Genomic DNA, 115,343 nt, shown 5'->3' with positions numbered 1-115,343 from the left:
AATTGTAACATGAAGTACCCCACCTAATTGCAAGGGTATACAAATATTAATTAAATGAATTGAAAGCAGTTGTAGGATTTTTCAGGTTACTCAAAATAACATATTTCTTATGAAATTTTTATCAAAGATTCCTGATCTATTTTTGAAAACGTAATCAATGAACTATAGAATTGAACAGGTTTCCGAAATTTTTGTTGAGAAAGATAAATTAAATAATTTCTTGAAGAGGAGCGATTTTGATGGGTAATAATGAAACTGTTTTAGGTAAATTGGAAGTAGTATTAGGGAATCTATTAAATACTCAAGAAAAAATTATGGCGGAAGAGAGTCTATCAAAATGGGGACTCGATTCCTTAAAGACGATAGAACTCATCGTTATCTTAGAGAATGAATTTGATATTGTTTTTGATAATAATGATCTGTTGCTTGATAATTTTGGAACCATCAATACTATAGTTTCATTATTAACAAGAGTAAGATCAAGTTGATAATTTGCGGATGTAATTTGGAGGTAGAAGCTATGAATGATGTAAAATTGCCAATGATAAGACCTTCTGTACATGGCTACCTATGTAACGCCTATCCACTCTCAATTGTAATGCAGCACAGTCAATCTGAAGCTTGGTTTTACAGCAATTATATTCAATTGATTTGTGCTGGGAACTTTCCAGAAGGTAAATTCTTTTCGTTTTATACATCTAACTTGCCTTGGTACGATTTCTTTATGAGTTGTCCTCTCATTAATTATCAGAAAATTAATCAACGCTTTGTGGAAAAATATATAGGTGGGATTATAGGCTTTATTTGTGATTCTATTGATCAAAATCAATATGTTCATTTGTATGTAGATGAAAGTTATATAGCACACAAAAAGGCGTATAAAAATAATGCTTTGCCTCATGAGATGCTGATTTTTGGGTATAACAAAGAGACAATGAAATTTCATGTGTCAGGATATAATTCAAATGTCATATTTGGAGAATACGAGGTAGACTTTGAAGAATTTCTATTAGCTTTCAACAATTGTGATAAAACTAAAAATAGAGAATATTTATGTTTATTGTCTTATAACGAGGAGCATAACTACCACTTTGATCTAAACTTAGTTATTAGATCTTTAAAAGAACTTAGATTTAGTCTTAATTCATCCTATCATTATCGTTCGATGAGCACTCCTTCCAATTGGATATTTGGATTATCAATTTATGATCATATTATTAAATATCTAAATAATCAAATTAGTGTATTAAAGGAAAAGATCGATTTCCGAATCTTTCATACAATGTGGGAGCATAAGAGTGTGATGCTATCTAGATTAGATTATCTGAAAAAACATCATTATTTAGAAGATGATGACGAGCTTATAAAAATTTATTCTGAAATTAAATCGGATTCATTAATTTTAAGAAACATGGCTATGATGTACAACATAAATGAAAACCCCACTATTATAACTTCTATAATAGAAAAAATGACAATGATTAAAAGTGTAGAAGAGGATGCATTAAGTCACTTGATTTCACAGTTGGAAAGCGTGGAGATTAACGAGAAACTTCTGAGTCATTATTATCTATAATGTAAACGGGAGTATTGCCGAACAACAGGACAAGATATAAAGAAATGAGGTGCGGTATGAGTTATAGGCAACTAGGTAAAACCGATCTTAAAGTAAAAAGAGTTGGATTTGGCGGTGCCGAAATTGGTTTTGAGAATAAAAGTGTAGATGAAGTGAGAGACTTACTTAATAGTGCTCTGGATGATGGTTTGAACGTTATCGATACAGCAGAATGTTATTTATCAAGCGAGGCTTTAATAGGGGAGGCGATCTCACACAGGAGGGAAGAATACTATCTATTTACGAAATGTGGGCATAAGAGCGGTTTGGATTATCCTGATTGGAGTTCAGAATTAATTAACCAAAGTGTATACAGAAGTCTTAACAATTTAAGAACGGATTATATTGATATATTGCATCTACATGGCTGTCCTAGAGATGTAATGGAGCAGACGAATATTATAGATTCATTGATAAAGATCAAAGAGTCTGGTGCGTGCAGATACATTGGTTACAGTGGTGATGGGGAAGATGCACTTTATGCAATACAGAGCGGAGTATTTGATACATTGCAAACTACGATTAATATTGCCGATCAGGAATCGGTTTCTTTCTTATTGCCTGCAGTTGAAGAACGGAATATTGGATTAATTGCCAAGAGACCAATAGCCAATGTTGCATGGATTAAAGGTGAAAATGAACATAAAAAATATCTGCAGATGTTAGATATGTCATCTAAGTTAGGTAAGAAACTAAATATTCCTCCGAAGGCAGTAGTCACATATTACGATAGATTAAACAAACTAAACTATGACTTTAGTCATCTTATGAAGCATGAAGTGGAATTATCCAATATAGCGCTTCGTTTCACGCTATCAATTCCGGCTGTTGATATTGCTATTATCGGAACCACTAATCCATCAAGATGGAAGGAAAATGAGGCATATCTACTAGAGGGGGCATTACCAGAAGAGATTTATCATTATATTAGAAACAGGTGGGAGGAGGTTGCAGATCCAACATGGAGAGCAATCAATTAATTAGCGCCAATGAAATTCAAGGATGGAGAAACAGTTTTGTTCAAGAGGGATTTGTACTTGTTAAAAATATTCTTGATGAACAGACTATTTCTCAACTAAAGAATTCATTTATTAGACTCATGAGCAAAGTGGACGATGATCCTATAAGTTATAAAACGAGATACACTCTGAATTCACAGACTGACAAGGATACTTGGGGAGTAAACAACATTTTTGATTTTAACTTATATGAGGAGTCATTCGGTGAAATCTATAACGTCAATACAGTCATGCAAATCCTCACGTCAATATTGGGTGATGAATTAAGGTTTTGGGGAGCTCATGCGTTATGGGCGCCAAAGAAGAGCGATTATGAACTTAGGTGGCATCGAGATTATGGGGACAACTCGTATTATAACCCGACTGGGGAGTCGAACCATGTACAGTTTAACATTCCTCTAGTGAAAGATAGTTGTTTTATTGCAATTGCAGGCTCTCACAAAAGACAATTAACTGTCGAAGAGCAACAAGAAGTAGACAACGATGGAACGAAGTATTTTGATAATCAGGTAAGGCTTACATGTGAGCCAGGAGATATTTTGTTTATGAACGCTCATACTCTGCACAGGGGAAGTTGTAGCGCTGGAACAGAACGTATGACTCTCCATTACAGTATTCAAGCGAAAGATCAGAACTATGGAGGACATACTTCGTTTGGAGAGATGAGATTAGATGGATACTTAGATCGTATGAATCCAAATGTGAGAGTCCTTATGGAGAATCTGATTGAATGGGATAATAATCATAAACTAAGTGTCAAGGATGCAATTAATCAAATGAGAATAAAAAAGGAAATTGAGTTGTATAACTCTCGGAAAAAGAGCGGTCAATAAAGCGAAGGAATTAGTGTTTAAGATATAAAAGTTGAAAGAATAACTAAACCGAACAGGTAATAAAGGCCGGCTGTTCGGTTTTTTTTCTTTCAACTTACCCGGAAAACCAGGAAACAATGTAAGCGTCAACTCCGCACATCTAGAAAAGCGATGCGATTCAAGAGATCGTATGCGTAGCGAAATTTGTGCGCGAAGTAAATAGATGCGAGCTGTTTTTTTTGAGTATTAATTTGCTTAATTCACAAAGGAACTTCCACACTTGATTTTACAAATATTTAAAATAAAAAAAGCATATATTGACATTTAATACGCTTACATAATATAGTATTAGAGTTACTCAAAAGGAGGTCGTTACATGAAGAGAAAAATATTACCAATGGGTGACCCATTAATAAATACATATAACATATATGGAAGTATATTCTCAATTATTGCGGATGAGCAAAACATGCTGGATTGGGTTTATAACAATTTTATACAGATTCAGTATGTGCATGATTGGAATACGCTGTTCTTTGATAAGCATCACCAACTTTTGGATAATTGTCCATGGTTGGCTAAATACCGAATCCCTATAAATTTGGTTAATGAAAAATGGGACGAGAAAAAAGACTTCTTTATACAAACAATAGAAGAAGAATATTATATATATTGCTATGTCGACAGATTTTATTTACCTAGTTCAACTTCTTTCCATAAAGAACACAACTATCATGAGGTTTTAGTGTTTGGCTTTGATCTTGAAAAAAATGTATTTTATCTTGCAGACAACCTTGCGAATGGAAAGTATATAACTGTAGAGATAAATGTTACAGATTTTGTTGCTGCATTTGAAAACGTCTATTCTGATAATGACTTTTTTACGGGGATTCATATTATGAAAAAGCGAGCTGAGGACACTTCAATAGATGTTAAGCAGATTTTCAATTCCTTCCAAGATTTTATCGATTCTAGAAAAACCAACAATTTAGAATACAACGTGGATGTGGTTTACGGACAGGAGGCTTTGAATCAGGTTCGTCTTAACGTGATTGATCGAAAAGAGTCTAAAGTAAAACTTGATGTTAGAGCATTCCATCTACTTTGGGAACATAAAAAACTTATGTCTTTGCGATTAGAATTCTTATACCAGAAAAATCTTATCAGGGAACATTCATATGTAGAGGAATATAAAAAAATTGAAAAAGAAATGTTACTAATAAGAAATAATGCATTGAAATATAATTTGGTAAAGGATACAAAAATACTAGACTGGATTGATTCCAAGTTATTTAGCAGTACCGAAACTGAAAAAGAGATTCTTGAAGCTATAGTTGGAAGGGCCGAACGATAAAGAACCTAGTCTTTTTGTCATTAAAAGATAGAATGAAGATTTCTACAAATACTAATATGCCAAGTTTCACTGCTGTTCATCTAACAACACCATTAGCATTTTAAAACAAGCGTTAATCGTACAGTTTATGAACGGACTAAAAGGTTGTCGGAATCTGATTTTAATAACTATTTTTTGAGAACATTGAATGATATGGAGTTGAAGTTTCGAGAGATTCATCATGTATTTACTGGAAATAAGGAGGATTTTCCTTTAAATCAGAGGCCAGCTCCATTTACAGAGTTGCAGAAGTAATAAGACCAACAAGTAAATCGTATTCAGAAGTCAAATAAACATCAAAAATTATTACTTCATCATACGAAGTTAAATGGTCTTGCTTACTTTTTCGCTTAATACAGACATAAGTATTAATAATTTTAATTCCATGAGACTAAACTTCTCGTTCAGACAGTTTGGAGGAGTGGGGGCTGGATTTCAAAGATCATAGTTTCAATCTAGCCTACAAAAATGGTTATTAGTTGATCTAAATAATTTCTATTAAACCACTCTGAAAAATGCTGCATCAGTAAATAAGCTACTTAACCCTTACTGTGAAAAAATTTGAATTAGATAAAAAACATCAAGAAAGCTTGTGGCGCTTCTTGCTCAAATAAAAGTGAAAACAAGAATTTTTAAACTATGGAGGGTAATTTAAGTGGAAATTTATGCCCAAACTCCGCATAGCCAAAGCACAGATAATTTTGAAGATTATATCTCTAGACTAACTACATTGGCAGAAAAGTATGGTTACAGAGGCGTTCTGGTTACTTACTCTACGACAAGCCTAAACCCTTGGATAATAATAAATTTCATAATAAATTCCTCGAAAGACATTGAGTTACTTATTGCTGTTCAGCCTGAAACACTTCCAGCCAGTACATTAGCTAATTTAATCCAAAGTGTAGAGGTTCTCTATAAGAGGAAAGTTGCAATAAATGTAATTCATGGAACTGCCAAAAGATTAGAAGAGAATATTGAAGTTGTTAAACAAACGAATAGATATGCCTGGCTCAAAGATTATATTAATAGTATAAAAGAAAATTTGTATAATAACCAACCGTCCTATGACTTTTCTAATTTTCAAAATCATTCATTTAAAACTGAACGAATTACAGCTGAATTTTTTATTTCAGGAACCTCACTGGATGGATTTAAGACGACTACAGAAGCTGCTGCTGATGCATATCTAACGATTCCAAAGCCTATTGATCTCTTTAAAAATGAATATAAAAATTTAGTTATAAGTTCTATGGGGGTATGCTTTGGTATTATTGCTCGTTCTACCAGTCAAGAAGCTTGGGAAATTGCTCGCTCACTCTATCCAACTAACAGGAAGAACGAAGTAGAACTTTTAATGAAAAAGAATTCTAAAATGAATTCGGTAAGTTTTTTAGCAGATTTAGCATTAGAACATGAAGTTTATGACAAAGTATACTGGCTTGGTGTGTTTAAGAGTGGAAAGAATATTTATCCTTATTTGGTAGGAGACTATGATGAAGTAGCATGTTACTTGAATGAGTATAAAAAATTAGGCGTGAATAAAATAATTCTAAATACCCCATTTACTGAAGAGGAATTTATTCATCGAAATGAGGTCTTTGAAAAATTAAAAAAACTGTAAAGGAGAGCATATTGGATGGACATAATACAAGTAGAAAATGTAAGTAAGTCATATTTAAGAAAAGATCAACGGGAGGGGACTTTAGGAGGGTTAAAAGACCTTTTTAAACCGGTTTGGGTACAAAAAGATGCTGTTAAAAATATAAATTTTTCGATTAAATTGGGAGATTCAGTTGGATATATTGGATCAAATGGATCTGGAAAATCAACTACAATTAAAATGCTCACAGGTATTTTAACTCCTACTGAAGGCAGAGTACTCGTCAACGGACTTGAACCCTATAAAGATAGGATGAAAAATGCAAAAAATATAGGTGTTGTATTTGGTCAGCGTACTCAACTATGGTGGGATTTAGCCATCCGTGAGTCATTTGAACTCTTTAAACATATATATAGGGTTCCTGATAATGTATTTAAACTGAATAAAGAAAAAATGATTGAATTATTGAGACTGGATGAATTTTATTCAACTCCAGTAAGACAATTAAGCTTGGGACAGAGAATGAGAGCTGAGGTAGCCGCTGCCTTTCTACATAGTCCTTCAATAGTTTTTTTAGACGAGCCAACTATTGGGCTTGACGTAGTGGCCAAAGAACAGATAAGGAAATTTCTGAGAGAAATAAATAAAGAACATAAAACAACTATTATACTAACTACGCATGACATGGATGATATTGAGCAGGTGTGTGAAAGATTGCTTTTAATCAATTCAGGAGAACTAATTTATGACGGTTTTGTCAGGGGATTTATGGATGATTTTGGGAATGAGCGAGTTATTACTGTTCATTTTGAAGAGCCTATACAAAATATTTATACTCCATTTGGTACAGTTCATTCTCAAGCTGGAAACATAGTGAAAATTATATTTGAAAAATCAGCAGTATCAGCACCAAAAATTCTGCAGGATTTATCCGCAAGGTACCCTGTAATTGATTTTCAATTAGAAGAACCTAAGATTGAACATTTAGTAAGACAAGTTTATGAAATTAGGAGTTGAAGAGATGAGGGAGATTTCAAAATCAGTAAAAAGTAATTTGATAATCGCCCGGCAAACTTTTTTGAATTCTATGGTCTTTAGAACAAACTATATTATTGATATTGTTGTAGACTTAATTTTTGTTTTATTGAGCATAATGCTTTGGACAACAATTTTCAAAGATAATCCTTCTCAGAATATCACTAGTCTAGCAACTTTAATTACTTATGTAGGGCTGACCAAAATTGTAGCACAGATCGATATGAAATTCGTTTGGGATATCCAGAGCAGAATTTTGAGCGGCGAAATAGCTATAGAATTGGTTAGACCCATTAAATTAAGGACGTACCTGTTTGCACAGGAACTGGGAAGGTATTTTAACAATCTGTTAATTAAAACGATTCCACTTTATGTGTTGATCTATTTCTTGTTTGGGATAGATCTGCCAAAAAGTTTTAGTGCGGTTTTATTATTTATTCTTAGTATCTTTCTTTCATATATTCTACTATTCAATCTCAACTATATAACTGCATTGGCTGCATTCTGGATCACTAAATTATTTAGTTTAAGTGTCTTTAAAGACCAGACCATTCGTTTGCTTTCAGGGGCGATTGTTCCATTATGGTTTTTCCCGGATTGGCTTTTTTCAATAACTAAGTATCTTCCGTTTGCGGGGATTGTTTTTTTACCATTGAATATTTATCTGGGGAAAGTTTCTACTACCGAAACCATTGAGGCATTTATGTTGCAAATCATTTGGATTCTGATTACTACATTTATCGGAAGTATGATGTGGAAAAAGATAGTTAGCAATTTAGCTATAAATGGAGGATGAGATGAGCGGGTTAAGATTATACATTAGATCAATGATCTTACAGGTAAGGTCTAGCCAACAGTACAGATTTAATTATTTTCTAACCATATTTACTGTTGTATTCCATTATGCAGTTCAACTTTTTGCCATTTGGCTTACTTTAAGTCACTATGATAACATCCGCGGATGGAATATATATGAGATAAGTTTCATTTATATGTTCTTTGTATTGTCTTATGGGATAATGATTACCTTTTTTGCAGGGTTCAGAGATTTTTCAGTTTTCGTCCGTAACGGAGATTTTGACATTCTCTTGGTTCGTCCACACAGTACATTATTTCAAGTATTATGTGGCAGATTAGAACTTACATCAATTGCTCAGATAGCAAGTGGAATCGTATTATTTGTTTGGTGCAATTATCATTTGCATATTGAGTGGAGTTTAAAGAATATCTTTTTATTGATTCAAGGTATAGTTGGTGCTTCTATTATACAAGCATCTTTATTGCTTTTTTGGTCTTCTTTAAGTTTTTGGATTGTTGATACTAGTGCTTTAGTGCGTTTTGGTTGGACACTAAATTCTAATTATCTTACTTATCCTATAGAGGTATTTAACAAAACGGCGAAATGGATATTCACTGTATTCCCTATAGCATTTATAAGTTATTACCCAGCAAATGCAATTCTAAATAAAGATGAGAACGGATTCGGATTTATTGGTCAATTTACAATATTACCATCAATTTTATTTTTTGCCCTAGTATTCTTGTTTTGGTTGTATTCTATACGTCATTACAATAGTACAGGGAATTGAAAAGGAGAGAATCATTATTAGTAATCAATCTAAACAATTATTTACATTGTTATATGAAAAAAATATCAATAATTTGAATGCTTTCTACTCTGGTTTAGAATTCCAAATCTCTTATTCGGACTTTTTTGAGTCAGTAAATGAAACAATGAGCACATTAAAAGAAAAGAGAATACAAGAGGGGGATGTAGTGGCGCTTCAAATCCCTAGCTCCCTTTCGTTTATCAAACTTATATTCGCAATATGGGGAGTTGGGGCTAGCGTTCTCATTGTAGACGCCAGGATAAAAGATAAAGAGAGGGCGAATTTATTTGATGAAATTCGACCAAATTCACACATATATGCAGTAGGGACTAACTTCTTGACTTTCGAACATGAATTTAACGTCATGTTTGATACTATTAGTGATACGAATCATAATGAATGGCCTCCCTTGATATTATCTACATCAGGATCTACTGGTAAACCTAAAATTATTGGGAGGTCTTTTGATTCCATAAAAGAAGAATTGATACGTTATACTGCTCCTTCCATTAGTGTGAGAAAAGATGATGTAGTTATGATACTTTCGCCTATTACTTTTTCTTTTGGATTAATGAGTGGGTTATTACCTTCCATATTTACTGGTGCAAAGATAGTGTTAACTTCTTACAAAACCAGAGAAATTGTTGAAAATATCAAAATTCATAAAGTATCTATTGTATATGGGGTGCCTTATCATTTTTCACTAATTGAATCGACCATAAACTATAGTGATGTGATTTTTGTGAAGAAAATAAGAATGGCTATATCAGCTGGAGAAACTCTATCAAACATTACAAAAGAAAAGTTTCATGAGAAGTTTGGTGTTAACATAGGTCAACTCTATGGTATGTCTGAAGCTGGAGTAATTGCAGTAGATTTTTTAGGTGAAGACATTTCTAGTGTTGGTAAACCACTGCTCCCAATAAAAATAGTAGATAATGCAATAATGGTCAAATTGAAGGAAAATCCTTATTTAACAAGTGTAGAAACCGGGGTTTTTACTGACTGTTGGCTAAAAACCGGTGATGTGGGAGAAATAAATGAGCACTCAGGTCTACTTTTCCTTAAAGGAAGATCAGATTCATTGATAATTAAGGGAGGGATAAAATACTATTTGATTGATATCGAAAATCAAATTAAAACTATTAATGGAGTGGAAGAAGTTTTAGTTATGATAAATCCTGACCAGAAGATCACAGCATATATTGCCAAAACCCAAGATGGAAATAACTTAAATATACTAAGTGGCTGTAAATTAGAAATTGCAGATTATAAGTTACCGAACAAACTAGTCTTCATTTCTAATTTTCCGAGAACACTAAGCGGGAAAATAGATAAGAAAAGCTTGTTTAATATCTCTGATGCAGAAGTCATTAATCTTTAGGAGGATGTTTTATCATGCTTAACAATATCAAAATTAACCTATTTGAATATCCGAATTTCACACAATTTTATATTACATTAGATTTAAATCATGCACTTAATGAATCAATGGTTCATGAAGAATACTCAAATTTGAATAAGTATTTAACGGAGAATGGTATCCAGGTAGTTTACGAAAAATGTTTTGGACAGTTATCTTTCAAGGACAAAGTGCTTGATATTAAAAGAAGCGTAGAAAGAGAAAAATTTCCCCAGTGGCCTTTGTCCTACATAGAAGGAAATCCTGCCCTTAACTCTTTTATGTCCAGTATAACTATCATGGGGATAGGTAGTCTCAATAAAGAAGTTAAAATTGAGTATATTGAGTTTGAAGACCGTATAATTGGGACAAAAATGATAGATTTAAACGAAGAATATTTATATCTAATGGGGTTAGCATCTGATGCAAGGTATGGAACGAATGAATTTAATGTAATGTTTGAGCAGTTAAAAGGTATATTAAATATTTCTCAATTTTCAGAAGGTGACATAGTAAGGACTTGGATCTACTTAAATGATATTAAAGATAATTATGTTAATTTTAATGAAGCACGCAGGATTTTCTTTGAACAAAGTAACATAGATTACAGTTCATCTTCTAATGTACTACCGGCAAGTACATGTATACATGGTATAACAGATAATAGGTCAACTGCTATGATTGATGTAATGTGCATTAAGAAAATGAGCACATATGCTAAAATTGATAGAATATACACACCACTTTTAAATGAGGCAGAAGGTGATAGCTACTTGTTCAAACCCACTTTCTCCCGAGCCTTAAGTATTGACTCAGATAATCATATTGAAATCCAACTTTCAGGTACGGCAAGCGTAGATCAAAACGGAGAGACTGTATTTAAAGATGACCCATATAAACAGATCCAAAAAACTTTAACAAATATTGGAAGTTTATTAAGTGTTCATGATCTTACATTTAAAGATTTTGTTCAATCGACGTGTTTCTTTAAATCGGAAGAATACTACATAATCTTCCAACAAGTAATGCAGGAAATGAACATACCTCATTTTAGCAGCACCTTCGTGATAGGAGACATATGCAGACAGGATTTATTGTGTGAAATCGATGGAGTGATCAAAAAGAATAAAAAACAAGAAAGAATTGATGAAATTCAAAATGGATATAGTAATGAAGTAACGGATATAATTAGAAAACTTCTTCAAACCCATGAAGAAATTTCACTAGAGGAGAATTTAAGATCAAAAGGGATGGATTCGTTAAAGACAATTGAATTAATAGTTAACTTAGAAAGCACCTTTGACATTAATTTTAATAATGATGAACTTTTACTAGAGAATTTTGAGTCGATACGTTTGATTTGTGATTTGATAAACATTAAAAAATAAAAATTGTTCAGATCCAACAGCATTTTTTTCTTTATATAGGGTAAAAAAGAATTATTAATTAATGATGAAAAACGACATTACACTAAACGTGGATATAAGTAAGGAGACCGTTTTGTAGCTTGGCCTACAGAGCGGTCTTCTTTGACATGAAGGATCAATCTCGTGTGCCTAGAAATTGGATTAGCGGTTCCAGATAGTGTAATCTGAAGGTTAGGTGCAGATCGATAAAATACCATTTGAACGAGAAGGGAATGGGATGATTTAATGACTCAAAAAATCTATTATGACTCTGCTTATACAAGAGAGTGGCATACAACAATTACAGGCAAAGTGGACAAGGAAGACGGTGTATATGTCACGCTAGCGGAGACTGCTTTTTACCCGCATGGGGGCGGACAACCTTGTGATCTGGGACAAATTGACGGCATCGCTGTTCTGGATGTGAACGTCGAAGATGGAGAGGTGTGGCATAAGCTGGAGCGCAACCCTGAACAGAACGAGGTACAGTGTGTGCTGGATTGGGAGCGAAGATTCGATCATATGCAGCAGCACACGGGACAGCATTTGTTATCTGCAGTATCGTTGAAAATGGCTGAAGCGATGACGCTCAGTTTCCATCTCGGTTCGGAGTATGACACGATTGATGTGGCTGCATCTGAACTGGGAGCGGATCAATTGACCGCCATTGAACAAGAAGTGAATCGCCAGATCTATCGTAACGCTCGCATCAACACGTCCTGGGTTACAACTGAAGAGGCTGCCCAGTTACCACTGGTGAAGCAACCTACGGTAACGGAAGACATTAGAATCGTCGAGATTGAGGGTGTGGAGTATAATGCCTGCGGCGGAACCCATGTGTCGGCGACAGGTGAGATCGGCATTATCAAACTGTTGAAGACCGAAAAAGTGAAGGGCGGCACTCGCATTTATTTCAAATGTGGAACAAGGGTGCTGAATGAATTCACATCCACACAACATGTGCTCAATAGCATTATGGTTAAATTAAAGACCAGCAAGGACGAATTATTGGAGCGCATTGAGAAAATGGAACTGGAGCAAAAGCAGCTGCAAACCGAGCTGAATGCAGTGAAAACAACCAATGATGCTTACTATGCAGAGCAACTTCTGGCTGCTCGCGAAGGGTTAGTGATTGCTCAGGTCTTTGAAGACAAATCGCTCAAGGATATGCAGAACCTGGCTGCCAAGCTGACGGCAGATCATGAAGGTCTTGTGCTCTTTGCTAGTATCTCCGAGGCCAAAGTGGTTCTGGCACAGAACGGACAGCCGCCCGAATGGGCTTGTGGACCATTCTTCAAAGGCAATCTTGGAGCCTATCAGGGTAAAGGTGGAGGCAGTGAGAAAATGGCTCAGGCAGGTTTTGCCAGCAGTGAAGATGCGCTTGCCTTTTACGAATTCACCAGGGACCAGTTGGGACATCACTGATTCTCATTTTCCTTTACGAAACAGGCAGTATTGGAATATGAGTGGGACAAGCACGTCACATTGTTGTGGCGTGTTTTCCATGGATATCGATGGACATGGGTTACATGAGTTGAACGATTGCCAATCGTTGAAGGAGGTTGGACGATGACAGAACGAATTCCGTGTATACGGGAGGGATGTGCAAACACCATTTTGCCAGCAACGGCTGCCAGAACAGGTGGGTTTTGCATGCCTTGCAAGCAGGAGATGGAGCGCGAGGAGCGGCAGAGATACATTGAAGCGAATCGACGTGACGTGAACTTATATGCAGGTATCACAGACCCGGTCGAAGTATTGAAAATCATGCATGAACCTCAGGTTCGCGATCCTCTAATTCGTTATGTACCCTATGAACAATCCGAGGAACAAGTATATCTCTCCTTGTCTGTAGAGCAACAAGATCAGATGAAGGATTATGCGATGCAACGGATTCATGCAGGTGATGAAGATACCGGCAAAGACATCCTGATATACCTCGTTTGCTACCATGATATATCGTTGACCAACGAAATTCCTGAGCTGTTGGAACAGGAGATCTATTATCCTGCGATTTTGTATAAGAGTGCCTCGGAAGCAGTGCGAGATCGGCTCTTGCAGCAGGTGAACACCGATGATGAGAATCGGAACCACATATTGCTCATGCTGGCCCATATCGGGGATGTTGTTGTCGTGCAGCAGTTCCGGCAATGGAGACAATCTCCGCCATCTTGGTCGAGCGAATTGTACGTGGCACCTGAGCATTACACTTCTGAGGCGGGTTGGGAGCTTACGAAAGACGGGCAGCGCAGAGCGTTATTCACCACTCCAAGTTATTCACTCTATAAAGTAACAGAAAGTGAAGCAAGTAACGTGGCAATAACCGGAGATTCGCTCTCGATGCTGACCCCGAGCGCTCAATGTTGTCCATGGTGTGGTAGTGCGTTAACGACCTTAATTAATCTGGATGTTAAGCATCCAGCTCTGAAGAACGTGTCTTGGCATACCGAGCAACTTCAGATCCAGACTTGCGTGATATGCAGCAGTTATGGTGTGGTTTACATGGAGCTGGACGCAGCAGGGGAACCGTTATGGAGTTCTCATAATGTCATGCATGTGGGAATGGACGAGATTGACCTGGACGACTATGGTAAACTTGCACCGGATGTTGGCCGGCAGTTTCGGATTGCGAATACATCGCGTCATGCATTCCATGCCAGTGAGTGGGGGATGGAGCCATCGCTATCTCAGATTGGGGGCCATCCGGGTTGGGTTCAGGATGCAGAGTATCCACCATGTCCACGCTGTTTCGCGAGAATGAAGGCTGTCGCACAATTGGATTGGGGCGAGGTTGAGGAATACGGTGAGGGTATGTATTACATGTTCATATGTGAGCAGTGTCAGATGACCGCCGTATCGTACCAGCAATCTTGATGGTGGAAGCTATGATTAAAAGCTATTATAAGCAATCATCTTATTAGTAATATATTACACCGCTGTTAAGGTTGGAATGACAGTCGCAGCAGACAATAACAAAGGGGCATCCCGTAAGTTCTTGAACTTCATGGGATGCCTTTATAATGTACGTCAGATTTTCCTACAATTCTGCAGATGCCTGCTTTAACAAACCAGCCAACCACTCATAATCCGGCGTATCTTTTTCCTTGAGCTTGATCGTTTTGCGTTCTTCCGGGCCTTCAAATATGCCATCGGGTAGATCAAGTCCGGTTGCATGAAAGATGGTGAAGGACACGGCTTGTTTGGATGGAGAGATGACCGCAGCGTACTTTCCGTTTTTCAAAAAATGAGGTTTCTTGTATTGCACGCGTTCCTGCACGTCTGGGATGGTATCATGCACCATTTGGCGTAATTGTTCAGCGACCTGTACTTGCCAGGGGATCTGAATCTGTTCAATAAACGCAGTAACTTCTGCATTCTTGGTCATGTTTGTTCACCCTCCGTATGGATCTGATTGTGTATTTCCCATTCTGGTCTTAGGATTCCCATCATTAAGCGGTCGTAACGTTTGCCATCACGATATACAGCTGAACGTGCCCGACCTTCCAATTGAAAACCAACCTTCTCATAGGAGCGAATCGCTTTGGCATTGTAAGCGATGACATCAAGACCAACCCGGTCCAGATTCATCTCGTGGAACGCATATCGTAAAATAAGATTCAACGCTTCCGTGCCATATCCCTTGTTGCGATGTTCGGCAAGTCCGATGCCAATGGCAAGCTGTCCGCAGCGGTTGTTCCATTCAATGCTGTGAATGACGACAAAACCAATCAGCGTATCCTCTTCATGCGTGCGAAGTCTGAAGTACACTTCCTTGTTCTTTGTCTCGCCCTCATCTTCCAACTGTTTCTCTGAATAGGGAATGGCAAGATCAGTATCCACATTCCTTAGGTATTCAGGGTCTTCGTTCCATTGCAGCATGGTCTGCACATCGTCAGCACGTGGGGGTGTCATTTTCAATCGTGTGCTATAAAACAAGTTATCCGTTGTTAGTGTCATAGGGTTCTCCTTTTGGCATCTGATAGCCTCATCATAATGGAAATAATAGGTGAATCACAATAGAACATTTTATTGCATATAAGTGGCATCTTGTCATGAAACCTAACATGGTAGTAAGATGAATTAATCGAAATGCATTCAGTGATAGAACCAATAAAAATGTCAGCAGGAGTGATACATTTTGGAGATTAAAGTGGATGATTTGAGTGGAGTACATGTGAAGGCATTAATCGCAGAGCACTTGCAAGGGATGGCAGCGGATTCGCCTCCGGAAAGTATTCATGCGCTGAATCTGGATGGACTCAAGAAACCTGAAATTACATTCTGGTGTGCTTGGGAAGGGGACGACTTGCTCGGTTGCGGGGCCATCAAAGAACTTGATCCGGAACATGCCGAATTGAAGTCGATGCGTACGGCTTCGGCCCACTTGAGAAAAGGCGTAGCGAGAAAAATTTTGGCTCACATTATGGAGGTTGCCACAGAGCGTGGCTATAAGCGAATTAGTCTGGAGACGGGTTCAATGGATTCATTTATCCCGGCACGGAAGTTGTACGAAGACTTCGGATTTGAATACTGCGAACCATTCGCGGATTATACATTGGACCCGAACAGTGCGTTTATGACAAAAACAATCTGATATGAGATGTTCCTTATATTTCTTAAGTCCCCGTAAAGTGTAAGGCGTGAAAAAATCGCGTCTTTCACTTTATGGGGATTTTTCATATATAGAGTTTTGAACTGTTGATCGGTTGCAAAAATTGAAGAATATTTTTTTTGTGACAAATATTACATAATTAAATAAAAAGGAGGTGTATGGTTATTATGGTTCTAAAATACAAATATAGAATATTTAAGTTTAATGGGGAGGTGTTCTCATAAGGGGTTCCTAAAGGAATTAAAAGGATTCAAAGAAACAAAAGGGAAACAATCTAAACTCACTAATTATTCAGGAGGAATTAAAAATGAAAAAAATAGTTGGAATAGCTCTCTCAATGAGCTTAGCTCTAAGTATTCTTATTTTCCCTTCTAGCCATGTAAGCGCTAGTGAAGATGTATCCATTAAAACTGACATGAATGTCTATCAGAAAATGAAAGATGCTGGTATGACTGACAAGGACATTCTTACTTTACAACGTAAAAATGCTGAAGACCTCAAATTTCTAAGTGATGGGGGACTAGAGAGAAAAGCACAAAATGACCAAAAAATACTCTCGGTGCTTCCGAATAACGAAAAAGTTGCGGCATCTACTGTATTAGGTACATATGGCGACATTTTAGTTGCGTACAATGCAAGTTCTTGGGGCATAAATTTTGGATATCCAGGTCATGCTGCAATTGTTGCAATAGCTAATACACGGACTGTTGAATCGTTCCCTGATGATGGTGTTCAATATCACACAAATGATTGGGGAAATCGTACCAATGTATATGCTATGAATGTAAAAGGTGCAACCGCGACTCAATATAATAAAGCAGCAAGTTATGCTGCACAACAAATAGGGAAACCATATAACTGGAATTTTGTGAATCCTTGGACTGAAGATAAGTTTTATTGTTCTCAACTTGTGTGGAAAGCTTGGAAAACACAAGGTATCGATGTAGATTATGTAACTATAGATCCTATTGTAACTCCGATGGAAATAGCCAAATCGGGGAATACACTGATCTACTATAATAACTAAATATCCATAGAAATTTTAGGGAATCAGAGTGAGGAAGAAGTGAATGCAATCTTCACTCCTGATTCTCTTTCATAAGGGAGGATTTGCTAAGAAGGTGAGTATTAAACAGAAAAAAATTATTGCTACTGCACTCATTAGTATGTTTGCAATGATAACCATTCTCATACTCCTAGTAACACCATTTCAGGGAATAAAAGCAACTGACACTAACGCTGACATTGAATTTGCTGTTATATATTCAAATGCGATGGATGAGGGATTTGAGATAATAAGGTATGATACTCGTGGAAATATATTAAATGAAAAAAAATTTAAAGAGGGTCAAGCGATATATCATTTTTCAGAATTCGAAAATAATTATTATTTGATGTCAGAACGTAAAAATCGTCATTATATTTTAAGTCAAGATGGAGAAGTTAATTTACTTTTCGGGCCTGAAAAATATGAGAAGGATCGAAATATAGGATCAGCGTTTTCACGAAGTAGCGAGAAGCATATGTTCTTTTCCATGAATGTAGGAATTAATCCTGAATATTCTCCCGATGAGTATTTAAGTGAGTTAGTTTACTTTGACGGTTCTAAAAATAGTAACATTGAACTATTAGGATATATTCAATCGGTTGTTGAAGAAAATAACAAGGCATATGCTCTCTTTTTCAACGGGAATAATAACAAACTAGGAATATATGTGATCGATTTATTGGATAATAAATTAATAAAAACAATACCTATAGATAACCATCTCAATCAATTCGAAGGCTATTTTCCAGCTGGGCAGAACAATGGATCTTCATTACAAATATATCAAGATAAATTAATCCTTATCCTGGACGGGAATACAAAAGAAACTCAGTACAAACCTATTATGCAGATTATTAATCCTAGCAGTGGAGAGCTTGAGCAAGAAATAAGCATCTCACAGCAAAATTTTGATGTTTTTGATACACAAATATTTAATAATAAGCTTTATGTAATATCAACCAATTCTAGTTTTATTGAATTCAATGGATCGGAATTTAAGAGAAAAATGATCAAATTGAATCAAGATGAACAATTTATTAAACAGAGAAAATCTGACAGAGGGAATATTTCAGGTATAAAAATCATTGGAAACCAAATATATATATTGTATGATTTTGTTAAGGGAATCCCATCCGAAAGAACTAGAGAAATACGTGAATACAATCTGGAAACAGGAGAGGAGGGAATCATTATACCGTTGAGTTATCGATCAGATAAAGAAATAATAAAATTTTTTAACGTTTATTAAACGGGAGGTATGGACGTGATTTATTGGTTTGCAAATGATCTTAATCCACTTATACCAGTTTTTATAATATGTCCTATCATTGCTATTTTAATTGGAACTATATTTTTTTATGGTAAATTCAACATTTTTCTAGGAATGTGTATTTCTTTTTTGTTACCATTGTTATTTATAGCTAGCAATGCATCTACTCTAAAAGCAAATATTGGTGCGTGGGTGTTGTACGGAATAGGTTACAGTGTCACTACTTTTCTTGTATACAAGTTTTTGGGTTTTCTCAAGAAATAAAATTTAATACTTACAAAGTGACAGCCTGAAATATGGCTGTTTTTAGTTTGTTTATAGAATAAATTGGCCATAAGGAACTTCTGGGCTGATTGATGGACAATAGGGTATACTGGACATTATGTCTATGAAACAAGACAGCATTACAGACGTTTTTTACATCAGGAGGACTTTGAATTGGCTCAGACAGAAGGAACACTACAGAAGAAGCTTAAACCAAGACACATCAGTTTTATGGCTATGGGTGGTGTCATTGGTACAGGGATTTTCAAAGGCAGCGCAGAGACGATCGGACTCGCAGGTCCGGGCGTTATTGTCACGTACATTTTTGCTGGATTATTGCTGTTGGTCGTTATGGCCGCGATGGCGGAGATGGCTACGGTGTACAAGAACAAAAATATGAAAGACTTCGTGCAGGAGGCATTCGGTAGCCGAGTATCCTTTGTTATGGGATGGATGTATTGTTTTCTGTGGTTATCGGTATGTGTCATTGAGGTGATTGCTGCCGGGAGCTTTTTGCAGTATTGGTTCACGGAAGTACCGCTGTGGATGCTGAGTCTGGCTTGTGCGGCGTTCATTATACTGGTTAATCTGCTAAGTGTGGGTGTGTTCGGGGAATTTGAGTTTTGGCTGGCCGGGATCAAAATTGCCATGATCATTATTTTTATCTTCCTGGGTGCAGGGTTGATCTTTGGCATTATCCCAAGTGATAACACTCCTTATCTGCAAAATTACACACAAGCAGGCGGGTTCTTCCCGAACGGATGGTCATCGATCTTCTCGGCACTGCTTGTGGTCATGTTCTCTTATGGGGGATCGGAGCTGATTGGTCTGACTCTGACCGAGACTGAAAATGCAGAAAAAGTGATGCCCAAAATCGTGGGCAATTTCATGCTCCGAATTATTCTGTTCTTCACCTTGCCGATTCTCATCATCTGTGGTCTGATCCCATGGAATGAGATTGGGCCGGAGAGCAGTCCGTTTGTACAGGTGCTCGCCTCAACGGGACTACCAGGAGCGGCACACATAATGAACTTTATTTTGGTGACAGCAGTCCTATCCGCTGCGAATTCAGGGATCTACGGTGCATCCCGGATGATGCATTCCATGGCAGTGGGTGGTGAAGCTCCGAAGGCATTATCAAAGACAAATCGCAACGGCAGCCCGGTTAATACCTTGCTGGTGTGCGCGGTTGTATTGCTCGGAGGTTCCATGCTTGGCCTGTTCGCGCAAGATCAACTGTTCCGCGTATTGCTCGCAGTTCCGGGGTTTGTCGTAATCCTTGTGTGGATCTGTATTGCCTCATCACAGTTGAAACTGCGGAAGAAATATCCCGTTCAACCGACCTTCAAAGTTTGGGGATTCCCTTACATAACCGGAGTCGTTGTACTATGTCTTAGTGTGATTGCGGTGATGTTTGTGTTTGATGAAGGTAATCGGTTCAGCATTAGCATCTGTCTTGCCGTGCTTGCGTTGCTGATTATCTGGTCTCTGATTCGATTCAGGAAGACGAATGGACGAACAGTTTAGTATGAATGGGTAGTATGCAAATAAAGAATAACATGACATCTCGGCGCGTGCGCCGGGGTGTTTTTTCTTTTCTTATAAATGCATGGAGCTGAGACATTTCTGAGAAATTAAGCCTAAATGCAGTTCCATCCTACAAAGCTACCACAGCCATGATAGCGTTTTTATGTTAACCCAATATTTTCTTGCCTAATTCGACATATTCGTTTACTATTTTCCCATACTTAGTGCTTCAAGCATGCGTTTTTTGGGTAGCGCCTAGTCAAAAAGGCTTGGGTTCACGGGAGAGGAAGAGGAGCGGATGATCGGTTTTTTTAGAAAACGTTTGGTTGTACGCATTGTTGCAGTCGTTACACTGGCCATGACGATTATAGCTGTTGGCAGCATGCTGTTACAGGTGGCCAATATGAAACTGGCTGCACAGGAGGCAATTTCGAGTTACAATATCCAAATTGCTCAGAGTTATGTGAATCAGCTGGATACAGCATCTTATGCCGAGTTTGCCAAGGATCCCAAAGAGAATGACGCATTCTTGAAGATTCGTGATGAACTGGATGATTTTCGCGTAAGCATCGGTGCAATGTATGTCTATTTCGTCAAAATAGATGACAAAGGTACCCCGCTTATTATGGTGGACGGCATGAAGGATGCAGGTAAAGCCTCACCGATTAATGAAGTGACGGATGTCCCTCAGGAGGCTGTACAGAAGCTGTTGCAGGGGCAAACAGCCAGTTCTTCAATCATTAATAATGAGGAGTATGGCGACTATATTTCCTCTTATGCTCCTATGCTCGATAGTAATGGCACTGTAACAGGTGTAATTGGTATTGATACAGCGGTATCGGTGATCGGAAACATTGAATCGGATATCATGAAATCGAGTATTCCCTTCTATGCCTTATTGCTACTAATTACCCTGATAGGTATTGCCGTTGTCATGTCGTTTATCGTAAGGGGACTGCGACCACTTCAACCGCTGAAGGCGAGTGTGGAAAAAATGGCGCAGGGCGAGCTTGCAGAAGCCAACCAAATTTTGACGTCGTATCGTCTGAAAAGCAAAGATGAAATTGGAACCACATATCAAGCGATGATACATATGTCCGGCAACTTGAACAAGATCGTGAGTAACATGGTTGAAGGCGTGGCAGTAACCACTAATATTTTATCGGAATCAACGAAGGAATTTAATCGCAGTACTGAAGAGATGATTGAGATGAGCAAGACGGTTGATCAGTCAGTCGAACAGATTAGGCAAGGGGCGCATACGCAGAAGCAGGGTGCGAGCGATAGTGCGAATGCGATGGAGGAGATTGCCAAAGGCATAACGGACATTTCCGAATCCTCCATGATTGTATCGGATGCAGCAACAAGTGCGCTTGCCACAGCAGAGTCCGGTAAACAGAGCATGACAATGATGAAAACACAGATGGAGAGCATCTCCCATGTCTCAGGTGATGTTGTAGCGATGGTTCAGGTGCTGAACAATTATTCCCAGGAAATTAGTGGTGCCTTGCACACAGTTCGTGATTTTGCGAGTCAGACGAAGCTGCTTGCGCTTAATGCATCCATTGAAGCAGCTCATGCAGGAGAACATGGCAGAGGTTTTGCGGTTGTGGCGGATGAAGTTCGCAAGCTGGCTGAGGCCTCCAGCACATCTATGGAACGGATCTCCGACTTGCTGCTTCGCATTCAACAAGAATCACAGCAGATTGGGTCACAGATGGGGGTTACCGCACAGGAGATTGGACAAGGTGTTACGATTACCGTAGAAGCGGAGCAAGCTTTCGCCCATGTGGTTGATGCGTTCCAACTGGTGACTCGTCGCATTCAAGAAGTCTCCGCTGCAGCAGAGGAGATCTCGGCAGGATCGGAAGAGGCCGCAGCCTCCGTCAATACGATCTCGCAGATCTCAGCCGGGGTCTCGGATCATTCGGATGAAATCTATCGCTTGATGCGTGAACAGTCGGCTATGTTCAGCAGGGTGGCGCAGACTTCCACCATGCTGGAGCAGCAGACCAACGAGATGAGCGAAGCTGTGCGAAAAGTGAAAGTATAGTTTGAATAAGGTATACCAGTACCAATAGTAATCCAAGAGGTAGTCAGAAAAGAGCCGGGTTTATTGTAAGCCAGTGTAACGATGTAATGCAAAAAAAATGCTCCGTTCCTGGAGAAGTTGGTGTGTATCCCAAACTTCCTTCAGAGGCGTGGAGCACTTTTTACTTTTCATATCACTTTTATAGATGATCCAGCTCTATCGCCTGTCTGAAGCGTCGGGCAAATCGTTCTGCGGCTACGGCGGCCTCCTTGGATTCCGTCTGCACGAAGCCAATTTGCATTTTCGGTTGATCGATTCCAGCGATCTCTACCATCTTCACCAGACCTTCCTTCCATAATGGATTTTGGTAAAAGGAAAAGTCGTGACCAATCGTGGCGGCAATATCATTTCGTAACACCATGTTGATGGCTTCTGAATTATTTGTTTTAAACAGAATGGACAGAGACCCATGATCATAGGTGAATTCCCTGATGAAGTCTTCGATGAAACCATCTCGATAGAGTGCCAGCTTGTGTTCTTTTAATTGATCAGGTGAAACACGGCTGTGTTTGGCAAGTTCAGACAGGTGATGAGTACCAACCACCAGCTTGCCCGAGTACATGGGACTGAAGTGAAGTCCATCGAATTCCCGCAATTGTTTGGCATAGATCGCGATAAAGCCCAGATGGGTTTTGTTACTCCGGATATCCTCGATAATTTCCATGGACCCTTTCTCTTCAATCGAGATGTTAAGTTGCGGGTGCTCACGCTTCATATCTGCAGCAGACTGGACAAGATAGGGCATGACACTTGGAAAAGTAGCCACATGAAGCTCTCCGCTAAGAGAGGACGTTTCTGCGTTCAGGGATTTCAATTCATCAATCCGCTGCAAAATGTCCAGTGCCTTGGCAATGAATTGTTTACCTTCGGGAGTGGGATGAGTTCCCTGCCGCGAGCGTTCGAACAGGATGATACCCAATTCTTTCTCCAGACGATGAACCGATTGGCTGATCGCCGATTGTGTGACATGCAGATGCTCCGAGGCGGCGGAGAATGATTGCGTTTTTGCAATTTCAACGACATATTCGAGCTGTTCCAGATTCATGATTTCATCTCCGTTTAGCATTAATACAACTAATGTTAACATTAGTATCTATAAATATGAATAATACATGAACAGCGATATAATATATAGACAATCATATAAAGGGGATGAACTTCATGAAAGCAGCAGTATGGTATGCCCATAAAGACGTGCGTGTGGAAGAACGGGAGGTTCCGGTCGCTCAAGCGGGTCAGGTCAAAATCAAAGTGGAATATGCAGGGATCTGCGGCAGTGACTTGCATGCCTATCATCATGGTGTGGGCATTCAAGAAGGCGAGAATCATCCGCTCTCAGGACAGAAAGCGCCGCTGACATTGGGTCATGAATTTGCAGGAACCGTGAGTGAATTGGGGAGTAATGTAAGCGGTATCAGTGTAGGGGATCGAGTCGTGGTAGAGCCGTTGTACCATTGTGGAACATGTGAGTACTGTATCCAGGGGCGTTATAACCAGTGTACTCAATTTGGATTCGTTGGACTGAATGGTGATGGTGGTTTTGCGGAGTATGTTGTTGTTGAATCCTACATGGTTCATTCCATACCGGATAACGTAACTTTCGAAGAAGGCGCGCTCGTTGAGCCTACGGCAGTAGCCTTTCACGCGGTTCGTCATAGCAAGCTGAAAGTGGGGAATAAGGTAGCCGTATATGGAGCCGGTCCAATTGGATTATTGACGATTCTGTCTGCCAAAGCAGCAGGAGCCTCTGAAATCTATGCAGTCGATGTATTTGAGGAACGTTTGGACTTGGCAACCAAGCTGGGAGCGATCCCGGTGAACAGTGCCAAAGTCAATGCAACCGAGGTGATCTTGCAACAATCGGGTGGCATTGATGTGGCTTATGAAGCAGCCGGTGTGCAACCAACGATGGACAGCGCGGTTGCGGTTGTCAAAAAAGGTGGAGAAGTTGTTGTCATCGCAGCAATTCCGAACCCGCTTCAAGTGAATTTCTTCGATCTTCTTGTCAAGGAAGCGAATTTAACGGCAACGCTGGCCTATCGCCACATTTTCCCTGAAGTGATTTCATTGATTGCGGAAGGATCGCTCGATGTGAAACAGGTCATCACCAAGAAAATCAAACTGGACGATATCGTGCAGGAAGGACTTGAGCTGTTAATGACCGACAAGAGCCATGCGAAGATTTTGGTGGAGATTGGCGACTAAAAACCGTTCGCTAACGAAGATAGATTTTCATATCAACGTAATTGAAGTATAAGTTTTAGATCGCGAAAAAGACCGTTCATCCGTATGAATGGTCTTTTTCGCGTTATTCAAGTAGAACACGCATCTTTCACTAGGAATCATAACGGTAACAGATCGCCTTACCCCCGCTACTCTCGGAGCTGAATTCCTCATCCTCATAGAATCCGAAACGCTCATATAAACGGATGGCATTGACCATCTGACCGCCCGTATATAAATACACCGTATTTTTGCCCATGTCCTTGGCAGATTCCACGCATTGTTGGAGCAATTCTCTGGCGATTCCATGACCTCTCCATTTTGGATCAACACCTAACAGCCGAATAAACGGATAATCGATTGGTAATTCAAAGTCTGGATAAGCCTTGCGCGCTGTTTCGAATAATTGGACTGTACCGACAATCTGATCATCAATCTTGGCGATCCATAATTGTGTCAGGTACGGATTAACCACAGACTCTCGAATATCTTTTAGGTAGGCCTCCCAGCGTTCATTTTGCTCAAAAGTCTCCCGATACTCGGCGTAACTTGCAATAAGGATATCTACAATCTCTGGATGGTCCGTTTCTGTGGCAGGATGAATCGTAACGGCAGCCGTTGTCATCTAATAATTCCCCTTCTCTTATGGGTTAAGTATGGAATATCGTTTTCTTGCATTTTACCATAACGGATTCAATCCGATTGATTCAAATATTCTATAGTAAACTCAGTCATTTCTATAGATCAAAGCATATCAGCGATTGAGCTGTGTGGAATACAGATGATTGCGATATTCGGTTGGCGTATTGCCTTCGTATTGCTTGAACATGCGCAGGAATAGTTTGTAGTCGGAGAAGCCGCACTGTCCGGCAATTTCTTTTACACTGGCATTGGTGTTCAGCAGCAGCTGTTTCGCCCGGCGAATACGTTCGGTGAGGATATAGGTTTTGAGTCCAGTACCTTTCTCGCGCTTCACCATTTTGGAAATATAGTCTTTGTTAAAATTAAAATTTTCTGCAATCTGACTCACCGTGATGTTTGTATGCAGATGAATATCGACCCACTTGCAGATATGGTCCACAATTGCATTGTGCGGGCGATAATCCGCCTCTATATTCCGCTCCAGTTCTCTGAACAGCAATAACAAAGCAGCGTCGGCTTCCTCCGGTGAGAAGGATGACACATGCAGCAGCTGCTTAAACAACTGATTGGCCATGGAAGGTACCTGAATGGTGGCATGTGTCCTAAACTGGTTGAATTCTGGCTGCATGGCATCATAGTGAACCCAGTAGAAGCTGACGGGGGCGTCGCTGATTTGGTAGCCATAGTGGGTGCGACCCGCGCGCAGAAACAACAGATCGTTGGCACGAACTACATATTGTTCCTCTTCTTCCGCAATGTACATCTCACCTTCCAGCATCAAAATGATCTCGTGAACAGGCATGCTGCGTCTCATGTGGCTCCAGTTGCCGTCGGATATGAACTTGCCGCACAGGTAATGTTTCAGTGGCTTTTGCATAGGACGGATTTATCCACCTTTTCTTGGATTATGAGTCTGATGTAATTATATTTTATTTGATAATATGGGGATATTCAAGCTCTGAAGTGGATTATTGAGTATTGGACATGTGAAACATAACACGGATTTTACCCCTTAAGAATGAATGGATATCTATATAAGTTGAACTAAGCATTTACATGATAACGGAGAGGACAGAAAAAACCTGAAAAAGCGAAGCGTTCGCCTTTATCCCTGGATTTTCCCTTGAGAAAGGGGATCAAAAAAATCTGGGGATAACAGCGATTGGAAGGTTATTCTGTCATCGTAGTGTCAGTGTAAATAATCTTTAGTTCAACTTATCTATTACATCCCGAGAAGGAGTGAGTGTCATGATTGATACGAAAAAAGGATTTCTGGGACCGGAACATGTAGATCTGTTAAATGGTGTGTTCCAAACATCACAAGAGGTGGGGGAGCGTTACCTGTTATCGCTGGATATTGATCGATTCCTGGCTCCATGCTTCGAAGCTCATGGTTTACCTGCCCGAAAAGAGCGTTACGCGGGTTGGGAGGCACGTACCATCAGCGGACATTCCCTCGGACATTATCTGTCTGCCCTGGCTGTGACGTATCAGGCAACCGGGAATATCACGTTAAAAGAAAGACTGGATTATGCTGTCACCGAACTGGCGAGAATCCAGCAGACCACAGGGAGCGGGTATATCGGTGGTTTGTCCGAAGAACCTTTCCACATGGCTTTTCGAGCAGAGAATATCGGTGGGTTCAACATCGGTGAATACTGGGTTCCCTGGTACAGTGTGCACAAAATCTATCGCGGCCTGATTGATGCGTACAAACTCACTGGTAACGGACAGGCACTTGATGTAGTTACTCGATTTGCAGATTGGGCGGTAGAAGGTTTGCTCCCGATGACAGAAGAACAGATGCAGACGATGCTTCAAAGTGAACACGGGGGCATGAATGAAGTATTTGCACACTTGTATGGGATCACGGGCAAAGCCTTATACCTTGAGATCGCCAATAAGTTTACCCATCAATTGATCCTGAGACCCTTGGAACACAAGCAGGACGATCTTCAAGGCAGACACGCCAATACGCAGATTCCTAAAGTGATCGGTGCAGCCGAAATCTACAATCAGGATCATACCCATGAGAGTTACCGGACAGCGGCAGAGTTTTTCTGGAACACCACGGTGCATCATCGTTCTTATGTATTTGGTGCGACGAGCATTTCGGAGCATTACGAAGCAAAGGGCATGGAGAGTCTCGGGATCAAAACAGGAGAGAGCTGTTGTACTCACAACATGTTGCAACTTACCAAGCAACTCTTCGCCTGGAATCACGATAGTGCCTACATGGACTATTATGAAAACGCCATCTATAATCACATCCTCGGCACGCAGGACCCCGATACGGGGAACAAAACATATTTTGCATCAACGCTACAAGGCCACTACAAAATCTATGGTACTCACGATACCGCCTGGTGGTGCTGCACAGGATCAGGCATGGAGAACCCGGGCAAATATGCCGAGGCCATCTATTTTGAGAATGAGCAAGACCTGTACGTCAACCTGTATATCGCTTCCCAACTGGATTGGGCGTCACAGGGATTATCCCTGAAGCTTGAAACCGACTTTCCTTATTCGGAAAAGGTGACCCTGACGATCACCGGAGGCAGCGCCTCGGCTCATCTAAGATTACGCGTACCCTCATGGCTGCAAGAGCCAATGACGGCAACGGTTAACGGGGATACGGAACATCCGTATACACGGATGGAACCCGGCTATCTGTCCATCGACCGCATCTGGTCTGCGGGCGATGTCATCACAATCACCCTGCCGATGTCACTTCGCCAGTACACCTCCCGGGATGATGCCCACAAGGTGGCATTCCTGTACGGCCCGATTGTACTCGCCGGTGCACTAGGAAACGAGGGTCTTCCAGAGGATACGATTGTGGATGAAACAGCACTGAATCCCAAGACCGCACCCGTACCTGTGATCTGGACGGAGCAGGAGGATGTACAAGAGTGGATCAAGGTTGTAGATGCAGACACGTTAACATTCGAACTTAGCAAGGATGTCACTTCCACAGGCGAAGCCGTGAAACTCATTCCGTTCTATGATGTGCATCATGAATTTTATACCGTGTATTGGCCGTTTAACGATGAAGGTGATGCGCTCGAGAAAGAGTTGAACGATATCACGATCGACAGGGTTCAGGCTGACGGTCAGCAGGATGAGATTGGACATCAACTTGATAGCAACTGCCGTGGGGAGCATCACAACGGTTCAACCACAGATGGCCGTAAGAAGTTTCATATGTGGCGAGAGGCTTTTGGCATCAGTGGAGCTTACTTCAGTTATCAACTGGCAGTGGACCACGCCGCAACCAATTATTTATGTGTGGCCTATTGGGGTGGAGATCATTCCCCGTTTGAGCGGGAAGGTACGTTATATGAGAGACAATTCACCATTACCGTGGATGGAACACTCATTGGAGAGCAGCGAATTCATATGAACAAGATTGGCGACGTGTTCTATGTGACATATGATATTCCTGAGAGCGTAACATCAGGTAAAGACAGCGTTAAGGTCATGTTCCAGGCGAAGGGCGACAATGGCTGTGCCGGGAAAGTCGTAGAGGTACGTACTACACGAAGCAAACCGGAATCACTCTTTGCGTAAAGTGCGTGGTGTGAAAAGGCGCAAACACAATGTTATAATGAAAATAAATGACGGTTAGTTGGGAAGAGGAGGTTGGAAGTGTGGCAAAACCCGATAATAAAGGTACTTATAACTTTCAGGATTGGTTAACTTGGGAGGGGGCATGGGAATTAATTAACGGCAAAGCTTTTAATATGTCTCCAGCACCCACTTCATTGCACCAGTTTATTGTGGGTGAGCTGCACTTCTCTTTGCGGACTTTTTTTCAGAATCGGAAATGTTTCGTGTTTGTTGCCCCTTTTGATGTGTATTTTAGCGAAAATGAACAATATGACCTGCCAGATCAAGTTGTACAGCCTGATTTATCGGTGGTTTGCTCCAAAGACCAGATATCTAAGAATGGCTGTAACGGTGCACCTTCTTTAATTATCGAGGTGTTATCGCCTTCGACTGCGTTAAAGGATTTTAACGAAAAATTTAACTTGTATCAGAAATATGGTGTGAACGAATACTGGATTGTTGACCCCGGCAATCAAACCGTCCATGTGTACACGCTGGAGGATGGCAGTTACCAGACCCGTCATCTGTATACAGAGCAGGAAACGATTATATCTGTCTTGTATCCTGAATTACACATTCCGCTGGATTCGTTGTTCAAGCTCAGGTAGTGGAAACAAAAAAAAGTGAACCAACGCATAAGGGACGAAACCGGATGATCTCCGATTCGTCCTTTTTGCAGTACTATTTTTCAGACAAGTCTTATATAAAAAATGACACGCATAGCTATTTTCCACGTATTACCTGATAACATTTCTTCTCCACAATCTGCTGTTTGAAAAGACGTACTTCTACGGATTGACCACCAAATTTCCTGCCTAGTTCCACGTTGTCCCTGAAAATATGAAATGGGATAAGCCCAAACCACGTATATTATGAGTATTCGAATATCCAATGTTATCCACCTGAGAGCGTTAACATCATGTACAATAAGAAGAAGTTGATCAGGAAAATTACGACATGAGGCACCAATATATAACATGAAAGGAGGTCGGATGATTGAACATGATCAAGTACATAAAATTATTGGGATTAATCCTCGGTATTGTGGCTGTGAATGTTCTGGCATTCTCACCCGGCTTTATCGGGCTGAATTTCGGGGAGGGTGCATTCACAACTGCGCTATCCGTTACCCTGTTGTTCGGTAGTGCAATGGCACTTTTATATGGCAGTTATACCTTGTTGTTGAGGCAGCCGATAGTCCTGCCCGTGAAGCATATCGAAACACATGAAGATTATGTGGAAGCTTTATCTTTTTATAGACGCATCAAGGTCCTCGAAGAAGATATTACGCTGGGGCTGTCCCAACTTAGCCGGATGAAAAAGAAGAAAGAAACACTCCTGAATGTGCTTCATCAGCGGTTTGATCCGGGGGAACTGAGCTACAAAAAATTCGCTTCGGTCACGCTGGAAGTGGAGAAGCTGTTGTACCTGAATATCCGCAGTGTGCTGAACCGGTTGAATGTATTCGATGAAGCCGACTATGCCAACATGATGAAATCCAAATCCTCAAACCTTCCCCAGAAACTTTTTCAGGAAAAAACCAAGGTATACAACGATTATCTGTCTTATGTGAAGAATGCATTACACACCAATGAGGAAATTTTGCTCAAGCTGGATCAGTTGTTACTTGAGATTTCGCGCCTCGACAGCTTTGAAGCCGGAGATATTGAACAGATGCCTTGTATGCAGGAGATTGATCAGTTAATCAAGCACACCAAATTATACAGACAGTGAGGGGTTGCTCGTATGGCCAAGAAGGGAAAGTTTTTTTTCATATCGATTGTAATGCTGGTACTCGTATTTGGTCTGGTCTATGCAGGAATTACACTGACGTCGAACTTTGGCAAGTCGACCACACAGGTGAGCACAGAGAATGCAGGTAAGGAACTGGGCAAGCTGTACGCGGACATTGCACCAGCAACGGCAGAACCGGTCAAAGGACAGATTGATCTCGATCCGGTCGATGTGGCGGAATCACTGCCGGATATCTCCAAATTCGCAATTGCCGTAGAGAATACAACGAATGATTACGTCGAAATTTTCTCTTCCACGGAGAAGTCGGGCAGCGGGGTAGACGGCTGGTTAACCGAGGTGGGCGAGGAATTCAACAAAGCGAATATCAGCGTTGGTGGAAAACCGGTATCGGTCAAAATCCGCAACATTGCCTCCGGAACCGCTACCGATTATATCAAGTCGGGCAAGTATATACCGGATGCATTCACACCTTCCAATGAACTGTGGGGAGAGATGGTTGAGGCCAGTGGGGTGAAGACAGAGATGGTCTCCAAGCGATTGGTTGGGAATGTTCCCGGTATTGTCATTTCTAAAGCCAAGTATGATGCACTGGTTGATACCTATGGCTCCGTTAATGTAAAAACCGTAACCGAAGCGATTGCCAACAATGAACTCGCGATGGGATATACCGATCCATTTGCCAGCTCCACCGGACTGAACTTTCTGGTGACTGCACTGAATACGTATGATAGCGCCAATCCGCTGGGAGAGAAAGCGATTGAGGGATTTGAGAAATTCCAGACGAATGTACCGTTTACAGCCTCGACAACCATTCAGATGCGGGAAGCGGCCAAGTCAGGCAGACTGGATGCCTTTGTACTCGAATACCAGACGTATGTGAATACCGCTGATCTCAAGAGTGGTTACGTCTTTACACCTTTTGGCGTGAGACATGACAGTCCGCTGTATGCATTGGGACAATTGCCGCAGAACAAACAGGGAATTATCCAGAAGTTTGCGGAATTCGTAACCCAGGCGAAGTACCAACAATCGGCGGAAGAGTTTGGTTTCAACGGGTTGCAGGATTACAAATCCGAACTGGCCACTGTGGATGGCGGCACATTGTTGTCTGCACAGAAAGTATGGAAAGAAAAGAAAAACGGCAGCAAACCGATTGCCGCTGTGTTCGTGACGGATGTATCCGGAAGCATGGATGGCGAACCCCTTAACCGACTGAAGGAATCCCTGCGCAAAGGTCAGAAGTACCTGGGTACAGACAACAGTATTGGCTTGGTCTCTTACTCCAGTGGGGTAACTGTGAATCTGCCCATTGCCAAGTATGATACGAACCAACAGTCCATGTTTGTCGGAACAGTGGATAGTCTGCAAGCTGGCGGAGGGACGGCGACCTTTGACGGGATCGTGGTAGCGATGAAGATGCTGGAAGATTACATGGCTGCTAATCCAAACGTGAAGCCGTTAATCTTTGTGCTGAGTGATGGCGAGACCAATGAAGGTCACACCCTGAAGGATATTCGGGATCTGGTCGAGACGTACCAAGTGCCGATCTATACGATTGGATACAACGCGGACATTAAGGCTCTGGAGAGCATCTCCAGCATTAACGAAGCGGCAAGCATCAATGCCGATACCGACGATGTCGTGTACAAGATCGGTAACCTGTTTAACGTACAGATGTAATCTAAAGGGGGAATTGTAGATGTCATTTTCAATGGAAATACCAAGCCAGAAGGAAATTCAGAAGGTAATTGAAGAAGAGGTAAAGCCCGTGCCCGCAGAGGTCGCGGAGCTTCAACAAGTGGCCAATGCCAACGTAGAGATGATCATGACACTGGATCTCGAATCCCTGGAGAAACGCAAAGAGATTCTGCAATCCATTGACGGCTTTGGTATGAACACGATGAGATCCTCTTCCGAGAAAAACGCCTTGCTTCAAGTCTCCGTTGGACATCTGTCCAAGACGGGAGACGAGGGCGGTCAGGTCGCCAAAGGTTTGACCGAGCTGCATATGCAGCTGAAGGATCTCGACCCGAGCGTGGTCGACTTTGCCAAGACCGGTTTCCTCGGGAAATTGTTCAATCCGCTTCGCGCCTATTTCCTGAAATACCAGAAGGCTGACGCAGTCATCGCTGACATCGTAACCTCCTTGGATAAAGGCAGATCCACCCTGCGTAATGATAATACAACGCTGGAGATTGAACAACAGAACCTGAGAGAACTCACCAAACGATTACAAAAGGAAATTCAGCTTGGCGTGCTCATGGATGAGTCCATCGACGCGCAGATTGAAGCCGCCAAGGTCCGCAATGAGGATCCCGAAAAAGTTCGCTTTATTACGGAAGAAGTGTTGTTCCCGCTCCGTCAGCGGGTCATGGACCTGCAACAAATGCTGGTCGTGAACCAGCAGGGTATCATGGCGATTGAAGTGGTCATCCGTAACAACAAGGAGCTAATTCGAGGGGTAGACCGGGCCAAGAATGTAACGATCTCGGCACTGAAAATTGCCGTTACGGTAGCGAGTGCTTTGTATAACCAGAAGATTGTATTGCAGAAGATTGAATTGTTGAACCAGACAACCAACGATCTGATCGCAGGTACTTCCAAAATGCTCAAGGATCAGGGGATTGCCATCCAGAAACAGGCTTATGAAGCCAGCATCTCCGTGGATACGATGAAACAGGCGTTCACCGATGTGTTGTCAGCACTCGATTCGATTAGTCTTTATAAGCAGGAAGCCCTCCCTAGAATGCGCGAGACGATTAACCAGTTCCGTGAACTTGCGGATACCGGAGAGCAGCAGATTCAGCGTTTGGAGAAAGGGCAGAAGCTGGGGCTGTAAGTCAGAAGAGAGAGAAATACAATGTCACTTGTTAGATGGCTATCATTTGTATAATTAGAAAAAGCGATCATTCCTCATTAAGCATGAGGAATGATCGCTTTTTGGTTCTCTATAATTAGTGACTAACTGTCATATCCCAAACTTCTTGCATAAGCATATAACTGTTGTTCACATTGGTCCATTAGAACAGCAGCGGTGTTTACTTTTGCATTTCCCTGTTTCAGTAATGTGTAATTCACTTTGTTCTTGGAGACTGCTTTTTGGTACAAGAGGTACCCTTCGAGCTGAGTGTAACTTGCCTTGATAAATGTGGCGTGAATTTTCTTAATTTGCGGGTTGGTAGGCTTGATTTGTTTTGCCTTGGATACCAATTTTGTATAATTGGGGATCACTGTATTCGTAAGTTTAAGATACATGGACTTGCGGTTCGTTGAAGTTACCTGAGTATCGATGCTTTCCAGAGCGGTAAAGGCTTTGGCCTCATAAGTTTCAAGAGCAAATAACTGAGTAGTGTACTCCTTAAATTCTTCATAACTCTGATCTGAATATGTAGAGGTTGCTACTTTGGTTGCATCGGCAGAAGCGGCTGGAGAGAAAAGCACTCCGCCAAGCAAAACAAAACTGGTAATCAATGATATAATCCACGACTTTTTCAAATGTAATGTCATCCTCCTTTTGTTTGTATTCCATTGGATAATCTAACATATCAATACCAGAAATTACAGGAATGTATTTACATTATTATGGTGATAAACCTTTCTTAAAATCCCTCTCAATGACCACGCTATAGGGAAGAATGGCGATTTGAATGTTCATCTTTCAACACGACATTGTCGGGCCTGTAATGAATGATCTTGAACAATTCCTCGGCCATGTAGGCGGGGCTGTGCTTGAAATCCTGTCTGATCCACTCCATGATCATGCCAAATATCGCATGAGACTGGTAACTTGCCAGCAGTTCAGGGTTAATGTGCTGCGGGAAGATTTGGTTCAGATCCTGTAAGGAAAGATCTCGAAGAACATCGCAGATCATACGCTGAAAATTGGAGGAGGCCTCCGATTTCACAACCAGTGTGTAGAATTGTGCATGCTGGTGCACATGTTCAAATATAGTGATGGCCGAAGAGGGCATCAGACCAACCTCGAACTCTTTCAACCCTTGATAGGGTTTGCGAAAAGAAGTCACCAGATCCTGAATCACATCATTGATGATCTCATTGAACAGGTCTTCCTTGTACTGATAATGTCTGTAAAATGTACCTCGATTCAGGTCGGCGCGCTGGACAATATCCGTAATGGATATTTCTTTAAAGGGATGTTTTTGCATCAAATGGATGAGGGCATCCTTCAGCGCAGCTTTTGATTTCTTGATTCTTCGGTCCATCGAATTTGGGGTTTCAGACATCTATTTTCCTCCTCGCTATATAAGTTGAACTAAAGCATATTTACACTGACCACTTCGATGACAGAACAACCTTCCGATCACTGTTATCCCCAGATTTTTTTTGATTCCTTTTATAAATGGTAAATCCGGGGTTAAAGGCGAATAGCATATGCTTCCGAAGTAGCTTTCTTTCAGAAAGCTTTTAGCTTGCGCTTCTTCAGATTATTTCTGTCCTCTCCGTTTTGTGTAAATGTTTAGTTCAATTTCTATAGTTCACTTTATTAATTAAAGAACATTTGGGCTTAGTAGTGTTGTTTAACGTACAACTGGACAAGCTTTTACTGATTGAAGTGAAACGCTATGACTTATTATACTAAGGATAAGAGTTAATGAACATTTGTTTGTTAACTTATTGTAAACGAATACAAAGGAGGATACATGGAATGAAACTTCAAGATAAAGTGGCAGTTGTTACAGGTGCTGGTTCAGGTATGGGGAAAGCGATCGCCACGTTGTACGCCCAAGAGGGTGCGAAAGTAGTTGTATCGGATATTAACGAGGAATCCGCACAGGCGGTAGTGAATGATATTAAGGCACAGGGCGGGGAAGCGATTGTAGTTTTGGCCAATGTAGCCAAAGAAGAAGATGTGCAGAATCTGATTGATACAACGGTGAGCACATACGGTACAGTAGATATTCTGATTAACAATGCGGGCATTATGGATGGTATGGAGCCTGCAGCGGATATAACTGATGAGAAGTGGGAGAGATTGTTCGCTGTGAACACAACCAGTGTGATGCGGACAACACGGAAAGTATTGCCGATCTTCCTGGAGAAACAAAAAGGTGTCATCGTGAACATTGCTTCGGCAGGTGGATTGCACGGCGGACGTGCAGGAGCAGCCTATACGGCTTCCAAACATGCGGTCGTGGGCTTCACTAAAAATACAGGGTATATGTATGCTGAGCAAGGCATTCGTTGTAATGCGATCGCTCCAGGTGCCGTGGCAACCAACATCAGCGCATCCATGGCTGGTATTAGCCCATACGGTGCAGGGCGGCAACAGCTGGGCATGGCAATCAACCCACGCATTGGGACGAGTGAAGAGATCGCCAAGGTGGCCTTGTTCCTTGGGTCGGACGAGTCCAGCTTCGTGAACGGAACCGTTGTTACAGCTGATGCAGGCTGGAGCTCTTATTAATCCGTTCAAGCGCAGTCGAGCATGGAGCACTGAAATGTGCGAACAGTCAGGAAGCCGCATAATCATATGCGGCTTCTTTTTTTGTGTTACTCCGAAAACGGTGGACCCACAGTGTCATATCCCGTATTGGGACAAACGTTTGCATTACTACACGGATGCTCGAAATGGATCAAATTGAGGGTGGCTTTGGTTTGGAAAAGAGTGAGGATTCGCGCACGATCAGACGATGGGGGATAATGACCGGATTATGAGGTTGTGGTTCCCCGCTTAGAATTTTCAACAATACCTGAACGGCTGTATAGCCCAGCTGATAGGTTCCAATGTCTATAGAACTTAAGGGTGGTGAAGCCAGCTCCGATAGAGCAATATTGTTAAAACTGACCACGCTGATATCCTCAGGCACCAGATAATGAAGCTCGGCAAGAGCTCTCAGTACCCCAAAGGCCACATTGTCATCAATGACAACGATTGCGGTGGGTCTGTTTGGCAAGGACATGAACAGCGACATCGCCCTGAATCCACTTTCCTGTAGAAATTCGCCTTCCACAATCCAGTCACTATCGGCATCCAGCCCGGCTTGGGCAAGCGCCTTTTGGTATCCTAACATGCGATCATGCGATAACGTAATGTCCGGTGGGCCGCTGACAAATCCGATTCGCGTATGCCCTTGGGCGATCAGATGATGTGTCGCATCATAAGCAGTCTGTACATTATCGTTATCCACCATGGGGGCATTGGGATGAGCTTCACTGCGACCGATTAACACAAAAGGAAACTTTTCCGCTTCCAAAAATGTGATGATGGGATCGTCTCGTTTGGACCCAAGCAACAGAATGCCATCCACTCTGCGACCATGAACAAGACGGGAGATCGCGTGCAGTTCATTGTCTGATGAAGTTTCAGTAGTTAGCAGCAATTCATAATTCATACGGGTGGCATGTGTAATAATACCTCGCAGCAGTTCCCCGAAAAAGTAATTCTGAAACAACTCTTCAGCAGGACGTGGAAGCATAATGCCAAGGGTATGTGTCGTTTTGGAAACCAGGCTCTTCGCCATGATGTTGGGATGGTAGTTCAATTCTTTCATGATTTGCTTCACTTTGAGAGACGTCTTGGTGCTGATTCTGGGATGGTTGGAAATCACCCGTGACACTGTAGAAGGGGAAACACCCGCCAATTTGGCAATATCCTTGATCGTAATCATGTAAAAAATCCCTTCTGAACAATCGTATAAATATTCTCCTATGGTAATCCAAAGGATACGATAAATCAATTGCTAACTGCCAAGTATGAGATGCACAGGAAGTAAAATAAAGGAAGAAAGAGTCTGAACAAGGAAACAGGAAATTACTGTAGGTAGAAGAGGTAAATTGGTTAAAATTGAGCAAATATGGCTTGTGCAAACGTTTGTGCAAAGAAAGTGCAGTATTGTATGATGTGATTGTTATTGTAGCGCTTACATCTGTGGATTTATATACTTCTTGACTAGTTTCCCCCTACATATTGAACGGAGGAGTCATCTTGTTTTCCATTTGAGCAAACGTTTGTACAAAGGTGAACATGGAATGCAAAACCTGACAACATACGCAGACAAAAGGGTGAAAAGCGCGAACATTGTTGGACCAAGCAGAGGGAAGGGGACATTTTAGATGAGAAAATGGCAAGGGGCAACATTGTCCGTCATGATGGCTTTTACACTGGCTGCGTGCGGGGCTGGAGGCGGAAGTCCATCTCCAACTACGGCAGGTGAGAATCCGGAGGAAGTGGTAGAGCTGACAGCCGAGAACCTTCAACCGGAAGAAGGGGCAACCCTGGTGATCTGGGAGGACAAAAATCAAAGCAGTTTTATTGAGCAAAGAGCCAAAAAATTCGAAGAGAAGTATGGGGTAACGGTCAAAATGGAGGAATTACCTCCAACCGATCAGGTAACCAAACTAACGACGGATGGCCCGGCGGGTCTCGCGGCAGATGTCGTCGTTTTCCCACATGATAAGATTGGCAGCGCTTCAGAGGCGGGACTTATTCTGCCCAATGACATATTCGAAGCAGAGACCGCAGAGAACACCAGCGACAACGCACTGAAGGCGGTGACGTTCAAGGATATCTTGTACGGCTATCCGTACAGCGTGGAGACCTATGCTCTCTTTTACAACAAAGCATTGTATCCAGAAGCTCCGAAAAACTTTGATGAGATTATCAGCTTCGCCAAGACGTTCAATAACGTGAAATCCAATCAATATGCGCTGATGTGGGAATTGCAGCAATTTTACTATAACTATGCATTCCTGGCTTCACAGGGCGGTTATATTTTTGGGGACAACGGGATGGATAGCGCGGATCTCGGTCTGAATAACGAAGGAGCCCTGAAGGGTGGACAGTTCTTGCAGAAGCTGAAGTCGGAAGTACTGCCGCTCAAGATGGGTGATGTGAACTATGATATCAAAAAAGGATTATTCTCCAGCGGCAAGCTGGCTATGGACATTAACGGTCCGTGGACCATTGCCGATTATCGCAATGCGGGTATTGATTTTGGCGTTGCTCCACTTCCGGCAATTGATGGCAAACCGATGACCTCCTTCTCAGGAGTTAAAGCCTATTATGTAAATGCATTTACACAATACCCGAATGCGTCGAAGCTCTTGGCAGCGTTCCTTTCCAATGAAGAGGCTCAGATGGAGAACTTTGATCTAAACGGTACACTCCCTGCGAACAAAAACGTGGCTGCTGATTCGAAGGTGCAGGAGGACCCGATCAATAAGGCGTTCTTGGAACAGTTCAACAACTCTACACCAATGCCTTCGCTTCCTGCCATGGACAGCGTATGGGGACCGATCACGTCTGCCATTACGGATATATGGGATACCGATAAGGACGTGAAGGCATCGCTGGACAATGCTGTGAAACAGATCCAGGAAAGCCTTGCTACTGTCCAATAGGGACGAACGACGAATGCGAAGATATGCATGCATACAAGAGGCGGGGAGGAGAGAGCAAATGCAACAGCAGCATGTCCCGGTGCCCGTTGGACCGAACAGGGAAAGACAACACCGGATGACAGCGGCTATATGTTCCATCATACTGCAAGGTCTTGGACAGCTGTACAATCGACAGTGGATTAAGGGAATTTGTCTATTGTTACTGGAGGGAGCAGGGCTTGCGTACCTGCTTCCTCGTCTGTCACAGGCTGTATGGGGCATATGGACACTGGGGGAAAATACACAACGTTTTGTCAAAGTGAATGGGTCCACCGTACTTCAAAGGGGAGACCATTCCATCTTTTTACTGTTGGATGGCATTATCGTACTACTGGTGTTTTTTGTGTTTATTCTGATCTACATCCTGAATATTCGGGATGCGTACGTCACGGGAGTCGCCAGGGAAGAAGGGAAGAAGACCCTGGGCGCAGGGGCTTCGCTTCGAAACATGATGGACAAAAACTTTCCCTACCTGTTTCTGTCCATTCCCGCACTGGGCATCCTTTTTTTCACCGTTATGCCCATTCTGTTTACGATCACGATTGCATTTACCAACTATTCGGCCCCGGATCATATTCCGCCAGCCAAACTCGTGGACTGGGTGGGCTTCAAGACGTTCAGTGATCTGATTCAGTTGAAATCCTGGAGCCAGACATTCTACGGCGTGCTGACCTGGACGGTCATCTGGGCCATTCTGGCGACAGTCACCACCTATTTTGGCGGTGTGCTTGTGGCACTATTGATAGAACAGCGGGGCATACGCTTCAAAAAACTGTGGCGCACGATTTTCATTCTGCCCTATGCGATTCCGCAGATCATTTCTTTGCTGCTCATGCGTAATCTGTTCAATGGTCAGTTTGGACCAATCAATACCTACATGAGAGCGTTTGGGCTGGAGGGATTACCCTGGCTGACAGATCCGTTCTGGGCCAAAGTCACCGTCATTGTTGTCAACATGTGGATCGGTATTCCGGTCAGTATGGTGCTCATTCTCGGTGTATTGACGGCCATCCCTCGTGATCTCTACGAGGCTGCCGAAGTGGATGGAGCATCCGCATTTCAGAAATTCCGAATTATTACGATGCCGTTCATTCTTTTTGCTACAACTCCGGTACTCATCATGCAATTTGCTGGAAACTTCAACAACTTCAATGTCATCTTCCTGCTGACCAACGGAAATCCATTGCGGGGAGACTACCAGTACGCAGGGGCAACGGATCTGCTGGTAACCTGGCTCTACAAGCTCACACTCGACAATAACAAATTCAACATGGCTTCAGCGGTAGGGATTATCATCTTCCTCATTATCGCTTCATTCTCTATCTGGAACTTCCGCCGCTCCAAATCATTCAAGGAGGAGGACATGATTCAATGAAGACACGTAATAATCCGTTGCGTCTGGCCCTGAGTTATGTGTTATTGGTGATTATCGCTATTGTCTCCATCTACCCGGTACTCTGGATCTTTCTCTCTTCCCTGAGACCGGGTGCGGCATTGTTCAGTGAACGGTTGTGGCCCGAAGCATTCACGCTGACTCATTACGGCGAGTTATTCAATAACCCGTCCTTTATGTACGGAAGATGGTATATGAATACACTGAAAATTGCCTTTTTCACGATGATCTTCTCCACGTTGATGGTGACACTCGGGATGTACGCACTGTCCCGCTTCCGCTTCCGTGGACGTAAAACCATTCTCTCTACCATGCTGATTCTTGGTATGTTCCCAAGCTTTATGAGCATGATTGCGATCTATATCATTTTGCTGCAAGTCAAATTGCTCGATACCCACGCTGCGCTCATCCTGGTCTATTCTTCCGGAGCTGTACTCGGTGGATTTATCGTCAAAGGTTTCTTTGACACGATTCCCCGTAGTCTGGACGAAGCTGCTCGCATGGATGGTGCAAGTCATCTGCGTGTATTTACCAGCATCATCCTGCCCCTATCCAAGCCGATGCTGACCTATGTGGCATTAACCAGTTTTACTGGTGCGTGGATGGACTTTATCTTTGCCCGGCTGGTGCTGCGGACAAAGGAAAACTGGACGCTGGCGGTGGGGATGTGGGATCTGGTCAATCGGTATCAGGACAGTAACTTTACCATGTTTGCTGCGGGGGCGGTTCTGATCGCCATCCCAATTACCCTGCTGTTTGTTTTCTTGCAACGATTCCTTGTTCAAGGTCTGACGGCAGGAGCTTCCAAAGGTTAATCCTGTGCCATAACAACATAGTTAGCCGCGATACCTGCGGCACATCCAACCAGGCACTTCCGTGATGTCATGTCTTTATCGACTGGCAAAGCTGCGGAAGTGCCTGGTTCTATATGGGCTCGAATCATGATTAGGGAGGAACGTGATGTATGGGCATAAACACGTCCAGTGAGCCCGAGATTATGGGATATCAAGGAGGACAAGCTGCATTGCAAAATGCCAAGACTCCGCGAACGCTTTGGCGTAATGTTACCTTTCGGAGAATCTTGTACGGCTATGGGATCTCCGTATTCGGGGATTGCTTCAATGGGATTGCGATCAGTCTGTGGGTGTTACAGACCACAGGGAGTGCGAAGAGCATGGCGGCCGTACAGATATGTAATATGGCCGTCAGCTTCCTGTTTGGATCGGTGGCGGGTACGGTTGCAGACCGATTGGATCGGAGGAAGCTGATGCTGGCCTCGGATGTATTCCGCGGCGTAATGGCTGTGCTGATTGCGATTAGCTTATTTGGCTGGCATGCGCCGTTCCCGGTGGTACTGCTGTTGCTCTCACTCTCCATGTTTTCAAGTCTGTTTCAGGCACCTGCATTCCACGCCTCTGTAGCAAGTATGGTAGGCAGGGAGCATATTCAACAAGCAACCGGAACGATTCATATGGTGGATAATCTTGCCCGAATCAGCGGTCTTGCCGCGGCGGGAGTTGCTGTGGCTGCATTTGGAGGATTCGTCGCCATATTAATTACAGGGGCAACCTTTCTGTTGTCCGCAGTTTGTGTGCTGATGGCGGGCCGCTTTCCTGTGGTACAGCGATCCGTTAGTCAGCAGACCACGTTTGTTCAGGAATGGCGCAGTTCGTTTGGCTATATCTATCGGAATCGTCTAATTCGATCCATCGTATTGCTCAATCCGGTGCTAATCTTGTTTTTCATGTCAGCCATGATGCTGGTTCAAGTGATGGCAGTCAAGGTGTGGGAGGGGAATCCGGTACAGTTTGGATTAATTGAAACCTGTATTCCACTTGGATATATGATGGGCTCTGCACTGCTGATTGCTTCGGGAAAACGATTGAAACGAAGAGGGAGATGGGTATTTATCGGTTTGATTGTATTAGGACCACTCTATATTTTACTGGCGAATGTATCCTCACCAATCATGGCGTTGCCGTTAATCGTGGCCGGAGGTGCGATGTTCGCCTGCTGTACAATGCTCACTCAGATTATGCTGAGGACAGCCGTTCCAGACGAGCTGCAAGGAAGGGTCTATGGTGTCGTGGGAACAATCACCAGTACAGCGCCTATTCTGGGACTGACTGTTGTCTCCGTATTGGCAGATCAGTGGGGGGCAGCTTCTGTGCTGCAAGGCGTGGGCATACTGCTGCTGGCGACAGGTATTCTGGCCGCTACAACATTGAAGTCGATCCGAACCTATCAATAAAACGTATTAGGGAGTATCCATGATATGGATTGAACCACATGTACACATCAGCAGAGAGTGGGATAGAGGTAATCTTAGCAGCTTATGAAAAACCTAAGCATTCTGGATAAGCAAAACAAAACAAAACAAAACCCGGAACATACGCTGCGTTAGCGTAACTCCGGGTTAGCTTGTGGACAGAATATTCTATTGCCAGTTTACATTTACAGTCGCTGTTCCGCTGGCTGGTGTGGTGAACGTGTGGTTGGAACCACCTTCCCACGTAATGGTTGCTCCATTTTTCTTGAAGAATTTGAACTCCAGTTGTTTTCCAGCGGGCACGCTCACATCATAGTACCAAGTTGGGTAGGCATGGATAACTTGATTGAAAGCAGGTCCAATAGCGGTGGTGCCCGTACTCCAGTTGCCGAGTTCTGCCACATTACCTGTAAGATAGATGTTCTGACCCAGAGTGGTGGAAGCGTTGTTAATGACAAATCGTACAGTGACCTGATCACCCGTAAGGATGGTGAAGTTGTTATACGCATTGCTGTTGACACCATTCGCAGCTACTTTCACAGCATAATTGCCTGCCGCAACAGCTGGGATCTTCACTTTGATCTGTGTATCTTCCCAGGATGTAATGGCTGCACCAGTAACGGCTGTTGTACCGAAGTATACGGTACCTTTGGTGGAGCCAAATCCACGTCCACTAATAGTAACAACATTACCCGGTTTACCCATCACCGGACCTACATGACCAATCGTTGGTGTTGTTTCACTTGTTGTATACTGCCAGACAGCGGTTGCTCCGGCTGCCAGAGTGAATGAAGAGACGGTACCATTGGTGGAAGTGATGTTATTACCGTTCAGTGCGCCGCCCAGTACATCGGTGTAGTTGCCTGTTGGCAGTGAAGTGCTTAGATTCGCAATGCTCGCTGGTGTGGAGAGATTACGGTTCACCGCAACAACAGCTACACTTTTACCGAATTTGCGTTCATAGATATACACATCATCATTGATCCAGCGTTGCTGCGTGGAGCCGTAGGCAATCGCCGGATTGGATTTGCGAAGAGGGGCCAGCTTGCTAATTACGTTGAAGGCCGTTGTTGTTTTGGAGAAAGAAGGCATTTTGGCCCGATTGTCAGGGTCCCCGTTACCTGTCAGATACTGTTCGGTACCATAATAGATGGCAGGTACGCCGCGTGAAGTCAGTGTGAAGGCCAGCGCCTGTTCCAGACGACGGTTATTCACGGCACTTGTTTTGAAGCGATCCATATCATGGTTATCAATGAACGTAACTTGATCATTCACTTGATTGTAATCTGCCGCTGTACCTGTAATCATCGAATCGAGGGCATACATGTTGGATGTGTTATCCCGGAAGACGTTACGTACGGCAGAGTTAAAGCGGAAATCAAGCAGACTCATCCCGGATTCGTTGGCAAATTCCGTGTTATCCGCATCGGATGCAGCAGATCCCAGGAACCATTCACCGAAGGTGAATACTGGCTGGTGTGCATAGATGGAGGACATCCAGCTCTTTTGCCAGCCGAGAGGCATATGTTTCACCGCATCCACGCGAATGCCGTCCACGCCCATATCAAGCCAGAGCTTGATTGCATCTTTGAAATATTGGTCAATGGTACTGTTATTGTGATTCAGGTCAGCCAGGTCATAGAGGTTTTTGTAGATACCATTCTCCAGGGAGGAAAAATCGGAGCCGCCGTTGTGATGGAAAAATCCATTTGTATCATTTGTGTATCCGCCAACCAGATTACCATTATCGTACAACTTGCCATTCTCAGCAAAGGACGTATCGGTTTCCATGGCAGGAGACGTATGGTTCGGTGCAAAGTCAATGACAATCTTGATGCCTTTGGCATGAGCGGTTGTAATCAGATTTTGAAAGTCAGCCATCGTTCCGAAATACGGATTGGTCTTCTTGAAATCACGTGCCCAGTAGCCATGATAAGCTGTGTTGATTACGCCGCCATAGTTGATCGTGGCGAAGATATTCTCAACCGGCTGGGAGATCCACAATGCTGTAACGCCCAGATCGCTGAAATAGTTATCGTTGATTTTGTTGATCAGACCCTGCCAGTCACCTCCGCAATACAACTTCAGGTTGCTACATGTAGCATCGTAGGCAGCTCCGGTGGGATTGTTGGAAGGATTGCCGTCCAGGAAGCGGTCCGTAAAGATCTGATAGATGACGTCTGTACTAAAGTTCTGCTTGTTGGTAACTGCGGTATCCGCATCCGCATAGATCGCGGAAGCAGGTAGATAGGGAAGTGCGCCCCCTGCAAGTAAACTGAGTGTCAGTGTTGTGCTGAGGAGTACGCGTTTGGCCATTTGAAACATAGTAATCCACCCTTCTCGTGAATGTAGTAGTTTAAATAAACAACCAACCTGGCTCTTGAATAATAGCGCTTTCAATACAACGTAATGATACGCAGTGGATTGAAGACTTCCCTCCTTTTGACACGCCAACAACCCCGGCATCTCCTTCGGGAGTTACCGGGGTTGTCCTAAACCGCTCTGGTTTAAAAGCATGGCCCTCGAGTTATGATCACAACGTTATCGTAAGAAATATTGGATCTTATGTCAATAACTTTTTTGAGAGCATTTATTTTCTATTTTTATGTTTACAAAAGCACGTTCGCGCATTAAACTATTCGCAGATTCACAATATAAGGGCTATGTATCCCGGGACACGCACGTGTGTTTCGGGACAACCCCGTCTCTTCTGAGGCGGGGTTATTTGTATTATGCAGTCGAATCGGGAGAAGAGAGGCGGTTGATGATCGTTGAGTACCCATTCTGTCATCGAATGTTTGGAAGGCATTCAGGCGTCACGGCTGGGCAATATCCGCAACATTTATGTGTATCTCCCGCCCGGTTACCATGAGCAGACAGCTCGGCATTATCCGGTTCTGTATGTTCATGCAGGGCAGCGGGCTTTTGGTCCATCCGGGCCAGGCAATGAAACATGGAATATGGATCAGGCAGCAGACGGTCTTATTTCTTCCGGGCAGATTGAATCACTGATTATTGTCGGCATTACGCATGTCCGTCCAGTCACGCACAACGAATTCTATCACTTCATCGCTCCGGAGAGAGAGGCCGTGAGTGTGGGATGCTCAGGCATCGACTATGAGTATTTTATCATTCATGAACTCAAACCGATCATAGACCATCGTTACCGGACGTTGCCGGACAAGGAGAATACCGGGCTGTTGGGTTCATCTGCTGCTGCACTTTGTACATTGCACATGGGGATGCGAAATCCGGATGTTTTCGGAAAACTGATCATGATGTCGCCATTCTATGTGGATGTGCAGCTGGACGAAACATCGGAAAGCGGGCTGTTGGAAGAAAACATGTATCGCTTGCCAGATGAGGTACCCGACGTTCGGATGTGGATGGATATTGGAGACACGGAAGGTCTGTTTCTGCCTTCCCAGGTCAGAAGGGTAGCTCATCAATTACTTGAACGCGGAGTCAGATCGGATGAGGAATTGGCATTTTTGGAACAGCCGGATGCCTGTCATCAGGAAGGTGACTGGGGAGCACGCGTTCATCTCCCGTTACTATACATGTTCGGCCACGTTGGTAAACCCACCTCGCTCAAACTGCTTGGGAGGGATGTCATCGGACTACAGGGTGGAATGACCGTGTGTATCAATGCACAAATGCACTATGAGAGCGGATGGGTTCAGAGTCTGCTGCATGGGAATTATTCTTCAAGTGACCCGGATGTAATCCAGGTTCGTTCGAGTGGAGAACTGGTGCCTGTCGGTATTGGAAGTGTATCCATCACGCTGACTATGGGGGAACTGTCTGCTACACGCATCTATACTGTGGTTCCTGAATTGTCCACTCATGTGGAGGTCTGCATTCATGCAGAGGTAGCCTCAGAGGAAGGGCCGGAGGAAACGATATATGGTGGGATGGGCATGAAACTTGTCCGTTCCGGTATAGGTCGATATGAAGGTTGTTACCGAGTTCCGCGTGATAGTGGATTTTCCTTCCGGTTTACTCGCGGTTTCCGTCGTTTCGAGACCGATGTGGATGGCAAACCTGTTTCCAATCGGGTATTTCGAGCGACAGATGATATGTCTGTGCATTATCTAATCCAATCCTGGGGCAGTACGTCCGCCAAAACGGGAACAGGAGGCCAAAAATGATCATTCCTTCATTCGCTCCAGTGCTGGACATTCCCTATTATTATCCCTGCAATTTCCCTCTGATTCATGAAGTGCTCCATCGACAAGGGTCCATTACAAGTCTTGCACTGCTGGCGGCAAGCCGGTTGTACAGCCTTCCATCGTGCGGGGATAACGGACTGGTGAAGCCTTATTTTCACAAACTGGATTATGTAGAGCCGATCTGGGAGATGTATGGTCAGCGGGAGCTGGAAACCTTCGAGGAAGGCAAGGCGCAGATCAGGCAGCATATCGGCGAAGGTGGACTTTTTTTGGCTACAGGAACCAGTTATCATCTGCCTTACTGTGAGGATTATCAGAATCCCGAGTACATTCGCAAACACGTGAAGCAAGGCTCCCGACTGCATCTGGTAGACCATTGGATCGCCGTGTATGGTCTGGAAGATGAGCATGCGCACGTCTATGATCCCGTGCCCTCCAAGTACAAGGGGAAGGTTGCTCAAAGGGCCTTTCATGATTTCTGGAAAGGGAACCAGTGCATACCCGAGCTTGCTCAGGCGAAGCGCAAAGAAGAACTCCGAACCTTTGGCACCATGGACATTCGGGCAACTGTGCAGCTTGACTCTGCCGGGTACCGAGACATGTTGACCCAGGCGTTAACAACGCAGATTGAAGAATTTCTGACAGGCCGGACGATTACACAAGGAGAGCGGAATTATTATTTTGGACATGCGGTGTCTCTGCGACTCTTAGATGCACTGCATGGGGCGAATGAAGGGAATCAGGCCAATGAAATGTTAATATCGGGTCTGCTGTTTGATATGCGATGGAGTCGATATTTTCTTCGAGATCTTCTTCAGGAGTCTGCCTTATGGCTAGGTTCTCCACTGGATCAATATGCGAGAGAATTCAGCGACATCGTCGTAGGATGGGAGAAGGCATACAAAATGCTGCAGGTCAGCCGGATGAAGAACCGCGAGCACTGGAAAGTACAGCTGACAGGTGTCATTAAAATGTTGGTCACGGATGAATGGCACTGGTATGAGTCGCTTCGAAAGTCCATGCCTCAGGCAGATTGCTTTCAACGTCAGACCGTGCCAATGATTGAACAAGAACACAGGGAGGCTTTGCTTCGTATAGTGCTGGATAGTTGCCGGGAGTTAAATGCATACCATAATACATCGATTCCGCTTGGTGAGGGTGGTAACGCCCCACTATACGGACGAAATGGGCAACTGGATTCGCTGGAACTCGTGTCATTGCTTGCTGTGGTGGAGCAGGGAATCGAAGATCGATGGGGTACGGGAATGGGAGCTGCTCTGGCGGAGTTAGCTGCTGCTTCCATGCCGGAAAGTCCCTATCAGACGGTAGGCTCACTTGTTGATTATCTCGCACAACAATATTCGCCTGCTGGTGAGGAGGAAGCAAAATGTTGAACCAATTCTTGCTTGAACGATTCGAGGAACAGGGACAGCATCCTGCACTGATCTGGAAGGATCAGGAGTACAGCTATCAGTGGCTGCTGGAACAGGTTGGCATTATGGGTGAGTGGATTATAGCAGAAGGGCTGACTGGGCAACTTGTAACACTGGAGGATGACTATTCCCCATATGCAGCGGCGGCATTGGTTGCTTTGCTCGGACAAGGGTGTATCGTGCTCCCCATGGATCGGTACCTGGTTGAAGCCAAACGACAGGAATACATCGAACTGGCACAGGTGAAATGGCGGTTGGGCGTTGAAGAAGGCAAGCTGTGCATTCGGCAAACGTGTGAAAATTCTGGAGAGGTTCCTGTGTTGTTATCTACGCTGGCACAGGAGGGTGGAGGAGGACTGGTACTCTTTTCATCCGGATCAACCGGAGTGAGTAAAGCGACTGTGCATCGTGCAGATCGGCTGTTACATCGTTTTCGGCGGCAGGTTCGGCCCTTGCGAACGATTCCATTCATGATGTTTGATCATATCGGCGGTGTGAACACAATGCTGCAATCCCTGTCCAGTGGGGGATGTCTGTGTATCATTGCGGATCGATCTCCCGAAGAAGTGTGCCGGACGATTGAGAAGTTTCGTGTGCAGGCGCTGCCCGTCTCCCCAACATTCATGAATCTGTTGCTGTTGGGCAGAAATGATGAAGGGTATGACTTGTCCAGTCTCGAGGTTGTATCATACGGATCGGAAGTGATGCCTGAGTCCGTACTGGCAGCCTGGAACCGGAGATTTCCACAGATCAGAACGATACAGGCCTATGGCATGTCTGAACTTGGTATTCTGCCAACCCGCTCCAAAGAACCAGGTTCTCTGCTGTTCTCCATTCAAGATGAAGAGGTCAAGTACCGGGTGGTGGAAGGAGAATTGCAGATTCGTACAGCAACAGCGATGATCGGATATCTGAATGCACCATCACCCTTTACGGAGGATGGATGGCTGCGTACCGGAGATGAAGCCGTATTGGAGCAGGGGTACATTCGAATTTTGGGCCGCCGTTCGGAGATTATTAACATAGGGGGACGGAAGGTATATCCTGCCGAGGTCGAGGGTGTTCTGGAAGAGATGGAATGCATTGAAGCGGCGGTAGTTTCGGGAGAACCGAGTGGTATCACGGGTCAGAGAGTGAAGGTGACTATCCGGCTGGCTACAGAATGTACTCTAACCGATCTGCGGCGGTCCATCTGGGAATATTGTCGGGACAAGCTGCCTTCATACAAGATTCCGCAGAAAATAGTAATTACACAGGGAGAACTCGTAAGTTCGAGAATGAAAAAAATCCGTAAACCGATGATGTCGATATCCTAAACGAAATAATGCTTCTCTGATTCGTTAGCCATTGAGTCCGCTTATAACAAAGCGAATAACTTGTGGTGGGATCGTTAGAATACGACGTATAAAATGTAGGAGAGGCTGTCTCTGGTCGACAATATGACCTAGGAGACAGCCTCTTGATGTTTTTTTCCTTGTTAGCTGTATTTATATCAGGCCTCAGCTGGTTGTTTGACCTCCATTTGCAGTAGGGAGAAGCCGTATGCTTCCAGATCGAGGGTCAGTTTATTTTGCCTAGCTTCCACGGTGTTTGATGTGTACAGATTCCGCCAAACGTTACGCTCTGCCAAAGGGAGTTCAAGAGTACATGGCTCATCTCCCGCATTCAGCACAAGAAGCATGCGCTCACCCGTATGCGAATCCGATCGTTCGATGGCGAGACAAGGGTCTCCGGCTTTTGCATATACAATCTTCAGTTCCGTGCTGCGCAGCGCCGGGTGCTGTTTGCGAAGGGCAATCGTATGGGTGAAGAATTCCAGAAGTTCACGGTTCTGCTTGGTCTCATCCCATTCCATACACTTGCGGCAACCCGGATCATATCCCCCGTCAAGCCCCACTTCGTCTCCATAATAAATACATGGCACACCTGGATACGTAAGCAGCAACGTAACGGCAAGTTTCATCTTGCGCTCGTCTCCATCACACAAGGTCAGCAGTCTGGGTGTATCATGACTTCCGAGCAGATTGAAGGCAGCTTCAGTAACCGTTTGTGAATAGGCTGCAAGCAGTTTGCCGATCTCATTGGCAAATCCGAGTCCGTCGAGCTTTCCGTTCACGGTGTAGTCCAATACCGAATTGGTAAACGGATAATTCATCACAGCATCGAATTGGTCTCCCTGAAGCCACATGAGCGAATCATGCCAGATTTCACCGAGCAGATAAGCATCAGGCTTGATGGCTTTTACCGTCTGACGGAATTCACGCCAGAACTGATGATCCACTTCGTTGGCTACATCGAGCCTCCATCCGTCAATGTCCATCTCCTCGATCCAGAAGCGTCCTACCTCCAGCAGGTATGCCTTCACGTCAGGGTGCTCCGTGTTCAGCTTTGGCATAAGCGGTTCAAAGGCAAAGGTATCATAAGTTGGGATGCCATCCTCCACACGCGGCGGCCAGTCTTTGATATAGAACCAGTCTGCGTAGGGGGAAGCGGCTCCATTCTTCATGACATCGACAAAAGGAGGGAACTCTCTGCCGGAATGATTGAATACCGCATCGAGAACGACACGTATGCCGCGCTGATGACAAGCCTCCACAAAGGTCTTGAACTGTTCATTGGTTCCAAAATGAGGATCAACCTTCATATAATCGCCTGTATTGTATTTGTGATTCGTAGTGGCCTCGAACAGCGGACAGAAATAGATGGCATTGACGCCCAGCTGGCTTATATGGTCCAGATGATCAAGCACACCTTGCAGATCGCCGCCAAAGAAGTTCACCGGTGTGGGTTCCCCTCCCCAGGGTTCTGCATTGCTGGGACTGATGGAGGGATCACCATTCGCATAACGTTCCGGGAAAATCTGATAAAACACGGCGTCCTTCACCCACGCAGGCGGTTCAAAAATGTCGACCGGATTCATAAATGGAAAATCAAAAAACTCCAGTGGATGATCAGGCAGCGCCTGCTCGAATCCGCGCTCTGTCATCCAGACCGATTCCTCTCCCTGAATCAATTGGAAGCCATACCGTAATCTGCGATAGGGAGGTGAAGTCTCGGCTTCCCAATAATCGAACATTTCATCCCGGGCAAAGATACGCATGGGGATGTGTGTGATCGTTCGATCCCAGGCATATTTGTCCCCGGTAATGGCAATCACTGCATCCAGATCACCACGTTTGGAACGAAGTCGCAAATGCATGGTCGAGCGGTCATAAGCATAGGACCAATTGAGTTTGGGGCGATGGTAAATGGCTTCAAGAATCATGTGAATCACTCCTCGTCAGATGATGAGATTTCAGATCAATGCGGCCATAAACGCAAAAAAAGGCACAACCTCAATTGTTCACGAGGTTGTACCTTTCGGCAGCATAGCCTTTTGATTATAGTGTTATTATACGAATTAACTCAGCAAAAGAAAACACTTTTCTTCCTTAAATTTCAAATTGTTTTATTCGAAATGTAGGATGCATATCTGCAATTACTGTTTTTTATAAATCAAATCCAAGTTTATTGGCGTATGCAGAGAATTCTTTGTGAAACTTCTCGATATTTTTCTTGCCAGCAGCAATTTTGGCATTGGATTGTTTCAGGAGAGCACTGTTTACCGTTGTTTTGGAGACCGCTTTTTTAGCGAGCTGGAATCCTTCCAGCTGTGTATAGCTACCTTTGATCAGGTTGGCATGGATTTTTTGCAATTCCGCATTTTGCGGTTTAATCAGTTTCAGCTTGGATACATATTTGGTGTAGTTAGGAACTGCTGTGTTGGTCAGTTTCAGGTAAACGGACTTGCGATTGGATGATGTAATGTAAAATCCACCTCCCAAAGCATTAAAGGCTTTCTCCTCATATACCGACGCGGTATCCAACTGATCCAGGTAGTTGAGGAAATCTTCTTCTTCGACTGTAGGGATCGGTTCTTGTTCGGACGTGTCAACTTCTTCATAGTATTCGTCTTCCGAATATGTAGTGGTTGAGTCATCCGCAGCTGAGGCGTAGGACCCCGCAGGTGCGAATACCCCGCCAAGCAAGACAAAACTCATAATGATTGATAGTACCCATGATTTCTTCACGTGTTAATATCCCCTATCTATAGATGTGATTTTATTCCAATGGATAATCTAACATAGTGCGACAAGAAATTACAGGAATTGTTTTACAGTAAAACCCTTGGTTGAATGCATATGAATGAATAATGTTTCACCAGCAAAAAGGGCTTGCATTAGATGAAGCTAAAAGTAAGAAGAGAAATTGGTATGTTAAGTAAGAAAGAAAAAATTACATATACGGTTTATGTGGAATTGGATTATATCATTGATTTCAGAAGTGATATGGTTTGAAGTAGAATGAAAATTTTTTCCAAATAAATGCTTGTATAATGATTTCATCTCCATTACAATTCAGTTGATAATGAGATTCAATATCATTTATGGGAAAAAGGGAGACGGGTTACATCACATTGTGGCTGTTCACAACAAGTCCATCTACGTAGAAAGGTAAACCGGAAGATCTCGTTACACAGGACATGGTCCAGAAGGTTTTCCAGATGGAGTGTGAGATTGCAGTCGGTCACTGTCCGGCACACCAACCATTATCCCGCATGGAAGGGGAAGGAAGCTGAACGGAGAACAGCGTTACACTCAGCTGGCCTGAGGATCTGAAGATGCAGATTTTGGCTGCGGAATATCGACTGACGAAGATCCCAAGAATTACTTTCTGACCTGTCTCAATTTAAACCATTAAGTATTTCTCTACGTGCTCCATGATTACTTCAATAATGATTCGACGAATGATTCAAGCTATATCTCTATTTTTAATCCTCCTCGTCAACGCTTCTACGTTCAATGCAGATAACAGGAACAGGCAAACTCTTGGTTTCATCTGATTCAGAGATTGCCGCGTTTGTTGTACCTGTTATTCGATGTAACAAAACCACGCCGACATAAACTCACGTCAAAATCAATCTTATTTTTCCTTAAAAGTTTATTATTGACAACAAAGAACAAATTGCCATAAAATAGATTTTGTATGATATTGATAATCATTATCAATATCAATCACAATAAATATTGATGAACGTATGAGCGAGTACTTTCATTCGATCGAGGAGGATTTTCAGTGTTTCCGAAAGGGATTCATAATCTGCAAAACCGACTCATTATAAGCAAAGCGAGAGAAATGGGCATCACCTGTGAGCCACTTCTTGAGGGATGCGAAGATTTTCTGAAGCTGTCTGTAGGGGACAAAGAGATCATCATTAACAAAACCAGATCTCATCGTCTGCCGTTAATCGCTGGACTGCTCGCCAAGAACAAGCAGGCATGTAATATGTTGTTGCATGAACAGGGCATGCCTGTACCGTCATTTATTGTGATTCCAGAGATGGGAAGCGAAGCAGTAACTTTTCTGAATAGATACGGCTCCATTGTAGTGAAACCGCTGGATGCGAGCAGCAGCATGGGCGTGACGCTGGATGTGCGTACTGAAGAAGAACTGGAGACAGCCATTGATCTTGCGAGTGTCCACGGCAGCAGCATTATGTTACAGCAATATGTGACCGGAATCGATTACAGAGTGCTGATTATCAACGGTGAAGTGGCGGCTGTGAATGAGTATCGGCCTGTCTATATCGAGGGAGACGGGACTTCAACCGTTCGGGCGTTAATCAGGCAGTTGAATCAGGATCGAGTCGAGATGACGCCCATTGGGGAGTATGAAGCGTTTCCCCAGGTTGATGCAGAAACGGAACGAGTGCTGAAGGTATTACATGCACAAGGGACAACTCTGGATGAAGTTCCTGCTGCTGGTGAAGAAATCGAGCTATATGATCTCCGTAACTCAGCCGCCGGAAAAATCAGTGAATTCTACAAGGATTGTACCGAAAACATTCATCCCGAGAATGCGCAAATGATCATTCAGGCGGCCAAAACTCTTCAGATTGATGTAGCAGGGGTCGATGTTCGTTGTCGTGATATCCGCACGCCGATCTCCAGAGAAGAGGGGGGCATTCTGGAAGTGAACGCCTTGCCCGATCTGACACACCACGTCTTTCCCAATGGGGGGACAACTCGTGATGTGGTTCGGTTATACCTGGAGTACCTGTGTCACGAGCAATTTGAATATAATATGTATAACTTATAACAACGGATAGATGACAATATATAACGGATATTAGATGACAGATACCATCATTTATAAATCGGAACTTACCATGATTTTGAACCAAGACACCTTGCCATATATGAATAGTGCAGAACAAGAATCACAGGCAGCAGTTAAGCCTGAATCGATGATAAGGAGCGTTAAAGGGCTATGTCAGTAGAAGTGCAGACGGAGTATCTGAAGATGCAAAATGAGAAGGAATCCAATGCAAGATCGTACCCCAGACATTTCCCACTTGTCATTAGCAAGGCCCATGGGGTGAAGATTACGGATACGGAAGGCCGCGTATTCTACGATTGCCTGGCTGGTGCAGGAACATTGGCGCTAGGGCATAACCATGACACGGTGGTCAATGCCATTCGCGATGTCCTGGATCAGCAAATTCCGCTACATACACTGGATTTGGCAACGCCGCTGAAGCTTTCATATATGCATGAACTGTTCTCCATTCTTCCAGCAGAGATGCAGAACAAGGCCAAAATCCAGTTCTGTGGTCCAACCGGAGCGGATGCCGTAGAAGCAGCCATTAAGCTGGTCAAACATGCAACAGGTGGCAAATCCATTCTTGCCTTTCAGGGGGGTTATCACGGTTCGACCCAAGCAACCATGTCGATGAGTGGCAACCTGAGCAAGAAAGAACATCTGCAAAGCCTGCTGCCGGATGTTCATTTCCTGCCGTTTCCTTATGAATACCGCTGCCCATTTGGTGTTGGTGAGGGCATGACGGCCCGGTTAAGTGCACAGTATATCGAGAACTTGCTCGATGATTGCGAGAGCGGTATTGCTGCACCGTGCGGAGTCATTGTGGAGACGGTGCAGGGCGAAGGCGGGGCGATTCCGGCAGACATTGAATGGCTGAAGGAGCTGCGCCGAATCACAGCAGAGCGAAGCATTCCACTCATTATCGACGAAGTGCAGACAGGCATCGGACGCACAGGCCGTATGTTTTCATTTGAACATGCCGGAATTATACCCGATGTAATCATCTGCTCCAAAGCGGTTGGCGGAAGTCTGCCCATGTCTGTCGTCATCTATAAGGAAGAGCTGGACCAATGGCAGCCTGGTGCACACACAGGAACGTTCCGTGGCAATCAGCTGGCCATGGCTGCGGGACTTGCCACACTTCGTTATATCCGGGAACAGAATGTTCTACACAACGTACATCTGCGCAGTGAGCAGTTCATGAATCAACTGAATGCATTGAAAGAGCGACATGCTGAGATTGGTGATGTGCGTGGCAGAGGGTTGATGATCGGCGTTGAGGTGGTTAATCCGGCAGGACGCAAGGATCGTCTGGGACATTATCTGCCTAATGGTGCACTTGCTGAGTCTATTCAACGTGAATGTTTCAAGAATGGATTAATTGTGGAACTGGGCGGGCGTCATTCAGCGGTTGTTCGTTTTCTGCCGCCACTGAATATTACGGAGCAAGAATCGGGCGCGATCCTGGCGATCTTTGAGAAATCGGTAGCTGAAGCGATTGCCTTAGCAACGGCTGCATGCTGAAGCTGTCCCTGATGAAGAGGCATGCCGTATTACTCGCGATTCTGCTCGGTGCTTTTTCGCTAGTACTAACCAACAGTGCATTCAACCTGCTGCTGCCTTATTTTGTGCAATATTATCAGATCTCTACGACAGCAGGCGGATGGATCATCGCCCTCTACATGCTAGCCATGACGTTAACGATGCCGCTGGCTTCCTTAATCGTAGACCGATTGGGCCGTAAGCAGACATATATGTTGGGCATCAGTTTATACGGATTGTTCTCGGTGGCAGGTGCACTATTGTATCACTCTATTGAGGTATTGCTGCTTGTCCGTTTCATGCATGGGGTTGCCGCGGGACTGATGATTCCGTTATCGCTTGTGTTGTTGTTTGATGTCTACGGACCGGAGGTAAGGGGACGAATTACAGGAGCATGGGGCTTGCTGCTTATGCTGGCTCCTGCGGCTGGGCCAACACTGGGCGGCTTCATCATTCAGTATGGACGGCTTGAAATGCTGTTCTGGCTCAATGTACCGCTGGCTATATTCTCGTTTATCGGGTGCGGTCGAGTCATTCAGACTTATATTCCTGCCCGTAGGAAACGATGGCATCCAACCAGTGTCATGCTGTTGATCTGCGCGGTCGGTGCCCTGAGTCTGGGCGTACAGTTGTATGCGAGTCCTGTCATAGCGGTATGGGTACCTTGGCTGCTGATTGCGCTCGGTGTGGTGTTACTTATTCGTTTTGTCCAGACAGAGAACGGTCGCAAGGAACCACTGATACGTTACCAGTTGCTGCGGCGTAATGCCGTCTTTCCACTGACCGTGCTGATCTCGACTATTCAGGATTGTGTCATGTTTGGCGTGATCTTTGCATTGCCATTATTGTTCCAGGATGTCTTCCACCTGTCGCCGGCTTTGTCCGGTGCGTTGTTCATACCCTTGTCGATCTGCACAAGTCTGTTCATGTGGATCGGAGGCAGTCTGCTGGATCGCGGTCGGTCCATGCATTTTATCGCATGGGGCACGTTGCTGGTGTCGATATCGATCTTGTCGTTTGCCGTTCTGCCCATGGGAGCATCGATCTGGATCATCGGTATGCTCATGGCGTGCCGTGGAATTGGCGTTGGCCTGTCAGGCATGAGTATCTCTGCGATTGGTCTGCAAGCATTACCGGACGAAGACATGCACGAAGGGTCGGTGTTATCGACCACGATTGAGCGACTGGCTTCTTCGTTTGCGGTGATGGGTATGACCCTGTATTACGATATGCGCTGGCAATGGCTTGCCGGGGCAGGAACGTCTATGGAGATGGCAAAATGGGGAGCGCTCAAAGAGATCTGTATCGGCCTTGGCTGCGCCATACTGCTTACACTTCCCCTAGTCTTACTTATAACCCGAAAGAAGGTTGGCATCATTGTTCGAGATGGAAAACAAGCTCCGGTCTGAGGCAGAGCAGCAGGCCCATGAACATTCGTGCAAGCTTCTGCTGAACTGTTACATCCGTGAGCTTGCGTTAGAGAAGGCAAACGATATTCGAATCAATCCGAATACGCTGACGTACGCGGTTGTTTTTCGATCCAATGGGGTGACGGTGACAGGACAACTATCCTTTTACTCTGCGATGGGGGAGCATGAATACCTCAGCATGGAATCTGGCGGGGAAACGGTGCATTATCGCAATCTGGTTCGCTGGATCACATCTGAGCTAATTGGAGATGGGGAACAGGGAGAGAATTCGGGTCAACATGGAATGTTGAAGAGTGCGGTGCAAATGAAGAGCTCAGTTGAGGTGGATATTGCACAGCCATTGGGTGAGAGTACGAATCGTGTCGAGGTGGCGTATGCCAGAGATTTTGCACAAAAGGTAGATAACAGTGTAGGGAACCTTGCGTTGTTTATCGAACAAGCAGCCGGTCTCGACATCCACGACTATCGGACATCGGAACAGTCACTGTTGTATGGTCATCCGTTTCACCCTTTTCCGAAGAATTCCAAAGGCTTCAGCGAGCAGGATGTTCAGAAGTACAGTCCGGAGCTGCGCACATCGTTTCAACTCTGTTATATCGCGGTGAGGCAGGATGTCTATATGCAAGAATGGGTGGATGACGAGGCAATGATGGATTTGCATGAACTCTTGCGGAGCCATGTGCAGCCGATTTTAAAAGAAAAGAGTGAAATGTATGGGCTGCTGCCCGTCCATCCATGGCAATACGCATACATATCACGGTTGACCGAGATACAGCACTATTTTCAAGATGAAAAATTAATTCTGCTTGGCAGTGCGGGGCCAACCGTCTATCCAACGTCTTCGGTCCGTACGGTCTATGTTCCGGCATGGAACTGTAATATCAAGCTGTCACTGAACATGCAGATTACCAACATGATTCGCACCAATAGTGCTGAGCAGATGCGTAGAACACTGGATGCCTCCAGATACGTCAGGCAGCATGACTGCTTCGGTGCTGAACCGAATACCCATATTGCGTATGAGACAGGTGTAGCGACTTGTGCTTTTGAAGATGAAGAGTTAACGAGTCTGTTTACGATAGCTTATCGACCCATTGAGTTCGATCCTGCGAATACGTATGTCTTATCCAGTCTGGTTGAAGCACCGATTCCCGGGATGCGGTCGCGACTGATGACGATGCTGGGTGGTGGACGTGACATAGCTGAGCGCTGGATGGATCGTTATCTGGCATGTTCGCTGCTGCCGATTGTACGGGCAGCGGGAGAGAAAGGCATTCATTTTGAAGCCCATTTGCAGAATACCCTTGTGACATTGGAGGATGGGTTGCCTGTGGACTTTATCGTCCGCGATCTGGAAGGGGTCAGTGTGGATGAGGAACTTATTCGTGAGCAGGATTGTGCTGCGTCCGATTTATTATTTTATTCGCGAGAGAACGCCTGGGCGCGGACATCGTACTATTTTATCGTCAATCATCTGGGGTCTCTGATTCATGCCATGGCGCGAGATGTGAACGTCCCGGAGGAGCATTTCTGGAAGCAAGTACGTGAGGTACTTGTGGAGGAACTGGAACGAACGGGCAATGCATATGTGCAACATCTGCTGACAACGGATGCATTTCTGGCCAAACAAAATCTGGTGAGTTGTCTAAGGGGTATCAGTCAGACTCCAGCCTACGTGCCGGTGAGAAATGTAATGAAACGAATAGGGAGTGAAGTGCGTGGGAGTCGTGGGATACAGGGCTGAAGCAAGCGGTAGGACAGAAGCAGTCTACGTGGATGTACAGGAACGGATCATGCGGCAGACGTTGGAGGCGATGTGGTTCGAAGGCATACTGGACAGTGATGTGAGTGGAAGCGAATGGCGAACCAGCGGCCTTACATCTTACGGCGATTCTGTGGCGTACACGTGTGAAGCCGAGCGGAAGTTTTCATTTGGCCGGGTGAAGGTGAAGAAGGGTTCGATTCAAAGGGAAGGCGTACCTTGCACCGATCTGGATCTGTTTTTGGAGGAAATCATGCTGAACTCATTGAAGGATGCCAATGTGACGGCTTTTATTCAGGAACTGCTCGAAACGATGGCAAAAGACAGCCAGTGCCGGGCGATATTGCCCTTGAACATTCCGCGTGAAGATCGGCATTATGATGCGCTTGAAAGTCACATGACCGACGGTCATCTGTATCACCCGAGTTACAAGTCGAGACTGGGATTTTCTCTGAAAGACAATCTGGCCTATGGCCCTGAATTTAACTCTGAAGTTGCATTAGTCTGGGTGGCTGTGAAAAAAGATCTAGCTCAGATCGCTGTATCCTCGGGCTATAGTTCTGAAGAATTGGTAAGGCAGCATCTGACTGCGGAGGACGTAGAGCGATTTCAAGAGGTTCTGGAGGGTGACGGGAAGACAGGTTCTGACGCGGATGATCAATATGTGTTCATTCCGGTTCATCCATGGCAATGGGAGCACCAGTTGGAGTCAGTATATGCCCGTCAACTGATGGATGGAGATGTTGTATATCTTGGTCCATCGTCTTCGCCCTATCGTGCGCAACAGTCGATCCGTTCGCTGTCGAACCGAGTAAACCCGGGAGCCCCTTACATTAAGCTGGCTCTCAGCATTACCAACACGTCGAGCACACGTATTCTGGCACAGCATACAACCCAGAACGCACCGTTGATCAGCGATTGGCTGGATAATCTCGTTCGTGAAGATGAGCTGTTGCAGCGGGCGCAGTTTGGCCTTTTAAAAGAAATCATGGGACTGTCGTTCCGTTATGAGCAGTTGCCTGCAACGCAGTATGAGCGGGCCTACGGTACACTCGGAGCCATCTGGCGGGAGAATGTATCGGTTCACCTGAAGCAGGGTGAGACGGCGTGGCCGCTGAATGCGCTGATGTTGGTACAGCCGGATGGTGTTCCATTTATCCAGGATGCTGTAGAACGACATGGTGTGGAGAAGTGGAGCGTGGCCCTCGTTCGCACGGTTACACTGCCGATTATCCATCTGCTCTATGCGCACGGGATTGCGCTGGAGTCTCATGCTCAGAATATCATTTTGGTACTGGAAGACGATCTCCCGAAACGGATTATTATCAAGGATCTGCATGATGGTGTCCGCTACGTACCGGATCAACTGTTACACCCGCAACAGGCACCGAAGCTGAACCCCGAGCCGGAAACTCATCGCAAGTTCAATCGGTATTCTTTCATCTATGCGGAAGATGTGTCGGAAGTCCGTGACTATACGTATGACGCATTCTTCTTTATCTGCATGACGGATATTGCGTTGGCCTTTGAGAAGTTTGGATTGTCAGAGCAGTCATTCTGGCAGCTGTGCGCAGGTGTAATTGTGGAATATCAGCGAGAGCACCCGGAGTACGAGGATCGGTTCGTTGCATTTGACCTTTTTGCCGAGGATGCATTGATCGAAGAGATGACCAAGCGCCGTCTGTATGGGGATGGGGAGTTGTATTTCCGTAAGGCGAGCAATCCGCTCAAGGTATCGAAGGATGCACTGGAATCACAGGGAACGCTCGAATTAAAGGGAATCATCGAATGAGAACCAACACGTTGAAGGAAAAAATTGCACGCAAACAGCCGGTGTATGGCCTTTTTGTATCCATACCGCACCCAGCCATCATTGAGATGATCGGACATGCGGAATATGACTTTGTCATTATTGATCTGGAACATGCCGCAACATCGATGGAATCGGTAGAGGAATTGATCCGGGCGGCGGAACTGGTAGACCTAACTCCGCTGGTACGTATCTCGAAGGTAGAGCGAGCGGAGATTCTTAAAGTGCTGGACTGTGGCGCACAGGGCATCGTTATTCCGCATGTCGAGCAGCTGGAGCAGGTGGAAGAAGCGGTTCGTCACGCTTACTATCATCCGGTTGGCATGCGGAGTCTGAATAGTGGTCGTCCTGGTGTATTTGGGAAATATCCGCTCACGGGATACATTGGGGATGCGAACGAACAAGTGATGATTGTCCCCATGGTTGAAAGTGTAGAGGGCGTTCGGCAAAGTGCACAGATTCTGTCTCACCCTCGGGTGAGTTTTGTATTAGAAGGTGCGGCGGATCTGTCGCAATCCCTTGGCGTGCCATGGCAGACCGAGCACCTGGATGTGAGACGTGCGCTGGATGAATTGCATGCTACCGCGCAGGAGTGCGAAGTACCTTATGCTACGGTCACGAGAGGCGTGGAAGACATGGCGCTCTGGGCTGAGCGGGGAGTACATATATACGTGCTGGGTGATGATCGGAATACGGCATTTCGGGCATATATCCAAAAACGGAATGACTACAGGAATGCGGGTGGGCAGATATGAAACCAAGTGTATGGCAGGCGATCGATGAACTTCAACGAGGGATGGAAGACCCGGTATGTGCGTATATCTATGATCTGGCTGGCATTCAGGAACAGGTACGTCAGATGCTGGGCAGCATGCCCGAAAACACACAGTTGTTTTACGCTATCAAGGCGAATCCAGATCCACGGATCATTGAGGCGTTGCTTCCATTGGTAAAGGGCTTTGAAGTGGCTTCCATTGGAGAACTGCTCAAGGTTAGAGCGGTAAGCCGAGAGGTTCCGATTCTGTTTGGCGGTCCGGGTAAAAAGGAGAGTGAACTGCGGCTGGCGATCGAGCAAGGCGTGAGTTACATCCATGTGGAGAGTCTGCTGGAGCTGCGACGCATCATTGCGATTGCGAAAGACAGAGAGAAGCAGCATGCGCAGGTACAGAAGAACAGGCAGCAGCAAGAATGGGAGCAGAAGCCGGAGCAGAGATATACGCAGGAGTACGGCGAGGAACCGATTCAAGGACAGCAAAAACAGCAAAAACAAGATCAAGAACAGAAGCAAGAACATGCGCCCCAACAGAAACAAACGCAGGAAGTACGCATTCTGCTCCGAATTAATCTGCGAAGCAGTACGTTACCCCGGACGAAGATTGTCATGGGCGGCGGGCCAAGTCCTTTTGGCATCGATGAAGAGGCAGTGGAAGAAGCCATCGAACTTATTCGTGTGGAAGGCGCGGGTATTGTTCGGTTGAGCGGGTTCCATTTTCACTCTTTGTCCAACAATATGGACGCCAGGCTGCACGCTGAGATGATTGAATTGTATCTGCAAAAGGTGGAGCAGTGGCAGCACGAGTATGATCTTCTTGTGGAAGTGGTGAATGCAGGAGGCGGGTTTGGTGTGACTTACGATGGCAGCCCCGGATTCGACTGGCCGTTATTCACTTCCCTGCTGGAGCAAAGTGAAGCCAGAGAACGCCTTGCTTCACGTGGAGGGCAACTGTATTTCGAATCGGGCCGACTATTGGTGGCAGACCACGGGTATTATGCCGCAGAGGTTACGGATATCAAAACTTCTCATGGTCAGTATTTTGCTGTGTTAAGGGGAGGTACGCATCATCATCGTCTGCCTGCTTCATGGGGGCATAACCATCCGTTCCAGATTATGACGACGGACCGTTGGAAGCATTCATTTGCCCGACCAGAGGTAAGGGATGGTCGAGTCCATATCGTAGGTGAGCTGTGTACACCCAAGGATCGGATGCATTCTGATGCGGAGGTAGCACTGCTGCGTGTGGGAGACATTGTTTTATTTGAAAAGTCTGGAGCTTATTGCTGGACGATCTCGCATCATGATTTTCTGGGGCATCCGCACCCGGTATTCCATTATCTAACGGAGGACAATAATCATGTCAACACTGATGAAGCGTTCCAGTCTGCAAGCCGCTGAACGCCGGATTATGGCGGATCTGATGAATTCATTTTTGGCCGAGCAATTACTCCCACTGGAGGATCACCCATTCATTGATTTTGCCGCAGCACCTGCATCATTCAGACGATTGTATAAGGAATATGACGGCGAAGAGCAGATACGGAATGGTGCTTCTGACATTAGATTGCACACGCAAGGTGTACTGTGCCTGATTGAAACAGGAGTGAGACAAGCGATTCAGTGGGTTCAGGGATCAGCAATCTATGAGGAAAAACCAGATGGAAGCTGGGTTCTTCTTGATTCTCCGGCAGAGGTTGGCCGTGCGGTGTTACAGAGGGCTTTGTCAGATGAAGACTATTGCCAACCCGGAGTGGCAGAATTCCTGACTAGTCTGGATATTGCTGTCGAGCAGTATGCTCTGGGCTGGGAACAAGTCCAGTATCTGTCCGCCAACGTTCCGGTGTCTGCTTATGAGTGGTTTATCAAAGGTGAGCGTGTTGCTGCATTGCGGGATCGTCCATTCCACCCATCGTCCAAAGCCAAGGTGGGATTCAACGCAGAAGATGTAACACAGTATGCAGCGGAATTCGGGAAGGCGATTCCGTTGCGCTGGGTGGCTATACGGCTGGATGCCGTGCAGCAAGGTTGCGAAGATGGGTTGTCCATTTTGGATGTGTTAGACCCTGTTCAGCGCGGGATGGTGGAAGCCGAGTTTGCCCGAAAAGGGATCACGCTCTACGAATATCTGCCCATGTCTGTTCATCCGTGGCAATTACAGCATGTGATCCTGCCTCGCTTCACTAGAGAGATTGAAGAGGGCAGCATTGTTGTATTGGATATTGAAGCGGGCGACGTACAGGCCACATCCTCTCTGCGCTCGATGGCCCCATCAACCGAATCTAATCTGATGCTCAAACTACCCGTTAGTGTGCTGTCGCTGGGGGCTGCTCGTTATCTGCCAGTAGTCAAACTGTTAAATGGTCTTGCTGGAGAACAGATGTTAAGACAGGCCGTTGCTTGTGACGAGACGTTGAAGGACAAGGTATATATGTGTGAAGAGCAGAACTGGTGGGGGTTCATGCCCGAATCCATGGGATTGTTCGACGATCATCCCCGGCATCTGGCTGCACAGATTCGTGTGTATCCTCCTGAATTGTTGGATGAATCCTACAAAGTCATCCCTATGGCTGCGCTGGGTGTGAATCTGGATGGATATCATCTATTAACGGAGATTCTGGGAGATGACCTTAGCAGTACGGACGTGGTGGAATTCTATAAGAGTATAGCTACGACGTTCTATGATATCGTGATGCGTCTGTTCAAGGTGGGTGTTGTACCTGAGATTCATGGTCAGAACTGCTGTCTGGTGTTACAGGATAATCAGGTAAAGGGGCTCTTGTTCCGCGATCATGATTCCGTGCGTCTACATCAGCCTTATCTGGATCAGCATGGCATCTCAGACCCTGCCTATCATATTCGCCCGGGATACTCGAACAGCCTGTATAACGAGACGATCCAGAAGCTGATCTTTTATGTGCAGTCTTTGGGGACGCAGGTGAATCTGGCTGCGATCATGGAGGCACTGAGCGAGGTGTATCACATCCCGGAAACGAAGTTGTGGGAGATCACAGAGCAGGCTTGGAAGGAAGCGCTGACGCAGGTGCAGCTTCCCGAGGGTGACCGGGCCGCGCTTGCTCATACGATATTCGTGAGCAAGGAGTGGCCCGTGAAGTTGGTTGTCCGTCCGCTGCTTGAAGCAGACGGAGTGCCTGGCGCGATGCCATCGGGCAAAGGCATAGGGTGGAACCCTTTTTACAAGGGATAGAGGCTGAGTAGTTAGTATAGGAGTGTAGAGAGAAGCGTGGCGGGATAAGGGATAGATATGGAACAGAGAAGGTGACCCGGTTGACGGGTTGCCTTTTTGGCTTGTTGTCTTTGAGAATTGAAATGCTCGGAGGGGAAAAACGTTCAACAATCTGGCTAAAAAATCTTGTGAAATGGAGTTACAGGAAAGAGACTGATGGTATAATCGGGTTATGTGTTATAGTCATAGTTGTGCATTACCGAAAAGGTTTTCGTAAAAATCGATATCAACTGTTGTAACCGCAATCATAATTTACTTCAAGAAAGTGAGAATCGACCATGAATCAGAAGAGGCTTTTTAATGATGGATGGCAATTTGGGAAAAGTAAGCTGGATGTTACGGAACCTGCGGGTCTGGTGTATGAACCTGTGGAGCTTCCCCATGATTGGCTGATATATAATACGCTCGAACTGTACGAGGATAGCATTGGATGGTACCGCAAGACGTTCCATTACACGAAGGATGAGCAGCAGCTATTGCTTTGTTTTGATGGCGTATACATGGATTCTTCGGTGTATGTGAACGGGCAGCTGGTTGGGGAGTGGAAGTATGGATATTCTGCTTTTGAACATGAGATCACAAATGCACTGGTGGAGGGCGAGAATGAGATTGTGGTCAAAGTGGTGCATCAGAGCCCGAACAGCAGATGGTATTCCGGGGCCGGAATCTATCGCAACGTGTGGCTGAAGACAAGAGACCGCAACCATATTGTTACGGATGGAACGTATGTATCTATCAAGCAACAGCCAGATGGCTGGCAGGTGGAAGTGGATACGGAGCTGAGCCTGGAACAGAATCAGCAGGCAGAGTTGGTGCATACGATCCGGTATGAAGGTCAGGTGGTGGCTTCCAGCCAAGCGCATGTTACGGTTTCGGTGGGTGAGAATGCGGGGGTATCGGCAGATAGCCAACAGATCATTGTGGAGAATCCAAACCTGTGGAGCCCAGATGCACCGCATCTGTATGAGCTGGTCACCGAACTGAAACTGATCTCGGAAGATCAGAGCGAGAAGATCATTGAGGCAGTATCCCAACGTATTGGATTCAAGGACGTTAAGCTGGATCCGAGTGAAGGTTTCTATCTGAACGGGATCCACACGAAGATGAATGGTGTCTGTGAACACCATGATCTCGGGGCGTTGGGCGCGGCATTTAACCTGACGGCACTGCGTAGGAGATTCGTTTTGCTCAAAGAAATGGGTGTCAATGCCATTCGAACTGCTCATAATATGCCAGCCAAAGAGTTCATGGAACTTGCGGACGAGATGGGTATGCTCGTAGTATCTGAAGCGTTCGACATGTGGGAACGAGCGAAAACACCGTATGACTATGCGCGGTTTTTCCCGGAGTGGGCACATACGGACGTGAAGAGCTGGGTGAAGCGCGACCGTAACCATGTCAGTCTGATCATGTGGAGTATTGGGAATGAAATCTATGATACCCATGCGGATGAACGCGGCCAGGAAGTGACTCGGATGCTGATGGATTATGTGCTGGAATTTGATCCAAAAGGCAATGCGGGCGTGACCATCGGTTCCAACTATATGCCATGGGAAAATGCACAGAAATGTGCGGATATCGTGAAGCTGGCTGGCTACAACTACGCGGAAAAATACTATGATCAGCATCATGCAGAACATCCGGACTGGATCATCTATGGCAGTGAGACCTCATCAGTGGTGCAAAGTCGTGGCATCTATCACTTCCCGTTTGAACAGCCGATCCTGGCTGATGATGACGAGCAGTGCTCGGCGCTTGGGAACAGCACGACAAGCTGGGGCGCGAAGTCGGCTGAGTATTGCATTTTGGCTGAGCGGGATCGTCCGTATTCATTGGGACAGTTCCTGTGGACCGGATTCGACTATATTGGCGAACCGACGCCGTATCATACGAAGAATTCGTATTTTGGACAGCTGGACACGGCAACGTTCCCGAAAGACGCTTATTATATCTACCAGGCGGCATGGACTGACTATAAGAAAAATCCGATGGTTCACCTGTTCCCTTATTGGGATTTCAACCCGGGTCAGATCATTGATGTACGCGTGTGCAGCAACGCGCCGAAGATTGAACTGCAACTCAACGGTAAAACCATTGGCACCTACGACATCGATCATGCCAATGGAACACAGCTATCTGGCTGGTGGAAAGTCCCTTATGAAGAGGGTGAGCTGAAGGCGATCGCTTATGATGAGAACGGTGTTGTGATTGCAACGGATGTACAACGATCCTTTACGGATGCGAAGAAGATTCGTCTGCAGGCGGATCGGGAGCAGTTACAGGCGAGCGGTACAGATCTCATTTTCGTGGAAATTACGGTGGAAGACGAAGCGGGTAATCCAGTGCACAATGCCAACAACCGCGTGCAGGTTCAGGTGACTGGTGCCGGGAGATTACTGGGTCTGGATAACGGGGACAGCACGGACTATGATCCATATAAAGGACTCAGCAGAAGGTTGTTTAGCGGTAAACTGATGGCCATTATCGGAGCAACGGATGAGGCTGGGACGGTACGTATTGAAGTATCTTCAGAAGGATTGGAAGGTGCCGCAGCTGAGTATGAAGTCCAAGTTGTGGATGCGACGGATGTCGATAGTGATGTAAAAGAAGTACATTCCGTCTTCATGGTCAATGAAGAACGTCCGGTGCTGACGGGCAATGCTCTGGAGATTCCTTTGCGGAAAATCGAGATCATCAGCGAATCAGGACAGCTTCTCGATCCGTCCAACCCGGAGCTGGTCGTAACGGCCAAGCTGTATCCGGAGAACACGTCCTATCGGGACATCGAGTGGGCTGCTGTGAATGATGGGGGCATCGAATCCAACATTGCCAAGGTGGAAGTCATTCCTGCGGGAACGAATGGCAATGGAGAGAATCAACATACGGTGAAAGTATCAGCGATTGGTGACGGGGCGTTCCGACTTCGCGCTACCAGTACGAATGGTACGGATAAAACGAAACTCATCTCACAGCTGGAATTCAAGGCGGACGGTCTCGGAACAGCATACAAAGATCCATACGGCTTCATCACAGGCGGATTATATGATTACACCAAAGGTGAGGTTGGTAACGGGAATGAACGCGGTGTAGCAACAAGTCGGGACGGGGAGACACATGTAGGCTTCCACAATATCGACTTTGGTCCGTATGGTTCCGATACGATCACCATTCCGATCTTTGCATTGTCGAGTGAAGAGTACTTCATTCAGATCTGGGAAGGCATGCCGGATGAAGAAGGCAGCACGATGATCGCGGATGTGGTATATGACAAGGAATCCAAATGGAATGTGTATCAGGAAGAGACGTATAAGCTGTCCAAACGCTTGAGTGGGATTACGTCGATCTGCTTTGTATTGAAGCAGAAGATTCATATTAAAGGGTTCTCGTTTGAGCGCCAGAGTCGGGCCTTTGAACAAAATGCGGCTGCATCCTGTGACCATCTTTATGGAGATACGTTCAAAATTGAGGGTGACCGTGTTGAAGGCATCGGGAACAACGTGTCGTTGGAGTTTGAAAACATGGACTTTACAGCAGAAGGCACGTCGAAGCTCGTCATTCATGGCCATTCACCGATTGATATCAATACGATTCATATCCGCTTCGCGGGTGCGGACGGACAGAGTAATCAACTGGTTGAGTTCACACAATCCGAAGGATATGAAGAGCGGGTGTTTGAGCTTGAGCGGGTGACAGGTGTGCAAAAGGTAATCTTTATCTTCTTGCCGGGAAGTCAGTTTGACTTCGACTGGTTCCGTTTCGAGAAGTAAGTATGATGTAAATATAAAACCCCTTCAAGCAGGCATCAGTTCATGGAAACGTGGATCTGAATCGCTTGCGTGAAGGGGTTTTTCTTATATGTAGGTGTGGAAGAAAACATCAATGAACCTGCTCTGCTTCAACTGAGAGATCTAAGTGATGACCTATCCGGCTATAAATGTACAACTTAATATCCGTATCTTGTAATGCAAGCAAACTGATCGTTTTATCCCTATTTCTGCTGATAGATGTCTCCATAGGTTCACTTACTTCATTGACATACATCTTCACATATACCGTGTGGTTGCTGTTGTTTTCAATCGATATGTTGGCATGTGTCCCGTTCGAAGCAACCATTGTGAAGCTGCCGTTGTATGCGGAACGACCTTCATGTTGAGTTGGGGCAATGAGCAGAACAGATGTAGATGTTGGGAAGGAGCGCTCCATTTCATGGGCTAATCCGGTTGACTGCCGTTCGTTCGTTGAAGCTAGAGTCGCTGTATTGGCTGAATGGGTGGATATGAGTACAGATAGAGCCAGTGCTACACCGATCATTGTTTTTAACGTCATTAAATTAGACCCCCTGCTGAATGATAAATCACTAAAATTTTCGTTCCTGTTTATACATTTCTATGATTCTAAACGTTCAGGACAGCAGGAGGGTTACGGATAAATGACAAATTAAGCATAATCATGCAACAAAGGATAGTATTGAACCGTTTCATACATGAGGTGATGGAATGAGAAAAAGTATGCTTATCCTATCGTTAGCTTTAATGCTGTTAACTGCTTGTGAAGCAAATGATCCAACAACGGATGCTTCCGGAATTACGCAAGCTTTTCCAGAAATTATCGAGCCCCATAATCCAGAGCAAGCGGAGCAAAGCGGGGATGTGGTTGTACTTCATGGAGTCATGAGGAACGGGGATACGTGGAATACATTTATGAAAAATGTGAAGAAAAAACAGCAGGATCAGGTTCGTGTAACGATGTATACCATTGAAGGTGGGGCTATTATCCAGGAATTGATATACGATGGCTCAGCTATTCAATCGACTTACGATAACTCAAGGGATGCCTATGGCTCCAAACAGGGAGTGAAGACCGACATCTGCAAAGGGATCGGGAAAATGAAGAGTGAGGAAGGGAATGTGTTTTACGTGTTAACGGGTTGTGAGAGGGAAGAGAACCCTTTTATGATGCCTAAGTTGTAAATGAGATATATCCACATGCAATTTCTTAATAAAAACTGTGAAGCCGAGGCTGGCTGTGCAGGTTTTTGTAGTTATATGAAAGGTGGAAAATCGGGATTTTATCTGTACAAAGCAATTGACTGCCCACCGCCCTGAATCTCATAACCCAACTACACTTCATGATCTGTATAGGTTTCATTAAGCAGGGTGATGGTAAGCCCTTCTACAGTTTTGGTTTGAGTTGGGATGTTTGAATCGGGAAGTGCGGATTCTACCTTATTAGTAACAAAAAAATAAAGTACAAGCGGAAGTAGCAATATGACAAGACCAATAATGAGAGCAATGATAATATTCTTTTTGTTCAATGTGAGTGCTCCTTTCAGAGAAAAAATGTATTGAAGTGCAGTTGATCATTAATAACCAATTATATCATATTCTGGAGGAGGGATTTAATGAAGAGGTTCTGGATGTTATGTATATTATGTATATTAATACTCCTATTAACAGGATGTGGTCAGGACAATAGAGAGAAAGCCATAGAACAACTAACTCAGTTTCAGAGGAATGATGCATCACTTATTGTATTTACCGACCGTACTGCGGAGCGGCCATTTATTGTTGATTTACAGACGCAATTAAATAAAATGAATAACGAGAATTTGAGGGAAGAAGGTCCAATTACTAACGTGACCTTTTATAATGTCCGTGATGAAAACAAGTTTAATTATGAGAAGATTTTTGGTCTGAAATCATATCCATACATGATCCTGTTCGAGAAAGGCCAGATCACATTGGAAACGCAGGAACCGGAAGAGATCGTTCAGTATTTTAAGAAAAAGTAAGAGTCTACTGAAAAAGCTTGCCCGAACACGCAAAATATCTGGCCAATGAATTTTTCCATCCTACTGCAACTTGAACGAGAAAATGAATCCTCCGTTTGATTCCAATCGACTTCGTTGAAATTTGCGTATAATTACTACGGTCAAGTTGGCGGGTGAAGATAGAATACAACCTATTGAGATTCATCCCGATGGATCGTCTGAGTTAAACATAAAATGTGATATGCGAGGTCTTGTCTGGAAAGACAAAGGAGAACTGTAGCAGGACTCTTGTCTTTTTTATTGGGCTTCCATCATAGTTATTCGCACACTCTCCGAATGTGCCACTGACATATACATAGGGCATACAGACTGTGTGCATCGGCCTAAGGAGAGTGACTATTTTGAACAATCTGAACAAGAGGACAGCTACCCTCAACAAATTAAGACCCAGACGTGCTAGATTAAAATGCAAAACCAAAATTCCACGAAAACGGAAATATAAGATGATTCGTAAAGTGTGCCGAAGAAAGTACCGCTCCCTGAAGCGTCCAGTAAGATCGCAGAAAATGGCCCGTGACAAAAAAGTCATTGCATTACCGAGAGGGGGAGGCAGCAACCCGGTATGTTGTGAGCCTGGCCCACTGCTCACTCCATTGATACAACACGAATTAAAGACTGTGAGTCTCCCCGGGACGCAAGGTGTGGCAGGGGCTCAAGGTCCCGCAGGCCCTCAAGGTGAACAGGGCCAACGGGGGGTTCCCGGAGCGCAGGGTCCCGCAGGCCCTCAGGGTGAGCCAGGCCAACCGGGTATTCCCGGAGCGCAGGGCCCCGCAGGCCCTCAAGGCGAGCCGGGTCAACCGGGAACTCCCGGAGCGCAGGGTCCCGCAGGCCCTCAAGGTGAACCGGGTCAACCGGGAGATCCCGGAGCACAGGGCCCCGCGGGCCCTCAGGGTGAACCGGGCCAACCAGGAATTCCCGGAGCGCAGGGTCCCGCAGGCCCTCAAGGTGAACCGGGTCAACCGGGAACTCCCGGAGCGCAGGGTCCCGCAGGCCCTCAAGGTGAGCCGGGTCAACCGGGAACTCCCGGAGTGCAAGGACCAACGGGTCCCCAAGGTGAGCAAGGTCCGCCGGGTACCATACCCGGAATTGAAATCATTCCTACGGCAAACCGCTACTTCTATTTTCCGGACACCGATTTGGATTTGTCGGTCTCAGTTATAATTCCTGCCACAGCATTCACTAATGACGATGGCGATAGCATAACCCAATTTGCCGGGATTGGACTTAACAGTTTTAACAATCTTTATATCAACGGGATCGTTCAGCAGGGAAACTCATACAGTGTAAGTGCGGATAGGTTGTTTTTTTCGTCACAAAACGGTGTGATCTTTGCCGGGACACCTATTATTATCGAGGTTATTATAATAACAACCAATATAATAAATGGTTAAAATTGGTTCTATTTACCGGTTCCTTTGCCCTCACTGCGCTCGAATCTACCACATATACTATGTCAGGTAGGAGGTGAGAAACATGCCACTCGTGACACCATTTCAGAACAGTTTGAGATTTGCTGCAACCATTGGTGATGGAACCGGGACTGGAGCAACGTTTGCGATTGCTGCGACCGCATTTACAAATGATGTAGGTGTAGCTGCAACTGCTTTCCCAGGCACCTACAACTACTACAATCTTTATATTAATGGTCTTATGCAAACAGCAGATACATCCTCGGCTACGACGACTACAATTACAATCCCTGGTGGAGATGCATTAAATGCAGGGACTCCAATTGTCGTACAATTTGTAGTGTCTTAATGACGATGTAATCATGCTGTATCGTTATCTTGTGCGACTTCTATCTGAGGGTAGAAGTCGTTCTTTTTGTACAAGACTCTCGTCGACATAACAGTATTCATTCATGCATTAATGTGCAAAAATGGTTACCCAAGGATGTTGCCCAACTACCGGATAACCTCTGAGGAAATGATTCTTCCGTTTGATTCCAATCCTCACTCTCACTTGTTAAAATTTAGGTACATAAACTATGGTCAGGTTGGCGGTGAAGATAGGATGCAACGTATTCAGGTACATCCCGATGTGTTGGACGAGAAAGCTCGATTGGTCCAGCAGAAGAAACAGGAACTGGAGCGAATGGTCTGGGAACTGGAGAAATCCATCTATATGTTGCAATCCGATTGGTCGGGTGTGACCGGAGAGCGTTTCTTCTGGGATTTTATGCAGGCAAAAGAAGTGTTCCCGAATACACTCGGGCTGTTGGACGAAATCCAGAAAGAGTTTACGTTTATCGCAAAGAACTTTAGAACAACGGACGGCTCAGGCGAGGTGGCTTTGTACATCCCAGAAGAGCTGAAGCGCAATTTCGCTGTAGGGCTGCTTGATAAATCAGTAGGAGAAACAATAACGGGAATGGGGCAGACGGCAGAAGCTTTCTTCGATAACCCGTTTAGTACATTAGGCAGTGTGGCATATGCCATGACCGTAGGCAAAGTTGTAGACGTTGGGCGGGGCATTCAATTTGCATGGGATACCGCCTGGGGCACGGGAACGGCGAGGTCTGATATAGAGCAATTTGTGGAAGAGCAGAAGAAGCAGATTGATGAGAGTGGAGCAGGATATTACGGTGGAGCGATGACAGGGCAGGCTCTGGCGTATGTATTGTTTGGCAAAGCTTTTCGTTCGATGGATGATAAGCATACCGATCTGGGTGGGTCGGGTGTTAAAAGAGAGGGAATGTATACTCTCAATGAACCTGTAAAGATTAGAACAAATAAAGGGATAGAAGTTGAGTTCACGAATCCATCAGGAAATAAGATTAGCTGGATTGAACAGAATCCTAAAAATATACCAAACGCAATCGAAAGTTCGTTAAAGAGTCCTAACTCAGGTAGAGCTCTAGAGGGAAGGGTGGCGGAGTATGTTCAGCAAAGAATTGAAGTACTTGGATTTGCATTGAAAGCAAATAATCTTACGAATAATGAGGTTGCAGGAGATCTAGATGTTGTTACTAGTAAACAAATTATTGAAGTGAAAAAGTCTACAGCTGCCTTAGACATGGAACAGATAGATAAGTATATTAATTCAGACAATGCTAAGTTTTTCAATCATGAAATGAAAGAAGTTATTGTCTATATTGACAAGCCAATTGATTTGACGAATAAATATGTAAAAGAGAATATAGATTCTCTTAAAAATTCAGGTGTTATTGTTGTAAATTCACTAGATGAATTAGGAGGAGTATTGAAATAATGGGAACGTCAGCAGCTGTTGTGTTTAGAAGTGGGAAAAGTATTGAAATAAATAAATTATTACTCCGTTTAGAAGAGTTATGTAATAAGGAGGGATTATTTTATAGTCATGACTTGAAAAAGATTGATGAAGCCTCAAAATTAAAATATTGTGAATTTTGCATTAGTGATATTCCATTAAAAGATAGCTTTGACAGACAACTATTGTTTGGGATAGCAGATGAACCATACCCTCATAAACTTGTTAATTTTGAATGGGATTCTCCAGAAGTAGATTACTTCAAAACAGTAGTATCTGGTGATTTTGAAGATAATGAAGATTTGTTATTTAAATTTCTTTTTTTATTTTTGAGTGAATTTCCGGATGCAAAAGCATGGATTGAGGAAGATTGGTTTTATAACTTGGATGATATGAAAAAGATAAAAGTATCCTACAATGACAATTGGTGTTACATCGATCCTAAAAGCCTTTAAAATAAAAACATACAACTGAATTATAGATAAAGCATATAGCACTTCTACCACACCATGGAGGAAGAACTTGGATAGATATCTTCTCAATTGGTGTTGATGTAGAAGAGGAAGATGTGCCGATGATTATTGAGGAACTACTTCTGGTGAAGGATTGGGCTGTCAAGAATTTAAAAGATGAGCAAAGGGATAAGTCGAAAGAATAGAGGGACTTCGAAAAAAAGTTGCCACTTGCATTTCAAAGACAGGACGCAATTGTTTTTATAGGGTAGAGAAACTATATTTTATGCGTGACTAAATCAATTACGAAGACAGACTATGAGAGAGGGGAAGCTAATCGACAAGTAGAAAGAGGGTTGTTTAAGATGAGTTCTTTCATTTTCCTAAAAAAGATAGAAAACTATTCCCCTGAAAAAGCCATTGAAGATTTTAAGAAAGCAGTGCAGAAAGCGAACATGTTTTGTATTTTGATAAAAGATAAATACCGTGATGATCTCTTCATATCTGCTGAAGGAACACTATCAGAAGTTGATGAATTCACTTTTAAAAACATGGGTAATAAGGAAAACTTAAAGTACTTCACATTTAATGTTAATCAAGTAGAGGAAGACTCAATTGATAGTTTTACTTGGCTTGCTCAAACGAAAATTATTTCTGGGCTTTAGATATTGAAAATATATATCATGAGTACAAGTTTATCTTTAGATTTCTTGTAGAATATTTCAAAGATAATAGCGAGGATTATTTTTGGTTTGATGATGCCGAGTGGTATTACACAGCTGATGATATTTTAAAATTAAGTCAGATGCCATATGATCCGAACTGGTGCAGTGAAAAGATTGTCTAGTTTTATACATTTGAAAATAACGAGGTTTTACTAGGGTTTAGACATAGTCGAGGAGTATTGAAATAATGGGAATGTCATCTTTTTTATTATTTAAACGTGGAGAAAGCACGTCAGTAAGCGATTTATTGAGTACTATTAATAATATATGTATAAAAGAGAAACTATTCTTTGATAATGATGAAGAAACTTACGATAGCGAAGGTACATTAAAATATACTCGACTATATATAAGCAACACGCCATTTAAGGAGAATTACTTAAGGACAATTAGCTTTAGTGTATATGATGAACCTTATGAATTTCAAATCGTTACTTATGACTGGGATGATACGCAAAATGAATATTTTAAAGCAGTAGTTTCTGATGATTTTGATGATAATGAGGATTTATTATTTATATTCCTTTTTGCTTTTCTGAACGAATTCCCCGATGCAAGAGTATGGATTGAAGAAGATTGGTTTTACAATTTAGAAGATATGAAACAGATAAAGGCATCCTACAATAATGATTGGTGTTATATCAACCCCAAAAACAACATTAAAATGAAGCACAAAAATTAAGATTCAGGCACTTCTACCAGATCGTAAGTAGAGGTGCTATTTGCTGTTTTATCCAATCAAATAATTCCGTGGTATAATTATAAAAAATACGAAAAGGAGTTGACGTATGAGGAAAATTTCTCTAATGTTCATTGCTTTGTTCATGGTAGCGATCGCGATCTTACCACTTTCCGCATCTGCTGCTTCGAAAGCAGACTTTCGCAATGTAAAGTGGGGCATGAATACTAAACAAATCAAGAAACTAGAAAAGGACAAACTGATTGAATCAGGAAGTGTTAACCATTTTTCATACCTTACATACAGTTCGTCGGTCTCCTCAACATCTGCAGAGTTATCTTACTTGTTCTACAAGAACAAACTGGTTCGTACTATCTATGAAGTGAAGGGGAACACGCTTTCGACTTCTGGAGATAAAATGAACACATACTATGGCATCAAAGATGCCTTGGAAGACAAATACGGTAAACCTACCAATTCGACTGATAAATACATCATTGGTGCAGATTCTAGTCTAACGAACGATGACGCATTGGACCTGAGTACGGGGAACATTATGTTTAAATCACGGTGGGTAATCAATAATAAGAGAACAGAAGTTGCCCTTTATCTAGATCGTTACCAAGGACAACCACGTTTGCGCATCTTGTATTCAGATCGGACAAATAACTTAGATATTGATAAGTTGATGTATTCAGATGGTTTGTAAGGCATAATACGATGATATTCAAAAAGGGGTGCTCCTGTCATAGGGAGAACTCCTTTTTTTGTATTAAAACAACTAATGAAACTTTCCCCATGCTGGACGATAATATAGTTGAGGCCATATTTACCTATGGCAAGTATTTAACTAACCCATCTACATATCCACAACCATCCTACACCCACACGAGGTACATTCATGAAACTAGGTATATATGAACAGCTTATCAACATAATCACCAGACATGAGATTTCGGCGCTGGACCCGGATGTGTATAACGGGTATTAACTCTTTGGAGGGAGAAGCACATTGTAATCACCAAGTAGATTTTACCGACGTTTGCAAGGCCATGATATCTCCACACAACTTAGGTCCAAACATCTTCCTGCTTACCACATGCTAGGTAACACAATAACGGCCTATCACCAACATGCTAAGTATCATCTCAGACTTGCTGCCATCATGCGTAATCCAATCAGCTTAAAGCCTGTCTAATTCTATGCGATTGGGCTTTAGCCTCTATGATCAAGGCGCTATATATCCATAAATATCATTTAGTTCATCCACCCAAGGAGCTCACCATGAACGAAATCTTGCCTTTAGTGCATACGGACACTGAACCCGGATTGGATATCGCTTTGTTCATCGGCACAATACAACATATGTCTTCCCTAACAGATTATTCGTATGACCAACCAATACAACTAAACAACATCGAAAAACTCCTTCAACGACCAGAAGAAATATTGTACGAGTTATCCAACGAATAATGAATAATTCATCAGAGTAAGATTGATTTTGAAATGGCTTCTTAGGGTTAAATGCTTGAGTAATCTATGTTACGCTTACAAGATGACATCATCCAAATAAAGGGTATATGATGCAGAGATTACAAAGGATTTTCTTTGCTTTGCATCTGGAAAGTAGGTGTACATTTTAAAAGAGCAATGCTATCGCTTTTTTTATATTATCTATATTGGAATTGGTTACTTTAATCCTAATCAGTAAAAGCATGATGAATGGGTATATGGAACCTAGTACGTTTAGAGGAATGATTACATTCCCGCTATTCGCGATTTACCTATCAATCTGGATGTTCTTTTCACGGCAAGAGTTTACCGGAGGACGGGTCGCGGGACAGATCAGTTTGACAGCGGCACTCTTGACGTCGTGCCCGTTGGTGTGTTTGTTAATCATTTTCTATTAAATCCACCCATCCCTTCCCCTATAGCAACTTGTATAATGGCAACAAGGGAGATTCTGGATTGAGGCTGGGAGACTTCAAGAGCAGAAAGGATGTTATACCACATGCCTACATATAACAAATTGGTGCGGGACAAGATTCCGCATATTATCACATGCAGCGGTAAGGAATGCCGCACACGCATTCTGGACCCGGAGGGGTATAAGCAAGAGTTAAGAACGAAGCTGCAAGAAGAATCGGATGAGTATGTAAAAGCAGCAAGCGATCAGGAAGCGCTAGAAGAATTGGCAGACATGCTGGAAGTAATCCAAGCGCTGGCGGAGGTGCATGGTGCGAATGCGGCGCAGCTGGATAAGCTGAGAGCTGACAAAGCTGAGGAGCGTGGTGGATTCCAGGAACGGGTGTATCTGATCGATGTCGACGAAGATTAATGTTAAACGCAACTCATTACAGATCACTTGGCAGATGTACTGATCACCCGGATGCATCATGCGTCCGGGATTATTTTGTTACTGTGAAATAGCTTCCCTTGCCGGAAATAATAGTGAGTTCATCAATTCTTACATAATAGTTCCAGTGAAATGGGGTGTTATCCGGATAGACGATAATATATTGTGGATCATTAAAGGAGTAACGTTGTTGCAAAGAATAACTTATTATTGCATTAGAAATTCCTAAACTTACAACAAATGAAGCCGCTAGTACTAATGAGATTATTGCAATTGGTTTAACTTTTTTATAAATTAATGTGATTGCAGTGGTGATGGTTAACAAAGCAGAAATGATGAGTTCATTATTTGATCCCAAGATCGCGAAATTCTGTTCTTGATTCGTAAAAGGATAGAACAAATTAATTCCATTACCAAGAAGGTCTATAAGAAGATGCCCAATGAATAATGTGGCCATCGTACTTATCCATGCCCAGAAGAACCGAACGTTTAAGGTTTTATAGATGATCCAGCCATATGCAGCTCCAATCAAGGGAACCATGGCAAGAGAATGTAACAATATATCACCAAAGTACTTAGTGATGTCAGGAGTGATAGCAATAATACAACCTAAAACAATAGTAATTATATAGTCTTTAGTAAGAGATAACCGCTTATTTAAAAAAAGTAATAGAATCGTTCCGCCCGTAATTAAGTGTATAGCCATATGAAGAAACATTTGCATCGAGTTACCTCCTGAGCCTGGTTCATACATTTAATTCTTTTAGTGATGAATTCTCACTTTACACAAAATCTCTTTTCACCACCTCTCACATAAACCATAATAGCTTGATACAAAAATCTCAAAAACCCCTCATCGCCAAATTGATCAAAATAACCCACATAGCGACGATCGGTCGTATAGGCATCCCCGATACATCTCAAAATCTCAGCATCACAACTCATAAATTGTTCCATACCACTCTTCCATTCACGCACTAACACTTGTACCTCACCAGAATCAGGAGATAGATCCTGATGCTTCGCCAACTCCCGAAATACCTGCTCCATGTTAACCGAGAACTGCTGGTAAGCTTGTTCTTGTTCTTCCTTAGACAGCTGGCTCACATTCGCTTCGAATTCCTGATATTTCTCGGTATCTCCGTAGATGAACTTCGCCTCGGATTCGTATTGCTCTTGAATGGACAGAATGGAAGAGTCGTCAAACAGATGAAGATGAGAGATATCCGTTCCATCCACATACTCGTCCAACTGGTCGATGATGGTTTCGAGTTTTTGTTTGCGTTGAACGAGTGTACTGCGATGCTCTCTTAGGATCTCTTTTTGTTCACCTTTGGAGAGGTGCATCATGGCTGCAATTTCTGTTAAGGAGAAATTCATATCTTTGAACAACAGAATCATCTGTAGATTCCCCAGTGCCTCTTGATCGTAATACCGATAGCCATTGTCCTCGACTTTGCTCGGTTTTAGGAGATCCGTTTTATCGTAATAATGTAATGCGCGTTTGGTGATGCCTGTGATCTGAATAATATCTTTAACGGTGAAATAGGGTGTCTTCATTCCAAAAGTCCTTTGTTTCAGCAAGGATGACACTTGCCGGAGTGATGGTTGCTTCGGTAATCGGTGTACCTGTTTTGGTCAGATAATATTGAATTAAGTGATAACCGCAGGCATAACCAGCCGCATAGGGCATACCTACGGGCGTAAAGTTTTGCATGATGGCAAGTTCATCGCCGTATAGATACGGATTAATCTGATCAAAACCAGTGACATGCAGCTGATCTTTCATCTTCGGTTTGATAACGTTGTTCAAAGTCTCCATATCTGTTTTGGCTACCCAGGGGCCTAGCCACTCTTCTCCATACAGGGATGTCGCAAAACTCTCGGCCAACCCCTCGCTAACAACCATTTCCCCAAGCGTAATCTGTGGATTCCACTGGATATATTGATACCTCACATTATGATTGCATTCATGGGCTAAAACGGATTGCATACGAGGTAGAGTATATCTACTCGGGATCAGATTCGCAATAATGTAACCGGGGATTCCACCGTCTCCGCTGATACCTTCGTTCATGGTCAGTGAAGGGCTGTTCTTATTACCCAATAAAATCGTATATAGATATTCGGAGACCGATAGCTCAATTCCGTGCTCTATAAAGGTGGATAGACTCGTACGAACAGCTTCATGACACTGTTGCCAAAATGCTTCAGACGAGATCGCAGCTAACGATTCGTTAATCTCAGATGTGATATCTGCGGGAGCGATGTTCATAAAATTATTCATCATGATCACGTCGAAGCCATTAGGCTCTTGAGATTGAAACGGGATCTGTTGTATGTTCCATTTGTTCATAAAGGGACCCATCATACGCTCGCGGTATAACTCCAATTTCTCATCGGGTGCAGCCTGGATGATCTCCTCATAGATTTGATCTGAACGCAACGCGGTGATCTTCATCCTTGATCTCTCCTTCTTATTCGCTTGAGATCATTATCAAGTATGACCTAACGTAACATTCAAGCGTTGATGTTAGGCTGCTGGCTCTCTGCATGATTCTTCATTTTCATCGTGAATACCAGACCAGACAGGATATAGATCAAGCTTAGCAAGAGATAAGGGAGTTGCAGCGAGAATACGCGATCGAACGTCGTTTCACTAGCCCGCACCAATAATCCGCCGAGAAGCGTACCAATGGCACTAATGCCAAAGGATAGAAAGCGAAACACACTTCCAACCCGGCCAAGCATCTCATTAGGAACGGAACGTTGCAGGATGGAGGAACGGGTAACATTGTAGACAATAATGAAAAATGCAGCACAGAAGTATAGACTGCCTACTAAGTACGCATTTGTGGTTAGACCCACGACACCGTATATGATTCCCATGCACAGAATGGAGGAAATAATCAATTGTTTTGTACTCCATTTCTTGCGCATATATGCAACAGCTTGGCTCCCCACAATGCTGCCGATGGTTGCGATGGAGATGAGCATACCGAATGCAAAAGCATCCAACTGAAGCACATCTCGTACAAAGAAGATCTGGGTAGCCAGGATGACGGAATACATCAGCGTAATGGTGACTGACAGAATGGCTAATCCGCGGAGAAAACGATCATGATAGACATATTGAATACAGGACCACATCTCGCGTTTCCAATTCTTCATCGGGCGAACTTGCTTCTTGGTTGTTTCCGTATCCCCTGGGTAGAAGTTTCCCTTCATACTGATCAAAAAGAGCAGAGCAATAACAGCCGTTACCGCGTCTATGGCAAAAGGAAAAACAATATGCAGGGTGATGATGAACCCTCCCAGCGCAACGCCCAGAATATCACTTGTGATTAACTGTCCGGCGGTGAACTGCCCATTGGCTTTTTCCAACTTACTCTCATCTACCAGTTGAGGAATCACCGTCTGCACCGTACTGTCGAATACCACCCGGCTAAGGCCGATCCCGAACATGAACAGAGCCAGAATCGGAATGCTCACCCATCCTCCCCAGATACATAACGTCAGAGCGAGCAGAAGAATCATTCGTGTAAAGCCAGCCCCAATCAGCATATGTTTGCGTGAGTAACGGTCGATGAGAACACCCACGGGCAGACTGAAGAGAAGCCAGGGTAAACGAAGTGCCGTCATGGTGACAGAGGCATACAGCGTATCGCTTGTAAGTGTGGATATGAGCCAAGGAACCGCAGCTAGCGTAAGTCCATCACCCAAAAATGTAAGCGAAAATGCACCGAATAACTTGGTATAGTTCGACTTAATTTTCATCGTTCCCTCCACCAATAAGATGTAAAGCATAGCTATAATAAGATTGGGAAATAATGTGTTTTCACTTAATAACAATGTAAGTTATTGCAAAATGGTTTTCAATCCTATTTTTACAATAAATAACTTCACAAAACGCTTACAAACTTTCAATTCTACCCTACCTTTTCCGCTGTGAAGCTGAGATAATGGGAGAGGAATAAGGCATGAAACAGATGCGACAACGATGTTCACCAACAGCCCAAAAATAAAAGCTGCACATCCATAGGAGGATTATTAATGACGACACAACCATTGAATCTGATCCAATCCACGGAGGGTCAAGCCTTGCTTGCCCAAATGTATGGAGAATCACAAGTAGCGGAACAGACTGCACGTTACACGAAGTTGAACGCAACGTTTGAAGAGTACTTTGGTGCACAAGAAGGAAGCAAGCTGTTCAGCGCGTCAGGACGCAGTGAGATTGGCGGCAATCACACAGATCATAACCATGGTAAAGTGCTGGCGGGCAGCATTACGCTGGATACGATTGCAGTGGCAGCACCAACTGCGGAGTCGGTTATTACCTTTTACTCAGAAGGGTATGACAAGAAATATGTAATCGATCTCACGGACCTCACGCCAAATACGGAGGACGATGGCACAACAGCATTGATTCGCGGTATGGCTGCGGGATTTGGAGAATTCGGCTATAAGGTAGGCGGCTTCCAGGCGTACCTCTCAAGTAACGTGTTCTCGGCATCTGGGGTGAGTTCTTCGGCGTCATTCGAGATGTTGATCTGTACGATTTTGAATCACTTCTATAATGATGGAACAATGGATGTTGTGACTTTGGCCAAAATCGGTCAGTATGCGGAGAACCATTATTGGAACAAACCTTCCGGTCTGCTGGATCAGATGGCTTGTGCGTACGGCGGACTGATTGCCATTGATTTTGAAAATCCTGCACAGCCGGTTATCGAGCCAGTTCAGTGGGATTTCCAACAGAACGGTTACTCATTGGTCATTGTGAATACAGGTGGCAACCACGCCGATCTAACGGAAGATTACGCGGCTGTGCCCAATGAGATGAGAGCGGTTGCTCAGGCGCTGGGCAGTGAGTATGTTCGGGAAATTACGGCAGACGCAATCTACGCCAACCTCAAGAAGGTTCGTGAAGCGGCTGGGGATCGTGCCGTGCTGCGTGCGCTTCATTTCCTGGAGGAAAACAATCGTGTCGATGGTCAGGTACAGGCGTTGCGAGATGGCCGTTTTGCTGATTTCCTGAAACTGATTACAGCATCCGGTAACTCATCATGGAAGTGGCTGCAGAATGTGTATCAGAGTGGTGCTGTGAAGGAACAGGAGATTGGCATCGCACTGGCACTGACCGAGAATTATCTGAAAAACCTGGGTGATGGCGCTTGTCGTATTCATGGTGGTGGATTCGCAGGGGTTATTCTGACGATCCTTCCGAATGAAAAAGTGGAAGAGTATATGTCCTGGATGCACGACATGTTGGACACGCCAATTATTGTTGTTAATGTGCGTGCACAGGGTGCGGTGTGCCTGAATACGTTGATTGCCTGATGCTGGCTAAACAGTACTCAGATAGTTCTAACATGATTCTACGAAGTCCGGGCTAAGCTCGGGCTTTTTGGCCTGTTCATTTTTTTGAAAAAACTTCAAACTTTTAAGGTCTGTAATGTGTTATTTGAGTAGTGGTTTAGTTAGGTTGGTAGTGACTAGAATACAGGCGTATTAATGATGGTTCGATTAGGTGAGAGGCTGTATCTCAATAATGTTCTCATGGAAGGAAGGATCAGATGATTACACCTACAGTGGCTGGGCAGGAAGAGGCTCAATTATACGAGGAGATGCGGCGTGCGATCGATGAATTCGAAGAGGGCGAGCAGCGGCAAATCGTTCTTAATCGGATGATTAGACAGCTCAGGTTCGCCAAGTGGCGCAAAGATCGGATTCGCAAAATCGCGCATACTGTCAAAGGATCAAGCTCGGCGACACTGTGGATCATATTAGCTACAGGAGCACTTGCGCCGGTTTTGTTATTTAGCATGTTCATCTGGGTGTCGTTGTGGGTGGAATGAAGCTCTAGAGAAGAGGGAAAAGTGTGAAGGAAAGATCGCTGACTGCGGTGGTGTACAGTGAATTACTGTGTCTGCTACTCGTAATCCAATTGATGAAACAGGAGGGCTTCGTATTTCACGTATCTGGTTCGAGTGAGGAGCTAGCATTATGAGTGTAGAGGTGGTGACGAGTGGAAAGATGTATATGGAGCGTCGCTGCCTGACAAAGTTATAAACCATTACTTTCACATATTTATGCAAATTGCTGAAATTATTCTGGTAACAACGTCCTATAACTAAAAATGTGTATGATTTACTGCCTGAAATTAATAAAGACTTTGTGCTCATTTCTTATAAGTCGTATACACGATTAACAGAAGATGGACTATAATGATTCTACTTCTTTGGAAAAAAGAGGATGAGATTAGGCTATGAAATCCCTATTCTTATATATGAAAGAGCCATGTATCTGTACAAGGCCCTAAAGTTTTGAAAGTTAATATTTCTTATAAACTACTTAAGAGGTTTGATGTCTTCGGGCACTGAGCCTGTTTTGACTTCATAAGTATCATAATCCACCATTGAGAATATTTCTTGGGTCTTATTTCCTTTTACATACCCTGTCAGTGACACCGTATGAGACAAGTCAGACGGAATGAACTTGTGGCCTGTAAACTCAACATCAATTCCATAGGTTTCTTTAAAATAAGTTAGGCTTGCGATCTCGGCTTTTTGTACAATTTCTTTTTGCTCGTTCGACATACAACCTCCTAAAGTGAGTGTGATCGCGCAGATCATTAGTATAAAAAGTATAGCTGGTTTTTTCAATTTATCACCTCATATTCCTAATGTTGTCGTTTAGATATTGTGCATTATACAACTTTTGCTAAATAGAAGAAAGGGTGTCCCTATGAACGCCTACAAAACAGATGAATTATATATGAAAATTTCGGAACTTGCTTATACTGATGTTCCCGTAGGGAGAAGTAATATTCTGGACAAGGAAGAGTATAAAGATTGGAGAACAGTTGAACCTTACGGAGCAAAGCTGCAAAGAAAATATTCTGGATTTGATGCAGTAGTACTTGAGAATCCCAAAACCAACCAAGTGATTATCGGTTATCGAGGAACTGAACCAGAAGGGAAGTTGACAGATAAATTCGCGGATTGGGAGACAGATGCTTTTGATGTCGTAGGAGGAAGAACGAGAAAGCTTGAAGATTCCATAACCGACCCAGAGCGTCATAATATCTTCAAAAATAGTCCATTCAAACTCATGATGGATAATTCAAGTTGGGAAAACAATCAGTTTCATCAAGCTGAAGAATTGTATGAGGCTGTACAGAAAGCTTATCCTGATTCAGATATTTCGCTAACAGGCCATTCTCTTGGCGGTGGTTTAGCTCAATATGTAGCTGCTCGTCATGATGTATCTGGTATGACGTATAGTGCTCCAAGTGTAATGAATCTGCTGGATGATATAAGTTTGGCTAAGGTGAATGAAGGTCACTTTGACAACAAAATGGTTAATGTGGTTCATCCGAGTGATTCTGTAGGAGCTGGCGGAGTAAGTGAATATGACAGGCACGTTGGACTTACGGTGTACAAGGGACAGGATTTTGATACCGCTAATGCAATGTATCAGAACTGGAAGTTTCAATTACAGTTAAAGGTCCCTTTTCAACCTCTCGGTGCAGGCTCCCCGATGTTGGTTCATGACGTTGGAATAGATGTAGATCTAGATAAGCTGTACATTGGAAATATCGTTAGATTATTGGATTCCTTCTCGAAGGACGAAGGCAAGGGGTACCACTCCATGAAGCAATATGAGTTTGATAAGGAGGGCAACTTAATTGGCCCGTTAATCGATCGGAGTACGGGAGAGACGCTTGATATTTCTCCAAGATGGACTGCACATCAAAAAGCAATGGCTGTGTTCTCTAATGTGATGTCTGGTGCAGTAGCTTCGTTTATATCTGGAGTAAGTAGTTCTGGTGGCGGTAAGATTCAATTAACACCGGAAGAATTAGCGCAGTCTGCTCGAGAAATGAGACTGAGTTTGAGTGGATTTTCCAACGATGCACAAGCTTCTATTAAGATGTTCCAGACCCATATAGCAACGAGCGAAAGTCAGTCTTTTACACCTATTGCTTATAATGCAACAGCTACTTTGCAACAAATTAACCGTTGGTACCAAGAATCCATAAGTGAGATTGCAGATTATATTGAACGAAAGAGAGAAGATTTCGTAATCGCTGATCAGCAAAAATAATAATGGAATTTATATAGATAGATTAACAGGAGGAAAGTGGACATGGGCAGAATATCCGTATCCCTGTCGGATTTACGAAGAGCCGTTCAACAATGCGAACAATTGCAGCAACGGCTTATACAACAGGAACAGAAGATGCGTACGATTCATGGAAGGTTGCAGCAGGATTGGGTAGGGACATCAGCATCGGTGTTAACTTTCAAGATGCAGTCTTTTGTTGAAGGTGCTTCTGTTAGATTAAATGAACTAGAAGCTCATAAAGAGGAATTGAAGCGATACATTCGCAAGATGGAAGAAGCGGACAGAGAAGATCAAAGAAATCGCAGCAGGATGCAGTAATTGTCTATATCTGCTCACACGTAAATAGTCAGATAGGAAGTAATCTTCCCACCTAACTATTGTTGCTTCGTTCATACAATTGTATCGATTGAAGTCACTTGCGCAAGCAGCTATTACTAATTAGTGTAAATCAGTATTATTCTTGTTCAAAGTTTGAATTTTCTCTTGGATATACTGGTGGTAATCGCGGAAGCTGCTGATGTGATGTAAAGAATCGGAATTCTCAGACTGGATCTTAATTTTACCGTCCTGAGGCAATTTTTTCATCTCAGCAATGACGGATTTGGAACCTTGGATATCTCCGGACATGTCCTGAATTCGCTGTAATAATGCTGGATGTCCTTCATGCTGGAGCATTTCGGCGAGCGGTCTCATTTCCTCCAACTTTTGACTCGACCGTTCAAGTGTGGTCATCACCTTGTCTCCATCTGTACTTGCGCTAAGCGAAACCATTCGGTGGATGTGATCTTTCTCCATACGCTCAAGCGCCTCCAAATGGGAAGCTTCCAGTCGTTTGGGATCGCTCCAACTCTCCGATCGAACGGTGTCATTCTGTTGCTGGGAAGTATTATTCGCAGTGCCATTGCCACAGCCCCATAACAGAGATGAGCAGGTTAACACGGCTCCAACGGCGATGATACTTTTTAACCTCATGCTGTCACTCCTTCAATAATTTCCTGAAGGTAGTATGAGCTATATTATCCAAAATCATGCTTCATCTGTTCATTTCTTTCCCATAATTAACAAAGGCAAAGAACGAGCTAACTGTATGTATCATTGCAGTGTAGCCGGATCTTATTTTTTGGGATTGCGGCTATCGATGAACCAACCCGGTCCTGTCACACTGATGACTTCACGTGTGTCATAGTTGTATGAAACGGTAATATGCTCATCTTCGTGACCTGTTACATGACCATATAGGTACAATCGGGAATGGACTGAAGGGTCGTCAATATCATGACTCGTGATGACAAAGTCTGCGTCATAATACTCCTTAATGTATTGGATGCTGACGGGTGTAGCTTTTTCAAGAATGTTTTGCTTATCTGATGTGGACAGGCTAGAACATCCTCCGATTGCAAGTGTAAAAACAAGTAAGTATAGAGCCATAAGTTTTGTTTTAATCAAGCTTTCATTCTCCTTTTTGGTGATAAACTCTAACGACACTTTTATTCTAATTTTTCTGCTAGTACAATTGCAACGGTAGTAATGAGGTGAGAAGCTTTATGAATCTTTATACTAATAACATATGGCGCTGGACCATCAACCTTCTTTATCCTGCCATCATCTTTGTCTTTCAGAGCTGGGGCCCGATATTGGATTCTTGGACAGGTCCCATTTTGTTCGTTGCGCTGTTCTGTTTTCTATGGAGCGATGTTAAAGATATGTTCCTCTCAACGGGACTGACATGGTTTATTGCCATCCCGTGCTGGTGGTATTGGATTGAACGTCCGAAACCATCGTTCGGCGCAGAAAATTTTGCCGCACATTTGTGGTTAATTGTACTGATATATATTGTTTTCGTGCTCATTCCTCAGACCTTAATCCTGACTAGTCGGTTGCGGGTAATGGATTACATTAGGGGGAAACAAATATGAGTCGTCTCAAAAGAATCAACAAGCCATACTTCATCTTCCTCATCTGGAACGTACTCATGATCGGCGCTGTCCGTGGATTAACCTTCCAGCATGAGCCGGGTAGAGGGGTGTCTGGTAACGGTAACCTGGGACTTCTGGTGTTAGCTCCATCTCTTCTGACCTTTCTCATTCTATGTATCTGGACGATGTTTCTATCCAAATGGTGGTTGTACGATCAGCGTCAACGCTGGGGAGGAAAGATACATGCCTGTGTCCCCTTCGCGGCTTTCTTGCTGTGTGTGTTGTCTGTCGCTTGGGAGCTACACAACATCAAAGACCTACGCCTCCAACTCAACGGATTTACGAATGATCCGGATTCGGCCGTATACCGTTTTGGTTGGCTGAACCAATACACGAACACACTGTTTTACAACGTGCCGATCCTGTTGTTCGGTCTGTCTTTCTCCATATTTATAGGCTGGCTGATGGAATGGAAACTTCGCAGTCCTAGGTCCGCCTAATCCGAACTGCAAACGAAATTATCCTTCATCAACACAAACACCCCTCATCCGTCGTACCAGACGGGCAAAGGGGTGTTTCACGTTTTTACTATACTTTCCTTTTATATTTCCCTGTATACGGGATGGTGAGATGGATTTTCAGATCCTGGATCGAGTCTTCGGTAAGCATCATCTTGCTGCCATTGTTAGATAACTTGCGCCACAGCTTCGGATTTTTGCGATACAGCTTCTCCTGAAGGCCGTAAATATCCACACCACGCTCAAGGCCGTGACGATAGGTCTGCATAATCTGCTCACGCAACTTCACTTCACTAATCTGGATCATCTCTTCATAAGAGGTGGGCACCAGATATTCATACAGGGCAGTTAGGTATTGGGCGTCAATATTGAACTTGACCTCTTCACCCTGAATGACAGGTTTGATTTTGATTTTCGGTAAACCTACACTGAGTGCCCCATAGATCGTTCCATCCTTCTGCACAAGCAAGGGAGCACGCCGCATGTCCTTGATCAGCCAGTGATAACCGGGAAGCTGACTACGTGGAAGGTATTCAAAGTCAACGCCTGTCTTTTCGAAAAAGGCCCCCTCGATTAGAAATAAATCCTTTTTCTTCTCGTTCTCGGCCCATTGGGAATTGTTCAATGCAATACTGGGCAGATACGTCGTGGTAGCCGGATCATTATGCGTTGCAATGAGCTTGAAGCTAAGAACGGGCGGATACAATGATTCTTCCATATAAGTCGGGAGCGGATTATGAAGAATGCTATCCAGCGGCGACATATTATAGATGGACGTTGCACTGAGAATTTTCTCCAGTGGTTCGCGGGTTCCGTAGACCCAGGTCGTATAACGGGATTCTGGGAACCGTCCCAGCATATCGAACACTTCTTTGATATGTTTGCTGGTAAGCACCCCTTCTGCCATGACGATGGCTGTCACATGCCCCCAAGCCATGTGCAATTGAGCGGTGCGGAACAGTTCGTTCAGCGCCAGACTCATGGTTTTCCCTTCGGCATGGCCGACCCATACAGGTGGGGTATCTGCACTTTTGGTTGAACTTTCACTTTTGGCGACACTGGCAAAATCAAGCGTTTGTACATACAGGTGATACATCCCGTCTTTGTAATCAATGCCAAAGGCTTTGGCGTAGTCTACCTGTTGAATCTCAAAAGCACTCCAGCATCCGCTTGTCATCACACACATCGATAGGCTTAACAGACCCAGCGTACATCTCTGCAACAAACGCTTCATCTTCCGTTCCCTTTCTTGCGGGGTTCTTGGGTTTCGAGATAGACGGGTCTGCGTTTACCCAGGCCTTTTGGCAGTTTGAATAATGAAGCTATCGCTTGTTTGAAATGAAGCGGTGTTAACGGCGTGAGATACGGAATGCCAAATGATTTGAGATCGGTCAAGTAGATGAGGAACAGAATCAATGACAGGATGAACCCAAAGATGCCGAGGGATGCCCCCAGGACAAAACAAAGGAAGCGCAGGATCAGTACGGAACTGGTCATGACCTGGTTTACAATGGTCGCTCCAGCTACAACGGTGACTGCGATGATGACGATCATGAGTGGAGAGACCATCCCGGCACGAATGGCCGAATCTCCGATAATCAGACCTCCAACAACAGTCAGTGTCTGGCCGATGGCACTTGGCAAACGTACCCCTGCCTCACGGAATAGCTCCATCAGCAGCATAATGAGAAACATCTCCACTCCGGATTCCATAGGAAGTCCCATCCGTCCAACCGATATCGTGGCGACTAGAGGAAAGGGAATCTGATCCATATGAAAGGATGTCAGCGCAATATAGAATCCGGGCAGGAACACGGTGACCATCAGGCCAAGAAAGCGCAGCATCCGCCCTACGTTGACAGCTAAGAAGGGGAAGCTGGCATCTTCCGGTGATTTGAGCAAAAGAAACAGATTGACTGGCCCAATAATGGCGCTGGGATTGCCGTCCACAATCAGGATAAAGCGTCCGTTCAGCAGACATTCCGCCGCAAAGTCAGGCCTGCCCGTATAATGGGTCACGGGAAACAAAGTAATCTTCGAAGGGGACAGCAATTCTTCCAGTTCATTGGCAGTCAGGATGCGTTCAGTTTCTATCTTGCGCAACCGATCCTGGACGTCTTCGATCAGCTCCGGATTGGCAATATTCTTGATATACATCAGGGCTACCTTGGTTGCAGAACGTGAACCGATCATTTCGATGTTACAGGCCAGCTGGTTTGTGCGTAGACGTATGCGTATCAAGGCAACATTCACGGCAAGCGGTTCAATGAACCCATCCCTTGCCCCGCGGATCGAAACTTCGGTGGTGGATTCCTCCGGTGTCCGAGTAGGAATGTTAGATATATCAATACTCCACATGGCTTGCAGGGAAGGGATACTGATCAACATATGACCTTCAAAAACGCGATGAGACATCAGCTCCGTTCCGAATGCCGGATCTTGCAGGTCCATCCGGGTCCACTGGAGGCTGATGGACTTTTCAATGTCGGACGTATGGACAAAATGTGTATGCTCATACGTACGTTTGAGTTCCGGGAGAATAATATCATAGATCGCTTCACTGTCCACCATACCACTGCAATAGACCATAAGAATCTGCATCTGAGATTCCCCGATCATGTGACTATTAATGATGACGTCGTCAGATTCGGCAAAAAAGGTGTTGAGGTTATGCTCGTTCATTCGAAAGGGTTCAACGGTAGGATTATTCTTGGGCTGAGTTGAGATCGGCATGAGCGGGAACCTCCTTGTCCTTTTTGTGGATTAGTGAAGCAATGGTTAGTATCACTGTAACGACTGAGACATAGGCGAGCATGACCGGGAACTGAATATGGTCTACATAATAATCCACGTAATCAATGCGCCACCATTGCATCGCCATGAGGCTCATCATGACGGTGATGGTGAGAATAGCGATATATCGTTTCTTCGGCCTGCGAAAATTCAGCAGATCCACGATGAGATACATGGATATAGCCACTCTTGCGAAGGAACCACTAAGCCACTGATAGATGGACAAAAAATCAACGTGTTGCAGCAGCTTGCCGATATTTACAAGTTTCCATTGCTCATAGGGACTGTTCCGTTGTTTTGCTGCTTCTTCGGGACCGAATTCTACGATGGCTCCGATGGTTGGTCCAATCGCCATACTAAGCATGAACAAGCCGAGGATTAGAACGTACCACCACCGAATTTTACCTTTGACTTCATGTTGGAACAGCATGAGAATCCAGATTTCCATAAGTCCGGCAAGAGAATAGATCATGCCCCGCCAGACGGGGCCCATGCCGTTCTCCATAATCGGGAACAGCAGACTGTAGTCTTTATATTTCATATTGGCGGACATTACAAAATATCCGAGCAGAACTACAAAGGGCAGTAGAAGACTGGAAGTCATCGCAATGGAGCGTATGCCTTTGGCTGCCGCCCAAGCAGCAACCAGTGCTCCTCCACCGGCCAACACATAAGGAGGCGTGAATTGAAGATATGTGGATACGGTCCAGTTAGTTGTCTCGTACAACGTATGTGTGCCAAGTGTGAATAGCAGAATGGAAGCAGAGACCCGAAAGGTCCATGAGGGAATGGCTCCGAATTCTCGGGTAATCCAATCCGTTAATCGTTGACCACGTACCCGCCGAATGATGATATACATCATACACAGAAACAACATGAACAATGGAGCGGCGGCTACGACAGACAACCAGCCGTCTCTGCCGCCAGCTTCGAGTATCGCTGGAACAGACAAAACATGGCAAACGAGCCCTGCACTTAATAAAAGGATGGAAAAGGACAACCAGATGGTAATTTGACCTTTTTCACGACTCATGGAAATCTCCTTTCCAATGAAGGAAGTTTCCGTTAGGTTGTACAGCATACAGGAAGTTGATTCCTTTTTCAGTTTTTTGAATCAAAATATTCAGCAGAAGCAACAACCGGACAATTATTGTCTGCCATATCTGGCATGTATGCCTTAATGCTGTACATCTCCTCTTATAGAACAGACATATATTTCCTAACCGATTTCTGCAAAAAATGTCCCTACTGTGCCTGTCATCCAAGGTATACGGTTAAAGTACATCGCAGACAAGAGGAGGACGATGCGAATGAACTGGTGGTCTTCGAACCGGCTTCGCCTGATTCAGAACAATCTTCGTGAGATCGATGCGGGGATGAATGTGGACCTGTTGATGAAAGAACTTCAGGAGTTTCAAGCCAATGTGTTGATGATGAATGCGGGAGGCATCTTTGCCTTCTATCCTTCCACATTGGAGCACCAATACGTCACACCTTATCTTCATACGGATGTACTAGAGGAAGCCATCACCAAGGCACATGAGCTGGATATGAAGTTTGTTGCCCGTTTTGATTTCAGCAAGGCCCATGAATCTTTGTTTGAATCAAACCCGGAATGGTTCTATCGTGACCGTGAAGGTCAAGAAGTGAATTATTTTGGCATAGTGCATACATGTCTGAACGGTGCGTATCAGCAGGAAAAATCACTCGAAACCATTACGGAAGTATTGGAGAAGTATCCAGTGGACGGTATTTTCTTCAATATGTTTGGTTATCAGCACTGGGATTACAGCGGTAACTATTATGGTCCTTGTTATTGTGACAATTGTCAGCGTCGTTTCAAAGAGATCTGCGAGAGTGAGCTACTGGACTATACAGGGCCTAAGCATGAGCTGCATGCAGCGTATCTTCAGTTTCAGGAGTTTACTTCGAGAGAGATTCTGAGCAAAATCCATGACTTGGTCAAATCCCGCTGGCCACATGTGGCAATAAGCACCTACCATCCTCATCAGGTCGATATCATTCGCAAGGAATCCAACACATCACTTACCCGTGCTTTGCCTTTATGGCAGTACTCCGCTTCTGAAAATGTAGCTTCTGTCGTACAGAGTTGGGATAACAAGTTGATCAGCAATTGCAGCATCAATGCCATCGACTTGACCTATCGGTTCACAGGTGTTTCGCCGTATGAGACCGAAGTGCGGTTACTGCAGAATATCGCGAACGGATCAGGGCTGGACTTCTGTATTATTGGCGCATTTGAGGGATATCCGGATCGAAGGAACTTCGCTGTGGCACAGCGTATCTTCCGCTATCATGCAGACCATGAACATATTTATGGACATCTCGCTTCCATGGCAGAAGTCATTTTGATCAAACCATCAGCGGCTGGGGCGGGAATCGAATATCTGGGACTTTTCAAAATGTTAAAAGAAGCCCATATCCTGTTTGATGTCATTGTGGAAGAACAGATTGCAGCCATGGCGCATAAACTCGCCACAGTGAAAGTAGTCATCTTGCCCGGGGTGCAACGTCCTGAGCCACTAACATTAGAAGCATTAAATGAGGTGCAAAGTCAGGGAGTAGCGCTGCTTGCTACAGGTAATGCCTTCAAGAATGATGTGGAATGTTTGCAGGAATGGTTTGGGGCTGTGCACTCAGGGGATGTAGATATGCTGCCTGCGGCCTACTTGCATGTAGGGGACAACGATCTCTTTCCCAGTCTGAAGGATAGGGAGTGGATTACGGTCAGCGGCGGTTTTTCGCGGATGCAGTTCATCAATCCATCGCATACAGAGCGAAGTATGCCTTATATCGAACCAGCCTCTTTTGGTCCACCGGAGCGGGCCTATGGTCATCAGTTGGGAGAGAGCTACGGATTGGGGATCACCCAATATGTAGATCGTGGGGCAGCCATTTATTACAGTTGGAATCCAGGTACGTTGTATTACAGACACGGTTTTGAAGATCACAAATATGCAGTGACGGATATACTCAATCGTTTCATTGGAGAACGCTCATTGAGAAATGACCTTCCAGCCAGTGTGGAGCTGTTTCTGAATCGGATGGAAGATGGCAACCTGTTGGTTCAACTATTGAACTTGTCTGGTTTTAATGGCACGACATATATGGAAGCGTTACCGTTGTATGACCTTGCAATTGAACTTAACCACATCGGCACATCCGTACATGCATACTCCCTCTGTTCGTCCAAGGCTGTTCCCATCAAGCAAGAGGGAAGTGTAACAAGGATTAGCCTCGCTATGTTGGCACGGTATGAGGCCATAGTCATTGACGTGCATCATGCTTCGAAGAGAGGGGTGACGTAGACGGATGAACACTCAGCTAAAGACGTTAAATCGCTCGACGGGCAAGTTGCAAACCGGCGGTCTGCTATCGCGCATGTACAAACACCGGATGATATATTTACTTATTCTACCAGGGCTGTTGTATTTCTTAATATTCAAAGTTGCTCCTCTATGGGGACTGCTTCTCGCCTTTCAGGATTACAATCCATTCCTTGGATTTACGAGCAGTGAATGGGTGGGTTTTAAGCATTTCAATGAGTTGTTTGGCAGTTCCAACTTCTATATCATGCTGCGCAATACACTCGCCATTAATCTAATCGCGCTGGTATTTCATTTCCCATTGCCGATCCTGATGGCGCTGATGCTGAATGAAATCCGGCATGAGACGTTCAAACGCATCAATCAATCGATCGTATATTTACCGCATTTTCTGTCATGGGTCGTTGTTGCCAGCATGACGTTTTTCCTGCTCTCCACCGACGTTGGTATAGTGAACAAACTGATTGCGCAGAGTGGCAAGGATACGATCTCATTTTTATCCGAACCGAATTATTTCTGGGGTCTGCTTACCGCCCAGAGCATGTGGAAGGAAGCCGGATGGGGCACGATCATTTTTCTTGCAGCAATGGCGGGCGTGGACCCTCAGCGATACGAAGCAGCGGTTGTGGACGGGGCTGGACGTTTCCGGCAGATCTGGCATATTACCTTGCCGGCCATCCGGCCAACCATTATCATCTTGCTCATTCTACGCCTTGGGAGCATGGCGGATACCGGTTTTGAACAGATCCTGCTGATGATGAACCCCTTGGTGCGATCGGTGGGGGAGGTATTTGATACGTACTCCTACACGTATGGTATCTTGCAAGGCAAAATCAGCATCGGAGTTACTGTAGGGCTATTCAAAGGGTTGGTCGGATTGTTCCTGATTGTGGCTGCCAACAAAATTGTGAAAAGACTTGGACATGAGGGGATCTATTAACCCGTAGGGCCGTTGTTCTTTTTGGACAGGAGGATAAGAAATGAGCTTTGTTGTGCAGAAAAAAGGTCTGACACTCTTTGACTGGATCAATTACATTCTGGTTGCCTTGATCTCGCTAGCCTGCATTTTCCCGTTTCTGTACGTGTTCAGCGTATCGTTTACCGATCCGAAAGTGTATGTGCCGCTGAAGTTTTATCTTTTTCCGGAGAAATGGTCGCTGGAGTCGTATCGTTACATTTTATCAACGAATAGCTTCCTGAACGCTTTCAAAAGCACGTTGTTTATTACAGTGGTTGGCACCATACTGAATATTATCGTATCTTTCACGATGGCCTATGGTTTAACGAAGAAATCGTTGCCCGGTCATAAGTGGATTATGGGGCTGGTCATTTTCACCTTGGTGTTCAGTGCTGGCATTATTCCCAACTACTTGCTTGTTAAGGAATTGGGGCTCTTGAACTCCTATTGGTCCATGATTCTGCCTGGACTGACGAATGCATGGAGCTTGATTGTGATTAAAAGCTTTCTCGAATCGCTGCCCTCCGAATTGGAGGATGCGGCACAGATTGACGGATGCAGTGACCTGACGGCCTTCATCCGCATCATAATCCCGTTATCGATGCCAGCCATCGCGACGTTTACACTGTTCTTCGCAGTGGGACACTGGAACGCTTATTTTAATGCACTCATCTATCTATCCGATTCTAGCAAATGGACGCTTCAATTACTCATCAAAACCCTTGTAATCGATTCGAATTCGGTCGCCGTGGCTCAGGCGGGAGCCAGTGACGAAAGTGTTGTGCCGCAGGAGACCATTCGAATGGCTTCCATTGTACTGGCGATGGTACCGATCCTGATCGTATATCCATTTTTGCAGAAGCACTTTGCCAAAGGGGTCATGATTGGTTCGGTCAAAGGGTGATGGTTACAAAGCGAATAAATGAAATGTTTATTAAATGAATATGCAAACGCTTACTAAATGATTTTAGGGGAGGAAAATAACCATGCAAAAGCTCAATAAACGATGGACGGCTTGGCTCTGTATTCTTTTGACCGTTTCCATGCTTGCCGGGTGCAGTGGATCGGGAGAAGCCACTAATCGAGGTACAGGGGAATCTGGGGGAGATGAGACGCTGAATATCAAGATGTTTGCAGGTTTATACAATGAGATTCCCGATATGGACAATGAATATTGGACCGAATGGGAGAAACGAACGAACGCCAAGTTGGACATCGAATGGGTACCGTCGGGAGATCTGGATACGAAGCTGGATCTGCTGCTCGCGTCGGGTGATCTGCCCGAAGTGGTGGCCTACCAGAATCAGATTCGTCCAACCCTGATTACGGCGATTAAGAACGGTGCCTTCTGGGATCTGAAGCCCTTCCTTGGTGACCTTAGCGAATATCCGAATCTGAAGGAGAATCTGGCGCCTGATGCATTGAAATATCTGACTGTGGATGGTGGAATCTACGCGGTTCCGCGCTCCCGTTCGCGTATTGACGGCGGACTGAAGATTCGGGAGGACTGGCTGAAGAAGTTGAACCTGCCAATTCCCAAGACATTCGAAGAGTATAGGGAAGTCTTGAAAAAGCTCGTGGATAGTGACATGGATGGTAATGGGAAAAAGGACACCGTCGGCTTATTGTTCATCAACAATCCACCAGCAACGTTCCAGGCGGGATTCGGAGCCTATAATCCTACCTATGATAATGACGGCGGGCTGATGAGTCCAGGCTTAACACCTCAGTATATCGAGATGATCGAATGGTTCCGTGAACTGTATGCGGATGGATTGTTATCGAAAGAGTATGCCGTCATGAAGGAGAGCCAGGCCGAGGAACTCTTCAAGACCAATCGGGCCGCTTCCTATGGACGTCCAATCTGGTGGGATCACGAATGGGAGCAGGCCATGAAGAAATCCGGCCAACCGGATGCGAAGATTCTGAATCTGTCTCTGACGGGTCCAAATGGAGATGCGGCTGTCGGGTTAGAGACAGGCGTAGCGGGTGGGTTCTACATTTCGAAAAAGGTCCCGGAAGAAAAGGTGAAGCAGCTTCTGAAGTATTTTGACATGACGGCTTCTCAGGAGATGACGGATTTCTCCTACTATGGAATTGAAGGTGTTCATTATACGGAGCAGGACGGACAGAAGGTTCTGACGGAACAGGGAGTTAAGGAAGTAAATACGACCAGCAAAGGGGCAGGCGTGCTCGCTTACGCCAAGTGGGGCAAGGTCATCAGTGCTTCTGGCGATAAAGCTTACAATGATGCCAAAATCAAGGAAGTCGAGAACTTTGATGAGATAGGCAAGATTGATTTCTACCGAGTCATCACATCCGAAGCATGGAGAGAGACGTGGCCCAAATATTCAGACGAGTACAGCTCCATGCTAACCCGGACAATTGTCGGCCAAACCAGTGTGGAACAGTTCAGAGCCTACGTGGACAAATTGAATAATCAGCCTGATATCAAGCAGGCTTACCAGGAAATGGCCAAAGCGTATGATCAATTCAATCAACCAACAATATCAGAATAGAGGAGAAGCGATGAAGAGCCCAATAACCGAGCAGGAACATCGTCCATGGTGGCAGCAGCCGCTGCGCATCATCCAGCCCAATATGCAGGTTAAGGATACGGCTAAGATTAATCCCGGGAAGCTAGCAGATCAGATCATGGAGATGGGCGCCAATGCGATGGTGTTCAATACCGGTGGGATCTATGCCTGGTATTCATCCCAAGTGAAATTCCATGTGCATAATGAGTATTTGCCCCAAGATCGTGATCTGCTGCGGGAGTTGATTGATAGCTGTCATGAGCGGGGGATTCGATTCATCGCCCGCTTTGATTTCAGCAAGGCAGAGGACTCCGTCTATCTGCAGCGGCCCCAATGGTTTGCTCGCAAAGAAGGAGGGCAACCAGAAATTATTGGGGCTACACGTCCAGGCGCCTGGCCGTTAATCATGTCAACCTGCATTAACGGAGGTTATCGGAATGAGGAATTAGCAGTTCCGGTCATCCGTGAAGCGCTGGAACGTTATGAGATTGATGGTGTCTTCTTTAATGCCCCTGGATATGTCTTTTGCCGATGTTCCATATGTCAGGAGAAATACAGAAGTCTGTATGGTGCGGATCTGCCTGGAACGTCTGCCGAACTCGAGCCTGATTTTGCTGCACGTTGTTTCGATGATAATCTGGGACGGATGTATGAGGAGATTAAAGCCGTCCGGCCTGAGGTACCAATGATTCTATATTATAACCTGCACCGGGATCATCTGGAGAAAAGGGTATCCATTACGGATATGCTCTGCACAGAGCCACAGGATGTCCTGTCACTGGGACATACGCGCATACCGGAATTTTGGCAGCCCGCGCTCAGTATCAAAGTAGGGCGCTCCGTTCCTGGACGTCCGGATCCCTTCGGCATCATTCATTCCTGTCCGGGGATGGACTGGCGCCACACGGGGCTCCCACCAGCCGAGTACCGGTTCTGGCTCTCACAGATTCCGGCCAATGGTGGCCAACTCTGGCACTCCCTGACCGGAATTCCGGATACGATTACGGATAAGCGGATCTTGCGTACGGTGAGAGAAGTCAACACGGATGCCGCAAAACTGGCTTCTTATATGGACGGTGCACAGCCGATATGTCAGGTAGCGTTACTCTGGAATGCAGACCGATCTGCGGAAGGTTTGGCTGAAGCGCTAATTCATAAGCAAATTCCGTTTGATGTGATTCTGCCGGAACAGTTGGCAAGCGTGGATCTGCATCGGTACCAGGTCATTCTTTTGCCTGAAGGATGTACGTATCCGCCTGATTTTTCCAAATCGTTACATGAATATGTGAGTCAAGGAGGGAGTGTGTTTGCAGAAGGACATTTGCCCATGGAAGAAAAGCAGACTAGGTCCCTTTTGGCAGATCTGTTCGGTATTACCGGGGAAATACAGGAGAGTGAGTATTTATTCGCTTCTTATTTGCGCTTCGAATCTTCGGCATCTGTAGGCAAAGGCACACCTAAGGGCACGAACCCTTTGCAGCGTGAACTGGAAGAAACCGAACTTATCCCCCATCGCGGCAAGGTAATGTACTGCCAACCGATCGATACAAATGTACAGGTACTGGCAACGCTGGTACCTCCATTTTCTCCCTTGGAAAGTGTCGGCGCACCTCCTGAACGGGCTTCACTGGCTGTAAAACAGACGGATCTGCCGCTGGCACTGCTTCGTACACTTGGAGAGGGAAAAGCGTGTTATCTCCCCTTTTCGCTTAGCAGTCTAATCCAGGAATTTAAGCTGGAGGAACATTTCAGACTCTTCGCTAATGCCGTAGACCTTCTGCTGGATGGAAAGGCACTGGTATCTGTGACAGCCATTCCGGGACTACAATTAACGGTTTTTCGCAAAGACGACGAGCTGCTTATTCATCTGGTCAACGGAGCAGGACGCAGACCATTGTCTTCCGTCCTTCCGCTCCACGATATTGAGATTACGGTGGGCTCTGGTGAGGGGAGTCCTGTAGGAGAAGCAGAAGCTTTAATTACCGGAAATCTTCTGGAAACGGAATGGGTTGAAGGTGAGTTGAAAATAAACGTTCCCAGACTTGATGTTTGGGAGTGTATCCGCATACCGCTCTTGATATAATGAACCCTAATAGTTGAGGATAATGAGCATAAGGTAGCACACGGGGGTGATTCCATGAGACGTATCATGCATACCGTCAAATCCATATTGGATCGCTGGTTCGCAACGAATGGGTATTTGAAAAGGCTGATCTGGCTGGGTTGCATGTCGGTGGTCATTCCGGTAGTGCTTGCCGGAAGTGCATATTATCATTTCTCCATGATCAAGTTGACCGGGCAGTTTCAGGATAACAACATGGCCTCTCTTAATTTGCTCAAAGACCGGGTCGAGAATATTCTGACCAATATTGAGCATGAATCAATGCAGCTCGCCAGCGGTCCCTTAATGCGTAACGCACTGGGGAATGCCAATTATGAGAGCGATTACTTTCTGCATCTGGATCTGCTGGAGTTGTTTCAACTTCACAAAAACACCAATAATCTGATTGAAGAAATGATCTATTTTGACGGCAGAACGGATATGGTTTTATCCCATTACTATGGATTGGTCCCGTTGGTAGATTACCGAGAGAAGCAGGATATGAAGGTCGCGCTTGAAGGAAGCCAAGGGGCCGGATGGATGTATCTGCCTGGGTCCGGAGAGGCGGGTTATATCTCCTATGTTAGACAACTGCCAATCATGGGTCAGGGGCCACCGAGTGGTGTGATCATTCTGCAGATGAAAGAACAGGCATTGCGAACTCTGCTGCGAAGTTATTCGGTCAGTCTGGAAGATCAGTCCCTGGCGATCTTGAATTCAGATCAACGAATTATTTTGCATACAGACGGACCTAAGGCGATTGGTGCAGCGGCATCTGATGATGCCATATTACAGCAGATTGCGTATCTGGAGGGGAGGGAAAGGTCAGGGCATGACGTACTGAAGGGGGAGCAGGGTAATGAACTTGTGGCTTATGTGGGAGCATCAATGGGAAGAACCTATGTGTCCCAGTTGCCAGAGCGGGAGATGATTGCCCAGTTGAACTGGATTCGCGTATTAATCCTGATCTGTGTGTCCATCTTTGTATTTGTTGGATTACTGCTTACCTGGTTCAGCTCGCGGCTGGCCTATAATCCAATTCAACAGTTGCTGCGTTACGGAGAACATCTGCGCAGAAATGGCCAGGAATCAGCCCCCAAAGGGAATGAAATTGAATATATCAGGTCTTCACTGAGTTATCTCAACGACCAGACGGAGAAGCTTAACCGTTATATTGAGGGTATACAACCTGATTTGCGTGATCGGTTCTTTCAGAAGCTCTTGCAATTCAGCGGTTCATGGAGAGGGACTCCGTTGGCAGAGGAATGCGCCAGACATGGTGTTTCAACCGAAGGACAGTACATTGTGCTGGTGGTGAAAGTAGAGAATTTGGTGAAAAAGAAACGTTTTTTACCAAGTGAAGGTCCCGTCATTGTTTTTGCTTTGAAAAATGTAATGGATGAACTTCTCAGTCAGAATGATGATCTTAAAGGATACGTGGTGGATAAAAATGATAGTGACTCGGTAGCGATATTACACTTTGATGCAGAGATGTCTCCTGTTGATATAAGGCAGAGGGTATGTCGCTATGCAGAGGATATTCATAACGCTCTGAATCAGTACCTATCCTTCTCGGCTACGGTTGGCGTGGGCCGGTCAGTTCAACTTGAAACTGTAGCAGAGTCGTTCAGGGAAGCACAGCTTGCGCTGCAATACCGATTATTGGACGATGCGGAGAATGTCCTGTTCTACGAAGATATTGTAGCGATCGAGCGAAATCCGGTGTTTATGTATCCGCGAGAGATGGAGACGGAGATGATGGAGGCATTATGGAATGGTACCCTTTCCGAAGCTGAAGATGTACTTCACAGGTTTTCCAAAAGGGTCCGTGGTTCCGAATCGTACACAATCATGATCCAGGGCTACCACATGCTGTTGTCGGCCATTATTCAATATATGGAAACCAAAGGGCCAGGCATGCTTGAACGTCTTGGTGGGAATCTGTTCGATCAGTTGCAGGAGAATCAGACGTCACGAGAGATGCATGATTGGTTTATTGGGGTGTTGTTTCCGCTATGCATAGAGATCAGTCAGGATCTCCGTACACATTCATCCCGTCATATTGTGCAACGTGTGTGCGAGCACCTTAACCTTCAGCCTGAAGGGGTACAATCCCTCTCGGATTGTGCGGAACTCGTGAATGTCAGCCCATCCTATCTGAGCAGGCTTTTCAAGAAGGAGATGGGAGTATCCTTTATCGAATATCTGATGAATATGAAAGTGCAAAAAGCAAAGCAGCTGCTAAAGGACACCGATTGTACCATTACGGAAATTGCGGAAAAGGTCGGCTATTCTGAACGTAATTTGAACCGTGCGTTTCAACGTTTCGTTCATATGTCCCCGAACCAATACCGCATGTCAGTTCGCTAGATTTGGAGACAAAAGATAGACGGCGGGGTACGAAAGCTTTAACATACAGATATAGCTATCTATCTCAGAAGAAGCAACTTACGAAACTTAGAGAAATAGGGAGGAAACCTGCGATGACAAATACAACGAAGGCACCTGGAGAGACGAAAGTTGGCTTTATTGGTACAGGCGTGATGGGTAAAAGCATGGCTGGGCACATCCAGCAAGCGGGATATCCGCTGCATGTGTACACGCGAACTGCTGCCAAGGCGGAAGCGTTGGTAAAAGAAGGTGCCGTATGGCATGATACGCCAGGCAAACTGGCAGCCGCGTGTGATGTCATCATCACGATGGTGGGTTATCCCAAGGATGTCGAGGAGATTTATCTCGGTGAGGATGGTCTCGTAGCCAATGCCAAACCGGGGTCATATCTGATTGATATGACAACATCCAGTCCGCTTCTGGCTGCACGAATCTTTGAAGCTGCGGAAGCCAAAGGACTGCATGCACTGGACGCGCCTGTATCGGGCGGCGATATCGGAGCGCAGAATGCGAAGCTGTCCATTATGGTTGGAGGTAGCTCGGCGGCCTTTGAAGCCGTGCGTCCGCTGTTTGAGCAGATGGGCAGCAACATTGTGCTGCAAGGCAAGGCGGGAGCCGGGCAGCATACCAAAATGTGCAACCAGATTGCCATTGCCTCGGGCATGATGGGCGTATGCGAAGCACTCGCCTATGCCAAGACGTCTGGTCTGGACGCGGAGACCGTGCTGAAGAGCATTGCTACCGGTGCAGCCGGAAGCTGGTCGCTCAGCAATCTCGGTCCGCGTATGATCGCAGGCGACTATGAGCCTGGATTCTATGTGAAACATTTTATCAAAGACATGGGCATTGCACTGGAGTCTGCAAAAGAGATGGGCATGAAAACGCCTGGGCTGGCTCTGGCCGAATCCCTGTACCAGGAAATAGCGAATAATGGTCTGGAAGAGAAGGGGACACAGGTGCTCTACACCTATTATCTTCAGGCTTAACATCCAAGAGAACAGCAGCGTATTCTTTTTCTATTCAGGAAAGGTTACGCTGCTTTTTTTTAATTCAAGGCCTGTTTATGCGTCTAAAGTCACGGAATTGGTTAAATGTTCATATGTATTTTGCATAATGAAGAGATTTTGGTCACCTTCCCTTTATTTTTACCCCTCTTTATCCGACATAAGTAATAGAAGTTTACATAATGAATGTGTCAAAGGATGTTATTCCTCCTGTAATGGTCAGCCGTAACCCACACTACAATTAGAACGGAGCTTGCCCATGTTCAAGAAAATCCTGTCTCTGTTCAAGACACAACCAGAGCTTGCGAACCCAATTACAGCCTCCGCTTCAGCGTTACCATCGACGACAACCATTCCCCCGCGTATGGTCCGTAGTAAACGCAAGAAAAAAGCGGAAGGGGATTGGATACGCCAGCCGGAGGAGCCTAGTACAGCAGATCAGCTGATTGGTCTCCCGAGTGAATATAAAGTGCTGAACGATTTACTTGTTACCAATCCAAAGTCACGCTCCGGTTATTCGCAGATTGATCATGTCGTGATCGGTCCGCGAGCCATCTTTGTAATTGAAACCCGCAACCTGACGACAGGTGAGATCCGTGGTGGTCGAAGAGAAGCCAACTGGTCGGTCAGTAGCAGCCGGGTCAAAATGTATAATCCGCTCATGCAACATCGTGCGCATGTGGAAGCCATTCATGCACACCTCGGAGATTATAAAAGAGTACGTCTCGTCTCCATGGTGACCTTCACGAACCGTTGCCGCATCAGTGTTGATCCTGCTGTAAGATATGTGAATTCGGATGAACTCATCATCTATGACCATGAATTGGTGGAGACGATTCAGCGCAAGACGGAAAGACTTGAGTCTGAAGTTCCCGAGACCATATTCCAAGAGAAGGATATTCAGGCGATCTACGCTCTGTTATCGTCGGTGAACTCGACCGATCCTCAGATTCGGTCAGAACACATGGAGAAGGCCAAAGGGATCAAATGATTTTTTTCATGAACACTGTTGCCATCTGGCGGCAGTGTTTTTATGTTTCTGATTTTCTGTGGTAATCCGTTCGAAAGAATTATTACTCACCACGGATGATGCCGCAGGCATCCGTTGTAACCCAAAGCAGAACTTTGAACAATACTAATAGGCTTTAGACACAGGTATATCGTCGTATACACCCCATTTTTAACTTGTGATAAAATGTAAACCATGTCTAATTGTGTATCGCGCATGTTATCTGAAAGGATATTATTGTAAGAGGGTGTTTACGCCTTGAAGCAGAGGTTAATGGTTCTCAGGAATATACATACGATAGGGGAAGATCATATGATGAAATGGAATGATACGATAAAGACGTTCACAGTTATATTCAGTTTGGCAGCGATTTTGACAGCTTGTGGTGGTGGTGCAAAAGAGACAGCATCACCGGAGTCTGCCTCGGGTACAGAAGTCGCTTCGTCAGAGACAAGCAGCCCGAATGCTGACGTGACAGAAACCGCAGCCTCCGGTTCGAAAGGTAGTGAGCAGACAGGCTCAGCTACGGAAGAATCTTCTTCCACTGATGACGGCAAGATTGGAAAGGACTCCACATTGGAAGAGTTGAAGCAGCAGTATGCTGATAAGCTCGGCTATATCCGCATCCCGCTTACGGATCATCCAGTGCGTCGGGTCAGTGAGAAGGATTCCAAAAACATTAATGTGGCCAACTATAGTGATGCTGTTGTAGACATGAACGCAGAGGTGCCCATTCATTCCGATTCACAACGGTTGATTGATGATGCCTTTCCTTATTTTACAACCGTACAAGCACCTGAAGAGTCTTATGTAACTTGGGAAGAAGCAACTAATATGGAACGTGCGATGGTGAAAACGCTGTTTATCGCCCGTGAAGGTCTGTTGATTACGGAAGATGCGATGAAAAATAAGGATTACAGCAGTACATCGTTCCAGGATTCCATGGATTTCTTCAGAGTGACTGCGAAATTTGAATCCATGGCACCTGTTGCACAACACCCCTATGACATCACATTGACCACGTTATATGACAAAGCGCGTACTTCGTGGGGCAAGCTTGCTGAGATGGACCCGAAGCAGGATGAAGCAGCGTTTGCCGAGATGTATAAGACGACGAGAACGGATGCCAATAATGCGATGGGATTGCTTAACGTCCTGTTGTCTACGAATGAGGAAGAGCGTGTAGAGGAGATCTACGGAAAATAGAATTGGTACCAATGGAATGAATCATGTAAATGCCGATGTCTTACATAGAACCCTGACTGCCGTAACGTTCGGCGGCCAGGGTTCTATGTGTTGTATCTGAATGGGATAGAAGTACAGAGAAGATTCTGGAAATTCGCTTGAAACTATATCCAGAACGATGCGTATCATAAGGTATTAATTGTTTTTTAATGTAGAATATTGCCGTATTTCAGAGTATAGTTAAGGAATAATTTAACTTATATTCAATCATGATGTAGGAATGAAAATTACTGAAAACCATGAAAAAATGTGAAGAACACCATGTATGAAACTATTGGAGGTTGAGTATGAGTTCATTTAAAAGCTGGTTGAATTCAACAAAACAAGGACTTGAAGAGCAAGTCAAAAAGTTTAAAAATAAAGATTTTATGGATGCCATAGTTGCAGGCTGTGCACTGGTTGCTTTTGCGGATGGCTCCATTGACGAAGCTGAGAAAAACAAGATGGCCGGCTATATTAAACTGAGCCAGGAATTAAAGGTATTCGACATGGGAGAAGTGATTACACGCTTCAATCATTACGTGGCGAACTTTGAGTTTTCTCCGGAGATCGGGAAGCAGGAAGCGCTGAAAGCTATTGGGAAATTCAAAGCCAAGCCGGATGTGGGACGCGTTATTGTGGGTGTATGCAGTGCAATTGGTTCAGCGGACGGCAACTTTGATGATCAGGAGAAAAGAGTTGTTGCCGAGATTTGCAATGTACTTGGACTGAATCCGGGTGAATTCAATCTCTAAGTAGCGTAGATATTTTACATGTGAAGGGAGGTGAAAATCAGTGGCAAGCATTAATTTGGTCAAAGGACAGAAGATTGATTTAACCAAAGGCAATGCAGGACTTACGCAGGTGATTGCTGGTCTCGGTTGGGACCCGGTAACTGCCAAAGGGTTCTTCGGAAGAAAGAAACAAGCGGATATCGATTGTGATGCATCGGCGATCATGTTGAATGAAGAAGGCAAGTTGGTTAAGGACTCCAACCTGGTTTGCTTTCACAACAAGCAAAGTGCATGTGGTTCGGTTATCCACTCAGGTGACAATTTAACAGGACAGGGAGACGGTGACGATGAACAGATCAAAATGGATCTGTCCCGTATTCCTGCTGATGTTCATAAAGTATTAATCGTTGTTAATATCTACGATTGTGTCAATCGCAAGCAAGATTTTGGCATGATTGAGAAGGCTTATATTCGTATTCTGGATGGTAAAAACTCCAGTGAGCTCGTGAAGTTCAATCTATCCGATAACTACACAGGGTCAACTGCGTTGATCTGTGGTGAATTGTATCGTCATGGAAGTGAATGGAAATTCTCAGCAATTGGAGAGGGTTCCCATGCGGTACATATCAATGAACTCGCTCGCAGGTACTCCTAAGTACAAGATTTAACCTAAATCGACAATAATCCTGATCTTCATATGTCACGATAACTACAATACATTTAAATAAGCGAGGATGATTATACGATGGCAATTAATCTGTCTAAAGGTCAAAAAATTGATTTGACTAAAACGAACCCAGGATTGACAAAAATCACAGTAGGCTTGGGCTGGGATACCAATAAGTACGATGGCGGAAAAGACTTTGACCTGGATGTATCGGTATTCTGTGCCAATGCCAACGGTAAAGTAGAAGGCGAGAAAAACTTCATCTTCTTCAACAATCCACAAAATGAAAATGGTTCTGTAGTTCACACAGGTGACAACCGTACAGGAGATGGCGATGGTGATGATGAGCAGATCAATATCGATCTGCCTAACGTACCCGCTAATGTAGAGAAAATTGCATTCTCCATTACGATCTACGAAGCTACGGAACGTAGCCAGAATTTCGGACAAGTCTCCCGTGCTTATGTGCGAATCGTTAATGAAGCAAACAACGAAGAACTGATTCGTTTCGACCTGGGAGAAGACTTCTCCATTGAAACGGGTGTAGTTGTTGGCGAGTTGTATCGTCATAACGGCGAATGGAAGTTCAGTGCCATCGGTAGTGGTTACCAGGATGGATTGGTTGGATTGACACGCGATTACGGTTTGCAATAGAACGTACAGAATGACTTACAGGATGGGAAGAACCGTCTCCTGGACGGTTCTCCTTTTTATTTAATCACATATCTTGGAAAGGTGGAAAAACAAATGACGATCAGTCTTGCCAAAGGACAACGTATTGACCTGACTAAGACGAATCCGGGCCTTACCCGTGTGGTAGTTGGTTTAGGTTGGGACACGAACAAATATAGTGGTGGAGTCGATTTTGACCTGGACGCTTCGGCTTTTTTGTTGTACGAAGATGGAAAAGCCAAAGGTACGGATGACTTTGTTTTTTACAACAATCCAAGCGGCGGTGCGGGTTCAGTGACACATACCGGTGACAATCGTACGGGTGAGGGTGACGGCGATGATGAGCAAGTTGTCGTTGACTTCAGCAAAATCCCTGCGCACATTCACCGGATCGGTATTACGGTAACCATCTATGATGGAGATGGACGAGGGCAGAATTTTGGACAAGTCTCCAATGCTTTTGTTCGTGTTGTAGATGCTGCAAGTGATCGGGAAGTGCTTCGTTTCGACCTTGGAGAAGACTACTCCACAGAAACAGCTGTAGTGTTCTGTGAGTTTTACCGTGCAGGTGCGGACTGGAAATTCCAGGCGGTCGGTAGCGGTTTTACGGGCGGACTATCTGCTTTATGCAAAAATTACGGACTGGATGCACAATAACTTGGCATAGAAAGGTGATTCTGCTATGGCGATTTCTGTCGTGAAGGGCCAGAAGAGTGATCTGACCAAAACCAATCCGGGCTTGTCCCGTCTAACGGTAGGCATTGGTTGGGAAGCAGCTTCCGGTGTGGAGCTGGATACATCAGCATTTCTTCTGGGTTCAGACAATAAAGTGGCTGGAGATGAGGACTTTATCTTCTATAACCAGCCTTCCACCTCGTTCATCACCTATATGGATGGTGGCCAGGTTGGTGGCGAGAAGAAACAGTTCGCCATCGATCTTGGCAAAATCCCTGCTCGAATTGAGAAAATCGCCTTCAGCTTGACGATTCATGACGGTGAAGCGCGGCGCCATCATTTTGGACAGGTTCAGCGTGGTTTTCTACGGTTTGCCAATGCAGCTACAGGTCAGGAAGTGATGAGATATGATCTGGGCAGCGGTTTTACAGTGGAGACCGCGATTGTCATCGGTGAATTGTATCGCCATAACGGAGAATGGAAGTTCAATGCCATAGGGTCGGGTTTTGCAGGTGGTTTGAATGCACTATGCGCTAACTTTGGTGTGGATGTAGATGGCGAATCAGACCCTGCGCCAACCACATCAACCGTTCCTCCGATAGCTGCACCGACTCCACCGCCCCCGGTACCCGTACCAGAGCCGACACCTTCTCCTGTGAATTCGATCAATTTCAGCAAAATTGAATTGAAGAAGAAGGGAGACACCATTAACCTCAAGAAAAATGCGGGGGGACTTGGTGAAATCCTGATTAACCTGAACTGGAATCAGCAGGGCAGCAAAGGTTTATTTGGTCGCAGCAAGAGTGTGGATCTGGACTTGGGTTGCCTGTTCGAGATGAAGGATGGTACACGAGATGTGATTCAGGCCTTGGGACAGACGTTTGGTTCACTGAACCGTTTCCCTTATATTGCACTAGATGGGGATGACCGGACGGGATCTGTTAAGACGGGAGAGAATCTGCGGATTAATGGTGCCCGTATCTCGGAAATTGAGCGCATTCTGGTCTTTACCTATATTTATGGTGGTGTGGCCAACTGGTCTCAAGTAGACGGTGTGGTAACTATCCAGCAGAAGGACGGCCCGGATATCATTGTCCGAATGAATGAATACGGGAGCCCGCTTGGCATGTGTGGGATCGCGATGTTACGCAATGTGAACAATGAGACATTCAGCATTGAACGAATCGTGCAGTTCTATAATGGGCATCAGGCGTTGGACGAGGCTCATGATTGGGGAATGCAGTGGGTAGCGGGAAGAAAGTAATCATTCGTATTTTAATCAATCCCTCCAGATTAGGAGGGATTGGTTTTTATGCCCCGACAGCTTGAATCAATTCATGCAGATTGGCTATTGCCAAAGGTGCGAGGAGGAGACAATCCTGAAATATTTCAACTTTTTGAGTCTGGAAGAAGAAGATACTTTATTTTTCTCTTCACCCGTCTCGTTCAATCACCGGACTTCCAAAGATTTACTGGCATATGCTGTTGGGGCTGCTTTATATATGCCCGCGACGCGCACTCATATCGCGGACGACATTATGAATGGTAAGCATGAAGGTCTGACGACTATTATTATTGATCTGGAGGACGCTGTGGGTGACGACCAAGTAGAGTTTGCTGAACAGTGTCTGGTGCAGCATCTAACTCAACTGATGACTTATATGGAGACAGGCATGCTCAGTCAGGATCGAATGCCTCTTCTGTTTGCCCGTGTACGTTCACCACAACAGTTGGAACGTCTGATGGATACTTTGGGAGAACTGGTATCCATGCTGACAGGTTTGGCGTTGCCCAAGTTTTGTGTGGGTAATGGAAGGGCCTATTTCGACCAGATCCGCAAGTATAATCAACGGAAACCGGATCATGTTCCCGTTCTCTATGGAATGCCTATATTGGAAACGGCTTCTATAATCTATCGGGAAACAAGATGGGAGACCTTGCTGGACCTTCGAAACATACTCGATGAAAATGAGGAATATGTGCTCAACGTTCGCATTGGTGCAACCGATTTCTCCAGCCTGTTTGGACTACGCCGAAGTCCAGAATTGACCATATACGATATCGCCACGATCCGTGACTGCATCTCGGATATCATCAATCTATTCGGAAGGATGGACAAGCCGTACGTGATCTCCGGTCCGGTATGGGAATATTTTAGCCAGCGGGAGCGCGTGTTCAAACCTCAATTACGACAGACACCATTCGAAGAAACCCTCGGTAAATCCGGGCTGCATCTGAGAATGAAATATATTACAAACACAATGGATGGATTGATGCGTGAAGTCATGATGGACAAGGAAAATGGAATTGTAGGCAAAACGATCATTCATCCTTCTCATATCAAGCCTGTACAAGCGATGTACGTTGTTACACATGAGGAATATTCCGATGCCCAAGACATCATAGCGCGCAATGACGGTAGCCTGGGTGTGTTCAAAAGTAATTACTACAACAAAATGAATGAGATTAAACCCCACTTGAGCTGGGCAAATCGCATTCTAATCCGATCACAAATATATGGGGTGTTACATGAACAGCAGCATTTTGTCGGGCTCTTGCCCAAACATGAACAACAACAAAACTACGTTCCCAATTCTTGATCAATTTAGTCTGAATGTTCAGGTTACACATAACCCGTTGCAACTTCCACTGGAATCACTATTTTCAATGGCTGCACGAATCAATAAGAAACGTTCATTTTTGTTTGTAAGCAAATTGCTGGGCAAGCACATCCCGGTTAACCCGTATACCTCGCTTCTGAGCGGGGCGGCATTGGCTGTTCTGTTATATGAGCACCTTACTGAAAACACGGAAGAGACACAAGATCAGATTATTGAATTGAAACGTGAGATGGTCAAGGGTCTGATTGATCCCCAGCAAGCCCGGCAAGTGTACAACATGCTGTTGCAAGAAAAGTTGAGTTTGCCGGAAACAATTCGTTTTGTTGGTTTTGCGGAGACAGCTACAGCGCTAGGCCACAGCATGTACGAGATGTTTGCTGATCATGCTTCCTACATTCATACCACTCGTGAATATGTGCCAGCGATGCATCCGGATATTCAATTTGAAGAAGAGCATTCCCACGCGATGTCTCATCGTTGTTATGCGTGGGATCATGAAGCCTTTGCAGGAGAGGGCCCGATTGTGCTGGTGGACGATGAGATTACGACGGGCAAAACAACGTTGAATATCATTCGGGATATCCAGGCCAGTTATCCCCGGAAGCAATATGTGATTGCTTCACTGCTGGATTGGCGCAAGGAAGCAGATGAGCTCCGTTTTGCCGAGCTGGAAGCTGAGCTGGGAATTACAATTACTCCGTTAAGCCTGTTGAAGGGCCGCATTGAAGTGGCGGGGACTCCGCAGTTGGAAGCAACACAGCAAGATGAGAAGCTGCCCCAACATGCCGTAACGTTTCAGATATCTACTGTTGCCGATGCCTTTGATCAACTTCATGCTACTTCGGAGGATGGCGAAGGTAAACGTAGCACAGCGAGCTACGTCCAGCTTACGGGCAGGTTTGGTATGCAATCCCGGCATAATGGCGTATTACGTCAGGAGATTAGCCGGATTGCAGAACGACTTCAGTCCCAGCGTACGGGAGAACGGACGTTGGTGATGGGGACAGGAGAGTTCATGTATATTCCGATGCGTATTGCTGCTGAGATGGGAGAAGGCGTGTTATATCAATCCACTACTCGCAGTCCAATCCATACACATCCGGCTCCAGGATATGCTGTTCGAAGTGGCGCTGGATATGCCTCACCGGAAGACGCGTCCGTCCGCAACTTTATCTACAACATCGCCCCGGGACAATATGATGAGATTTTTGTTCTGCTGGAGAGACAGATGTCCGAACAACGAATGGAACCGATGGTGAAGGTACTGAAGCAGCTGGGATGCGGGCACATTCATATTGTATACTGCGGGTTGCCAGAGAAGACAGGGGACAACGAGCAATGAACTTAACTACACTGGAGCTAATCAGACAACGTAAAATTCAGTCTCCCGAACCGATGGGTAGTTATGCTGCATCGGACGTTGTTTTCCTATTAAAGGATATCAGCCATGTTGATCTGGAAAAGGGAACGGGTGAACGGGAGCAGGCGATCCAGTCCGGGGTTCATTATTCGGAAATGCTGCCTGTGGAATATCAGCCCACAACAGAATACATCGAGCTGTTCCATCAGACGCTGGAACACTCCGCTGCAAGAATCGCACTTCATACCGCCATCGTGGCTGAGAAGATCGTAAAGCGCAGGGGACTCGATCTTGTTCTGGTATCACTGGCTCGAGCGGGAACCCCCATTGGCATTCTCATCAAGCGTTATATTGAATTGAAGTACAAGGTGACGATTCCGCATTACAGCATTTCTATTATTCGTGGCAAAGGAATGGATGAGAACGCAATTTTATATATTTTACAGCAGCATGGATTGGAAACAGCCATTCAGTTTGTAGACGGTTGGACCGGCAAAGGGGCCATTCGTAAGGTACTGAAGGAATCCTGTGACCATATGAAGCAGGTATACGGTGTAAGTCTGGATGATGATCTTGCCGTGTTGGCTGATCCGGGACAATGCTCAGGAACTTTTGGGACAAGAGAAGATTATCTCATTCCTAGTGCTTGTCTGAATTCCACCGTCTCGGGACTGGTGAGTCGTACAGTACTTCGCGATGACCTGATTGGGCCGACAGATTTTCACGGGGCCAAATGGTATCGGGAATGGTCCTCTGCAGATGTGTCGACCCAATACGTAGATACCATCACTCAGTATTTTCCGCAGATGATGGACCAAGCGGTGATTAGTATGGATAACCATGCTACCGGTACTTCGGAAATCACCTGGAAAGGCTGGCAGGATATTGAGTCCATCCAGCAATCCTTTGGTATTGCGAACATCAATCTGATCAAACCCGGAATCGGGGAAACAACCCGAGTTTTATTGCGCCGGGTCCCATGGAAAATTCTCGTCAACCGATTGGATAATAAGGATCTACAACATATCATGATGCTCGCCAGAGACAGAAATGTGCCGGTTGAGGTATATCCGGGACTAACCTATTCCTGTTGCGGTATTATTCAATCCCTGGGAGGTGGAGGAGAATGATGATCTACGCAAGTGATCTGGACCAGACGCTGGTGTACTCCCGTCGTGCGCTCCGTATTCCCGAAGATACACCGGGACTTGTTCCCGCAGAGTGGATTAACGGCAAGTTGTCCGCTTTTATGTCAGCCTATGCACTGGAGCGGTTGCAGTCTTTGCCACAAGAAATTGTATTTATGCCTGTGACGACACGAACCGTGGAGCAGTACCGGCGCATTCATATTTTTCAGACCGAATGTATTCCGAAATATGCAGTGACGAGCAATGGTGGCAACATCATTGTCGACGGTCAGGTAGATGACGAATGGAATCGGCATATTCGTTCTTTGCTTCGCCAGCAGGCAGCCACTCCCGAAGAGATCCTGGATTTATTTGATGATGTACTGAGCCCGGAATGGGTGATTAACCAGCGATTGTGTGATGAGCTGTTCTTTGCATTGCTAATCGAACGTGACAAGCTTCCAATGGAGCGCATTGCCGAGAAAATTCGGGTGTTAGAGACGCTAGGATGGGAGAGTTCGATTCAGGGTCGGAAGCTCTATCTGGTGCCTTCGGCCGTGAACAAACGAGCTGCAGTGGAGCACATTAAGCAACGCATTGGCGATGTGCCTGTGATTGCTTCGGGCGATTCCTTGCTGGATCGCTGTTTGTTGGACTTTGCGCAGCATGCCATTGCTCCGTCCCACGGAGAGTTACATGTGGAGAGACAGCGTGTACCTGAGCAAGTACCGTATCGATTTACGGAACAATTCGGTGCATTTGCAGCGGATGAGATTCTCGATTACGTTCACCGTATTTATAACGATCAACAGATCCAGATAGACCATGCTGTGATAAGGGAGACCGTATAAATGAAAAAAATGAAGATTTACTTCAACCGTTGGTTCTCTGTAACGTATCATTATATGAATGCGATTCGGGACAATGAGGATGGCATGGAATTTGAGATCTACGGTACTCATCCTGATCCGGGACACATGG

General features: G+C 44.7%; 100 protein-coding genes (1 of these 100 only partly in view). 77 read left to right on the top strand and 23 right to left on the bottom strand.

What is annotated here, in order from left to right:
- Positions 1–239: 239 nt before the first annotated feature.
- From AB4111_RS26175 to AB4111_RS26115, 13 genes are all read left to right on the top strand, one after another.
- A complete protein-coding gene (locus AB4111_RS26175) occupies positions 240–488 on the top strand; it encodes a phosphopantetheine-binding protein (RefSeq protein ID WP_442033824.1) in 249 nt (82 codons plus the stop codon).
- A gap of 32 nt (positions 489–520) precedes the next feature.
- Positions 521–1,576 (top strand): hypothetical protein, encoded by a 1,056-nt coding sequence (locus tag AB4111_RS26170; protein ID WP_340910106.1) that lies wholly within the window; start codon positions 521–523, stop codon positions 1,574–1,576.
- Between the two features lie 56 nt (positions 1,577–1,632).
- Positions 1,633–2,595 (top strand): aldo/keto reductase, encoded by a 963-nt coding sequence (locus AB4111_RS26165; RefSeq protein WP_340910104.1) that lies wholly within the window; start codon positions 1,633–1,635, stop codon positions 2,593–2,595.
- Positions 2,577–3,467 (top strand): phytanoyl-CoA dioxygenase family protein, encoded by an 891-nt coding sequence (locus AB4111_RS26160; RefSeq protein ID WP_442033822.1) that lies wholly within the window; start codon positions 2,577–2,579, stop codon positions 3,465–3,467. Before AB4111_RS26165 ends, AB4111_RS26160 begins: the two co-directional genes overlap by 19 nt.
- A gap of 355 nt (positions 3,468–3,822) precedes the next feature.
- Positions 3,823–4,800: a hypothetical protein gene (locus AB4111_RS26155; protein WP_442033820.1), complete on the top strand. Its 978-nt coding sequence runs from the start codon at positions 3,823–3,825 to the stop codon at positions 4,798–4,800.
- A gap of 694 nt (positions 4,801–5,494) precedes the next feature.
- Positions 5,495–6,460: an LLM class flavin-dependent oxidoreductase gene (locus tag AB4111_RS26150; protein ID WP_340910096.1), complete on the top strand. Its 966-nt coding sequence runs from the start codon at positions 5,495–5,497 to the stop codon at positions 6,458–6,460.
- A gap of 15 nt (positions 6,461–6,475) precedes the next feature.
- Positions 6,476–7,456 (top strand): ABC transporter ATP-binding protein, encoded by a 981-nt coding sequence (locus AB4111_RS26145; RefSeq protein WP_442033818.1) that lies wholly within the window; start codon positions 6,476–6,478, stop codon positions 7,454–7,456.
- A gap of 4 nt (positions 7,457–7,460) precedes the next feature.
- Positions 7,461–8,270, top strand: a complete 810-nt coding sequence (locus tag AB4111_RS26140) for an ABC transporter permease (RefSeq protein WP_442033817.1) — start codon at positions 7,461–7,463, stop codon at positions 8,268–8,270.
- Between the two features lies 1 nt (position 8,271).
- Complete coding sequence (locus AB4111_RS26135) at positions 8,272–9,063, top strand: ABC transporter permease (RefSeq protein ID WP_442033816.1); 792 nt, start codon at positions 8,272–8,274, stop codon at positions 9,061–9,063.
- Between the two features lie 46 nt (positions 9,064–9,109).
- Positions 9,110–10,468, top strand: a complete 1,359-nt coding sequence (locus AB4111_RS26130; protein ID WP_340910089.1) for a class I adenylate-forming enzyme family protein — start codon at positions 9,110–9,112, stop codon at positions 10,466–10,468.
- A gap of 14 nt (positions 10,469–10,482) precedes the next feature.
- Positions 10,483–11,874, top strand: coding sequence for a Rid family hydrolase (locus AB4111_RS26125; protein WP_442033815.1), 1,392 nt, complete (start codon positions 10,483–10,485; stop codon positions 11,872–11,874).
- 264 nt (positions 11,875–12,138) lie between these two features.
- Positions 12,139–13,317 (top strand): alanyl-tRNA editing protein, encoded by a 1,179-nt coding sequence (locus tag AB4111_RS26120; protein ID WP_442033814.1) that lies wholly within the window; start codon positions 12,139–12,141, stop codon positions 13,315–13,317.
- A 144-nt stretch (positions 13,318–13,461) separates the two neighbouring features.
- Positions 13,462–14,766: a DUF1963 domain-containing protein gene (locus tag AB4111_RS26115; RefSeq protein ID WP_442033813.1), complete on the top strand. Its 1,305-nt coding sequence runs from the start codon at positions 13,462–13,464 to the stop codon at positions 14,764–14,766.
- 163 nt (positions 14,767–14,929) lie between these two features.
- Here the strand turns inward: AB4111_RS26115 and AB4111_RS26110 are convergent, their stop codons facing one another.
- Both AB4111_RS26110 and AB4111_RS26105 read right to left on the bottom strand, forming a co-directional pair.
- Positions 14,930–15,277, bottom strand: coding sequence for a DUF1801 domain-containing protein (locus AB4111_RS26110; RefSeq protein WP_442033812.1), 348 nt, complete (start codon positions 15,275–15,277; stop codon positions 14,930–14,932).
- The gene (locus AB4111_RS26105) at positions 15,274–15,849 is read right to left on the bottom strand and encodes a GNAT family N-acetyltransferase (protein ID WP_442033811.1); all 576 of its coding nucleotides are present in this window, start codon (positions 15,847–15,849) and stop codon (positions 15,274–15,276) included. Before AB4111_RS26105 ends, AB4111_RS26110 begins: the two co-directional genes overlap by 4 nt.
- Before the next feature lie 181 nt (positions 15,850–16,030).
- Here AB4111_RS26105 and AB4111_RS26100 point away from each other — a divergent pair, with 181 nt between their 5' ends.
- The 6 genes from AB4111_RS26100 (at position 16,031) to AB4111_RS26075 (ending at position 22,666) form a co-directional block, all read left to right on the top strand.
- Complete coding sequence (locus AB4111_RS26100; protein ID WP_442033810.1) at positions 16,031–16,486, top strand: GNAT family N-acetyltransferase; 456 nt, start codon at positions 16,031–16,033, stop codon at positions 16,484–16,486.
- A 325-nt stretch (positions 16,487–16,811) separates the two neighbouring features.
- Entirely contained in the window at positions 16,812–17,531 is a 720-nt protein-coding gene (locus AB4111_RS26095; RefSeq protein ID WP_442033809.1) for a YiiX/YebB-like N1pC/P60 family cysteine hydrolase, read from the top strand.
- Between the two features lie 94 nt (positions 17,532–17,625).
- Positions 17,626–18,801 carry a hypothetical protein gene (locus AB4111_RS26090; protein WP_442033808.1) on the top strand — a complete coding sequence of 392 codons (1,176 nt, stop codon included), beginning with the start codon at positions 17,626–17,628 and terminating at the stop codon, positions 18,799–18,801.
- Positions 18,802–18,816: 15 nt separating this feature from the next.
- Positions 18,817–19,086, top strand: coding sequence for a hypothetical protein (locus AB4111_RS26085; protein WP_442033807.1), 270 nt, complete (start codon positions 18,817–18,819; stop codon positions 19,084–19,086).
- 174 nt (positions 19,087–19,260) lie between these two features.
- The gene (locus AB4111_RS26080; RefSeq protein ID WP_442033806.1) at positions 19,261–20,613 is read left to right on the top strand and encodes an amino acid permease; all 1,353 of its coding nucleotides are present in this window, start codon (positions 19,261–19,263) and stop codon (positions 20,611–20,613) included.
- A gap of 298 nt (positions 20,614–20,911) precedes the next feature.
- On the top strand, positions 20,912–22,666 hold the full coding sequence (locus AB4111_RS26075) for a methyl-accepting chemotaxis protein (protein WP_442033805.1): 1,755 nt from the start codon (positions 20,912–20,914) through the stop codon (positions 22,664–22,666).
- A gap of 178 nt (positions 22,667–22,844) precedes the next feature.
- Here AB4111_RS26075 and AB4111_RS26070 read toward each other — a convergent pair whose 3' ends face one another.
- The gene (locus tag AB4111_RS26070; protein WP_442033804.1) at positions 22,845–23,750 is read right to left on the bottom strand and encodes a LysR family transcriptional regulator; all 906 of its coding nucleotides are present in this window, start codon (positions 23,748–23,750) and stop codon (positions 22,845–22,847) included.
- Between the two features lie 116 nt (positions 23,751–23,866).
- On the opposite strand from AB4111_RS26070, the gene AB4111_RS26065 reads away from it, so the two are divergent.
- Positions 23,867–24,910, top strand: coding sequence for a 2,3-butanediol dehydrogenase (locus AB4111_RS26065; RefSeq protein WP_442033803.1), 1,044 nt, complete (start codon positions 23,867–23,869; stop codon positions 24,908–24,910).
- A gap of 130 nt (positions 24,911–25,040) precedes the next feature.
- On the opposite strand, the gene AB4111_RS26060 is transcribed toward AB4111_RS26065, so the two are convergent.
- Positions 25,041–25,553 (bottom strand): GNAT family N-acetyltransferase, encoded by a 513-nt coding sequence (locus tag AB4111_RS26060; protein ID WP_411735843.1) that lies wholly within the window; start codon positions 25,551–25,553, stop codon positions 25,041–25,043.
- A 129-nt stretch (positions 25,554–25,682) separates the two neighbouring features.
- On the bottom strand, positions 25,683–26,447 hold the full coding sequence (locus AB4111_RS26055; RefSeq protein WP_124117316.1) for a helix-turn-helix transcriptional regulator: 765 nt from the start codon (positions 26,445–26,447) through the stop codon (positions 25,683–25,685).
- 371 nt (positions 26,448–26,818) lie between these two features.
- On the opposite strand from AB4111_RS26055, the gene AB4111_RS26050 reads away from it, so the two are divergent.
- The 5 genes from AB4111_RS26050 (at position 26,819) to AB4111_RS26030 (ending at position 33,773) form a co-directional block, all read left to right on the top strand.
- Positions 26,819–29,140, top strand: coding sequence for a beta-L-arabinofuranosidase domain-containing protein (locus AB4111_RS26050; protein WP_442033802.1), 2,322 nt, complete (start codon positions 26,819–26,821; stop codon positions 29,138–29,140).
- An 80-nt stretch (positions 29,141–29,220) separates the two neighbouring features.
- A complete protein-coding gene (locus tag AB4111_RS26045) occupies positions 29,221–29,787 on the top strand; it encodes a Uma2 family endonuclease (protein ID WP_149846283.1) in 567 nt (188 codons plus the stop codon).
- Between the two features lie 394 nt (positions 29,788–30,181).
- Positions 30,182–30,913, top strand: coding sequence for a hypothetical protein (locus AB4111_RS26040; protein WP_091016231.1), 732 nt, complete (start codon positions 30,182–30,184; stop codon positions 30,911–30,913).
- Between the two features lie 12 nt (positions 30,914–30,925).
- Entirely contained in the window at positions 30,926–32,614 is a 1,689-nt protein-coding gene (locus AB4111_RS26035; RefSeq protein WP_442033801.1) for a VWA domain-containing protein, read from the top strand.
- 19 nt (positions 32,615–32,633) lie between these two features.
- Positions 32,634–33,773 (top strand): toxic anion resistance protein, encoded by a 1,140-nt coding sequence (locus tag AB4111_RS26030; protein WP_017690481.1) that lies wholly within the window; start codon positions 32,634–32,636, stop codon positions 33,771–33,773.
- A gap of 122 nt (positions 33,774–33,895) precedes the next feature.
- Here AB4111_RS26030 and AB4111_RS26025 read toward each other — a convergent pair whose 3' ends face one another.
- Both AB4111_RS26025 and AB4111_RS26020 read right to left on the bottom strand, forming a co-directional pair.
- On the bottom strand, positions 33,896–34,441 hold the full coding sequence (locus tag AB4111_RS26025) for a hypothetical protein (protein ID WP_442033800.1): 546 nt from the start codon (positions 34,439–34,441) through the stop codon (positions 33,896–33,898).
- A gap of 116 nt (positions 34,442–34,557) precedes the next feature.
- On the bottom strand, positions 34,558–35,178 hold the full coding sequence (locus tag AB4111_RS26020) for a TetR/AcrR family transcriptional regulator (protein ID WP_341072483.1): 621 nt from the start codon (positions 35,176–35,178) through the stop codon (positions 34,558–34,560).
- Positions 35,179–35,600: 422 nt separating this feature from the next.
- Between AB4111_RS26020 and AB4111_RS26015 the strand changes: the two genes are divergently transcribed.
- Positions 35,601–36,359 carry an SDR family oxidoreductase gene (locus AB4111_RS26015; RefSeq protein WP_074093664.1) on the top strand — a complete coding sequence of 253 codons (759 nt, stop codon included), beginning with the start codon at positions 35,601–35,603 and terminating at the stop codon, positions 36,357–36,359.
- Positions 36,360–36,528: 169 nt separating this feature from the next.
- Here AB4111_RS26015 and AB4111_RS26010 read toward each other — a convergent pair whose 3' ends face one another.
- Entirely contained in the window at positions 36,529–37,563 is a 1,035-nt protein-coding gene (locus tag AB4111_RS26010) for a LacI family DNA-binding transcriptional regulator (protein ID WP_105601005.1), read from the bottom strand.
- Between the two features lie 445 nt (positions 37,564–38,008).
- Between AB4111_RS26010 and AB4111_RS26005 the strand changes: the two genes are divergently transcribed.
- The 4 genes from AB4111_RS26005 (at position 38,009) to AB4111_RS25990 (ending at position 42,978) form a co-directional block, all read left to right on the top strand.
- Positions 38,009–39,295, top strand: coding sequence for a sugar ABC transporter substrate-binding protein (locus tag AB4111_RS26005; RefSeq protein WP_339239847.1), 1,287 nt, complete (start codon positions 38,009–38,011; stop codon positions 39,293–39,295).
- Positions 39,296–39,353: 58 nt separating this feature from the next.
- Positions 39,354–40,709: a sugar ABC transporter permease gene (locus tag AB4111_RS26000; protein WP_339239848.1), complete on the top strand. Its 1,356-nt coding sequence runs from the start codon at positions 39,354–39,356 to the stop codon at positions 40,707–40,709.
- Complete coding sequence (locus tag AB4111_RS25995) at positions 40,706–41,542, top strand: sugar ABC transporter permease (RefSeq protein ID WP_091015889.1); 837 nt, start codon at positions 40,706–40,708, stop codon at positions 41,540–41,542. The genes AB4111_RS26000 and AB4111_RS25995 overlap by 4 nt, the downstream gene beginning before the upstream one ends.
- A 149-nt stretch (positions 41,543–41,691) precedes the next feature.
- Positions 41,692–42,978 carry an MFS transporter gene (locus tag AB4111_RS25990; RefSeq protein WP_442033799.1) on the top strand — a complete coding sequence of 429 codons (1,287 nt, stop codon included), beginning with the start codon at positions 41,692–41,694 and terminating at the stop codon, positions 42,976–42,978.
- Between the two features lie 186 nt (positions 42,979–43,164).
- On the opposite strand, the gene AB4111_RS25985 is transcribed toward AB4111_RS25990, so the two are convergent.
- Positions 43,165–45,321, bottom strand: coding sequence for an alpha-amylase family glycosyl hydrolase (locus AB4111_RS25985; RefSeq protein ID WP_442033798.1), 2,157 nt, complete (start codon positions 45,319–45,321; stop codon positions 43,165–43,167).
- 446 nt (positions 45,322–45,767) lie between these two features.
- Between AB4111_RS25985 and AB4111_RS25980 the strand changes: the two genes are divergently transcribed.
- From AB4111_RS25980 to AB4111_RS25970, 3 genes are read left to right on the top strand one after another with little or no spacing between them, the layout of a single operon-like run.
- Positions 45,768–47,147 carry an alpha/beta hydrolase gene (locus AB4111_RS25980; RefSeq protein ID WP_442033797.1) on the top strand — a complete coding sequence of 460 codons (1,380 nt, stop codon included), beginning with the start codon at positions 45,768–45,770 and terminating at the stop codon, positions 47,145–47,147.
- Positions 47,144–48,562, top strand: a complete 1,419-nt coding sequence (locus AB4111_RS25975) for a hypothetical protein (RefSeq protein WP_442033796.1) — start codon at positions 47,144–47,146, stop codon at positions 48,560–48,562. Before AB4111_RS25980 ends, AB4111_RS25975 begins: the two co-directional genes overlap by 4 nt.
- Positions 48,556–49,917 (top strand): ANL family adenylate-forming protein, encoded by a 1,362-nt coding sequence (locus tag AB4111_RS25970; RefSeq protein WP_442033795.1) that lies wholly within the window; start codon positions 48,556–48,558, stop codon positions 49,915–49,917. The genes AB4111_RS25975 and AB4111_RS25970 overlap by 7 nt, the downstream gene beginning before the upstream one ends.
- 176 nt (positions 49,918–50,093) lie before the next feature.
- Here AB4111_RS25970 and AB4111_RS25965 read toward each other — a convergent pair whose 3' ends face one another.
- Both AB4111_RS25965 and AB4111_RS25960 read right to left on the bottom strand, forming a co-directional pair.
- Entirely contained in the window at positions 50,094–51,866 is a 1,773-nt protein-coding gene (locus tag AB4111_RS25965; RefSeq protein WP_442033794.1) for an alpha-glycosidase, read from the bottom strand.
- Positions 51,867–52,089: 223 nt separating this feature from the next.
- Entirely contained in the window at positions 52,090–52,671 is a 582-nt protein-coding gene (locus tag AB4111_RS25960; protein ID WP_442033793.1) for a hypothetical protein, read from the bottom strand.
- Between the two features lie 1,045 nt (positions 52,672–53,716).
- Here AB4111_RS25960 and AB4111_RS25955 point away from each other — a divergent pair.
- The 9 genes from AB4111_RS25955 (at position 53,717) to AB4111_RS25915 (ending at position 69,072) form a co-directional block, all read left to right on the top strand.
- Positions 53,717–54,739, top strand: coding sequence for a hypothetical protein (locus AB4111_RS25955; protein WP_442033792.1), 1,023 nt, complete (start codon positions 53,717–53,719; stop codon positions 54,737–54,739).
- Between the two features lie 171 nt (positions 54,740–54,910).
- Entirely contained in the window at positions 54,911–56,266 is a 1,356-nt protein-coding gene (locus AB4111_RS25950) for a diaminobutyrate--2-oxoglutarate transaminase (protein WP_442033791.1), read from the top strand.
- Positions 56,260–57,693, top strand: a complete 1,434-nt coding sequence (locus AB4111_RS25945; RefSeq protein ID WP_442033790.1) for an MFS transporter — start codon at positions 56,260–56,262, stop codon at positions 57,691–57,693. The genes AB4111_RS25950 and AB4111_RS25945 overlap by 7 nt, the downstream gene beginning before the upstream one ends.
- Positions 57,671–59,458, top strand: coding sequence for an IucA/IucC family protein (locus tag AB4111_RS25940; RefSeq protein ID WP_442033952.1), 1,788 nt, complete (start codon positions 57,671–57,673; stop codon positions 59,456–59,458). The genes AB4111_RS25945 and AB4111_RS25940 overlap by 23 nt, the downstream gene beginning before the upstream one ends.
- The gene (locus tag AB4111_RS25935) at positions 59,433–61,268 is read left to right on the top strand and encodes an IucA/IucC family protein (protein ID WP_442033789.1); all 1,836 of its coding nucleotides are present in this window, start codon (positions 59,433–59,435) and stop codon (positions 61,266–61,268) included. Before AB4111_RS25940 ends, AB4111_RS25935 begins: the two co-directional genes overlap by 26 nt.
- Entirely contained in the window at positions 61,265–62,041 is a 777-nt protein-coding gene (locus AB4111_RS25930) for an HpcH/HpaI aldolase family protein (RefSeq protein WP_442033788.1), read from the top strand. Before AB4111_RS25935 ends, AB4111_RS25930 begins: the two co-directional genes overlap by 4 nt.
- Positions 62,038–63,459, top strand: coding sequence for a type III PLP-dependent enzyme (locus AB4111_RS25925; protein WP_442033787.1), 1,422 nt, complete (start codon positions 62,038–62,040; stop codon positions 63,457–63,459). Before AB4111_RS25930 ends, AB4111_RS25925 begins: the two co-directional genes overlap by 4 nt.
- Complete coding sequence (locus tag AB4111_RS25920; RefSeq protein ID WP_442033786.1) at positions 63,419–65,266, top strand: IucA/IucC family protein; 1,848 nt, start codon at positions 63,419–63,421, stop codon at positions 65,264–65,266. The genes AB4111_RS25925 and AB4111_RS25920 overlap by 41 nt, the downstream gene beginning before the upstream one ends.
- Before the next feature lie 317 nt (positions 65,267–65,583).
- Positions 65,584–69,072: a glycoside hydrolase family 2 TIM barrel-domain containing protein gene (locus AB4111_RS25915; RefSeq protein ID WP_442033785.1), complete on the top strand. Its 3,489-nt coding sequence runs from the start codon at positions 65,584–65,586 to the stop codon at positions 69,070–69,072.
- A 109-nt stretch (positions 69,073–69,181) separates the two neighbouring features.
- Here AB4111_RS25915 and AB4111_RS25910 read toward each other — a convergent pair whose 3' ends face one another.
- Positions 69,182–69,631, bottom strand: a complete 450-nt coding sequence (locus tag AB4111_RS25910) for a hypothetical protein (RefSeq protein WP_442033784.1) — start codon at positions 69,629–69,631, stop codon at positions 69,182–69,184.
- 170 nt (positions 69,632–69,801) lie between these two features.
- Between AB4111_RS25910 and AB4111_RS25905 the strand changes: the two genes are divergently transcribed.
- Positions 69,802–70,275 (top strand): DUF4362 domain-containing protein, encoded by a 474-nt coding sequence (locus AB4111_RS25905; protein ID WP_442033783.1) that lies wholly within the window; start codon positions 69,802–69,804, stop codon positions 70,273–70,275.
- Between the two features lie 149 nt (positions 70,276–70,424).
- Here the strand turns inward: AB4111_RS25905 and AB4111_RS25900 are convergent, their stop codons facing one another.
- Entirely contained in the window at positions 70,425–70,619 is a 195-nt protein-coding gene (locus AB4111_RS25900) for a hypothetical protein (RefSeq protein ID WP_442033782.1), read from the bottom strand.
- 87 nt (positions 70,620–70,706) lie between these two features.
- Between AB4111_RS25900 and AB4111_RS25895 the strand changes: the two genes are divergently transcribed.
- The 9 genes from AB4111_RS25895 (at position 70,707) to AB4111_RS25855 (ending at position 78,557) form a co-directional block, all read left to right on the top strand.
- Positions 70,707–71,096, top strand: coding sequence for a hypothetical protein (locus tag AB4111_RS25895; protein WP_442033781.1), 390 nt, complete (start codon positions 70,707–70,709; stop codon positions 71,094–71,096).
- A 482-nt stretch (positions 71,097–71,578) separates the two neighbouring features.
- Entirely contained in the window at positions 71,579–72,526 is a 948-nt protein-coding gene (locus AB4111_RS25890) for a DUF4183 domain-containing protein (RefSeq protein ID WP_442033780.1), read from the top strand.
- Between the two features lie 82 nt (positions 72,527–72,608).
- The gene (locus AB4111_RS25885; RefSeq protein WP_442033779.1) at positions 72,609–72,893 is read left to right on the top strand and encodes a DUF4183 domain-containing protein; all 285 of its coding nucleotides are present in this window, start codon (positions 72,609–72,611) and stop codon (positions 72,891–72,893) included.
- Positions 72,894–73,148: 255 nt separating this feature from the next.
- A complete protein-coding gene (locus AB4111_RS25880) occupies positions 73,149–74,345 on the top strand; it encodes a WXG100 family type VII secretion target (RefSeq protein ID WP_442033778.1) in 1,197 nt (398 codons plus the stop codon).
- On the top strand, positions 74,345–74,818 hold the full coding sequence (locus AB4111_RS25875) for a hypothetical protein (protein WP_442033777.1): 474 nt from the start codon (positions 74,345–74,347) through the stop codon (positions 74,816–74,818). The genes AB4111_RS25880 and AB4111_RS25875 overlap by 1 nt, the downstream gene beginning before the upstream one ends.
- 362 nt (positions 74,819–75,180) lie before the next feature.
- On the top strand, positions 75,181–75,480 hold the full coding sequence (locus tag AB4111_RS25870) for a hypothetical protein (protein WP_442033776.1): 300 nt from the start codon (positions 75,181–75,183) through the stop codon (positions 75,478–75,480).
- A gap of 247 nt (positions 75,481–75,727) precedes the next feature.
- The gene (locus tag AB4111_RS25865) at positions 75,728–76,222 is read left to right on the top strand and encodes a hypothetical protein (RefSeq protein ID WP_442033775.1); all 495 of its coding nucleotides are present in this window, start codon (positions 75,728–75,730) and stop codon (positions 76,220–76,222) included.
- A gap of 106 nt (positions 76,223–76,328) precedes the next feature.
- Positions 76,329–76,928, top strand: a complete 600-nt coding sequence (locus tag AB4111_RS25860) for a hypothetical protein (protein ID WP_442033774.1) — start codon at positions 76,329–76,331, stop codon at positions 76,926–76,928.
- A 1,302-nt stretch (positions 76,929–78,230) separates the two neighbouring features.
- Positions 78,231–78,557 carry a nucleoside triphosphate pyrophosphohydrolase gene (locus AB4111_RS25855; RefSeq protein WP_442033773.1) on the top strand — a complete coding sequence of 109 codons (327 nt, stop codon included), beginning with the start codon at positions 78,231–78,233 and terminating at the stop codon, positions 78,555–78,557.
- A gap of 70 nt (positions 78,558–78,627) precedes the next feature.
- On the opposite strand, the gene AB4111_RS25850 is transcribed toward AB4111_RS25855, so the two are convergent.
- Genes AB4111_RS25850 through AB4111_RS25835 form a run of 4 tightly spaced genes read right to left on the bottom strand, consistent with a single transcriptional unit; the run spans position 78,628 to position 82,352 of the window.
- Entirely contained in the window at positions 78,628–79,299 is a 672-nt protein-coding gene (locus tag AB4111_RS25850) for a metal-dependent hydrolase (protein WP_442033772.1), read from the bottom strand.
- A gap of 53 nt (positions 79,300–79,352) precedes the next feature.
- A complete protein-coding gene (locus AB4111_RS25845) occupies positions 79,353–80,135 on the bottom strand; it encodes a MerR family transcriptional regulator (RefSeq protein ID WP_442033771.1) in 783 nt (260 codons plus the stop codon).
- Positions 80,110–81,036 (bottom strand): DUF2268 domain-containing protein, encoded by a 927-nt coding sequence (locus AB4111_RS25840; protein ID WP_442033770.1) that lies wholly within the window; start codon positions 81,034–81,036, stop codon positions 80,110–80,112. Before AB4111_RS25840 ends, AB4111_RS25845 begins: the two co-directional genes overlap by 26 nt.
- 59 nt (positions 81,037–81,095) lie before the next feature.
- Positions 81,096–82,352 (bottom strand): MFS transporter, encoded by a 1,257-nt coding sequence (locus tag AB4111_RS25835; RefSeq protein WP_442033769.1) that lies wholly within the window; start codon positions 82,350–82,352, stop codon positions 81,096–81,098.
- 276 nt (positions 82,353–82,628) lie between these two features.
- Between AB4111_RS25835 and AB4111_RS25830 the strand changes: the two genes are divergently transcribed.
- From AB4111_RS25830 to AB4111_RS25820, 3 genes are all read left to right on the top strand, one after another.
- On the top strand, positions 82,629–83,918 hold the full coding sequence (locus tag AB4111_RS25830; RefSeq protein WP_442033768.1) for a galactokinase: 1,290 nt from the start codon (positions 82,629–82,631) through the stop codon (positions 83,916–83,918).
- A gap of 236 nt (positions 83,919–84,154) precedes the next feature.
- Complete coding sequence (locus AB4111_RS25825) at positions 84,155–84,436, top strand: hypothetical protein (protein WP_442033767.1); 282 nt, start codon at positions 84,155–84,157, stop codon at positions 84,434–84,436.
- A gap of 23 nt (positions 84,437–84,459) precedes the next feature.
- Positions 84,460–84,588 carry a hypothetical protein gene (locus AB4111_RS25820; protein ID WP_310337876.1) on the top strand — a complete coding sequence of 43 codons (129 nt, stop codon included), beginning with the start codon at positions 84,460–84,462 and terminating at the stop codon, positions 84,586–84,588.
- Between the two features lie 340 nt (positions 84,589–84,928).
- Here AB4111_RS25820 and AB4111_RS25815 read toward each other — a convergent pair whose 3' ends face one another.
- Complete coding sequence (locus tag AB4111_RS25815) at positions 84,929–85,177, bottom strand: hypothetical protein (RefSeq protein WP_150366238.1); 249 nt, start codon at positions 85,175–85,177, stop codon at positions 84,929–84,931.
- Positions 85,178–85,325: 148 nt separating this feature from the next.
- Between AB4111_RS25815 and AB4111_RS25810 the strand changes: the two genes are divergently transcribed.
- Both AB4111_RS25810 and AB4111_RS25805 read left to right on the top strand, forming a co-directional pair.
- Positions 85,326–86,687, top strand: coding sequence for a lipase family protein (locus AB4111_RS25810; protein ID WP_442033766.1), 1,362 nt, complete (start codon positions 85,326–85,328; stop codon positions 86,685–86,687).
- A 42-nt stretch (positions 86,688–86,729) separates the two neighbouring features.
- On the top strand, positions 86,730–87,026 hold the full coding sequence (locus AB4111_RS25805) for a WXG100 family type VII secretion target (protein ID WP_442033765.1): 297 nt from the start codon (positions 86,730–86,732) through the stop codon (positions 87,024–87,026).
- A 120-nt stretch (positions 87,027–87,146) separates the two neighbouring features.
- Here AB4111_RS25805 and AB4111_RS25800 read toward each other — a convergent pair whose 3' ends face one another.
- Together AB4111_RS25800 and AB4111_RS25795 are read right to left on the bottom strand one after the other, a co-directional pair.
- The gene (locus tag AB4111_RS25800; protein WP_442033764.1) at positions 87,147–87,680 is read right to left on the bottom strand and encodes a hypothetical protein; all 534 of its coding nucleotides are present in this window, start codon (positions 87,678–87,680) and stop codon (positions 87,147–87,149) included.
- 141 nt (positions 87,681–87,821) lie between these two features.
- On the bottom strand, positions 87,822–88,154 hold the full coding sequence (locus AB4111_RS25795) for a hypothetical protein (RefSeq protein WP_310337885.1): 333 nt from the start codon (positions 88,152–88,154) through the stop codon (positions 87,822–87,824).
- A 466-nt stretch (positions 88,155–88,620) separates the two neighbouring features.
- Here AB4111_RS25795 and AB4111_RS25790 point away from each other — a divergent pair, with 466 nt between their 5' ends.
- Entirely contained in the window at positions 88,621–89,124 is a 504-nt protein-coding gene (locus AB4111_RS25790; RefSeq protein WP_442033763.1) for a hypothetical protein, read from the top strand.
- A gap of 88 nt (positions 89,125–89,212) precedes the next feature.
- On the opposite strand, the gene AB4111_RS25785 is transcribed toward AB4111_RS25790, so the two are convergent.
- From AB4111_RS25785 to AB4111_RS25775, 3 genes are read right to left on the bottom strand one after another with little or no spacing between them, the layout of a single operon-like run.
- Positions 89,213–90,376, bottom strand: coding sequence for a Ger(x)C family spore germination protein (locus tag AB4111_RS25785; protein WP_442033762.1), 1,164 nt, complete (start codon positions 90,374–90,376; stop codon positions 89,213–89,215).
- Positions 90,373–91,875, bottom strand: coding sequence for a spore germination protein (locus AB4111_RS25780; RefSeq protein ID WP_442033761.1), 1,503 nt, complete (start codon positions 91,873–91,875; stop codon positions 90,373–90,375). Before AB4111_RS25780 ends, AB4111_RS25785 begins: the two co-directional genes overlap by 4 nt.
- Positions 91,847–92,968 (bottom strand): endospore germination permease, encoded by a 1,122-nt coding sequence (locus AB4111_RS25775; protein ID WP_442033760.1) that lies wholly within the window; start codon positions 92,966–92,968, stop codon positions 91,847–91,849. The genes AB4111_RS25780 and AB4111_RS25775 overlap by 29 nt, the downstream gene beginning before the upstream one ends.
- A gap of 277 nt (positions 92,969–93,245) precedes the next feature.
- Here AB4111_RS25775 and AB4111_RS25770 point away from each other — a divergent pair, with 277 nt between their 5' ends.
- The 19 genes from AB4111_RS25770 to AB4111_RS25680 all read left to right on the top strand — a co-directional run.
- Positions 93,246–95,264 carry a hypothetical protein gene (locus tag AB4111_RS25770; RefSeq protein ID WP_442033759.1) on the top strand — a complete coding sequence of 673 codons (2,019 nt, stop codon included), beginning with the start codon at positions 93,246–93,248 and terminating at the stop codon, positions 95,262–95,264.
- 4 nt (positions 95,265–95,268) lie between these two features.
- Positions 95,269–96,222, top strand: coding sequence for an ABC transporter permease (locus AB4111_RS25765; RefSeq protein WP_442033758.1), 954 nt, complete (start codon positions 95,269–95,271; stop codon positions 96,220–96,222).
- A 40-nt stretch (positions 96,223–96,262) separates the two neighbouring features.
- Positions 96,263–97,144, top strand: a complete 882-nt coding sequence (locus AB4111_RS25760) for a carbohydrate ABC transporter permease (protein ID WP_442033757.1) — start codon at positions 96,263–96,265, stop codon at positions 97,142–97,144.
- 82 nt (positions 97,145–97,226) lie between these two features.
- Positions 97,227–98,759: an extracellular solute-binding protein gene (locus AB4111_RS25755; protein WP_442033756.1), complete on the top strand. Its 1,533-nt coding sequence runs from the start codon at positions 97,227–97,229 to the stop codon at positions 98,757–98,759.
- Positions 98,760–98,769: 10 nt separating this feature from the next.
- Positions 98,770–100,860, top strand: a complete 2,091-nt coding sequence (locus tag AB4111_RS25750; RefSeq protein WP_442033755.1) for an alpha-amylase family protein — start codon at positions 98,770–98,772, stop codon at positions 100,858–100,860.
- Positions 100,861–100,914: 54 nt separating this feature from the next.
- Positions 100,915–103,248, top strand: coding sequence for a helix-turn-helix domain-containing protein (locus AB4111_RS25745; RefSeq protein WP_442033754.1), 2,334 nt, complete (start codon positions 100,915–100,917; stop codon positions 103,246–103,248).
- Between the two features lie 113 nt (positions 103,249–103,361).
- Positions 103,362–104,255 (top strand): NAD(P)-dependent oxidoreductase, encoded by an 894-nt coding sequence (locus AB4111_RS25740; RefSeq protein ID WP_442033753.1) that lies wholly within the window; start codon positions 103,362–103,364, stop codon positions 104,253–104,255.
- Between the two features lie 277 nt (positions 104,256–104,532).
- Complete coding sequence (locus tag AB4111_RS25735) at positions 104,533–105,264, top strand: nuclease-related domain-containing protein (protein ID WP_442033752.1); 732 nt, start codon at positions 104,533–104,535, stop codon at positions 105,262–105,264.
- Between the two features lie 330 nt (positions 105,265–105,594).
- On the top strand, positions 105,595–106,488 hold the full coding sequence (locus AB4111_RS25730) for a hypothetical protein (RefSeq protein WP_442033751.1): 894 nt from the start codon (positions 105,595–105,597) through the stop codon (positions 106,486–106,488).
- A gap of 326 nt (positions 106,489–106,814) precedes the next feature.
- Positions 106,815–107,261: a tellurite resistance TerB family protein gene (locus AB4111_RS25725; protein ID WP_442033750.1), complete on the top strand. Its 447-nt coding sequence runs from the start codon at positions 106,815–106,817 to the stop codon at positions 107,259–107,261.
- A gap of 40 nt (positions 107,262–107,301) precedes the next feature.
- Positions 107,302–107,895: a TerD family protein gene (locus AB4111_RS25720; protein ID WP_442033749.1), complete on the top strand. Its 594-nt coding sequence runs from the start codon at positions 107,302–107,304 to the stop codon at positions 107,893–107,895.
- 90 nt (positions 107,896–107,985) lie between these two features.
- Positions 107,986–108,561, top strand: a complete 576-nt coding sequence (locus AB4111_RS25715) for a TerD family protein (protein WP_091015801.1) — start codon at positions 107,986–107,988, stop codon at positions 108,559–108,561.
- Positions 108,562–108,654: 93 nt separating this feature from the next.
- Complete coding sequence (locus tag AB4111_RS25710) at positions 108,655–109,236, top strand: TerD family protein (RefSeq protein ID WP_036606267.1); 582 nt, start codon at positions 108,655–108,657, stop codon at positions 109,234–109,236.
- Between the two features lie 25 nt (positions 109,237–109,261).
- Positions 109,262–110,518 (top strand): TerD family protein, encoded by a 1,257-nt coding sequence (locus AB4111_RS25705; protein WP_442033748.1) that lies wholly within the window; start codon positions 109,262–109,264, stop codon positions 110,516–110,518.
- 115 nt (positions 110,519–110,633) lie between these two features.
- A complete protein-coding gene (locus AB4111_RS25700; protein ID WP_442033950.1) occupies positions 110,634–111,854 on the top strand; it encodes an HpcH/HpaI aldolase/citrate lyase family protein in 1,221 nt (406 codons plus the stop codon).
- 67 nt (positions 111,855–111,921) lie between these two features.
- Positions 111,922–113,217 (top strand): phosphoribosyltransferase family protein, encoded by a 1,296-nt coding sequence (locus AB4111_RS25695; protein ID WP_442033948.1) that lies wholly within the window; start codon positions 111,922–111,924, stop codon positions 113,215–113,217.
- Positions 113,214–114,365 carry a cysteine protease StiP family protein gene (locus AB4111_RS25690; protein ID WP_442033747.1) on the top strand — a complete coding sequence of 384 codons (1,152 nt, stop codon included), beginning with the start codon at positions 113,214–113,216 and terminating at the stop codon, positions 114,363–114,365. Before AB4111_RS25695 ends, AB4111_RS25690 begins: the two co-directional genes overlap by 4 nt.
- Positions 114,365–115,213 carry an HAD family hydrolase gene (locus AB4111_RS25685; protein WP_442033946.1) on the top strand — a complete coding sequence of 283 codons (849 nt, stop codon included), beginning with the start codon at positions 114,365–114,367 and terminating at the stop codon, positions 115,211–115,213. The genes AB4111_RS25690 and AB4111_RS25685 overlap by 1 nt, the downstream gene beginning before the upstream one ends.
- Positions 115,214–115,343 carry the beginning of an ATP-grasp domain-containing protein gene (locus AB4111_RS25680; protein ID WP_442033746.1) on the top strand. It continues 920 nt past the right edge of the window, so only the first 130 of its 1,050 coding nucleotides appear in the window; its start codon is at positions 115,214–115,216; its stop codon lies beyond the right edge, outside the window. It begins immediately after the preceding gene.

This window comes from Paenibacillus sp. 2KB_22 (assembly GCF_052115745.1).
Lineage (GTDB): Bacteria > Bacillota > Bacilli > Paenibacillales > Paenibacillaceae > Paenibacillus.
Note: the sequence above shows the minus strand (reverse complement) of the source record. Positions and strands in the feature narration are given on the sequence as shown.

Coding starts and splice junctions, on each gene's coding strand:
- AB4111_RS25825 (WP_442033767.1), top strand. CDS start 84,155: ATGATTACACCTACAGTGGCTGGGCAGGAAGAGGCTCAATTATACGAG.
- AB4111_RS25910 (WP_442033784.1), bottom strand. CDS start 69,631: ATGACGTTAAAAACAATGATCGGTGTAGCACTGGCTCTATCTGTACTC.
- AB4111_RS26055 (WP_124117316.1), bottom strand. CDS start 26,447: ATGCAAAAGCCACTGAAACATTACCTGTGCGGCAAGTTCATATCCGAC.
- AB4111_RS25965 (WP_442033794.1), bottom strand. CDS start 51,866: ATGATTCTTGAAGCCATTTACCATCGCCCCAAACTCAATTGGTCCTAT.
- AB4111_RS26030 (WP_017690481.1), top strand. CDS start 32,634: ATGTCATTTTCAATGGAAATACCAAGCCAGAAGGAAATTCAGAAGGTA.
- AB4111_RS25880 (WP_442033778.1), top strand. CDS start 73,149: ATGCAACGTATTCAGGTACATCCCGATGTGTTGGACGAGAAAGCTCGA.
- AB4111_RS26105 (WP_442033811.1), bottom strand. CDS start 15,849: ATGACACTAACAACGGATAACTTGTTTTATAGCACACGATTGAAAATG.
- AB4111_RS25695 (WP_442033948.1), top strand. CDS start 111,922: ATGGCTGCACGAATCAATAAGAAACGTTCATTTTTGTTTGTAAGCAAA.
- AB4111_RS25975 (WP_442033796.1), top strand. CDS start 47,144: ATGATCATTCCTTCATTCGCTCCAGTGCTGGACATTCCCTATTATTAT.
- AB4111_RS25950 (WP_442033791.1), top strand. CDS start 54,911: ATGTCAGTAGAAGTGCAGACGGAGTATCTGAAGATGCAAAATGAGAAG.
- AB4111_RS25740 (WP_442033753.1), top strand. CDS start 103,362: ATGACAAATACAACGAAGGCACCTGGAGAGACGAAAGTTGGCTTTATT.
- AB4111_RS26040 (WP_091016231.1), top strand. CDS start 30,182: ATGATCAAGTACATAAAATTATTGGGATTAATCCTCGGTATTGTGGCT.
- AB4111_RS26110 (WP_442033812.1), bottom strand. CDS start 15,277: ATGACCAAGAATGCAGAAGTTACTGCGTTTATTGAACAGATTCAGATC.
- AB4111_RS25885 (WP_442033779.1), top strand. CDS start 72,609: ATGCCACTCGTGACACCATTTCAGAACAGTTTGAGATTTGCTGCAACC.
- AB4111_RS26035 (WP_442033801.1), top strand. CDS start 30,926: ATGGCCAAGAAGGGAAAGTTTTTTTTCATATCGATTGTAATGCTGGTA.
- AB4111_RS25705 (WP_442033748.1), top strand. CDS start 109,262: ATGGCGATTTCTGTCGTGAAGGGCCAGAAGAGTGATCTGACCAAAACC.
- AB4111_RS25915 (WP_442033785.1), top strand. CDS start 65,584: ATGAATCAGAAGAGGCTTTTTAATGATGGATGGCAATTTGGGAAAAGT.
- AB4111_RS25775 (WP_442033760.1), bottom strand. CDS start 92,968: ATGAGTCGTGAAAAAGGTCAAATTACCATCTGGTTGTCCTTTTCCATC.
- AB4111_RS26145 (WP_442033818.1), top strand. CDS start 6,476: ATGGACATAATACAAGTAGAAAATGTAAGTAAGTCATATTTAAGAAAA.
- AB4111_RS25865 (WP_442033775.1), top strand. CDS start 75,728: ATGGGAATGTCATCTTTTTTATTATTTAAACGTGGAGAAAGCACGTCA.
- AB4111_RS25760 (WP_442033757.1), top strand. CDS start 96,263: ATGAGCTTTGTTGTGCAGAAAAAAGGTCTGACACTCTTTGACTGGATC.
- AB4111_RS25870 (WP_442033776.1), top strand. CDS start 75,181: ATGAGTTCTTTCATTTTCCTAAAAAAGATAGAAAACTATTCCCCTGAA.
- AB4111_RS25905 (WP_442033783.1), top strand. CDS start 69,802: ATGAGAAAAAGTATGCTTATCCTATCGTTAGCTTTAATGCTGTTAACT.
- AB4111_RS25840 (WP_442033770.1), bottom strand. CDS start 81,036: ATGAAGATCACCGCGTTGCGTTCAGATCAAATCTATGAGGAGATCATC.
- AB4111_RS25780 (WP_442033761.1), bottom strand. CDS start 91,875: ATGCCGATCTCAACTCAGCCCAAGAATAATCCTACCGTTGAACCCTTT.
- AB4111_RS25845 (WP_442033771.1), bottom strand. CDS start 80,135: ATGAAGACACCCTATTTCACCGTTAAAGATATTATTCAGATCACAGGC.
- AB4111_RS25895 (WP_442033781.1), top strand. CDS start 70,707: ATGAAGAGGTTCTGGATGTTATGTATATTATGTATATTAATACTCCTA.
- AB4111_RS26155 (WP_442033820.1), top strand. CDS start 3,823: ATGAAGAGAAAAATATTACCAATGGGTGACCCATTAATAAATACATAT.
- AB4111_RS25930 (WP_442033788.1), top strand. CDS start 61,265: ATGAGAACCAACACGTTGAAGGAAAAAATTGCACGCAAACAGCCGGTG.
- AB4111_RS25800 (WP_442033764.1), bottom strand. CDS start 87,680: ATGAGGTTAAAAAGTATCATCGCCGTTGGAGCCGTGTTAACCTGCTCA.
- AB4111_RS25990 (WP_442033799.1), top strand. CDS start 41,692: ATGGGCATAAACACGTCCAGTGAGCCCGAGATTATGGGATATCAAGGA.
- AB4111_RS25835 (WP_442033769.1), bottom strand. CDS start 82,352: ATGAAAATTAAGTCGAACTATACCAAGTTATTCGGTGCATTTTCGCTT.
- AB4111_RS26160 (WP_442033822.1), top strand. CDS start 2,577: ATGGAGAGCAATCAATTAATTAGCGCCAATGAAATTCAAGGATGGAGA.
- AB4111_RS25850 (WP_442033772.1), bottom strand. CDS start 79,299: ATGCAAATGTTTCTTCATATGGCTATACACTTAATTACGGGCGGAACG.
- AB4111_RS26070 (WP_442033804.1), bottom strand. CDS start 23,750: ATGAATCTGGAACAGCTCGAATATGTCGTTGAAATTGCAAAAACGCAA.
- AB4111_RS25830 (WP_442033768.1), top strand. CDS start 82,629: ATGACGACACAACCATTGAATCTGATCCAATCCACGGAGGGTCAAGCC.
- AB4111_RS25785 (WP_442033762.1), bottom strand. CDS start 90,376: ATGAAGCGTTTGTTGCAGAGATGTACGCTGGGTCTGTTAAGCCTATCG.
- AB4111_RS25890 (WP_442033780.1), top strand. CDS start 71,579: ATGATTCGTAAAGTGTGCCGAAGAAAGTACCGCTCCCTGAAGCGTCCA.
- AB4111_RS26115 (WP_442033813.1), top strand. CDS start 13,462: ATGACAGAACGAATTCCGTGTATACGGGAGGGATGTGCAAACACCATT.
- AB4111_RS25985 (WP_442033798.1), bottom strand. CDS start 45,321: ATGTTTCAAATGGCCAAACGCGTACTCCTCAGCACAACACTGACACTC.
- AB4111_RS26050 (WP_442033802.1), top strand. CDS start 26,819: ATGATTGATACGAAAAAAGGATTTCTGGGACCGGAACATGTAGATCTG.
- AB4111_RS26000 (WP_339239848.1), top strand. CDS start 39,354: ATGCAACAGCAGCATGTCCCGGTGCCCGTTGGACCGAACAGGGAAAGA.
- AB4111_RS25765 (WP_442033758.1), top strand. CDS start 95,269: ATGAACACTCAGCTAAAGACGTTAAATCGCTCGACGGGCAAGTTGCAA.
- AB4111_RS25995 (WP_091015889.1), top strand. CDS start 40,706: ATGAAGACACGTAATAATCCGTTGCGTCTGGCCCTGAGTTATGTGTTA.
- AB4111_RS25745 (WP_442033754.1), top strand. CDS start 100,915: ATGAGACGTATCATGCATACCGTCAAATCCATATTGGATCGCTGGTTC.
- AB4111_RS25735 (WP_442033752.1), top strand. CDS start 104,533: ATGTTCAAGAAAATCCTGTCTCTGTTCAAGACACAACCAGAGCTTGCG.
- AB4111_RS25875 (WP_442033777.1), top strand. CDS start 74,345: ATGGGAACGTCAGCAGCTGTTGTGTTTAGAAGTGGGAAAAGTATTGAA.
- AB4111_RS25805 (WP_442033765.1), top strand. CDS start 86,730: ATGGGCAGAATATCCGTATCCCTGTCGGATTTACGAAGAGCCGTTCAA.
- AB4111_RS25940 (WP_442033952.1), top strand. CDS start 57,671: ATGGAAAACAAGCTCCGGTCTGAGGCAGAGCAGCAGGCCCATGAACAT.
- AB4111_RS26005 (WP_339239847.1), top strand. CDS start 38,009: ATGAGAAAATGGCAAGGGGCAACATTGTCCGTCATGATGGCTTTTACA.
- AB4111_RS25690 (WP_442033747.1), top strand. CDS start 113,214: ATGAACTTAACTACACTGGAGCTAATCAGACAACGTAAAATTCAGTCT.
- AB4111_RS26170 (WP_340910106.1), top strand. CDS start 521: ATGAATGATGTAAAATTGCCAATGATAAGACCTTCTGTACATGGCTAC.
- AB4111_RS25790 (WP_442033763.1), top strand. CDS start 88,621: ATGAGTCGTCTCAAAAGAATCAACAAGCCATACTTCATCTTCCTCATC.
- AB4111_RS25970 (WP_442033795.1), top strand. CDS start 48,556: ATGTTGAACCAATTCTTGCTTGAACGATTCGAGGAACAGGGACAGCAT.
- AB4111_RS25920 (WP_442033786.1), top strand. CDS start 63,419: ATGTCAACACTGATGAAGCGTTCCAGTCTGCAAGCCGCTGAACGCCGG.
- AB4111_RS26075 (WP_442033805.1), top strand. CDS start 20,912: ATGATCGGTTTTTTTAGAAAACGTTTGGTTGTACGCATTGTTGCAGTC.
- AB4111_RS25945 (WP_442033790.1), top strand. CDS start 56,260: ATGCTGAAGCTGTCCCTGATGAAGAGGCATGCCGTATTACTCGCGATT.
- AB4111_RS25750 (WP_442033755.1), top strand. CDS start 98,770: ATGAAGAGCCCAATAACCGAGCAGGAACATCGTCCATGGTGGCAGCAG.
- AB4111_RS25755 (WP_442033756.1), top strand. CDS start 97,227: ATGCAAAAGCTCAATAAACGATGGACGGCTTGGCTCTGTATTCTTTTG.
- AB4111_RS25710 (WP_036606267.1), top strand. CDS start 108,655: ATGACGATCAGTCTTGCCAAAGGACAACGTATTGACCTGACTAAGACG.
- AB4111_RS25730 (WP_442033751.1), top strand. CDS start 105,595: ATGATGAAATGGAATGATACGATAAAGACGTTCACAGTTATATTCAGT.
- AB4111_RS25685 (WP_442033946.1), top strand. CDS start 114,365: ATGATCTACGCAAGTGATCTGGACCAGACGCTGGTGTACTCCCGTCGT.
- AB4111_RS25725 (WP_442033750.1), top strand. CDS start 106,815: ATGAGTTCATTTAAAAGCTGGTTGAATTCAACAAAACAAGGACTTGAA.
- AB4111_RS26010 (WP_105601005.1), bottom strand. CDS start 37,563: ATGATTACGATCAAGGATATTGCCAAATTGGCGGGTGTTTCCCCTTCT.
- AB4111_RS26125 (WP_442033815.1), top strand. CDS start 10,483: ATGCTTAACAATATCAAAATTAACCTATTTGAATATCCGAATTTCACA.
- AB4111_RS26135 (WP_442033816.1), top strand. CDS start 8,272: ATGAGCGGGTTAAGATTATACATTAGATCAATGATCTTACAGGTAAGG.
- AB4111_RS26065 (WP_442033803.1), top strand. CDS start 23,867: ATGAAAGCAGCAGTATGGTATGCCCATAAAGACGTGCGTGTGGAAGAA.
- AB4111_RS25855 (WP_442033773.1), top strand. CDS start 78,231: ATGCCTACATATAACAAATTGGTGCGGGACAAGATTCCGCATATTATC.
- AB4111_RS25860 (WP_442033774.1), top strand. CDS start 76,329: ATGAGGAAAATTTCTCTAATGTTCATTGCTTTGTTCATGGTAGCGATC.
- AB4111_RS25715 (WP_091015801.1), top strand. CDS start 107,986: ATGGCAATTAATCTGTCTAAAGGTCAAAAAATTGATTTGACTAAAACG.
- AB4111_RS26095 (WP_442033809.1), top strand. CDS start 16,812: ATGAAAAAAATAGTTGGAATAGCTCTCTCAATGAGCTTAGCTCTAAGT.
- AB4111_RS26175 (WP_442033824.1), top strand. CDS start 240: ATGGGTAATAATGAAACTGTTTTAGGTAAATTGGAAGTAGTATTAGGG.
- AB4111_RS25810 (WP_442033766.1), top strand. CDS start 85,326: ATGAACGCCTACAAAACAGATGAATTATATATGAAAATTTCGGAACTT.
- AB4111_RS26120 (WP_442033814.1), top strand. CDS start 12,139: ATGACTCAAAAAATCTATTATGACTCTGCTTATACAAGAGAGTGGCAT.
- AB4111_RS26165 (WP_340910104.1), top strand. CDS start 1,633: ATGAGTTATAGGCAACTAGGTAAAACCGATCTTAAAGTAAAAAGAGTT.
- AB4111_RS26020 (WP_341072483.1), bottom strand. CDS start 35,178: ATGTCTGAAACCCCAAATTCGATGGACCGAAGAATCAAGAAATCAAAA.
- AB4111_RS25770 (WP_442033759.1), top strand. CDS start 93,246: ATGAACTGGTGGTCTTCGAACCGGCTTCGCCTGATTCAGAACAATCTT.
- AB4111_RS25925 (WP_442033787.1), top strand. CDS start 62,038: ATGAAACCAAGTGTATGGCAGGCGATCGATGAACTTCAACGAGGGATG.
- AB4111_RS26140 (WP_442033817.1), top strand. CDS start 7,461: ATGAGGGAGATTTCAAAATCAGTAAAAAGTAATTTGATAATCGCCCGG.
- AB4111_RS26015 (WP_074093664.1), top strand. CDS start 35,601: ATGAAACTTCAAGATAAAGTGGCAGTTGTTACAGGTGCTGGTTCAGGT.
- AB4111_RS25815 (WP_150366238.1), bottom strand. CDS start 85,177: ATGTCGAACGAGCAAAAAGAAATTGTACAAAAAGCCGAGATCGCAAGC.
- AB4111_RS26060 (WP_411735843.1), bottom strand. CDS start 25,553: ATGACAACGGCTGCCGTTACGATTCATCCTGCCACAGAAACGGACCAT.
- AB4111_RS26025 (WP_442033800.1), bottom strand. CDS start 34,441: ATGACATTACATTTGAAAAAGTCGTGGATTATATCATTGATTACCAGT.